Source organism: Bradyrhizobium sp. AZCC 2176, from assembly GCF_036924645.1.
Taxonomy (GTDB): domain Bacteria; phylum Pseudomonadota; class Alphaproteobacteria; order Rhizobiales; family Xanthobacteraceae; genus Bradyrhizobium.
Map to the genome: position 1 here is coordinate 3,437,501 of NZ_JAZHRX010000001.1, position 113,474 is coordinate 3,550,974.

Here is a 113,474-nt window from a genome sequence, read left to right on the forward strand (position 1 = left end):
TGAGGCCGAACGGCAGCGACGTGCCGAAGGTGAAGGCCGGGTTCTTGCCCCAGTAGTAGTAGAGCGCCGTGTTGCCCATCTCGACGGTGCCGTTTGAAACGGCGTCGAGCACCTGGAGGCCGGGCACGATTTCACCGGCGGCGAACGCCTGAATCTGGAATTTGTTGTCGGTGATTTCCGCGACGCGCTTGGCGAAATATTCGCAGCCGCCATACAGCGTATCGAGCGCCTTCGGCCAGCTTGCCGTATATCGCCACTTTATCTCCGGGTTCGATTGCGCAATCGCCGGTGCGGCAACCGCGGTCGCGGCGAGACCTGCGCCGCCCACCCTCAGGAAATCACGACGTTTCATTTTTGCTTCCCCTCTGCTTTTTGCCGATACCCGACCAAGGGACGACGGTCTCTTGCCGTCTTCTCTGATTACCGATGGCCGATGCTGGACTGTTGTTTAAGGATGTGGGCCCTGAAACCTAGGCTCTTGGTGATGCAATCAATTTTCCCGGCTTATGGACCTGCGGGCAGGATGACGAATTGGTGATCGATAATCAAGGGTTCTGCTCTCACCGCAGTGGCGAACAGATGCCCGAATACTGAGCGATGGAGGCGAAGCATCCGACGAAAGGCTAAGGCACCGACCGACCAGATGGATCTGCGAAAGGTCAATCGGAAAATACCGCATTGCAGTAATTCCGCCGCGCAAGCGCGCCCGGCGGTGCTTGTCATTTGACCTGAACATGCACGCAGACGGCCGCGCCGGCTGCAGATGCGCGTTGCGCGATCATCGTCGCGCGGAAAATGTCGTTTCCATCGCCCGGCGCGTCTTGATGGTGTCGTTGTTTTCATCGACCTCGACATCGCTCCAGCGCACCACCGCGCCGTGGGCGACGTCGTTCTTCAACTTGACGCGATGGGCAAGTCCGATCGGCAGCGCGCCGGCGGCGAGACTTTTGGCTGCAGGCATCAGCTTGCCCCATACCGTGTAGCCGCCCTCGCCATCGAGCATTTCGCCGGCGCGCAGATTACGCTTGGCGACCGCTGCGACATCGCCGCGAAAATCATGCGGCTGTCCGGTCGGCTCGTTGCGCAGCGCGGCCGACAGGATCGAGATGTTCAGTTCGAGCCCGATCAGATGATATGGCTTGTACATCGCTGCATACCGGCCTGAAGCATCGGTCTTCAGCCCATACTGCTTGAAGCAATCGGCGGCGTAGTCGTTCGGCGCTTCCAGCACGACGTAGACACCCCAGCGCAGGTCGCGGAAGACAGGACGGCCGTCGCGTTCGAGCGAGGAGACCACCTCCGCGAGGCCAGCCTTCTCCAGCACGCCGCCCTTGTCGCGTGGCCGCATCACATGCGGCAGATCATCGACGCCGCAGGGCGGAAACAGCAACCCGTCCGACGGCACGTCGAGTCCGCAAGCGTTCGCAATCGCCGCCATTTCGATTGCGGATTTGGTGCCGTCCAGGAACGAGTTGAACATCTGCGGGTTCATGCCGGCCGATTGCGCTTCGCCGGCAGTTAGTCCGTAATGGCTCCAGACGCCATCCGGCGTCACGTCGTGATAGGCCGGCAGATATTTGGTGCCCTTGCCGGCGGCGACGACGCGAAAGCCCGTCGCGCGCGCCCAGTCCACCATCTCGGCGGTCAGCGCCGGCTGGTCGCCATAGGCCAGCGAATAGACCACGCCGGCCTTGCGTGCTTCCTCGGCCAGCAGCGGGCCGGCCAGCACGTCGGCCTCGACATTGACCATGACGACATGCTTGCCCGCCGCAATCGCGGCGCGGGCGTGCCTGATGCCGACGGCGGGATTGCCGGTGGCTTCGACCACGACATCCATCGCGCCGCCCGCAATCGCGCGCATGCCATCGTCGGTGAAGGCGGTTCGCGCGACCCGCTCCGCATCCCAGCCAACGGTGCGGCACGCCTCTCGGGCGCGGTCGCGATCGAGGTCGACGATGATGGACACTTCGAGTCCCGGCGTGTGCGGCACCTGCGACAGGAACATCGAGCCGAATTTTCCGGCACCGATCAGCGCGACGCGAACCGGCTTGCCGGCCGCAAGGCGGGCGTTGAGGAGGCGATGAAGGTTCATGAGAGGAATCCGATCGGATTAAGGCGTGTCCCGGACGCGGTGCAGCGCGAAGCGCTGCTCCGCAGAGCCGGAACCTATGATAGCAATAAACCAGAGTAGGTCCCGGTTCAGCAGCGCATCATTTCATGCTGCGCTGCGCCCGGGACACGATCGCTCTTACTCCGCCGCTTGCCGGTGCGCACGCGCAAGCCGCAGCAGCGCATCATCTTCCACCGTCTTGATCGGCGTAAAATCGCGATGGGCGATGTATTCCGGCCGCGTCGGGGTGCGGATGTAGTTCGAAACCGCGTTCAGCGTCAGGTAGACGATCTTGCGCGGATAGGGCGTGATGTTGCCGCTTGATCCGTGCACCAGATTGCCGTGGAACATCAGCATGCCGCCGGCCTTGCCGGTAGGTGCTACGATGCCGCCTTCCTTCACCAGCCGGGTGACGGTCGCTTCATCCAGCGTCCACAGCGGGTAGGAGGTGGTTTCCAGGTCGTGCGACGCCTTGAGGTCACCGGCGTGCTGGCTCTTGGGTACCAGCATCAGCGGGCCGTTGATCGGCATCACCTCATCGAGGAAGATTGCGATGTTCATCGCGCGCGGCTCGGGCATGCCGTCGTCGCGCTTCCAGGTGCCGTAATCCTGGTGCCATTGCCAGACATCGCCGGTGAAGGCGGATTTGGCGTTGATCTTGTACTGATGCATGTAGACCTTCTCGCCGAAGATCTGTTCGACCGGTTCGATCATGCGCGGATGCGCGCCGAGAACGCCGAACGCCTCGTTATAGAGATGCGCGGCAAAGGCGGTGCGCGGCGCGCCGCTCTTCTCGCGCCACACCTCGGGCCGGTTGGCGTCGTAGATGCCTTCAGCCTCGCGCGCGAGATAGGCCACTTCCTCGGGGCTGAACAGCTCGGGCAGGAACAGCCAGCCTTCGCGGTTGAAGAATTCGATCTGCTGCGGCGTCAGTCTCATGGCGTTCTCTCCTGTTGGTTTTGTTTTTGTTGTCATTCCGGGGCGCGCGAAGCGCGAACCCGGAATCTCGAGATTCCGGGTTCGATGCTGCGCATCGCCCCGGAATGACGGCGTGTTGTTACGCCGCCTTGTCGGTCGCCCTCAGTCTCTCCTCGGTCATTCGTCCGGCCGTCTGCGCATGCGCCAGTGCTGCGGCTTCCGCGGCCTTGGCATTGCCGGCGAAAATTTGCGCGGCAATCGCCTCGTGCTCAGCCCAGGCGCTTTCGCGGTAATCGAGTTCGGCCAGCACGGTCGCCATCGAGCGGCGCATATGCGGCCATTGCGGCGCAATCATTTCCTCGATCGCGGGATTGCCTGCGAGATGATAGATCGTGCTGTGAAAATCGACATCGAGCGCGATCAGCCGCGCCAGCGGCGTGTCCTTGCCGATGCTCCGCCCCGCGCGCAGTGCCGTTTCGAGCTGCGCGCGGCCTGACGCGTCGATTTTGGCGCGCGCGGCTGCGAGCCGCGCGGCCAGCGCATCGATGGCGCCCCGCACTTCGTAGAGCTGGCGGATGCGCTCCGGGTCGAGCCGGGTGACCTCAAAGCCGCGACGGCCGCTTTCGGCGACGAGCCCCTGCCGGTGCAGTAAATGTAACGCGTGGGACACCGGCTGACGCGAGACGCCGAGCTTTTCCGCAAGTTCGTTCTGCCGGATGCGATGCCCGGGCGGCAGCGAACGATCGGTGATCGCCTCGAGGATCCGGGCATAGACCTGGTCGATCAGGTTGGGGAGCGGATCCAATGGGATCATGCCGGCTGTCCGAGTTTGGAATACGGAATTCCGAATTCAAAAATAGCTCCATGCCGTGACCGCGTCAAGGGAGCCGGATGAGGAAGCTCTTTGGGGGTGTGCTGCCGTAGATCAGCCGTCTACGCTATGATCATCAATGGGAGCGAGCCCGATCGGAGAGCGCTGATGGCTGACGACGACGCAAGTTTCACCGGCAGCATCCCGCAGTATTACGATCAGGGCCTGGGGCCGGTGATCTTCGCCGGTTATGCCGCCGACACGGCGCAACGCGTCGCGGCCGGCCGGCCGGCATGCGTCCTCGAGACGGCGGCGGGCACCGGCATCGTCACGCGCAAGCTGCGCGATGCGTTACCCGCCGAGGCACAACTGACGGCGACCGATCTCAATCCTCCGATGCTAGATCTCGCGCGCGCCAAATTTCGGCCGGACGAGCGGGGCAGCTTCCAGCCTGCCGACGCCACAGCGCTTCCCTTTGCCGATGCGAGCTTCGATGCCATTGTCTGCCAGTTCGGCCTGATGTTCTTTCCGGACAAGACCGCGTCCTTTTCCGAAGCGCACCGTGCGCTCGCTCCAGGCGGACGTTATGTGTTCAGCGTCTGGGATTCACACCGCCACAATCCGTTTGGCCGCATCGCGCACGCCATGGCGGAGCGCTTTTTCCCGGTCGATCCGCCGCAATTTTACAATGTGCCGTTCTCCTGCCATCAGATCGATCCGATCAAGGAACTGCTGATAGCAGCAGGCTTCGACGGGATCGACATCGCCGTGATCAGGCAGGAGCGAGAGCTTCCTGACGTCGCGCAGTTCGCGCGTGCGGCGGTCTACGGCAATCCGCTGATCGATCAGGTTCGGGCACGCGGCGGCGTCGATCCGGACCGCATCGTTGACGCGCTGGCGCAGGAATTTCGCCGCGAGTTCGGCGATCCCGGCCGGATGCCGCTACAGGCCATCGTGTTCTCGGCCGTGAAGAGATGACACTGCTCACGGCAGCACGGTGACGTCGAACGAACCGAGCCGCTCGGCGTCCGCCACCGCCTCGACCGCCGATATCCGCTCTCCGCTGACGGTGAGGTGCAGCACGATACGCAACTGTCCGCCGACGATGACGGCGACCGCCAGCGTACCGTCGACCAGCGCCGGGTTGGCGGCCTGCGCGCGTCCCTTGAAGGTTTCGGCCACGGCCGTGGCGCCGCGGATTTCGGCGAGTGAACCGAGTCGTTGGGCGGCAGCATCGGCGCGAAACACCACGTCAGGATCCAGCACCGCGAGCAGCCCCTCGAAGTCGCCGTCGCGCGAGGCCTTGAGGAAGGCATCGACGATCTTTTTCTGGCGGCCGAAATCGTCGTCCGGCGGCGGCGAGCCCTGCACCCGGCGGCGGGCGCGGCTGGCCAATTGCCTCGCTGCAGCGGGCGTGCGGCCGACGATCGGGGCGATCTCCTCGAACGGCACGGCAAACATGTCATGCAGCACGAAGGCAAGCCGCTCGGCCGGCGCCAGCGTTTCCAGCACCACCAGCAGCGCGGCGCCGACGGAATCGGCCATCTCCGCATCGCGCCCATGCGCATCGTCTGCGACAGGTTCCGGCACATGCGGTCCGATCGGTTCCTCGCGCCGCGATTTGCGCGTCCGCAGCATGTCGAGGCAGATACGGGCGACGACCGTGGTCAGCCAGCCGCCGAGATTTTCGACCGCACGTGCATCGGAGCGGTTCAGCCGCAGCCAGGTTTCCTGCACGGCATCGTCGACCTCACTGGTCGAGCCGAGCATACGGTAGGCGACGGCCCTCAGGCGGGCCCGGTTGGCCTCGAATTGCTCAGCCAGAAACTTCTTCTCGTCCAGATTTCTTTCCTGCATCGGTCACATTCCCATGTCGCGTTCCGTCTTGGCTATGACGAACGAAACCGCGCCGATGTGACAGCAAATCGGCGCCGGCGGCGTCAAAACAGAACCAACCGTACGGAGAGCAAAATGATACACGCACGCATGAACCACCCGGCCATGGTCGTTCCCGATGCCATGAAGGCGCTGCAGGCGCTGGGTGAATTGACCAAGAAGGACTTGCCGGAAAAATTGCTCGAACTGGTGCATCTGCGCGCCAGCCAGATCAATGGCTGCAGCGCCTGTGTCGACATGCACCCCAAGATCGCCAAGCGGGCCGGCGAGACCGATGAGCGCCTGTTTGCGGTGGCGGCCTGGCGCGATACGCCCTACTTCACGGAAGGGGAGCGCGCCGCCCTGGCGCTCACGGAAGCGCTGACCCGGCTCAGCGATCGGTCCGATCCGGTACCGGATGAGGTCTGGGGCGAGGCCGACAAGCATTTCGATGAGGCGGAGCTGGCGGCGCTAATTCTGGCGATCGCCAACATCAATGTCTGGAACAGGCTCAATATCGCAGTGCGTCAGCCGGCAGGCGCCTGGAAGGCGTAGGGGCTATCCCAAACTATGTCCAAATTTAACGCGCCGGATCGTGCTTAATTCACCGGCGCGCGCTAAACAACAAGCCCGGCCGGATCGGCCGGGCTTTCGTTCTTGTTGCTTCATCCCGTTACCCGATCATGTCCGTCACCTTAGAATATGCATCCATGCTGCGACCGACTATCCGCAAGCGAATCCTTGGCATCGCCTTGGGCTTGATCTTTCTGATGGTCGTCACCTCGGCGCTGTCGACCGTGATGACGCGAAAAATTGCGCATCAGCTCGATGAGCTGACGACAAAATACGTCGAAGCATATGGGCATCTGGCGCGGATGAACGTCCGCTCGCTGGAGCAGGCGGTGGTGGTTCGCCGGATGGTGGTTGCCAAGGTACAGACGCCGCCGGACGAGACTGCATTCGCAAATCAGCAAACCGTCTATGAAGCGAAAGGCAGGGAGATTGACGAGGAGGCGCAAGCCGCACGCGCCTTGATCATTGCCATCATTGATGATCCCACCACCGTCTCCGACGACGCCAAGCTCGGACGGATCGAAAACCGGATCGAAACCGTAACCAGCGACCTTCGCCGTTATCTGGACGAAGAGAACAAGCGAATGTGGCCTCTGCTTGAAGCGGGCAACATGATGGAAGTCCGGGCCAGCCTGGGTCGTGCCGACGCACTTCGCGACGAATTCAATCAGAAGATTGAGGAAATCCGTCTTGACATGATGGGGCAGGTCCGTAGCGATGCTAGCGTGACGATGCGGGATCAGCAGCGCGCGATTGTCGTCTCGGCGATCGTGACGACGCTTGCGGCCATCCTCGGACTGACGTTCGCGCTCTTCGTGTCTACCGGCATTACCCGCCCGGTCCGGCGGCTCCTGGACGGCACCCGTGCGGTGGAGGCTGGCCGGCTCGATGGATCGATCGACGTGACCACGCGCGACGAGATCGGCCAGCTCACGGCCGCCTTCAACAAGATGGTCGAGCAACTCCGTCACAAGGAGCGGTTGCGTGAAACCTTCGGCCGGTATGTCGACCCGCGCGTCGTCGAAGGCTTGATTGACCCGCAGGCGCTGACCGCGAGCAACGGCGAGCGGCGGGTGATGACGGTGCTGTTCTGCGACATGAAGGGCTTTACCAGCCTGAGCGAAGGCATGACGCCGCAAGGCCTCGTCAAGGTGATGAACCATTATCTGTCGACGATGTCGGGGCCGATCCGCAGCCATCGCGGCATCATCGACAAGTATATCGGCGATGCGATCATGGCCTATTGGGGGCCTCCGTTTACCGAGCATAGCGAGCAAGCGCGTCTCGCCTGTCTTGCTGCGGTCGAAATGGCGGATCGTGGGACGACGCTACGCACCGAACTGCCCGAACTGCTCGGCGTGCGCACCGTGCCGAGCGACTGCGAAGTGCGCATCGGCATCGCGACCGGCGAAGTCCTCGTAGGCAGCATCGGCTCGGAATTCATGATGAGCTACACGGTGATGGGCGATGCGGTGAACCTGGCCTCGCGCCTGGAGAATGCCAACAAGATCTATGGCAGCCACTCGCTGGCTTCGGAGGCCGCGATCATGGCGGCCGGCGATGCGGTGGAAACGCGCGAGATCGACCGGCTGGTGGTCGCGGGCCAGACCCGTCCCGAGGCGGTGTTCGAGATCATCGGGCGCGCGGGCGAGTTGACCGAGAAGCAACTTGAACTGCTGGCGCGGTACGCCGAGGGGCTGGCTGCCTATCGGGCGCGCCGCTGGGATGATGCGCGCCGGGCTTTCGAGGTCGCGCTCGAGGCCGTCCCCGGCGACGGGCCATCCAAGACGATGGCTCAACGTATCAAGGACTTTCAGGCGAATCCGCCGGCTGCCGATTGGGATGGCGCATGGCGGCTGGATCAGAAGTAAACGGGACGACGCGTTTACGCCGCGAGAAACGCCAGCACCACGTCGCAAAATTCTTGCGGCGCCTGTTCGAACATCCAGTGGCGCGTGCCCGGTATGACTGCGGTCCTTGCGTCCGGAATATGCTCCGCCAGCACGCGCCAGATCACCGCCAGCGCGCCCTTGGTATCGCCGCCGCCGATCAGCAGCGTCGGTGTCCTGATCGATTCCGCTTCGCTCTTCAGAAACGGCTTGCGGTTCTCGCCGACTTGGCCAAGCAGCGTGTAGATGTTATCCCGCAATTGTTGCCGCGCCGTAGCAGGCCACCGCGCCCACGCGCCTTTGCCGTCGATCCCATCGACGAAGAGCGCGAGCGCGCCGTCAATGTCGCCGTTTCGCACCATCTCGGCTGCGACCGGAACGCGCGGACCCAACGGCGCCGGGCCGGGCGGCGGACTGGCCGGCTGCAGTGCCGGTTCGAGATCGCCGCCGGGTTCGGCAAGAACCGCCTTGCGCAACAGATCGGGCCGCGCCTGCGCCACCCGGAAACCGATATGGCCACCGCGAGAATGGCCGACCAGATCGACCGGTCCGGCATTCAGCTTTTCGATGAAGCCGATGACGTCGGCTGTGTGCTGCGCCATCAGATAATCGTTGCCGACGCCATCCCAATGCTCCGGGAAAAATCGCCGCAGGCTCAGCGCGATCACGCGATGCTTTCTCGTGAGCGGGCCCAGCACGGCGTTCCAGGTGCGGAAGTCGCCGAGCGTGCCATGCACGAGAACCAGCGGCGGGCTGTTGGCGGCGGCTCTTCCCACATCGAGATAGGCCATTTCGTACCCGTTGACGCTCAACGTTTGCATGTCGGTCAATCCTCCACGAGATAGGCGAGAACGATCTCGCAATATTTCTGCGGCGCCTGCTCGAACATCGGGTGCGTGGTGCCTGATATCATTGCGGTGCGCGAACCCTTCACGTTGGTAGCCAGCGCATGCAGTACCTTCGGTAGCATACCCTTGGTGTTGGCGCCGCCGATGAACAATGTCGGCGTCTTGATCGCCTCCGCATCCGCCTTGGAGAACGATGGACGGTGATCGCGCATCTGGCCGATCAGCGTCGTGGCGTTGTCGCGCAAAAGCTGTTTGGGCGTCGCCGGCAGGCGCCTCCACGCGCCGGGGCCTTCCAGTGCATCCATGAAAATCTGCAGGCCGCCATCGATATCGCCCCTGGCGATCACCTCGGCGGAAGCCGCGATCATGCCAGCGAGCGGTGAGGGGCCGGGCTTGTAGGTGGGATCGAGCGTCGCATCGAGTTCGCCGCCGGGCTCGGCTAGGATCAGCTTGCGCAATAAATCCGGCCGGCGTTGCGCGACGCGGAAGCAGATGTGTCCGCCACGGGAATGACCCATCAGGTCGACAGGCTTGGTATCCAGCTTCTCGATGAAGGCGATCACGTCGTCGACATGCTGGGCGATCGAATAGGTGTCGCCGACGCCATCCCAATGGTCCGGAAAGAAATGCCGCAGCGACGGCGCGATCACGCGATGCTTGCGTGTCAGAGGACCCAGCACCGAGGACCAGATCCGGAAATCGCACAGCGAACCGTGCACGCAGACCAGTGGCGGGCGATTGCCGGCGCTTTGGCCGATATCGAGATAGGCCATGTCATAGCCGTTGACGTCTATGGTTTGCATGGGATCTCGTGAGGGTGGGGTGGAGACCAAGGGCCATTGAGGGGCGTCGGCGAGAACCCAGATCATCGGAAGTTGTTCATGCCGTCAAGTTCCCCCAGGTTTCGGGTGGATAGCAATAATCTCCAAGCCTAGATTTGGGTTCAGAAGGAAGCTTGGTGGCATTGAACCGGAGAATATGGAGCCAGCCATGAACGGGCACCATTTTGCGATATTTGACACCGCGATCGGCCGCTGCGGCATCGTGTGGGGCGAGCGCGGCATCACCTCGGTGCAATTGCCGATGGGTGACGAGAAGAAGACCCGCACCCGTCTGCAGCAGCGTCACGATGACCTTGTCGAGGCGCCGCCGCCTGCCAAGGTGCAGGCCGCGATCGACGGGATCGTGGAGTTGCTCGAGGGCAAGCCGAACGACCTTGCAGACATCGTGCTCGACCTCGACGGTGTTCCTGAATTCAACCGCGGAGTCTATGACATCGCGCGCACGATACCGCCGGGCAAGACCATGACCTATGGCGATATCGCCAAGAAACTTGGTGGCGTCGAGTTGTCGCGCGACGTCGGCCAGGCGCTGGGCCGTAACCCCTGTCCGATCGTGGTGCCGTGTCACCGCGTGCTGGCGGCGGGCAACAAGCCCGGCGGTTTCTCCGCCAATGGCGGGGTGGTGACGAAACTGAAGATGCTGGCGATCGAGGGCGCGGCCGTGAACCACACGCCGAACCTGTTCGATTGAGGGCTTCGGTTCTGATTGAATCAGAACCGAAGTTCTATGTTTTGACGCGTTTTCTTCACGCGAACCGGTACCCCACTTCGCTTGAAAACGCTATGGGTTCACCGGCCCTTGAAATCGGGCGGCCGCTTCTCGTTGAAGGCCAGCACGCCCTCACGGCGGTCCTCGGTCGGGACCATGCGGTTATAGGCCTCGATTTCCAGTGCGAGGCCGTCCCGCAGCGATAGTTGCAGGCCGCGATGGATCGACTGCTTTGCCTGGCGGACGGAGATCGGTGCGTTGCTGGCGATGCGCGACGCGGTCGCCAGCGCTGACGGCAACAGTTCGGATAACGGAAACATCTCGTTCACAAGACCCCATTCACGCGCTTCCGCGGCTGAAAACGGCTTGCCCGTCAAGATTAGCTCCTTGGCGCGGCGCTCGCCGACGGCGCGCGGGAGCGTCTGCGTGCCGCCGCCGCCGGGCATGATGCCGAGCGTCACCTCGGTAAGCGCGAAGCGCGCGCCGTCAGCGGCGTAGAGAAAGTCGCAGCAGCCCGCGATCTCGCAGCCGCCGCCATAGGCCGCGCCGTTGACGGCGCCGATGATCGGAACGGGGCAGTCGATGAGCGCCCGCACCATCCGCTCGAAAATGACGTGCTGGCGCGTCCATGCCTGATCCGTCATGCCGCGGCGCTCCTTCAAATCGCCGCCGGCGCAGAACGCCTTATCGCCCGCGCCGGTGAGAACGATGCAGCGGAGGGTCTTGGGATCGAGCGCCGTGTCCTCGAAATAGCGCACGAGGTCACGCCCCATCTGGGTGTTGAGCGCGTTGGACGCGTCTGGCCGATTGAGCCTGACGATCGTCACGTGCTCGTCGACGGGCTCGATCGACAGCGTTTCGAAGGTGGGCAGGTTCGAGTTCATATCGCCTCGCAGGAGAATCCGCTGCCTCTGCGCCGGATCTTTCCGGCCGACGGCGAGGGGAAATGCGCGGTGCAACACAGCGTATCGGTGTCGCAGTAGCGCTCCAGGAAGCCGCGCCGCGTCGTCGCTGCTTGCGCCTGATCGACGTCGAATTTGACCGAAAATTCCGGATAGCGCGTCTGCAGCGGCGAATGCATCAGGTCGCCGGAGAACACGGCGTCGTCCTTGCCGTGGCCGAAGGTGAAGGCGGCATGGCCGGGCGTGTGGCCCGGCGTCGGCAGGATGCGCGTGTGGTCGCCGATCTGGTAATCGCTGCGGACGATCTCCGCCTGCTTCGCCTCGACGACCGGCAGCACGCTGTCAGCAAATGGCGGCACCGGCGTTTTCGCGTGGGTCTCGGTCCAGTAGTCGAACTCGGTCTTGTCGAACAGGTAGCGCGCATTGGGAAAGGTCGGCACCCAGCGGCCATTGTCGAGCCGGGTGTTCCAGCCGACGTGGTCGACATGCAGATGCGTGCACATGACGTAGTCGATGTCGCCGACGGAAATCCCGGCGGCGGCCAACGCGCGCGCATAGGTGTCGTCGGTCTTCATGTTCCATTTCGGCCGCTGCGGCCGTGGCTTGTCGTTGCCGATGCAGCTATCGATCAGGATGGTGTGATGCGGCGTCTTCACGACATAGGACTGGAAGCACAGGATCAACACGTCCTTGTCGTCGAGCGCACCGGCCTTTTGCATCCACGCCCGGTTTTCCGCCAAAACTTCCGGCGTGAGGCCCGGCAGCATCTCCAGCGCCGGCAGGAAGGTGGTTTCCTGCTCGATGATGCGGTGGATGGTGAGATCGCCGACGGTGAATTTGAGGTTCATGCTGGCTCCCGATTGACGCGCGGTGTCTATCTTCCTGGCCAAGCGCCCGCGTGGCCGACGCCGTGAGCGCGACGACGGCAGCGAGGCCGAGGTGCCGCAATTTCTTGCCACCCTCGCCCATGCCACCGCCTGCGCTTCTGTCGTTACGCCGGCGGCGGTACCGAGATTTTCACCGACGGCCGCTCTAGCATTTTCTGGTGGAAGGCATCGAGCTTCGGATAGGCCTTGCGCCAGCCGCAATCGGCAAAGCGGAAATCCGCATAGCCGAGCACGCAGACAAGGCCGATCTGCACGATATTGAACGGCCCCGACAGCACGTCGGGCTTGTTCTCGAACCTCGCCATGCCGGCCCACGCTCGCTTCCAGTGGTCATCGGACCATGCCTGCCAGCGCAACGGCTCCGGCCGCACCATGCCTTCGTAGCGGCACAGCAGCATGGAATCGAGCATGCCCTGCAGCAGCGAATGGTCGCTCTTGACCTTCCAGCGCTCGGGACCGGAGGCGGGTATCAGCTTGCCGCCGCCGGCGAGCTCGTCGAGATATTCTGTTATGACGTAGGAATCGAGGATGACGTCGCCATTGTCGAGGATCAACACCGGCAGCTTCTTCAACGGCGTGATCTTCGAATATTCCTCGTTGGGCTGACCCGGCGCGACGGTAGCGGGGGTGAACTCGATCTTGTCGATCAGGCCGGTCTCGATCGCGGCGATGCGCACCTTTCGGGCGAACGGCGAGGCAGGGGAGAAGGTGAGTTTCATTTTTCTTGTTCCCTTCGATGCTTTCTCCGTCATGGCCGGGCTTGTCCCGGCCATCCACGTCTTTCGTGCTGCTAGACCATCAAGACGTGGATGCCCGGGACAAGCCCGGGCATGACGAGCTAATGCGAATGTCGCTTAGCACTCACGCCGCGATGATTTCCTGGCGTTGCTCGCCGAGGCCTTCAATGCCGAGGGTGACGATGTCGCCGACGTTGAGGTATCGCGGCGGCTTCATGCCGGTGCCGACGCCGGGCGGCGTGCCCGTGGTGACGATGTCGCCGGGCATCAGCGTCATGAACTGCGAGACGTAGGAAATGCACTTCGCCATCGAGAAGATCATGGTCGAGGTCGATCCGGTCTGGCAGCGCTTGCCGTTGACGTCGAGCCACATCGACAGTTTCTGCACGTCGGGAATTTCATCCTTGGTGACCAGCCACGGGCCGACGGGTCCGAACGTGTCGTGCGATTTTCCCTTGGTCCACTGACCCAGCCGCTCGATCTGGAAATTGCGCTCGGAGACGTCGTTGCAGACGCAGTAGCCGGCAACATGGTTGAGCGCGTCGGCTTCTGAGACATATTTGGCGCGGGTGCCGATGATGGCGGCGATCTCGACTTCCCAGTCGAGCTTGGTCGAGCCGCGCGGCTTTTCGACCGCATCGTTGGGGCCGGAGAGCGCGGTGTTGGCCTTCAGGAAGAATATGGGCTCGGTCGGGATCGGCGAGCCGGTCTCCTTGGCGTGGTCGACATAGTTCAGGCCGATCGCGACGAATTTCGAGATGCCGGTAACCGGCGCGCCGAAGCGTTGCGCGCCGTCGACGGCGGGAAGCTTGGACGTGTCGAGCCCCGCTAGCTTGGCGAGCGAGGCCGGCGCATAGGCCTCGCCGTCGAGGTCCTTCAGGTGTGCCGAAAGATCGCGCAACTGGCCGGATTTATCGATCAGGCCGGGCTTTTCCGCACCCTTGGCGCCGTAACGTACAAGCTTCATTTTTGTCACTCCCTGCGGGGTTCTTTGGAATTTGTAGGGATTTTCGGCCCTTCAGACGCTTCTTGGAACAGCGGGCGCGGAAATTCAACTGCCGAAAGCGCAGGGTAGGTGGGCAAAGGCGCCCTTGCGCCGTGCCCACCATCCAGCGTGTCGCGCGCTACAGCGCAACGAACCGGAAAGCATCGCCGTCGCGCTTGATATGGCCGGCACCGAAGTGCCCGCCGATCACCAGCGTCGGCGTATCGGCGAAGCGCGAGAGCAGCTCGCGGCGGGTTTCGGCCGACTGCCGGGGATCGGAATCCGCCGTCGACGACCAGTCGAGATGGGCCATCTGGCAGGGATGGTGGGCAACGTCCCCGGTCAGCAGGCCTTCCTCGCCGTCCGAGGTGATGTGGACGCTCATATGGCCGGGGCTGTGGCCGGGCGTCGGGATCAGGCTGATTTCATCCGTCAGCCTGGCGTCGCTGGCGACGAGATCGGCCTTGCCGACGTCGGCAATCGGCTTCACGGAATCGCCGAACACGGCTGCCCTGTCCGGGGCATCGCTGTGGTCGCGCCAGTGCTCGTATTCGGTCTTGCCGAACACGTATCGCGCGTTGGCAAAAGTGGGCACCCATTTGTCACCGACCAGCCTTGTGTTCCATCCGACATGGTCGACATGCAGGTGCGTGCACAGCACGGTGTCGATGCTGTCAGGGGCGAAGCCCGCCGCCGTCAGCCTGTCGAGGAACGGGTCCTTGCGGTTGTTCCAGGTCGGCACGCTGCGGCCCTGCTTGTCGTTGCCGAGCCCGGTGTCGACGATGATCCGGCGCGTGGGTGTCTCGACCAGGAACGAATGGATCGACATTTTCAGCCGGCCCTCCTCGGTCGCGAAATGTGGAATCAGCCAGGGCAGTTTCTGGATTTCCTCGTTGGTCGCGAGCGGCAGGATGAAACGGGTGCTGCCGACCGTCTCCATTTCGATGGCTTTTGTAATCTTGACCCTGCCCACGTTCCAGTGCATCCGGCGTTTCCTCATCGTTTCTGATTGTTCGGTGAAGGATGCGGGTTTCCATGTTCCGGTGCAATGGATCATCTGACGGCGTTCGGCGTTATCGCATAGCCCGTATGAGGAACGTGCGATGCCAGAACTTACGATTTCGCCCGAGAAAGTCGGCTTCCTGATCGAGAAGGCCCGGCAGTTCGACGTCAAGGAAGCGGCATCCGATCCGGACTCTGGATCCAACGCCGCCGATGACGACATGATCGACGTGCTCGAGGACGATGGCCGCGACCCAGTCGCGCGTGAGATCGCCGGTTTCATCGATGCGCTGAGCGAAGACGAGCAGGTCGACCTCGTCGCACTGATGCGGCTCGGCCGCGGCGACGGAACCATCGAGGAATGGAAAGACCTGCGGCGGCAGGCCGCGGAAGGACGAAGCGGTCCCACCGCGCGCTATCTGCTGGGCGAGCCGATGCTCGGCGACCTTCTCGCCGAAGGTCTCGACGAGTTCGGTCTGTCCTGGACGGAGGGCGGACCACGCCGATCCAGTAGCTATCCGTAGCTATCTGGCGCAGTCCACGACCACGGTGCCGAGCTTGTCGCCTTTCTCCACCGCAAGATGCGCCTGCGTGGTGTCCGAGAGCGCAAACTGCGCGGCGACGTTGTGAATGCGCGGGCCCGCCGCCAGCCACTTTGAAATGTCCGCCTGGGCTGCCGCCAATAATGGCGGTGGCAGCGCGAACAGCACCAGCGCGCGCAGTGCGATGCATTTTTCCATCAATTCGCGCATCGGCACCACCGGCGTGCGATCGCCGTTGGTGGCGTAGACCGCGATCGTCGAATTCATGCCCATCAGTTTCAGCGTAGTATCGATATTGCCGCCGAAATCGACATCGACGACGCGGTCGACGCCGCGCTGACCGGTAAAGGCCATCGCTTTGGCGACAACATCTCTCCGTCTTGTAGTTGATGACGAGGTCGGCGCCGGCGAGCCGCGCCTGTTCGGCCTTGGCCGCCGAACTGACGGTCGCGATCACCTGCGCGCCGCCCCATTTGGCGAGCTGCACGGCGTAATGACCAACGGCGCCGGCGCCGCCGGTGACCAGCACCGTCTGTCCCACGATAGGCCCGTCGCAGAACAGGCAGGTCCACGCCGTCATGCCGGGGATGCCGAGGGTGGCGCCTTCCGCAAACGACAGATTGTCGGGCAGCGGCGTCACCAGATGTTCAGCGAGCGCAATATATTCGGCCGCCGTGCCGAACGCGCGGCCGTTGCGCTGGCCGTTGAACAGCCAGACGCGCTGGCCAACCTTGAGCCGCGTAACGCCGTCGCCGACCTGGTCGATGATTCCGGCGCCGTCGCTGTTCGGAACGACGCGCGGATATTCCATCGGCCGGTAGCCGCCGCCGCGGCGACCGACATCGGCGGGATTGACGCCGGACGCCTCCAGCCGCACCCGGACTTCGCCCGGACCGGCCACCGGCGTGGGCACCTCGCCATAGGTCAACACCTCGGGCGCGGGGCCCGTTCGTTCGTACCAGACCGCCTTCACAGCGTGCCCGGAAATGCGCCGCCGTCGAGCAGGATGTTCTGCCCGGTGATGTAGCCGGCCTTGGCGCCGCACAGGAACGCACAGGCATAGCCGAACTCATCGGGCTCGCCGAACCGTCCGGCCGGATTTTGCTTGGCGCGCTCGGCGAACACCTGGTCCGCCGTGATGCCGCGCTTCTCGGCTTCCGCTTTGCCCACACCGCGCAGGCGGTCGGTGTCGAACGGTCCCGGCAGCAGCGCATTGATGGTGACGTTGCTGATCACGGTCTTGCGCGACAGCCCGGCGACGAAGCCGGTGAGGCCGGCGCGGGCGCCGTTGGAAAGGCCGAGAATATCGATCGGCGCCTTCACCGCGGCGGAGGTGATGTTGACGATGCGGCCGAACTTCCGCGCCATCATGCCATCCACCGTCGCCTTGATCAGTTCGATCGGGGTGAGCATGTTGGCGTCGATCGCCTTGATCCAGTCGTCGCGGGTCCAGTTGCGGAAATCGCCAGGCGGCGGGCCGCCGGCATTGTTGATCAGGATATCCGGATCGGGGCAGGCTTTCAGCGCGGCCTCGCGCCCGGCCGGCGTGGTAATGTCGCCGGCGACTTCCGTGACGGTGATGCCGGGATGGGCTTTGCGGATTTCGTCGGCGGTCTTTTTCAGCGCCTCCGCGCCGCGTGCGGTCAGCGTGACATGCACGCCTTCATTGGCCAGCGCCATGGCGCAGGCGCGGCCCAGACCCTTGCTTGATGCGCAGACGATGGCGCGGCGGCCTTTGATCCCAAGATCCACTGTTTCTCTCCCGTTGATGTCAGGTGATTGGTTGAAGTCTGATGAAGCCACTGTAGCCAAGTCGCGCGCGCCTGATAAGTCGCCGAGGCCTGCCGATAATGCATATTGCGATCCCGGAAATCGGTGTATTCCCGCGTGTCATTGCCGGGCTTGGGCAATACATCGCTACACAAGGGTCAAGCCCGCGCATGACGAGTTGTTGTGACGCGCATGCTCGCGCTACCCGATCAATTCCCCCGCATCTCCGCTCTTATCATGTCGGCGGCCTTCTCGCCGATCATGATGGTCGGCGCATTGGTGTTGCCGCCGATCAGCGTCGGCATGATCGAGGCGTCGACCACGCGCAATCCCTCGACGCCGTACACTTTCAGCTTCGGATCGACCACGGCCATGGGATCGTTGATGCCCATCCTGGCGGTGCCGACCGGGTGATAGACGGTGTCGACGCGGGCGCGCAGGAGGCTGCGGATGTCATCGTCGGTATGCACGCCTTCGGTGAACATCTCTTTCTTTTGCAACGCGCGCAGCGCTGGCGTCTCCATCAGCCGCCGCGTGGTCTTGAACCCCGCAACCATGGTTTCCAGATCATCTGCCTCGCCGAAGAAGTTCGGATCGATCACCGGGCGCGGCAAGCGGATCGGTGCTGCCGAGGGAAACGCTGCCGCGGCTCTTCGGCCGCAGCAGGCAGACGTGGCAGGTGAAGCCGGTGCCGCGATGGCGCTTGCGGCCGTGGTCGTCGGCCAGCGCCATGCCGAAATGGAGCTGGATATCGGGGATGTCGAGCTCGGGCCGGGTTTTCAGGAAGCCGCCGCATTCGGCAAAATTGGACGTCATCGGTCCGGTGCGTTCGCGGCGATACTGGCGGATGGCCCGCAATAGCCGTGGCAGGGCTTTAAGCGAAATGCCGTTGAAATTGGGATTGTCGGACATGTAGCCGAACACGAAGTCCGGGTGATCCTGCAGGTTCTGTCCGACACCAGGCAGATGATGCACGGTGGCGATGCCGTGCCTGCCGAGCGCCGTGCTGTCGCCGACACCCGACAGCATCAGTAGATGCGGGGTCTGGAATGCGCCGGCAGAGACGATCACCTCGCGCCGGGCGCGGATCTGCTTCAACTCCTTGCCCTGGCGGTATTCGACGCCGACCGCGCGCTTGCCTTCGAACAGGATGCGGGTGGCATGGGCATGGGTCTCGACGCGCAGATGGGTGCGATTTCCCATATGGGGATGGATATAGGCGCGGGCGGCGCTGCAGCGTTCGCCATTCTTCTGCGTCAGTTGATAGATGCCGAGGCCCTCGTGCTCGTCGGCGTTGAAATCCTCGCGCAGGCGGAACTGCGCTTCCTGCGCGGCCTGCAGGAAGATCTGCTGCACCGGATTGCCGGTGCGCGACTTGTTGACGGCGAGCGGCCCGCCCTTGCCGTGATATTCGCCGTCGAAATCGGCATTGTCCTCGGCGCGCTTGAAGTAGGGCAGCACGTCGGCGAACGACCAGCCGGCATTGCCGAGCGAGGCCCATTGGTCGTAGTCGGCGCGATGGCCACGGATATAGACCATCGCGTTGATGGCGGAAGAGCCGCCGAGGCCCTTGCCGCGCGGCTGATAGCCGATGCGGCCGTTGAGGCCCTTCTGCGGCACGGTGTTGAAGGCCCAGTTGTTGACGTTGCCGGCGACCATCAGCACCAGTGCGAACGGCGTCGTGACCACCCAATTGTCGTTCCGGCCGCCGGCGTCCAGTACCGCCACCGATGTGTTCGGATCCTCCGACAGCCGTCCCGCCACCGTGCAGCCGCCGGAGCCGCCGCCCACCACCACGAAGTCGAATGTATCCGTCACGCGCATCCCCCCGCTTTTTTGTTCTGACAGGCCCGCATGGGCCGCGCTTTGGGGCCAAAACTCCGCTTTTGCGGCGTTTATGGCAAGGGCGGTTCCAAGAGGAGGTTTGGCCCACTCAAACCCCCGTTTTTGCTGTCATAAAATCCTCAAAAGCGGAGCCTTTCCCCTTTCCAAAGCGGGGCGACATTGATACATACCCCTCGCGCCCGACGGCTTCGGCCCGGGTCGCCTTCTCAGGAAGCCTCGGGACGGGATCGATCGGCGCCACTTGGCGTTCGCCGGCATCGTTTCGGCACCGGCTTTTCGAAGGCAGCGCAACGGTTTAACGCGGGGTGGAGCAGCCCGGTAGCTCGTCAGGCTCATAACCTGAAGGTCATAGGTTCAAATCCTATCCCCGCAACCAAATAACGTGCTGATCACTCAGCGTTATTCGAAAAGCCGCCCTTTCAGGGGCGGCTTTTTGCTTTGCGCCTGGCCGATCATTCTGACGACGCGGCGGACTGCTACCTGCGCCCGGCGGGGACAGACGACCGGGTGAGACGCAGGCGGCCTGAGGTGCGCGGGAGAAACTGCTTGCCCTTGGTGCTGAGGAAATCGAGCATCGCCTGCGCCGGCGGCAGCAGAACCTTGTCCTTGCGGGAGAGCGCGAACCATTGCCGGATCACGGGAAGGCCAACGACGTCGAGGGTGGTCAACCGTCGTTCGTCGAGTTCGGTCGCGACCGTATGCGCGGAAATGAATGCGATGCCGAGGCTGGCAATCACGGCCTGCTTGATGGTCTCGTTGCTGCTCATCGCGAAGCCGATCTTGGGACGAATGCCGGCGGATTCGAGCAGTTGCTCCATCAGTCCGCGCGTTCCGGACCCCGGCTCTCGCGTCAGGAAGGTTTCGCCCGCGAGCTCGCTCAGCGCGATGCGGGATTTTCGCGCCAGACGATGCGCGGTCGGCGCGATGATCACGTGGGGATGGTCGCCGATCAGGTGAACGTTCATGTCGATGTCCGCGGGCGGGCGGCCCATGATTGCAAAGTCGAGATCATAGCCGCGTAACGCCGTGCCGATCTCCTGCCGGTTTCCGATCGAGAGCGTGATGTCGATGTTCGGGTACAGCTTGGAAAACCCTGAAATCATGAAGGGTACGAAATATTTCGCGGTGCTGACGGCGCCGATCGATATCCGGCCTGCGGTTTTCCCCGCCATCATTTCCAGGGTGGTTTCGCAATCCGTGATCGCGGCTTCGATCCGGTCGGCCAGCGCCAGCACTTCGCGACCGGCATCGGTCAGCAGCATGCCGTCGCCGGTGCGCTGAATCAGCGGCAGCCCGGCCAGTGATTGCAGGTTGCGAAGCTGCAGCGTGACCGCGGGTTGGGTGAGATGGAGCTGTTTGGCGGCAGCGGTGACCGATCGGCTTTTCTGAACCGTGGCCAGCGCGCGCAACTGGCGGATCGTCAATTCCCGCAGCAGCCGGCCTGCCATCTGCTCATCGCCCTATATAAGAAAAAGTTTGCCCATACCAAAGATAACAAAATTTTACTAATTCGGCAAATTGCGTTTCCCTTAAGTCGCGGATTGCCAGACCGGCGAGACGCCTGGGAGAGCGCCCCGCCAGCGGGCGCAGGGAGACGTTCATGGACGAGCGCGTGACGCTGCGTTCGCATCTCGATCGGTCCACGTCGCAGACGCCGCATGGCGCTGCGCTTGGAGACGTGATCAAGGCCATTGCCGCCGCCGCCATCGAGCTTGCCGCGCTGATCGCGGACGGGCCGCTCGCGGGCATTACCGGACGGGACGGTGCCATCAATCCTGACGGCGACCAGCAAAAGGATATCGATGTCGCCGCCGACGCCGTGATACGGCGCGCCTTGCGCGATACCGCGGTGGCGGCTGTCCTTTCCGAGGAAGCGGTGCTGCCTGAAACCCTGCGTCCCACGGCGCCATTCTGCGTTGCGATCGATCCGCTCGACGGATCGGCCAATCTCGAAAACAATATCTCCGTCGGCACCATCTTCTCGGTTCGTCCCAGGGGCAACGACGTTCTTTCCACCTTCTTCGAGCCGGGCACGGCGCAGTGCGCCGCGGGATTCATCGTTTACGGTCCGCAAACGACGCTTGTTCTCGCCATCAATTCGCGCGTCGATATCTTCATTCTCGACCGGCGCGCGCGGGAATTCCTGTTGATCCGAGAGGGCGCGCTGATCGCGCGCAATACGCCGGAGTTCGCCATCAACGCCTCCAACCGGCGCCACTGGCACGGTCCCGTGCGCGCCTACATCGACGAATGCCTTGCCGGCACCAACGGCGGCGGCGAGGCCGATTTCAACATGCGCTGGATCGGTTCGCTGGTTGCGGAGTCGCTTCGCATCCTGGTGCGCGGCGGCGTGTTCCTTTATCCGGCCGATGCCCGCCCGAGCTATCGCGAGGGGAGGCTTCGCCTGCTGTACGAGGCCCATCCGATGGCGCTGGTCATGGAATGGGCGGGCGGCGCGGCGTCGACCGGGCGCCGGCGAATTCTGGAAGTGGCCGCCAGAACGCTGCACCAGCGGGTGCCGCTGATCATGGGTTCTGTGCTTGGCGTGCGCGACGTCGCGGCCATCCACGAGAGGACCGAGCCGATGTTCGACAATAGCGACGCACCGCTGTTTGCGCGGCGCGGCCTGTTCCGCTGACGGAGAATCGTGATGTCGCGGGCTCATCCCATCATATCGATCACGGGTTCGTCGGGCGCCGGCACGACGTCGGTGAAGAAGACGTTCGAACAGATCTTCCGCCGCGAAAAGGTGGTTGCGGCCTACATCGAAGGCGATGCCTTCCACCGCTACAATCGCGTCGAGATGCGCAGCAAAATGCTGGAGGAGGCCGAGCTCGGCAATAAGCATTTCAGCCATTTCAGCCCCGAAACCAACCTGTTCGAGGAACTCGAAAGGGTATTTCGCGACTACGGCGAATCCGGCACCGGAACGACGCGTCACTACGTCCACGACGACGAAGAGGCAAAACTGTACGGCGCCAAGCCAGGTACCTTCACCGAATGGGAGCAATTGCCGGCGGGGTCCGACCTGCTGTTTTACGAGGGACTGCACGGCGCCGTCGTGACCGACAAGGTCAACGTCGCACAGCATGCCGATCTCAAGATCGGCGTCGTGCCGGTGATCAACCTGGAATGGATCCAGAAGCTGCACCGCGACCGCAGCGCCCGCGGCTATACCGCGGAGGCGGTGACCGACACCATCCTGCGGCGAATGCCCGACTACGTGAACTACATCTGTCCGCAGTTCGCCGAGACCGACATCAATTTTCAGCGCGTGCCGACCGTCGATACGTCGAACCCGTTCATCGCGCGGTGGATTCCGACGCCGGATGAATCGATGGTGGTGATCCGCCTCAGGAATCCGCGCGGCATCGATTTTCCGTACCTGCTGTCGATGATTCCGCACAGCTTCATGTCGCGCGCCAATTCGATCGTGATCCACGGCGCGAAGCTCGACCTGGCGATGCAGCTCATCCTCACCCCACTGATCCTGCAACTGATGGAACGCAAGAGGCGCACGATATGAACGCTCCCGTCTTGTCCCGCATCGCCAGCCGTCCCGATGTTTCGCACGCGGAGATGGCCAACGCCATCCGCTTCCTCGCAATCGACGCCGTCGAGAAGGCGAAGTCCGGCCATCCGGGCATGCCGATGGGCATGGCCGACGTCGCTACCGTCCTGTTCTCGCGCTTCCTCAAATTCGATCCCTCCGACCCCGCATGGCCGGACCGCGACCGCTTCGTGCTGTCGGCCGGCCACGGCTCGATGCTGCTGTATGCGCTGCTGCACCTGACGGGCTACGAAGGCATGACGCTGGACGAGCTCAGGGCCTTCCGGCAGTGGGGATCGAAGACGCCGGGGCATCCGGAATACGGCCATACGGCGGGCGTCGAGACGACCACCGGACCGCTCGGGCAGGGCATCGCGACCGCTGTCGGCATGGCGCTCGCCGAGCGGCTGATGAACGCACGCTTCGGCGACGACTTCGTCGATCATTACACCTACGTGATTGCCGGAGACGGCTGCCTGATGGAGGGCCTCAGCCACGAGGCGATCTCGCTGGCCGGCCATCTGCAGCTCAATCGGCTGATCGTGCTGTTCGACGACAACAGCATCTCGATCGACGGGGCGACGTCGCTGTCGTGCTCGGACGACCAGCTCGCACGGTTCAGGGCGTCCGGATGGTCGGCCTGCCGGATTGATGGCCACGATCCCGAAGCGATTGCCGCCGCCATCGAGCGGGCCCGGGAAAATGACCGGCCATCGCTGATCGCCTGCCGTACGCTGATCGGCTTCGGGGCGCCGAACCGTCAGGGCAGCGAAAAGGCCCACGGCGCGCCGCTCGGCGCAGATGAGATCACCAAGACCCGCGATGCGCTGAACTGGCCGCATCCGCCGTTCCAGATTCCGGAATCCATCCTTGATCAATGGCGCAAGGCCGGCGCCCGCGGGCACGCCGCCCGCCGAAGCTGGATCGAGCGAACAAGGTGCTTCGATGCTGCAACGCGCTCACCGTTCCACGATGCCCTTAATCGCAATCTGCCGTGCGGCTACCTCGACGCGATGGCGCGCTTGCGCGATCGCTTCACCGCCGAACGGCCGAACATCGCCACCCGGCAGGCGTCGCAGCTTGTGATCGATGGAATCGCAGAGGCGTTGCCGAATTTGCTCGGCGGCTCTGCCGACCTGACCCACTCCAATCTGACGCGCGCCAAAACGCATCAGCCGGTGCAATCCGACTGTTTCGACGGCAGCTATGTTCACTATGGCGTCCGCGAGCACGCCATGGCCGCGGCAATGAACGGCATTGCGCTGCATGGCGGCTTCATTCCCTATGGCGGCACGTTCTTGAGCTTCGCCGACTACAGCCGTCCGGCGATCCGGCTGGCGGCGCTGATGAACGTTCGCGTCATCCATGTGATGACGCACGATTCCATCGGCCTCGGCGAGGATGGACCGACCCATCAGCCGGTCGAGCATCTGGCGTCACTTCGCGCTATCCCCAACCTGCTGGTGTTCCGGCCTGGCGACGCCGTCGAGACGGCGGAAGCCTGGGATTGCGCGCTGCGGGCGCAAAATAATCCGTCGGTGCTGTGCCTGTCGCGGCAGGCGCTTCCGACGTTTCGCGAGGCCGTAAGCGACGTCAATCAGGTCGCGTTCGGCGCTTACGTCGTGGTTGAGCCGGAAGATCGCCGCGACGTGACGCTGATCGCAGCGGGCTCGGAAGTATCGATCGCACGACACGCAGCGGAACTGCTGGGCAGCGTGAACATCCGCGCCGCCGTTGTTTCGGCGCCGTGCTTCGAGCTGTTCCGTCAGCAATCGCGCGAATACCGGACCGCGGTGCTTGGACGCGTGCCGCGTATCGGTGTCGAAGCCGCGGTCGAGGGCGAGTGGGCGCGCTGGCTCGGCGACGACGGCGAGTTCGTCGGCATGACCGGCTTTGGCGCCTCCGCACCGGCCGAAACACTCTATCGCGAATTCGGCATCACCGCGGACGCAGTGGCGAAGGCGGCGCTGCGTTGCATCGCCCGCGCAAGGCTGGCGGCGAGCTGCCCACGACGGTCTGCACACGAGCAATGAGACGGAGGTTCCCATGGCAAGAATTACGCTGAGGCAATTGCTGGATCATGCCGCTGAGCGCGGCTATGGCGTCCCGGCGTTCAACATCAACAACATGGAGCAGGGCCTTGCGATCATGGAGGCGGCTTCTACCGTCGATGCGCCCGTCATCATCCAGGCCTCGCGGGGCGCGCGCTCCTACGCCAACGATATCATGCTGGCGAAGATGATCGGTGCGCTGGAAGAGATGTATCCGCAGATTCCGCTCTGCCTGCACCAGGATCACGGCAACGAGGAATCGACCTGCGCCACCGCGCTACAGCACGGCTTCACGTCAGTGATGATGGACGGCTCGCTGAAGGCCGATGCCAAGACCCCGGCGAGCTACGAATACAATGTCGACATCACCCGCCGCGTGGTCGACATGGCGCACTGGATCGGCGCCTCGGTCGAGGGCGAGCTCGGCGTGCTCGGTTCGCTGGAGCATGGCGGCGGCGAGCAGGAGGACGGCCATGGCGTCGAAGGCGAGGTCAGCCACGATCAACTGCTGACCGATCCCGATCAGGCGGTCGACTTCGTTCGCGCCACCAGGGTCGATGCGCTGGCGATTGCGATGGGCACCTCGCACGGCGCCTACAAATTCTCGCGCAAGCCCGATGGCGATATCCTCGCCATGCGGGTAGTCGAGGAAATCCACCGGCGGCTGCCGAATACGCATCTGGTGATGCACGGTTCATCCTCGGTGCCGCAGCCGCTGCAGGACATGTTCAACCAGTTCGGCGGCGAGATGCCGCAGACCTGGGGCGTGCCGGTCGAGGAGATCGTCCGTGGCATCAAACACGGCGTCCGCAAGGTAAATATCGACACCGACTGCCGGCTGGCGATGGCGGCAGCGTTCCGCAAGGTGGCGACGCAAAACAAGAGCGAATTCGATCCGCGCAAATTCCTGAAACCGGCGATGGATGGCTTGCGCGATCTCTGCCGGGAGCGCTTCGAGCAATTCGGCACCGCGGGCCACGCCTCCCAGATCAAGGTCGTTCCGTTGGCCGAGATGGCAAAGCGCTACCGCTCGGGCGCGCTCGATCCACGCATGGGAGGAATGGCCGATGCCGCCGAATGAATTGATGACGCGTTCGATCCCGATCCATGGCCGCACACCCGACGAGGAGACCAGTATGAACATGCACTCGATGACCGTTCGCGGCAAGGATCGCTATAAATCAGGCGTCCTCGAATACAAGAAGATGGGTTATTGGGAGCCCGATTATACGCCCAAGGACACCGACATCATCGCGCTGTTTCGGGTGACGCCGCAGGACGGCGTCGATCCGGTCGAGGCGTCGGCGGCGGTGGCAGGCGAATCCTCGACCGCGACCTGGACCGTGGTGTGGACCGACCGGCTGACGGCCGCGGAGAAATACCGCGCCAAATGTTATCGCGTCGATCCCGTGCCGAACTCGCCGGGGCAGTATTTTGCCTACATCGCCTACGACCTCGATTTGTTCGAACCCGGATCGATCGCCAATCTGTCGGCCTCGATCATCGGCAACGTGTTTGGTTTCAAGCCGCTGAAGGCGTTGCGGCTCGAGGACATGCGGTTGCCCGTGGCCTATGTAAAGACGTTCCAGGGGCCGGCGACCGGCATCGTGGTCGAGCGCGAGCGCATGGACAAGTTCGGCCGGCCGCTGCTCGGCGCCACCGTCAAGCCGAAGCTTGGCCTGTCCGGCCGCAACTACGGACGTGTGGTCTATGAGGCCCTGAAGGGCGGGCTCGACTTTACCAAGGATGACGAGAACATCAACTCGCAGCCGTTCATGCATTGGCGCGAGCGGTTCCTCTATTGCATGGAAGCCGTCAACAAGGCGCAGGCTGCGTCCGGCGAGATCAAGGGCACCTATCTCAACGTCACCGCCGGAACCATGGAGGACATGTACGAGCGCGCCGAATTCGCCAAGGAACTCGGTTCGGTCATCATCATGATCGACCTCGTGATCGGCTACACCGCGATCCAGTCGATGGCGAAATGGGCCCGGCGTAACGACATGATCCTGCATCTGCACAGGGCCGGGCACTCGACCTACACGCGGCAGCGCAACCACGGCGTCTCGTTCCGGGTGATCGCGAAATGGATGCGGCTCGCGGGCGTCGATCACATCCATGCCGGCACCGTGGTCGGCAAGCTCGAAGGCGACCCGGCGACCACGCGCGGCTACTACGACATTTGCCGCGAGGACTACAATCCGATGCGGCTGGAGCACGGCGTGTTCTTCGACCAGCACTGGGCCAGCCTCAACCGGCTGATGCCGGTGGCGTCCGGCGGCATTCACGCCGGACAGATGCATCAATTGCTCGATCATCTCGGCGAAGACGTGATCCTGCAGTTCGGCGGCGGCACCATCGGCCATCCCATGGGCATCCAGGCCGGCGCGACCGCCAACCGCGTGGCGCTGGAAGCGATGATCCTCGCGCGCAACGAGGGCCGCGACTACCTGCACGAGGGCCCCGAGATTCTGGCCAAGGCGGCCGAGACCTGCACGCCGCTGAAATCGGCGCTCGAGGTCTGGAAGAACGTCACCTTCAACTATGAATCGACCGACATGCCGGACTACGTCCCCACGCCCTCTGTCGCGATGTAAGGAGCTTTCAGATCATGCGCATTACCCAAGGCTGCTTCTCGTTCCTGCCTGATCTTACCGACGAGCAGATTTCCCGCCAGGTCCAGTACTGTTTGGAGCAGGGGTGGGCGGTGAACATCGAATTCACCGACGATCCGCATCCCCGCAACAGTTTCTGGGAAATGTGGGGCCTGCCGATGTTCGATCTCCGCGACGCCGCCGGCGTCATGATGGAGCTCGATCAATGCCGCAAAGTATATGGCGACCGTTACATCCGCCTGTCGGCATTCGATTCCAGTCACGGCTGGGAATCGGTGCGGCTGTCCTTCATCGTCAACCGGCCGAAGGATGAACCCGGCTTCCGCCTCGAGCGGCACGAAGTGGCCGGCCGCAACATCCGCTATACGACCAAATCATACGCCACCGACTGTCCGGAGGGGCGGCGCTACGGTTAGGCAACAGGTTCGGTCCGGCAGACACGTTCTCCCTGATCGTGCCTGCGTCTGCCGGATGCACTGCTCCGTCGCTGCGGAAGCGGCGACGGAGTTTTTTTCGAAGATGCGCGTACAGCACGTTGAGGGTAGCAGATGGACGTGGATACCGCCCCGATGACGGATACGGTCAGCCTCCGCGACGAGCTTGAAGCCGTCGGCATCGAAGAGATTCTCTCCCAGCTCGATGGCGAGCTGATCGGGCTGAAGCCGGTCAAGACCCGCATTCGCGAGATTGCGTCGCTGTTGTTGATCGAACGGATCCGCAAGCGCATGAGCCTGACGACGGAGGTGCCGACATTGCACATGTCGTTCACCGGTAACCCCGGCACCGGCAAGACCACGGTGGCGCTGCGGATCGCGAGCATTCTCCACAGGCTTGGCTTCGTGCGCCGCGGCCATGTCGTCTCCGTCACTCGCGATGAGCTGGTGGGACAATATATCGGCCACACCGCTCCCAAGACCAAGGAGGTGCTGAAGAAGGCGATGGGCGGCGTCCTGTTCATCGATGAGGCCTATTACCTGTATCGGCCGGACAATGAACGCGACTACGGCCAGGAGGCGATCGAGATCCTGCTGCAGGTGATGGAATCGCAGCGGGAGGATCTGGTGGTAATCCTCGCCGGCTACGGCGACCGCATGGACAAGTTCTTTGCCTCAAATCCCGGCTTTCGTTCCCGCATCGCCCATCACATCGATTTTCCGGATTATTCCGGCTATGAGTTGCTCGCCATCGCCGAGTTGATGCTGCACGAGATGAACTACAAGTTCAGCGCCGATGCACGAGAGGCGTTCATCCGCTACATCGCGCTGCGCAAGATCCAGCCGCTGTTCTCCAATGCGCGCTCGATCCGAAACGCGATCGACCGCATGCGGTTGCGCCAAGCCAATCGTCTTGTCGCCGATCCCGACCGCGTGCTGACGGCCGACGATATCATGTCGCTGGAGGCGGCGGATGTGCTGGCCAGCCGGGTATTCTCGAACGAGCTCCCGCGGTAAGATCGAGGGAATTTTCCGGACTCCGGAGTCCTCAAAGGCTTTCGCGCCGCTGTCAGGCCGCATGGCAGACATTCAACGGGTTCGATTTGAGCGGCCGCGATGTATGCGTGACGCGCCCTAGCCGATGTTCGCGGCTGCCGATGACCGTGCCTTATCGACGCCGCCGACGATCGCGAGCCTCGCCGCCCACGCCACACGCTGCGTGACCCAGTCGCTGTCATGCAGCCTGTCGTCATCCATCGGGTCGACCATCCGGTCGAACGAGATCTGCTCTACCTGATACAGGTCCTTCATGAATGCGAAGCGGCGAAACACATTGACGCCGGCGTCCCGCGCCAGTTCGCTGATCGCCTCGACCATTGCGATCGCTTTGTCTTTCTTGGCCGGCGTCAGCACAGCCGGCAAATATTGGAGATCCATCAGGACGACGTCGGCCTGCGTTTCGTTGCGCAGCTTGACTAAACCATCGCGGATGGCCCTGGTGGTTTCGTTGAAGGAGGGAGGTGGAGGATTGTGGTCTGGTCTTTGCCAGACTGCATTTGTTCCGACCTGCCAGATCACCAGATCGGGCATCTGGGCGATGACGTCGGTATCGAACCGCTGAAGCTCGATCGGCGCTTCCTGGCCGCCGATTCCCTTGTTGACCATGGTAATCTTGGCGGTCGGATATTCGGCCTGAAGAAGCGACAGCAGCCGTTCCGGATAGGCCTTGATATTGTTGTGGCCCGCCGTCGTCGACGAGCCGATCGCGACGATCTTGGCTTTTCCTCCGGTGAGGCTGTGCGCAAAGTGGGGCAGGCCGTGCTCGAATGGAATTGGCACAACCGGGATCTGTGAGGGATCGCTGTCCATGAGTCACCAGGTTGTTGCAGCCGACACAACTAAGGTGGAAGAAAGAATAGCGCGCCACGGCGAGATCGCCTAGCCAGCGGACGCGCGGATCACCGCGCCGCTGCGATGAGACCTTGTTGCGGGCCTGTCTTTGCTAAGTCTCATCAGTCCGAATGGCGCATGGCCACGTGATACTGGCGGCGGCAATGTCCGCATCCAAGTATGACCAGACCGGTCAACTCGTGCAGGAGACGGTGACACAAGAGAGCGGATTCTATCTTCAATCCAACTACGCGCCGGACGGCGCCCTGACCTCCCAGACGACCGGGCATGCCGATGGCAGCCGCGGGTTACGCCGGTTGAGGCATGTCACCCAGCCGGCGGCGCCGGGCCGGAATGCATTTTGAGAAATCCTAAAATTTTGTCCGAAACAGCAGGGCGGGTTCGTGCGTTGCTTTCCGCAAGTCCTCACGGTGGCGTCTGGCTGCGGCTTCCTGCGACATCCACATTGCAACTATCCGAATTGTTCCCCAGCCCCGCATTGTTGCGCTGCGATCGCATTCGAAATAGCATCGACTGCGAACCAGATGCGGGCAGGGCAGAAGAAATGACATATGAGGTCCTTCTTTGCAGCTTTCTGCCGTCGATCATTCGGTAGCGAATACGGAACCAGCGCACTGGAAAACGCGTCTTCGCTGTCCCCGCTGTTCGTCGGCGTTGCGGAACCCGTGGTCACAGCCGTTCTGTTCCAATCGCGCCTGTGACTACAGCAAGGCCGGGTTTCCCATGGTCGGTGCGCAACCGGTGCTGATCGATTTTGCGGCCAGCATTTTTGAGCGCCGAATGTACGATGCCGAGAACGGCTCGGCGCTGCAGCGGGACGTCAGCCGCCGTTCCATCGGATCGCGGCTGCATCGTCTGACTTTTGGAGGCAACCCGGTTGCGGTCTCCAACAGCACGAGATTCATCGATCTGCTGAAGCAGGAGTCGCGGCGGCCGGTCGTGCTCGTGATCGGCGGCGGGACGATCGGCTCGGGCGCAGACGAACTCTACCGGGATGAATCCATCGAACTCGTCGGCACCGACGTCTATGCCTCGCCGCATACGGTACTGGTGGCCGACGCCCACCGGCTGCCGTTTGAAGATGGCGTCTTCGATGGCGTTTGGGTGCAGGCGGTGCTGGAACACGTGCTGGAACCCGCAACCGTCGTTGCTGAACTGCATCGGGTGCTGCGGCTGGAAGGCCTGGTCTATGCGGAGACGCCGTTCATGCAGCAGGTGCACGAGCGGGCCTATGACTTCTCGCGCTTCACGCAGAGCGGTCACCGCTGGCTGTTCAGGCGATTCTCCGAAATCAGCGCCGGGCCGGTCGGCGGCGCCGGCGTGGCGCTGACCTGGTCGATCCGCTATTTCTCGCGCGCGCTCGGCGCGGGCAACAAGCTGTCCCGCCTGATCGTGCTGCCGTTCTTCTGGATCAGGTATCTCGATGCGTTCGGCCGCGGCCGGGCTGCAGCGGACGCCGCCAGCGGCTTCTTCTTTCTCGGGCGCAGGGCCGAGCAGGCGATGGATCCGCACGCCATGCCGGAATACTACGATCGGCAAAAGTGAGGTTCGGCGCGCGCGGGCCTTACGAAAGGCCCTTGATCTTCTTGCACGGTGTCGACGAAGTCGACGACATCCGCGCGACGTCGGTGACGGAGCGGATGGAAAGCTTTTCCTTGGCCGTGATGAACCGCAGCACGCCGTGCGGATGAGCATCGCAGAACTGCGCAAGCGTGGCGGCGGTTGCGGAAACGCTGTCCTGCTTCGGGACCACGGCGATGCCGCCATCCCTCAGTATGTACGCGTCCTTCACATTGGGCATGGCCGACGTCGCGACGCAAGTCTTGAACAGGTCATTGTAGGCCTGCGGCGTCAGGGTCAGGTCCCCGCCCGGAGTGCCCAGCAAATACTCGCGGCTCTTGCGGCAGTTCTCGTTATCCGCCCGCGCCGCACCGGTCGCGAGCGCCAGCAGCATTGCGGTCGCGACCACTGGCTTCATGCCGTTACTCCGAGGGTGCGGTCCGCGAATGCCCGCTTGCCGGAATAGGTCAGGCCGTAGGTTGTGGCCGCGCAGCGTTCCCATGAAAGGGCGCGGGCATGGGCGGAGGCGCCCGCCGAAAGAATGGCACGCAGGCCGCGATCAGCAGCCAGCTCTGCGATCGCCTCCGATATGCTTTCCACCGACGGCGGCACGAGAATTCCGGTCTCGTCGGCGAGCACGGCGTCCGGCACCCCGCCGACCGCGGTCGCCACGCTTGGCAGGCCGCCGGCCCCGGCCTCGAGATAGACCAGTCCAAATCCCTCCACCCGGCCGGTCGTGTCAGGCAGCCCCGTCAGGCAGAAGAAATCCGAAGCCGCATAGAGATCGCGGATTGCCTCGTTCGGCTGGGGGCCGAGGAAGCGAATGTCGCATTCTGCCTGACCGGCGGCCTGCCGCAGTTCGCCGACATAATCGGCTTCGCCGTCCGGTCCGATCACGAGCCATGTGATGCGGTTGCGCAGATCGTCGGGAAGTCGCGACAGGGCAGCAAGGGTCAGATGATGTCCCTTGCGGCGCGTGATTCGCGCCACCGTGACCATCACCAGCCGGTCCTCCGGCAAACGATGAGCCAGGCGGACTTCGCGGCGTGTCCTTTGCGCACCGAACCAGAATTCCGATACGCCGAGATTGATCGCGCTGATTCTGCGCGGGTCGACGGCAAATCGCTCACGGAACAGCGTCTCGGTAAAGCGGCTGTTGGCGACGACCTCCGTCCGCGGCCCGAACACACCGGCGCTGCGGATCGCCATGCGCTTCAGCGGCGTCTGCGTTTCGTTGATCTCGGTGCCATGCACCGTCATCAATACCCGCGCCGGCGTTCGCCACCTCGAAAGCGCAAGCGGAATGAAGAACGGCCAGTCGGCGGCATGGACAACATCGTATCGATCGCTGCGGACGCCGCGGCGCGCCAGCATGATCTTGCGCGGCAGGTCGCGCATGGAGTGGAGGCCGCCGCGAAACCGAACGACATCGAAGGGCAGGGACCCGTCGTCGTGGGTCTGCCGCGCATAATCGGGCGCCACCACGGTGACCTTTGCGCCGAGCCGGCAGGCCGCCGCCGCGATTTCGCGGGCGTAAGTCCCAATGCCGCCCATCGCGGGAGCGAACTCGCTGGTCAACAGAAGGATGTTCAACCCGGCGCCCTCAATAGGTCGGCGCCGCGGCGGCAAGGCCGCGCGCATCCTGAATTTCCTGATGATAGCGGAATACCCGGGCAAGCTGGGTACCCGGGGTGAACGCCCTGATGGATTCGGCGATGTGCACCGGATTCATCGCACCCGCCTCGATGGCCGTCCTGATATCGATGAATCGCTGGGCGAGCGCCTCAGCCATGTCGTCGCGGCTGCCGCTGCGCGCCACCAGATAGCCGCTGGCGCCGGCGTGGATCACGGGCTCAAGTTGCGGCAGGTGCATGGCAACCACGGGCCGGCCCACCGCCAAAGTTTCCAGTACGCAACGCGGCATGCCCTCGAATTCCGATGTCAGGATGCCGGCATGCGCGCTTGCCAAGGTTTCCGCCATTCCCGCGGCATCCTTAAAGCCGTGGCGCACGGTGATGTCTTCAATGGCTGCAAATTCCTCGAACCGGTGCGGGTCGCTGGTGCCGATGTAGTGAAACCTGACATCGCCGTTCAATCGCTGCCGCACGCGATCGATGGTGCGAAACATCAGCGGCGGATCCTTGAACTCATCGAGCCGGCCCGCGAACACGATCTGGAACGGCGAGGAGTTGAGCGGCCAGAGTTGCGGCTTGAAGATATCCGTGTTGACCCAGGTCCAGAGCGTGTCGATCTTGTCCTTGCGGCGCGGATAGGTCTGCTGCAGCCGTTCGGTGATGAATGGATTGACGCAGAGAAACTTCTCGCTCATGGCGACGGCAAATCGCTCGCCGGTGTTGTGGACGAAGGCGTACTTCCGCAGCAGCGAATCCATCTGCAGTTTCGGCGCGCCCTCGCCGTGAAGCATCTGCACGAAGGGCAGCCGCAGGATCGCCGGCAGCCACGAGAATTCCACCCGCCGCAGATCGACCGAGCATCGCCTGGCGCGGATCAGCCTTGCGATCGGGCCGAAGTGGCGGAGCAGCGCCATGAAGAACTGCCCGGTCAGCGACGTGCGGATGCTGCGTGCCGCTTCGCGCGCCTGCTGATCCGAATAGTGCAGGATGGGCAGGAAGTCGAAGCCGCGGCCGCGGAACGTCATCCGGTGAAGCCGTCCGAGCTCCAGCTCGCCCGTCGAGTCGACGCCGATGAAGAGGATGTCGGTGTCAACGGGGTGAAATGTAATGAAGTCGCGGATGTAGGTTTCAAGGCCGCCGACCTTTTCGCCGCGCGGATCGAATGGATGGATCAGGCAGATCTGGTAACGCGGTTTGATCCGGTTGGCATTCCGCGCGCGCAGCGCAAGGGTCAATGTTGAAGTCATGCGGCTTTCCTCATGCGTGCCTGGACGATTTGCGGAATGGTTCGCGCAACAAGACGCGGGACCACACTCATGCATCTGACATAGCGAGGACCGAGTCGGCGCGGCTCGCGCAGCATGCGCCACGCCCATTCGAGTCCGGTCCTGCGCGCGAAGGAAGGTGCACGGCTCTGCGTGCCGGCAATGAAATCGAGAGCGGCGCCGATACATAACACGCCGGTTCCGTTCAACTCGTCGAGGCATCGCGCGGCGAACAGCTCCTGCCGCGGCGCGCCCAGCGCGACAAAGCAGAGTCTGGCGCCCGAGTCACGAATACGCTCGATCGCCGCATCGGCTTCGCTGGAATAGGGATCGAACCCCGGCCCCGGCGCCAGGCATCCCGCGATCTGCAATCCCTTGAATCGTTCCGACAAACGCTGCGCCGTCATGTTGAGCGTGAGATCGTTCGCGCCCAACAAGAAGACCGGAAATCCTTTCTTTCGCGCTTCCGCACAGACCGGTTCGACGAGATCGGCGCCGGTCGTCCGCTCGATTCGCGTACCCATCAGACGGCTCAGCACGACAATCGGGAACCCGTCGGCTGTGACAAATCGGGCACGACGATAGGCGGCGCGAAAGTTGGCGTGTTGCTGCAACTGGACAACGTGATCGAGATTGAGCGTGCAGACGCTGAAGTTGTCGCCATGTTGCGCGGCCGACACGATCGACGAGACCGCCGCGGGAAGCGACGGAACATTGATGGTGATGCCGTCGACAGTGAGGCTGGGCTGCAACGATGTCGGCGGTTCCGCCATGTCGATTCTCCTGAGGATGGTTTGATCGAGAGACGCATTCACGCTGGGACTATCGACATGCCGTCGCGTTGCGACGGGAACTGCGTGCCGAAAAATTTTCTCAACCGGTATCGTCACGAAATCGAACTAATGCGACGCAACGATGGCGACGTCGCGATGTGAACAGCGAGACATGGCGACGAATCATTCACGTGGTGGAGATCAGCTATGCAGCAGTGGTCGAGGCGAAATGCGATCGCTCTTATCGCAGGAGCAAGTGTTGCGACGTACGAAAAGCAAGTATTCGCCGCGCAGCCCACGCAGAGTCTCGGCGCGATCGCGGCTCGTAACGGAATCGTGTTCGGCGCAGCGGCAGGTCCAGTCATCGACAAGGATCATGCCTATCGCGAGCTCTATCAGACGCAGACGCGTATCGTTACGACGGACATTGCGATGAAGATGGGAACCATCGCACCGCAACCAGGGCCGAAGCGATTCGAGAGCGCGGACCGCTTGCTGCAATTCTGTGCAGGCAACAATATTCCGATGCGTGGCCACTGCCTGATCTGGAACGAATGGGTTCCGCAATGGATCAGGAGCATGAGCGGCGCCGAGCGCGAAAAGTTCTTCGATTCCTATATCGAGGAAGTGGCTGCCCGCTATGTCGGCAAGCTGCACTCATGGGACGTCGTCAACGAACCGTTCTGGCCCGGGCACAAGGCGCCCGGCGGTTACCGGCTCGGTCCATGGTACGACACGTTTGGCACGGGATATGTGCGCCGTGCCTTTGAGCGCGTGGCGATGGTCGACCGGAAGACCAAACTGGTCCTCAACGAGGCGCAGAGCGAGCGCGACGACGATGTCGGCCTTACGGTTCGCCGCGGCTTGCTGCAACTGGTCGACGAATTGAAGCATGCCGGCGTGCCGCTGCATGCCGTCGGGCTGCAAAGTCACCTGCAGCCGCGTTATCCGCACGACCCCGGACGTTTTGCAGAATTCCTTCACGCGCTCGCCGAACGTGGCGTCGATATCTATCTGACCGAGTTCGACGTGCGCGACGATACGTTTCCGGATGACGTGGCGGCCCGTGATGCCATGATCGCCGAGACGGCTGAGAAGTACTTGAACAACGTGCTACGCGTTCCCGCGGTCAAGGTGGTGATTGCCTGGGAACTTGCCGACAACTACTCGTTCTATACCGATGCGGCGAAGAAGAAGGATCCCCTCGCGCAGCGGCTGCCTCGTCCGCTACCGTTCGATTCGTCGATGCAGAAGAAGCCGCTCTGGTTCGCGATGGCGCGTGCGTTCGAGAATACCCGGAAGTCATAGCCGCCGATTGGCTGCCGATTGTAGTGAATGCGCTCATGCCCCCAAATGTTGGGGGCGTGGGCGGAGTATCCGCACCAGCGTCGGTGCGTAGAGTAGCGCGAGCGCTCCGAAATAGACGGCGGCGCCTGCCGCGACATGCGCCGCCAACACGGCAATGGTGCGCGCTTCCGGGAAGATCCGCAGCAACGCTGCCATTGCAATCGTGGCCAACGCGATGCGTACGAGATGGCCGACCGGAAGGCGCAGGCCAAACCTGGTAAACCCGATCGAGAAACTGACGCTGGCCGCGGCCAGCGCCGCGAGCACGGTTGCGCCGGCAACGCCGGTGAGGCCCCAACGCGGCAGGAACAGGGCACTCAGCACCACGGTCGTCAACGCGTCGATCGCCGCAATGGCCATCATCCAGCGCGTGCGGTTTTGCAGGAGAAACACCTGATCGCCGAAATGGGCGCGAAGGTTGCGGATCGCGCCGGCGAGCGTCGAGAGTGGCAGGATGGCGAGCGTCACCGCCTGGAACGGCGCTGCAATCAAGAGGTGCACGATCTCGGTTCTCAGCATGAATATGCCGGCGAGGCTCGGCGCCAGGATGGCGACAAGGAGCGCGCTGTTGGCGGCAAGCTGGCGCATGCCGGCCTGGCTGCCCTCCTGTTCCATGCTCTTGACCGCAAGCGGGAACGCGGCGGCCGTCACCAGCATGGCGGCGACTGCTGCGGCGCGTTGGCCGAGGCCGTAACCCACCGCGAACAGTCCGGCTGCGGCCACGCCCGACATCTGGTTGACGATGAAGCGCGACGCATTGAGACCGACCCAGCCGAGCGCACCGCCGACGATCAGCGGAATGCCGTAGCGCAGCGCGTGCGTGACGATCTCGCGGTCGATTGGCCAAAGCCGGTAGCCGTTGCGGAGGGCGGGCAGCACGATCAACGCTGCGGTCAGTTGTGCCGCGGTGTATCCCGCAAGCGGCCACTCCGCCGATTGGCCGAACAATCTGATCAACACCAGGCCGGCGACAAAACCGACCGACGGCCCGAATACCTGCTGGATCGTGTAGACCCGGATCTGCTGCTGTGCGCGGGCACGCTCGCCGATATAGAGGTTGAGGGATCGGGTTATCACGTAGGCGACCGCGGCAAGGAGAAGGTCCGTTCTGGCCTCGGGCGCGATGACCAGTAGCAGGATTGCGATGACGGCCGCGCTCTGCAACGCAATGGACACCAGCAACACCGCGTTTTCGGTGCGATAGAAGCGAGGCGCGTCGTTGACGTCCTGGTAGCGTCCGAGGAACCGCAGCGCATATTGCGACCACCAGGCGAGAAAGCCGATCTGCAGCAATTCGTGCGTGGCTGTGATCAATGTGATGACGCCGAGCGTATGCTCATCGACGACATGCGTCCAAACGATCATCGCCAGAAGCTGGAACAGCGGTCCGACGAATTGCGCGGGCAGATAGAGCAGGGTGTGTTTTAACAGCATGCTCAGGCCCCCAGCCAGCGGCAGAGTCGGGGGGAGGCGAGCTGCCGGACGGCCAGCAGCGCGGCCGTGGAGAGGAGGACAGTCAAGCCGCAACAAACGGCAAAGCCGGCGATGCCGCCGAGCTGGCGCAGCGCGGTGTGATCGCGCAGCGCCATGACGATGAAGATGTGCCAGAGATATATGAAATAGCTGCCCGAGCCGAACCATCCAAGCGGCGGCGATCTCGGCTGGATGGCGAACAGTGAGACGCAGAACAGGGCGGCATAGAGGAAGAAGGCGGTCGAATCGTAGGTGGCGGCATCGCCAAGGCCGAGAATGCGCACGGCGGCATAGACCATGTAGGCCGCCAGCATGGCGCCAATGAGCGCGCGGTGCATGCCCTGGTCCCGCAGGTCTGCGAACATCGCGGTCAGCGCGCCGAGTGCGACGAAGGAGAACCAGAATGGAATGTCGCGCATGCGGACTTCGTCGAGCAATCCGTCCGAGGCGCCGAGCCGGGACATGGCCGGGTCGAGATAGCTGCCTGCAAGCAGGCCGCATCCGATCGAGAGGATCAAGAGCGCCGCGATCCGTTTGCTTGAAGCCGGTTGTCCGGCGCCGCTAATCGCAAAGACGAGCCATAGGCCGAGCATGCAGCAGACATAGACGAAGACGTAGTAGTAGACGAAGACGTATCCGAGGGCAAACCGGGCGAGCGCCGTGCCGATGCGATGGTCCATCGCCGGATTGTGCAGGGCCATGTAGGCATAGGCGGCGGCGAACGCGATCGCGTAGGGGATCACAGCCGCCTTCAACCGCTTTGCGAGCGGCACGCGGCCGGAAAGTGCGGTCAGATATCCCGATACGAACAGGAAGACCGGCACGCAGGGCCGCAGCGCCGCGTCGAGGGATTTTGCCCAGACAGCATCGAGCGGCTGCGGCAGCGAATGGATTCCGATCACCATCAGGATGGCGATGCCGCGCATGGCGTCGACGACGCCGTCGCGGCTCTGAGCCGGCGCGTGCGCGATGCTCAGGGATCGCGGGTTTGCCGCTATGCGCTCCATGACCGTCATGATGTGCGCTCCTGCTGAGAAATCGCGGGAGACGGCGCGGGCCTGATGGCGCGGCGGTCGTAGGCCTCGGTCAGATATCGCCGCAGCGGCGTTTCGAATGTGCGCAGCGACACGACGCTTGCGAATGCAAGAACGACGATCGCCACCGGCGCAAGAATCAGCCGCTCATGCGGCGACAGGGAGAGTAACCGCGATCCGAAGGTGATGATGACGGTCGCAACCGGAATATGCAGCATGTAGCAGGAATAGGTCAGCGGCGACCAGCGATCGAAGCGGAGCCGCGACAGCAGCGTCTCGGTCCCCGCGCAGTCTGCCTGAACGGCAAGCATTGCGATGGCGTAGATCGCGATCAGGGCAGTCATCGTTGGCAGCCAGGAGCCGAGTGCGATGAACGCCGCCAGCGATGCAGCCAGCGCGCCGGGAAGCGCCGGCCAGTGCGCGATCCGGCCGCGAAACAGATAACAGACCATGCCGAGGTTGAAGGCAGGCAGCGCCCTGAAGGCGCCGCCCTGATTGATCCAGTCAGCCCATGGCGTTGTTCCCGCTGTCCAGGCCCATAGCGAGTTGGCGAGTGCGGCGACGACCACGAGCGCAACGACCGCTTCCTTGCGACGTTGCGCGATCAGGGCGACGAGCGGGAAAAGCAGATAGCAGAACATCTCCGCCGACAGCGACCAGCTCGGAAAGTTGAAGGTCAGGCGCTCGCCTATGAAGGCGTGGAGCAGCAGGAACTGGGCAGGCAGGTCGGAAAGCGGGTAGCGGGCGGGATTGTCGGTCCGGGCAGCGCCGAAATGCAGCGCACCGGCAAGCGCCAGATAGAAGGCGAGCGTGGCGAGATGCAGCGGATAGATGCGGGCGATCCGGCGCCAGAGGAACCGGCCGATCGATGCGGCCTCATCGACGCGGCCGAAATATTGACGGGCGATGACGAAGCCGGAGATCACAAAGAACAGATCGACGAACAGGTTGAAGTGCCAGGTGTGCGCGACCATGAAGCGGCCGACAGGAATGTCCTTGAAGTAATCGGAATAGTGAAGGATCACCACGGCGCCGGCTGCAACGATGCGCAACCCGTCCTGATGCCTTGTGGTGCTGGTGTCATGCAAGGCTGCGGTACTCCGGACCCGAAATTCCTCTGGAAGGGCTGTTATCAGGCGGCCAGCCGGGCGATCAGGCTGATGACCGCATCGCGGTCGCTGCGGGCCAGATCGTTCCATCGCGCCAGATTCCGCACCGCCTGCGCTACGTACCGGGCGCGCCAGTCCTCGTTCGATAGCGCGGCGGCGATCCGCGCAGCGGCCGAGGCGGGATCGGCGGTGTTGATATGGATACCGGACTCGCCAAGCACCTCGCGAAAGATGGCCGCATCGGGAGCGATGATCGGCAGGCCGGCGTATTGCGCTTCCAGCAGCGGCAACCCCAGGCCTTCGTCATGGGACGTGCAGACGAACAGATCGGCGGCATCAAGCAATTGATTGACCCGGTCGGCGGACTGATATCCATGCAGCGTAACGCCCGGTTGCCCCTCAAGCGCGTGCCAGTCGTTACCCCAGCCCGGCCTTCCGACGATATCGAGCGTTGCATCCGGAAATTCCTGTGCGCGCAAGGCGTCGAGGATTTTCGCCGCCGCTGTGAAATTCTTGCGCGGCTCTACCGTGCCCAGCGCGATCAGCCGAAGCGGTTGGGGCCGCGCGCTGCGCTCGCCGCGTTGCCCGGGGTCGAGGCCAAACACGTTGCGGACCGAAGGCCGATAGAGCGTCACCTCGGCATCGGACCGGCAATGCGCGGCAAGTCTGCGCCGCGTGTCGCCGGAATTCGCCAGAAAGCGCGGGTAGTGGCGCAACGCGAACTTGAACGGCCCGGCCATATAGAGCCGCGCCCGCATATTGAGCTCGGCGCGCCGCGTGATCAGGAAATCATCATGGATATAGGGCAGCACCCGCGATGCAAACGGCCGCAGCAGCGGACTGGGGGGAAAGCCGGGACATAGCAGGATGGAGGACGAAGCGGCGAGCCGCATCGGCAATCCCAGGGTTTGCGTCGTCAGCATCTGGCGAAGACCCTTCGCCCTCACAGGCACGACATCGAGCGGCGCCAGCGCGGCCTCGGAGAACAGCTCCAGCGTGATGCGCTCGAGACCGGTGACGTGACGTCCGAGATGGGTGTTGTCGACATAGATAGTCATGCGAAAGGGAATCCCGAGTTATGCCGGAACGGACCGGTAGCTGATGGGTGTGCGGACTTGCGCGGGCGCGCTAACGCGCCGCGGCTCGCGCGGCAGCAGGACCGCTATGAGGATCACGAACTGCGTCAGCTGAATGTTCTTCGACGAGAAGCTCACCGAGCTGGCGGCGATGATGACGATCAGCAGCACGATGGCCCATACCGCCCGGTTCGAGCGGCGCACCAATTCGACGAAGAAGCAGACCAGTCCGATCGTCAGCAGGATGGTGTGGACGAGGCCGAATTGGACGACGGACGAAATCCAGAAGTTTTCGATGCCGTAGTTGAGGCCGAGCTGCGACTGCAGCGCATTCACCCGAACCGGATTGGGGCCGAGGATCAGTTCATGCCAGTCGAAGTGCGAGAGCAGGCTGAAAGTGGCGAAGCGCGCCAACGTGCTGCCCTTGTCGGAAGAGAAGCGCAGCAGCATCTTGTCGAAAATGCCGAGGTCGAGCGCGGCGAATATGACGGCGCCCGCGGCAAACAGCACACAGATCGCGAGAATGGCCGCGGGAAGCGGCGTTCGCTTTCCCCGCATCAGGCGAAACGCTTCAAAGCTCCCGGCCAGCCCGATCATCGCCAGCACCGTGACCAGCGACGTTCGGCCGCCAAAGGCCATCAGCGATCCGAGGCAGAATGCGATCAGTGGCAGCCGCACCAGGACTGGTGGACAGATCGCCGGACGAAGCACCAGCGCCAGCACATAGGCGCCGACGATGCCGGATGCCGTGAGCGGGTGGCCCAGCAGCGCCGCGGAGCGCCACTCTCCCATCACCACGACGTCACCGAGCGTCAACGGGATCAGCCGATGCCCGGAGAAATACTCATAGTAGCCGAGCACGACGTTCAGCAGGATCGTGAAGTGTATGGCCCAGGCCAGCGGGCGTTTCTGCGCTGATGATAGCTGCCACATCACCATCGCAATCAGGATCGGCAGCAGGAACGTGTCGATGATCACGGTGAATGGACGTTCGAGCACCACCACCTGGATCAGCAGAAACAGCCAGCAGAGCAGATAGGCCAGCAGCAGCTTCGATTCGGAAAACACCCGGTTGATCTCGCCAACCGGGCCGCGGCTGCGCAGCAACAGGAGACCGAATCCCAGCAACGTGAAATAGGTTGCCGGGTGAAGTTTTTCGTAAAAATTACCGCCCGCCGTCATATAGTGGATTTTCCAGTTGGTCAGGACGGACGACGAGAGCGTGAATGTTGCGATGACGGCCAGCAGCATCAAACCGGTCGCGACCCGTTCGATGAACGCGTCGGCATTCGCGATGCGCCCATGCGCATGGGAAGCCGGCCGTAGTGCCGGCGACACAAGGGGACGACGGCGCACCTGCGTGGCGCCGGCCGGTCCGTTCAATGGTCCGCGCATTCTCACCGCGCCACTCCGGCATGGAGGCTCGCGGCGCCATACGGCTTCAGATAGGCCGAGCTGCGGTAATAGTCGTAGAACTGCAGGCGGCTGAGATCGACGCGGGTCAACACCGTGCCCATGATTCGGTCGCTCACTGGGGACAGCAGGTCCATGGCATGGGACAGCACTTCGCCGGGGGTCTGGTCCCAGGCCAGCGCCAGAATGATGCGATCGGCCAGTTCGGCGAGCGCGCGGCCGTCGACCAGCGGCACCAGCGGCGGCGAGTCGATCACGATCAGTTCGTAACGGTGACGGAAATGATCGAGAACGTCGACGATCCGGTCGGAGAACATCAACTCGGTGATGTATTCGACCTCCTTGATCCTGGTCGACGGCAGAATTGAGAGCCCGGTGCTGGGATCAACCAGAATGGCGTGTTCCGGTGCGGTCTGGCCGATCGCGACTTCCAGCAGGCCGGCATCGGCGCGTGGGCATAGCGAGCGCGTCACCTGCGGATTGCGGAGGTCGCCATCGATGAGAAGCGTCCGGATGCCAAGCATCGCCAGCGATTGCGCAAGATTGATGGAGAGCGTGGTCTTGCCCTCGCTGTCGAGCGCGGAGGTGACCTGTACGACTTTCACCGGCTGCGATCGCATCGTCCGTTGCAGCGCGAGGCGAACGGCACGGATCGCTTCCGCGAAAAACGTGCCGGGTTCGTCGATCGCGTAGCGCGTCAAAGGCGGCTGCAGCGGCGCCGGCAGAAGTCTGGCGGTCTTCGGATCATAGCGGCCGAGTTCGTTGCGCCCGCGCCGGGCGAGGCGGGCGAGTTCGCGCGCGCCGACCAACGGAACTGCGGCCAGCGCCGGTACGCCCGAAATGGCTTCAGCCTGTTCGAGCGTCTTGATGCGGCCGTCGAGATAGTCGGTGAGGAATGCCAGCACGCTGCCCGCGCCGAGGCCGAGCATCACGGCAAGGCCCAGGATCAGCATCGTCTTGGGCGATGACGGCCTGATCGGAATGCTGGCCTTGGTGACGATCCGGGAATCCGGCATCTCCAGGCTCTCTTGTGCCGTCGTTTCCTTGGAGCGCGCCAGATAGGATTCATACTGCGTGCGGTTGGCTTCGGCCTCGCGCTGCAGTTCGCGCAGGCGCACCTGCGCTTGCCCTGAGGAGGTGGACACGCCCTGGAGCTGGTCGAGGCTCTGCTGCAGCGACGCCTCGCGGGAGCGCGACACGTCGTAATCGTGCTTGGTGCTGTCCAGTATCCGCCGGATTTCCTCGTTGATCAGCCTTTGGGTATCGCGCCGCTGCGCCCGCACATTGGCGACGAGGGGATGGCGCGCGCCGTATTTGCTGGACAGGTCGGCTTCGTTCTTGGCGATGTCGGCATACTGGGTGCGCAGCTTGGTGATCATTTCCGAGGAAATGGCGGCGTTGATGCCGCCGGGATCGCCGCCGGATTTCGCGATGTCCTGGATCTGCTCATACTTGGCTCGCGCCTCCGCCGTTTGCACGCGCGCGGCAATCAGCTTGTTGTTGAGGTCGGTGATCTGCTGGTCGTTGAGCGTGACGCCTTGCGACACCATCAAATTGTTGGCGGATCGATAATCCTCGACCGCCTTTTCGGAGGCGACGACCCTCGACTTCAACTCGTCGATCTGGCCGTTGAGCCAAGTGGCGGCGATGCGCGTCGCTTCGTTTTTGGCGCGAACCTGCTCCTCGAAATACGCGTCTGCAATCGCGTTGGCGATGGTTGCGGCCTTCTGCGGCGATTCCGAACTGACGGCGATGTCAACGAGGAAGGTGGTGCCCTGCCGCGTCACCTTCATCCGTTTCTGCAGGATCTCCACCGATCGCGCTCGCGCCGCGTCCTCGGGGCTCGCGCCGTCGCTTGGCCCGCTGCTGCTGAACAGCCGCTTGATCGGATCGAGCAGGCCGGGCTTCGGCGTGAATTCTTCGTCTTCCATCAGCTTGAGCTTGCCGACCACGCGCAGCAGGATCGCACCCGACTGGATCAACAGCGTCTGGCTTTCGATGGTTGCATCATCGGTGCCGAAGTTCGACAGCACGGACTGGTTGGTTTCGACGACATTGGCGCGGCGCGGATCGACCAGCACGGTGGACGTCGCCGTATATAGAGTGGTCGCGAACATCAAATAGGTCAGCGCCAGCCCGAGCAGCGCCAAGGTCGGCAGCGCCACCATCTTGTAGCGACGGCGCAGGATGCGGCCCATCTCGCGCAGATCGACGGTCGGATACTGCCAGCTTTCCGCGGGGCGGGCGGCAGGCTCGTCGGGGATCACATAGGGCAGGTCAGAATTGCGCTGTAACATTCATTCCTACCAGGTGTTTGTCGAAGGTGAAGACGGGAATGTCGCTGTCGCGCTTGGTGTAGCGGTAGTAGGCCGAAACCGCGGCAAAGCGGTTGACGAGGTATTTGACGCGGGTGTCTGACGTGAGCACGTTGTCCCTGCGGAGCTGGCCGAAGAACTTGTCGTTCTCGTAACCGCCCGCGAGCGACACGATGATGTTGCGCCGAAGTTCGTAGTCGAGGCCGACTTGAACTGCATTGGCAAGCACGCCGGTGGCGCTGGTGTCGGTGGTCTGCGTCACGAGCTGCTCGGCATTGAAATGCACGTCGAGCAGGCGCGTCGGCCGCCATGTCAGCCGCGCGCGGTAGGAAGGACCCTCGATGTTGCCGATCGACGGATCGTCGAAACGCTGCTGGACATAGCCGGCGCCGAACTCGCCGGTCACCAGATTGCCGAAGCCGACCGTGATGCCGGACAGGGCGCGATACCCCTGCGAGTCCAGCGTGTGGCCCGGCGTTCCCCTGATGTCGCGCTGATTGCCTTCCACGCCGCCGAACCAGCCGAGGGTGGAAGAGATCGCATAGTCGATCCGGCTGTGCAGCGCGTAGACCTGTCCGTCGCGGGCGTCCTGGTTGATGACGGTGCCGTCCTGCGCGCGCGTCGATCCGTAGTCGTAGGAATCGGTACGGAAGCCGACCGAGGTCGTCAGCCGGTTGAATTCCTTGCGCAGCGTGACGTCGCCGGACATCAGGTTGTATGGCGTCGGCGATATGGCGTTGGCGGGGGAAGTGAGCGTGCCGACACCTTCGTTCAGATGCGCGATCTGAAAGCTGCCCAGCAGTACCGTGTCGTTCGTGATGTCCAGCCAGCCATTGCCCTTCAGGCTGGCATTGGTCTGGTTCAGGCTCGAAAACTGGCTATAGGCCGTCGACTGCGCATCCAGCTTCAGGTCCAGACCGTGTCGCCCCCATAGCGAGTGCGCGCGAAGCGTCGGCTCAATCACCGCCGCTATATCGGAACGCTGCGCGGTGCCCGACGCGAAGACGTTGCTGTCGTAAAAAGTGCCGGCGGTCAGCGACGGGTTGAACATCCAGGAGCCGGAGCGAATGCCGATGGGCTCGTAGCCAGGCTGCTGTCGCTTCTTCACCGGCATGTCCTCGGGCGGGATTTCTTCGCGATTGTCCGGATCGGTCCTGTCCGGCAGCGACGACGGCTCAAAGATTTTCTGTGCGTTCCAGGGCGAAGCGAATTCTCCGTTGGTCCACGGGATCGCCTGGGCATGCGCCGACGATCCAAGACCCAGCAGGATTGCAGCAGCCGGCGCCGGCAAGAGGTTGAAGCGGCGTCGGCCGGATACGCGTATCGAACGGAATCGTTCTCCGCTTGTTTCGGACGCATCCAACCCTGCCATTTCAAACTCAGATCCCATCACCCATCCCTTGCGGGAACGCGAAGGCGGCGAACACTTGACGGGCGAAGCCCGTCGCTCAGAAAATGATCGTCGACTGCGCATTAGAAAGGCAGGCCTCATACTCGGTACGCGGGCGCAAGGTTTGATTGAGTTGTGAGATTGAAGTGATGCGCTCGCTTGCAACGCGCCTTGCCGGAAAAAGTTTTCCTCGCGCCGCAAAATATTTCGCATTGCAAAACGCTCGATGTGACGACAACGCAACACACACGTCGTCATTCGCCCGCGAGCGGCATGCACTCCATCTGGTTCCGCGACGCTAGAAGTAGCGTTCCGGAATCCGAATGTTGTCGCCGGGGTAAACCGGAACAGGAGCATCGAGAGGCACGATCTCTTCAGCACCGGCGCCTGCCCGGCGCAGATAGACCTTGTTCTCGTTGGCGCGATACGTGAATCCGCCGGCGCTTGCGACCGCGTCCAGGACCGTCAGCCCATTGCGGTACGGGTATTCGCCGCTCTTCTTGACTTCGCCGAGAATGTAGTACGGACGATACTGCGCGATCTCGACGTTCACGCGCGGATCACGCACGATTCCCTTTGCAAGCGCGGATGCGATCGATTTCTCGAGTTGCCGCGTTGTGGCGCCGGCAGCCTTTATATGGCCCGCGAGTGGAATCGAAACCTTGCCGCCATTGTCGATTTCATACTCGCCGGTGATGTCGGGTTCGCCGTAGACCTTCAGCCTGATTCGGTCGTTCGGGCCAAGGATGTAACCTTCCGCGGACGATGCGGATGGCGGCGTTTGTGCTGAAGCATGAATCGAAAGACCGGCACTGATGCCGGTGATCGCAAGGACGAAAAGAAGAAAGTGAAGCGTCGGGCCGGCGCTGGACGACCGTTGCTGCATGGCTGCATCTCCATGAGTGCATGTACAGCCGCCGATCATAGAGAAGCAATCACGGCAAAAGAATGTGAGGTGTGAGTTCCGCGTGCCCAAGATGCGCGCAGGCTGGTCACAAGTCGTTGCACGCATGTCACAAGAAAAGGATCGTCGATCCTTCAATCGCGATGCAGGTCAGGGTTCCGGTCCGCCACGCAGCAGTGTCGATGTTGATTCGGTTGTGGCGAATATCCGGATGCGGCACCGGCGTGTGACCATGCACGACGAATCGTTCGTGCCTCCGCGTGCAGTCGAGGAACTCATCTCGAATCCAGATCAGATCGTTAACATCCTGTTGCTCGATCGGGATGTCCGGGCGAATGCCGGCATGAACGAACAAAAAATCGCCGCAACTGAACTGGTTACGCAAGCATTGCATGACCAACGCGTGTGCACGCGGAAACGCGTCAAGAAAGCGGCGATGCAGATCGCTCGCCGTCTCGGTTCCGTCGCGCAGCTCGACACCATAGGACGCAAGCGTATGCATGCCGCCCAGTTGCTGCCAGTATTGCAGAATGGCCGGGTCCTGCAGAAAACCTTCCATCACGGCCTCGTGGTTGCCGCGCAGGCACACCGCGTGATTGGCAACGAGCCGGACCGCCAGTAGATCCATCACCGCCCTCGAGTGCGGCCCGCGATCGACATAGTCGCCGAGGTAGACTTCGACCGTATGCGCGATGGGCCGGCGCCGGATGTCGTCGTCGATGCGCGCAGTGATTTCGCTCAGCAAATCAGCGCGGCCGTGGATGTCGCCGACCGCATAGATGCGGGTATCCGCCGGCGCTGAAGCGGAAACGGTGCGCGAAGGTGCCGCAGATGTTCGGTGCATGGTTTGCGATGTCGATCATGGAACCAGGTGGCGGTCAATCCATGACACAATGTACCGAGGCTGCGGTGTCTAGAAAACGAGCAGGCCGATCAGGATGACGATCGCAATCCACGCGATCGCATTCGCGATGATGATTCGGTTCCTGAGCCTGCGGTCGGGCGGCAATCTGCCCTGTTGCACAAGCGCGCGGCTGTGCAGACGTTCAGCCATCATGGGCGCCTCCCCGGAAATGTTCCGTGGCGTGGACGGCTCGCGAGTCGCGGCCGTCTCTGTTTTCCTCCGAAGCCTTGCGATCATCGCGCCAGTTCGTGCGCCTCAATCGCCGTTTCTCGTCAGGCTGTGGCGGATCGCGTTAGCTTTCGATGAACAGACTCGTTCGAAACAACGACGTGACGGCGATTTGTTGCCACTGCCGTGACGCGAACCAGTTCAACTGAACGTGGAGAATCCAACAAGCGATTTTGTTCCGCGATTTTCGATTATGCATGGCAGCATCGAGTCACGCGCAGGCCATTAACCAGGCAAATCGAAACTAAGCGCTTCCGAACAAACCGGAATATCGCGTCGCACAAATCACGGTAAAGATTTCGTTGCGGCGTCATCCGCGAGATTTTCGCTTTCACGCCAAATTTCGCTCAAGATTGTGGAAAGTCTTAGCGATCAGCGAGCGTTCGCGCTCGCGGTAAGTGATGACGTTCGCCGTTGCGAAATCGTCACGCGCGGCGCCGGGTCATTCGAATGTGCCCGGTCACAGTCCGGTTCCAGCAGAGAGGAGAGTCATGGCTTCGATCGTGACAGCCAACTTCGATCGGAACAACGTCACGCCGATTCGGAGAGAGCGAACCCAGATATCGGTCCGTCCTGTCGAGTTTGCCGGCGGCAGTACGCGTGGTGCGTATCGAGGCCGCCGGCGTTCGCGCCGTGTCGCGCGGACTGAGCCGTCATCGTCGGTTGCAAAGCGCATTTTCGATATCGCCGCGGCAAGCGGCGCGTTGCTGTTTTTCGCGCCGCTTCTGATTGCGATCGCGGTGGCGATAAAGGCGACGTCGCCGGGTCCGGTGCTGTTCTTTCAATACCGCTACGGCTATCGAAACCGCCGCTTCAAGATCTACAAGTTCCGCACCATGCGCAACGATGCCGGCGACGTGCGCGGCGTAAGGCAGACCGTCCAGGGTGACGCGCGCGTGACGCCGGTGGGGCGAATTCTGCGCAAGACCAGCCTCGACGAAATTCCGCAACTGCTCAACGTGATCAAGGGCGACATGTCGCTGGTCGGGCCGCGGCCGCATGTGCCGGGAATGCTGGCGGCTGACCTGCCGTATGAAGACCTCGTGCCATACTATTTTCAGCGCCATACGGCGCGGCCGGGCATTACCGGGCTCGCGCAGGTCAGCGGCTGCCGGGGAAGCACGGCCGAATCAGAGCCTGCGATTTCGCGGATCGATTACGACCTTCACTACATCGAGAAGTGGTCGCTGCGCATGGACGTCATGATCATCATCCGCACCATCCGGAAGGAATTCCTGTCGGGAAGCGGGTTCTGACCATCCGCAACGTTAAAACATCGCAGGAAGATATCGAGGGGACAATGCAATGGCGATGATCGAACCGCGCGGCCGTATTGTGCCCGTTCTCCTGTCAGGCGGCGCTGGCTCGCGGCTGTGGCCGCTGTCGCGCGAGACCTATCCCAAGCAACTGCTCTCGCTGCTCGGCGAAAACACTCTTCTGCAGCAGACGGCGCTGCGGGTCGAGGATCGCGCGCTGTTTACCGAGCCGATGGTGATCGCCAACGCCGAGCACCGTTTTGCGATCGGCGAGCAGTTGCGTGCGGTCGGCGTCGATCGTCCGACCATCGTGCTCGAACCGTTCGGAAGAAATACCGCGCCTGCGGTGGCGCTCGCAGCGCTGCTCGCCGGCGAAAGCGACCCCGACGCCGTGATACTGGCGATGCCGGTCGACCACTGGGTGCGCGATCACGCCGCGTTTCGCGCCGCCATATCGACGGGCATCACGGCCGCGCGCTATGGCCGATTCGTCCTGTTCGGCGTCCGGCCTTCGTCGGCGGCGACCGGGTTCGGCTACATCCGGATGGGCGATGAGCTGGAAGCGGCGTCGCCCATTCGCAGCGTTGCGAGCTTCGTCGAGAAGCCGGATCTGGTGACGGTCGAGCGCCTGCTGGCCTGCGACCAGCATGTCTGGAACAGCGGGATATTTCTGCTGCCGGCCCGTCAGTTCATCGACGAACTGGCGGATCGGGCGCCGGAGGTTCTCGCCGCCTGCCGCAAGGCGCTGACGGGCGCGACCCGCGATCTCGATTTTCTTCGCCTCGAGGAGCGCGCATTCGAGGCATGCCCGAGCATTTCGATGGACTACGCGATCATGGAAAAGACCGACAATGCGGTGGTCGTGCCCGCGACCTTCGACTGGAGCGATGTCGGAAGCTGGTCGGCTTTGTGGTCGATGGCAGACAAGGATCCGTCGGGCAATGTGGTGATTGGCGATGCGGTGATGGAAGACGCCTCGGGCTGCTATGTCCGCGGCGACGGGCAACTGGTTGCAGCGCTCGGGGTCGAGGATCTCGTCATCGCGACGTCGCCTGATGTGGTGCTGGTGACCAGCCGGAAGCGCGACCAGGATGTCGGAAAGCTGGTCGAGCGCCTGAAGGCCAACGGCCATCGGTCGGCAACCCAGACCCACAGCGTTCATCGCCCGTGGGGCTACTATCAATCGATCCACTCGGGCGATCGTTTCCAGGTCAAGCGCATCACCGTCAATCCCGGCGCGAAGCTGTCGCTGCAGAAACATTATCACCGCGCCGAACATTGGGTCGTGGTGAACGGCACCGCGATCGTCACGCGCGACGACGAAGAGATCCTCTTGCGCGAGAACGAATCGATCTTCGTTCCGCTCGGATGCATGCATCGCCTGGAGAATCCCGGAAAAGTCCCGCTCAATCTGATCGAGGTCCAGTCGGGGGCCTATCTCGGCGAAGACGACATCGTTCGCGTGCAGGACATCTATGACCGCGTCTGAGGTGCGGCTGGTGGGAGGCAGCATCCGCAATCGCAGACGGCGCACACCGCAGCTTGTGTGCGTGCGACACCAAGGGAGGCCGCAATGAACGCAAAACAACAGGTCAAGGAGCTGGTGAAGGATGCGTTTCCCTCGATATGGCTGCAATGGCATTTCATGAAGCGCCCGAAATCGGCGGAGCGGGAACTGTCCTATCTCGACAAGGTGATTCCCGGTGACGCGGTGACGGTCGACGTCGGCGCCAATTGCGGCCTGTATACGCGGCGGCTGGCGCGCCTTTCCAGGCAGGTTCATGCCTTCGAGCCGTCGCAGCAGATGGCGAAGCTGTTGCGCCGAACCTCGGCACGGAATGTAAGCGTCCACGAGATCGCGCTGTCGGATCATGACGGCGATGCCGAGCTGTTCATCCCGCAGGGCGATGACGGCCTTGTCTATGGGCTTGCCTCGCTGGAGGCACGCGCCGATTCAGCGGCCAGAATAGTCTCTGCCCACGTGCCGATCGCGCGGCTCGACGCGGTGATCGACCAGGACGTGGCGTTCGTGAAGATCGACGTCGAAGGCCATGAGTTGAACGTCCTGAACGGCGCGGTCGAACTTCTAGAGCGTTGCCAGCCGGTATTTCTGGTGGAGGCGGAAGACCGCCATCGCGCCGAGGCGACGCGCTCGGTGTTTGAATTCTTCCGGGACAAGTCCTATCGGGGGTTTTTCCTGAAGGACAACGACGTGATCGGCGTCGAACAGTTCGATTCACACAGGCTCCAGGATGCCGGCGCGCTGCGGCCGGACGGCGGCCGCAAGGACGGACGGTTCTACGTCAACAACTTCTTTTTCTTCCCCCGTCATCTCGACGGTGAATCGATATTGAGCAGCTAGCTCGTCGTTTCGCCGCTATCTCCGCCGGCGCGGCCACAGCCGCGCGCGGCTTCTCACACAGGAACCGTAATGCATATAGCGATGATTGGCGCCGGCTATGTCGGGCTGGTGTCAGGGGCCTGTTTTTCGGATTTTGGACATCAGGTCGTCTGTATCGATAGCAACGCGGAGAAGGTTGCAAGCCTCAACAACGGAGAGATGCCGATTCACGAGCCTGGATTGGCCGAACTGGTGGCGCGAAATGTCGGCCAAGGCCGCCTTTCATTCGCAAGCGACCTGAAGTCGGCGGTAGGCGAAGCGGAGGTGGTGTTCATCGCGGTCGGCACGCCGTCGCGCCGCGGCGATGGCCATGCCGATCTTTCCTATGTCTATGCCGCGGCGCGCGAGATCGCGGGCGCGCTTCCGGAGCGGGCGGTGGTTGTTACCAAGTCGACCGTTCCGGTCGGCACCGGCGACGAGGTCGAGCGCATCATCCGCGAAGAGAATCCGGAAGCCACGGTTGCCGTCGTTTCGAATCCCGAGTTCCTGCGCGAGGGGGCGGCGATCCGCGACTTCAAGCATCCAGACCGGATCGTCATCGGAACGGACGACGCGCGCGCCCGCAGCGTGATGGCCGAGGTGTACCGGCCGCTTCACCTCAACGCGTCGCCGATCCTCTATACCGACCGCCGCACCGCCGAGCTGACGAAATATGCCGCCAACTCCTTCCTTGCCACCAAGATCGCCTTCATCAACGAGATCGCGGACCTTGCAGAAAAGGTCGGCGCCAATGTGCAGGAAGTCGCGCGCGGGATCGGCCTCGACAACCGGATCGGCCAGAAATTTCTGCACGCAGGCCCGGGCTTCGGCGGGTCGTGTTTCCCGAAGGATGCGATGGCGCTGATCAAGACCGGTCAGGACAATGAATCGCCGGTGCGAATCGTGGAAACGGTGGTGGCCGTCAACGATCAGCGCAAGCGGGCGATGGCGCGCAAGGTCGCGAACGCGTTCGGCGGCAATCTGCGGGGAAAATCGATCGCGATACTCGGCGTGACCTTCAAGCCCGATACCGACGATATGCGCGACGCGCCGTCGATTCCGCTGATCACGGCGCTGCAGGACATGGGCGCCGAGGTGCGCGTGTTCGATCCGGTTGGCATGGAGCAGGCCAAGAAGGTGTTCGAGAACGTCACCTTCTGCGACAACGCCTACCGTTGCGCCAAAGGCTGCCACGCGCTCGTTATCGTTACGGAATGGGAGCAGTTCCGCGCGCTGGATCTCAAGGAGCTGTCCACCATCATGGCGTGCCCGGTCATCGTCGATCTGCGCAACATATACTCTCCGGAAGAAGTGCAGCGGAACGGCTTTCTGTATTGCGGCATTGGTCGGCCGAAAGCGGTGGCGCATTGACATGTCATGACATCAAGGACGTAACATGATGTCCGATCAGGCTATCCTTGTAACGGGCGCCGCGGGATTTATCGGATTCCACGTGGCGCAGCGATTGCTGCAGTCCGGCCATCGCGTCGTCGGGATCGACAATCTCAATTCCTATTATGATCCGCGGCTGAAGGCGGCCCGGCTCGATATCCTCCGCAATGACCCGCGCTTTCAGTTCGAAAGCCTGGATGTGGCGGATCGCGTGTCGATACCGGCGCTGTTCGCGCGCTATCGCTTTCCCGTCGTCATCCATCTGGCCGCGCAAGCGGGCGTGCGATATTCGCTTCAAGACCCGCACGCCTATGTCGATGCCAATCTGGTCGGCTTCACCAATATTCTGGAGGGATGCCGGCACAATGGCTGCCACCATCTGCTGTTCGCGTCCTCGTCCTCCGTTTACGGGGCCAACCGGAAACTGCCGTTCTCGGTGCATGACAACGTGGATCATCCGATCAGCCTCTATGCCGCGAGCAAGAAAGCCAATGAGTTGATGGCCCATTCGTACAGCCATCTCTATGGGGTCCCCTGCACCGGCTTGCGGTTCTTCACGGTGTACGGCCCGTGGTATCGGCCCGACATGGCGCTGTTCGTGTTTGCGGACGCGATCGTCCGCGGCAATCCGGTCAAGCTGTTCAATGGGGGCCGGATGCTTCGCGACTTCACCTATATCGACGACGTGACGGAAGCCTTGGTGCGCCTGATCGACCGCGCGCCGCAAGTTGGGCAGCCTGGGCTGGACGGGATTCAGGACCCGGGATCGAGCATCGCCCCCTGGCGCATCTATAATGTCGGCAACAACAAGCCGCAGGAATTGATGCTCGTGCTCGATATTCTCGAGCAGGAGCTCGGGCGCAAGGCCAACAAGGAAATGCTTCCGATGCAGCCTGGAGACGTGCCGACGACCTATGCCGACGTCGATGATCTCGTGCGCGACGTAGGTTTCCGGCCGGCGACTCCGATCGAGGACGGCATCCGCAGGTTCGCTAGCTGGTATCGCAGCTATTGCGAGATTTAGTCGGTTGGCGGGCTGGCGCGAAAGTCCCGCGGCGTGGCGCCAAATCTGTCCTTGAACGTACGCGTGGCATGGGCGGCATCGGCGAAGCCGCACTGATGCGCAAGTCTCGCGATCGGAACGTTTGTCAGCGAAGGCTGCCGCAGCAGGTCTTTGAACAATTCGACGCGCAGATGCAGGACATGGCGTTCGAACGTGGTCGCGCGGTCGGCGAAGATCCGGTGAAGGGTCCGTTCCGAAATGCCGAACTCGACGGCGAGCGCCGGCGCCGGCCGGACGGTGGCGATATTCGTCCTCAGATAGCCATCGATCAGGTGGAACAGGTCCGGACGGCTGAGCCGATGGTTTGCACCCGCGGCGACGCGCAGCAGGGCCGACAGATAGGCTATGATGTCGGGCGCGGCACGCTTTTCAGGCGCGCTCGGTGCCGAGATCGCCGCATGCACCCAGGCTGCGATCGAGCGCGCCATCGTGCCCGACAGGGGCACGGGTCTGGCGCATAGCCGCTCCGCTTCGGGGACGGCCCGCAACAGGGACGCAGCGGGCACGGTTGCGATCAGCACCTCGGCGCGTTGTTCGGGGCCGAACAGCCGGTCCTCGAACGGACGGCGCGCGTCATAAAGCACGCCGTATCCGGGGGTGATGGTGCCTTCGTTGCCGGCTTGCTCCATTGCGCTTCGCCCGCGGCGCTGGAAATCGAACATGAATTCGTCGGAGCCGGCCCGGCTCACGAGCCTCGCGTCGCGGGTGTAGCATTGCGGACTGCTGTCGAAGCGGACCAGCTTGGCGTCGCCGATTTCGACGAACTCGAAGTGGCCGCTGACGATGGTGGAGCCGAGCGGCTTGGTCTCGATATTGGCGAATGACCGGCAGATCGCCTCGGTCCAGAAGGCCTGGCGCTCGGTCGGTCGGATCGGGTCGGTGGAGACGCTGATCGGCATCGTGCGAACAAGATCCGGTTGGTGGACCCCCAGCGTCGCCCAGGACCGGTGGCTCTGGCAAGGGCCGAACCGGCCGGACGTGGCAGGTTCATTCAAGACGCGGCGCCCCGGGCCGCCGTAGCCTGCGGTCAGAAACCCCTTTGGAATCGGTCGATTATGGTACGTGCAAAGCCACCCGCCGGCATGGACGCCGGTCATCCGCTCGACCCGCTCAGCGAGAGCGAAGTCGCGCTGGCGTCCGAAATATTGAGGAAAGGGAAGAGGCTCGGCCCGCATGCGCGATTTACGCATGTGCAACTGGAAGAGCCGGCCAAATCCGACGTGCTCGGATGGAAGCCGGCTGCCGCGCCCCCGCGGCGGGCCGCCGTCACCCTGTTCGACAGCAAAACCGGCGCGACGCATGTCGCGACGGTAGATCTCGATTCGAAGACGGTCACGGCGTGGCGCGAATATTCGACCAAGGCGCATCCTTACGGCCAGCCCCCGATCACGATCGAGGAGGTGTTCAAGGTCGGCGACATCGTCAAGGCCGATGCGGACTGGCGGCGCGCGATGAAGCGTCGCGGCCTGAAGGATGAGGATATCGAGCTGGTTCAGGTCGACCCGTTTTCGGCCGGGTATTTCGACCGCGAGGTGGAGAAGGGACGCAGGCTGGTCAGCGCCGTTTCCTACTGGCGTAGGGATCTCAAGGACAACGGCTACGCGCACCCGATCGAAGGCGTGGTCGCGCTCGTCGACCTGATCGAGAACAGGATCGTCCATCTGGTGGACGAGCCCGACATCGTTCCGATCCCGAAAAAATCACGCAACTACGACCGCGCATCGATCCCGCAAACCCGCGAGGGCGTGAAGCCGCTGGATATCGTGCAGAAGGACGGCCCGAGCTTCTCGGTCGAGGGATGGAAGGTTGATTGGCAGAACTGGTCGTTCCGCGTCGGCTGGACTGCGCGCGAGGGCCTCGTGCTGCACCAGATTTCGTTTCGCGACGGTGCGCGCGAGCGGCCGATCATCTATCGCGCCAGCGTCACCGACATGATCGTTCCCTACGCCGATCCGACCGCCAACCATTTCTGGAAATGCGCGTTCGATGCCGGGGAGTATGGACTGGGCAAGCTCGCCAACGCGCTCGAACTCGGCTGCGACTGCCTCGGCCATATCCATTATTTCGACGTGCCGGTCGCCGACGATTACGGCAAGGCCGCGATCATGAAGAACGCGATCTGCCTGCACGAGGAGGATTACGGTATCCTCTGGAAGCATTACGAATTCCGCAACGAGACCTTCGAGGTGCGGCGGTCACGCCGCCTCGTCATCTCGTTCTTCACGACCGTCGGAAACTACGATTACGGCTTCTTCTGGTACTTCTATCAGGACGGCACCATTCAGCTCGAAGTCAAGCTAACCGGAATTATCCAGACGGCGGCGATCGGGCCGGGCAAGCCGTATCCGTGGGGCGGCATGGTCGCTGAAGACCTCGGCGGTCCGACCCACCAGCACTTCTTTAATGCCCGTCTGCACATGATGCTGGACGGCGAGGGCAATACCGTCACCGAGCACGAGTTCCGGCCGCGGCCGTGGGGCACCGACAACCCCTATGGCAACGTGTTCGATACCACGTCGCGGGTTCTCTCGCGCGAGCGCGATGCGGTCCGCGAGGCCGATGGGCGGACAGGACGCTACTGGAAGATCACCAATCCAAATCAAAAGAACAGCATCGGCGGCCCAACGGCGTATAAGTTGCTGGCGCACAGCGCGCCGGTGATGCTCGCGCAGCAGGGCTGCTACATGACCGCGCGTGGCGGCTTTGCGACCAAGCACATCTGGGTAACGCGCTACGCCCCCGACGAGCGCTACGCCAGCGGCGAGTTTCCGAACCAGCATGCCGGCGGCGACGGTCTGCCGAAATACGTTGCGAAAAACCGTTCGATCGAAAACCAGGATATCGTAGTCTGGCACAGTTTCGGGGCGACACACGTCTGCCGTCCCGAAGACTTTCCGGTGATGCCGGTCGAGTATGTCGGCTTCACGCTGAAGCCGAACGGCTTCTTTGCCGAGAATCCGGCGATGGACTTGCCGCCCGACCGAAACAGCGCGAGCCGGGACAATCGGGACAAGGGTTCATGCTGCGGCTGACGGTCCGCGCGTTCGCTTCTCACTCCACCAAGCAAGGAGACTGGCCATGAATCGCAGAAAGCTCCTCAAAGCCGCAAGCCTCGCTGTCGCCTCTACCGCCGTCGCCGCGCCCGCCATCGCGCAATCGACGCCGGCCTTGCGCTGGCGTCTCGCCACATCCTTCCCAAAATCCCTCGATACACTCTACGGCGCCTGCGAGATGTTTGCGAAGGCGATCGCCGAACTGTCGGACCAGAAATTCCAGATCGCTGTGTTCGGTCCGGGCGAGATCGTGCCGGCGTTCCAGGTCTTCGATGCGGTGGCGAACAATACCGTGGAGATGGGCAACAGCGCCTCCTACTACTACATCGGCAAGGACCTTGCGTTCGCGTTCGGCACCGCCGTTCCGTTCGGCCTCAATACGCGACAGATGAATGCGTGGCTCGCCTATGGCGGCGGCCTCGACATGCTGAACGAGCTCTATGGCACGTTCGGCATTCAGGGCATCCCGTTCGGCAACACGACCGCGCAGATGGGCGGTTGGTTCCGCAAGGAGATCAAGACTCTCGACGACATGAAGGGCCTCAAGTTCCGCGTCGGCGGCGTGGCGGGGCAGGTGCTGAGCCGGCTCGGCGTCGTGCCGCAGCAGATTCCGCCGGGCGACATCTATCCCGCGTTGGAGAAGGGCACGATCGATGCCGCCGAATGGATCGGCCCCTACGATGACGAGAAGCTCGGCTTCCTCAAGGTCGCGCCCTATTACTACTATCCCGGCTGGTGGGAAGGATGCGCGAACGGTTTTCTCTATATCAACAGCGCGAAATGGGCCGAGCTTCCGAAGGTGTATCAGAACATGGTGACGATCGCGGCCGGGCAGGTCGCGGCCGACTTGACCGCCAAATATGACGCCCGCAACGCGTCCGCCATCAAGCGCCTGGTTGCAGCCGGCGCGCAGTTGAGACCGTTCTCGACCGATATTCTCGATGCGTCGTTCAAGGCAACCAACGAGCTGTTTGCCGAGGTCTCTGTAAAGAATCCGAAGTTCAAGGCGCTGTATGAATCGACCATCGCATTCCGCAACGAACAGTACCAGTGGCATCAGGTCTGCGAGGCCACCTACGACAATTACATGATCAGGCGGATCCGCGGCTGACCGCTCGGCATATTCGGGGGCTTGAATTGGACATTCGTACCGGTCGGCCCGTCACGCTTGCGTCGAATGGCATGGTGACGTCGCCGCATTCGCTTGCCTCCGCGGCCGGCCTTGACGTGCTTCGCGCCGGCGGCTCGGCGATCGATGCGGCGATCGCGACCAGCGCGGTGCTCGCTGTCGTCTATCCACATATGACCGGCGTCGGCGGCGACGCGTTCTGGCTTGTTCATGACGGCGCGAGCGGCGAGATCCGCACCCTCAATGGCGGCGGCAAGGCGGCGGAAGGCGCCATGCTGTCCGCGCTCGAAGCGCGCGGGCTGAATGAGATTCCACTTCGGGGCATCGTTCCGGCGACCCTGACGGTGCCGGGCGCGGTGGCGAGCTGGATCGAGGCGCACGATGTCTATGGGCGGCTTCCGCTGCGGCGCGCGCTGGAAAGCGCTGTTCGGTATGCGCGCGACGGCTTTCCAGTTACCGGCCGCCTTGCAAGCTTCATCGAGATGACGCGCGACGATCTGGTACGGGATCAAGAGGCCGCAGCGCTGTTCTTTTCCGGTGGGATAGCAGCGCAGCCGGGCGCGAAGCTCGCCAACACAAACCTGGCGCGCACGCTGCAATCGATCGCGGATGACGGGTGGAGCGGCTTTTATGAAGGGCCGGTCGCCGCCGAGATGGCGCGCTTCTCGGAAGAAAACGGCGGCCTGTTCCGGCTTGCCGATTTCAGCAGGCAAAAGGCCGTCTGGGGTGAGCCCCTTGTTGGCCGCTACCGCGACGTCACGGTCTTCAACACGCCGCCGCCGACGCAGGGTTTTACCGTGCTCGAAATGCTCAACCTCGTCGAGCCCCACGAACTGCACCGAAAGGATTTCCTCGGGCCCGACCATGTCCATCTCCTGGTGCAGGCCAAGCAGATCGCCTATCACGACCGCGACCAGGTGCTGGCCGATCCCGCGTTCGCCGATGTGCCGGTCGGGCGGCTGATATCGAAGCAATACGCTGCCGAGCGGGGCCGGCTGATCGACGCCGGGTTTGCATTGCAATGGGACCTGCTGTCGTCTTTCGGCAGCCTGTCCGGCGATACGGTCTATGTCGCCGCCGTCGATCGCTGTGGCAATGCGGCGTCGCTGATTCAAAGCCTGTATGGCGCCTTCGGCTCCTGCGTAGTTGCGGGAAACACCGGCGTTATCCTGCAAAACCGCGGCGCGTATTTCTCGCTGGATCGCCAGCATCCCAATCGCCTCGAGCCCGGCAAGATCCCGCTGCATACGCTGATTGCCTCGATGGCCAAACGCGACGGCAGGCTCTGGAGCGTGCTCGGCTGCATGGGCGCGGATGGCCAGCCGCAAATCCAGATGCAGCTCTATTCGGCCATGATCGATTTCGGTCTCGACATCCAGGAAGCGATCGAGATGCCGCGGTTCCTGTCCGGCCGCTTCGCCCTCGGCGAGGCGCGCGACACGCTGCATATCGAGAGCCGCTTTCCCGAAGCTACGATCGGGGTGCTCGCGCAACGTGGTCACAGCATCAACCGCTGGGGCGCGTGGAACGAAATGGCCGGTCATGCGCACGGCATCACGATCGACCGACGGAATGGAATCTTGAGCGGCGGTTCCGATCCGCGCAGCGACGGGGCGGCGATCGGGTATTAGCACGAGCCTGTCATTGGCCCGCCTGTTTGTTTTGCGCTACCAATCCTTCGGATTGGAGTGACGCCAATGCCTCTATGGACGTGCGAACAATGTGGTGCCCAGTTTCCCGAAAGCGCTGAGCCGCCTGCGGTGTGTCCAGTCTGCGAGGACGAGCGGCAATATGTGAACTGGAAGGGCCAGGCGTGGCTCACTCGCGAGGAATTAACGAAACGCTACAAGCTCGTCTGGCGCGACGATCTCGGCATTCCTGGCATCAGCATGCAGCCGGGCTTTGCGATCGGACAACGCGCACTGTTGGTGCGGGAGGCGGACGGCTGCGTGATGTGGGATTGCGTGCCGCTGGTCACCCGTGAAGCCGTCGACTATGTCCGCTCGCTCGGCGGCCTGAAGGCGATCGCCGTCTCGCATCCGCATTACTATGGCGCGGTCGCCGACTGGAGCGAAGCGTTCGGCGGCGTGCCGGTCTATCTGCATGGCGATGATCGCGCCTTCGTCACGCGGCCGCATGCCGCCATCGTGCCGTGGACCGGCGACAGCCACAGGCTCTCTGATGACATCCTTCTGGTGCGAACCGGCGGACATTTCGCCGGCGGCACGGTGATGCATTGGCGCGCGGGTGCGGAGGGCAGGGGCGCACTGCTCACCGGCGACGTCGCGATGGTGGCGATGGATCGCCGTTCGCTCAGTTTTATGTACAGTTTTCCGAACTACATTCCACTCAATGCGCCGGCGGTGCGGCGGATCTGGGCTGCGGTCGAGCCGCTGGCCTTCGACCGCATCTATGGCGCATGGTGGGGCCGCAACATCGGCGACAATGCAAAGGCCGCCTTTGAGATGTCCGTCCGGCGGTATATCGCGGCGATCTCCGGCTGAGGAATACGGCACAACGCCCCACGGCAAGCGGTGTCGTCGATCATCGCGGGGGCGGGATGCGAGAAGTTGCTTGCTCCGCCAGCACGATGTCGGTCGGCCGGCTTCCCGCTAGCGGTTGCCGGCGCCAACCGCGGCTACGCCTCGCGGCATCGGCGCCGCCTTTCGCGCCGGCTGCGGCGGGATGGCGCCGCTTTTGGGTTCGTTGAGCCAGCCGGTGAGGCGCGACATCAATCCGGATTGTTCGGCCGTCCTCGGCTCCTGCACGAACGGATCGGTGTAGCACCTTGCGCCTGCGGCCTTTGCGATCCGCGCGACCGCATCGGTCATCGCCGGCGCGCCCGCAGTATAGACCACGTCGTCCGGCGACAGCCTTGGCAGATGATCGGTCGGCCTGCCGCTCTGAATCGCGTGCGAGATTTGCTGCGGCTCCGACACCATCGGGATCAGGGTGACGTTGGGAAACAGCGCCAGCCGGCACAGCGCCGCATGCATGTAGAGCGAGCGGATGCTGCGAGCCTGCACGATGAAGACCATTTCGCGCTGCGGCTGCTCCATGATCGCGGCGACCGCGACCGACCACATCGGAGCGAAGCCGGTACCGCTGGCGACGAGAACCGTGCGGCCGGGATGGCCTTGCCGGAAGAAGGCGCGGCCGAACGGTCCCATCAGCTTGACGCGGTGTCCGGGGCGGATTTCATGGCCGAGCGCCGAGGATACCTGGCCATCCGTAACCTTTCGGATGTGAAAGTGCAGCACGCGATCGTCGGGAGCGCCTTCCAGCGGAAAGGTCGGGCTGTAGGATCTTGCCGGGAATCCCTGAAACTGCAGCTTGCAATACTGGCCGGGAAGATAGTTGAGCGGCTTCGGCAATTCGATGTCGACGCCAACCACGTCAGGCGCGAGCTGAACGGTCTGCGCCACTTCCGCCGACAGCGCCACCGGTTCGGGAGCCGCCTCGATCGCAATCTCCAGATCGGAGACGATTCTCGCCTGGCAGGCATGAATCATCTCGTCGCCCCGGCTATGGCCGCCGAACACCGTGCCGTCGACGAGGCGCACGCGACAGGCCCCGCAAATTCCGGAGCGGCAATCGTGCGGAAGATCGACGCCGTTCATCAACGCCCAGTCGAGCAGAAGCTCGCCGCGATTCGCCAGAAACGGCTCGTCGTTGATCGTGACCTTGCAAATCTTTGACATTTATTCCACCTCGATACGAATGGGCCGGACGTGCCGCGTATGTCTGATCTGGCTGTGATCGAACGCGGCGACCCGCATGAAGACGCCGCTCTTGATCGGCACGTCAAACTGGCTTGTGGTGTCGAGCCGGCGTTTCACCTCGAGCGCCCAAAGGCCGGAGGCCCAGCGGGCCGCAGATCGGACGTCAGCGCGATCGCCTGAAAATTCGCCGCCCAGGATGACGCCCGGGATCACGGTGCCGGTGGGGATGCGGGCGTCGGCGTCGGTCGAATAGGGAACTGAATCCTGATCGGTCATGAACCAGCGCGCACCGTCGCTTTCGCCATGGTTGGGATCGAGGTCGATATCCCCTAGTGCGGCGGTGGTGGCAGCGACGACTTTGGGCAGGCGCAGCGGAGCGACCAGGCGGCTGCGGCGCGGCCCTCCCGACGTGTCGGCCTCGACGGTGAAATTGTCCCGGTAGCTTGCCGTTCCAGGATCCGGCGCGAAGCCGCCCTTGTACGGAACAACGTTGGCCGCCTGCATCGGGGTCGGATTCAGCGGCGGCCCGAAATGGGCATCGTCCATCCATCCGCTCGCGCCGCTGGTCGCCTTCCACTGCCAGACATCGGCGTAGCCGGCTTCCGAGTAATGCAGTCCGCGGCCGCTCATGGTGGCGGGCGCGCCGGCGACCGGCTGCGGCCCGGGATGAAAGGTCCGGCCGCCGGCCAGGGTGACATCGGAGGCGGTCAGGAGTACCGAAAACTTGTCTTCGTTGTATTGATGCTCGTCGCCGAGCTGAAAGCCGGAATGCAGCAGGTGCCATCCATCGGCTTGCTTGACGAGCGGCAGGTGTTTCAGCGAGCGCGTCGAATCCTGCCAGGTGAAGAGGAAATACGCGTAGGTGCCGTCGTGAACCGCGCGGATCTCTATTCTGGCTTCTCCCTTGCCGTCGAAATTTCCGCCTTCGCCGGTCAGGAGCGAGAACGGCCTGACGTTGCGCCAGGCCCGATCGGAAGTGTCGCCGTCGAGGATCGGTGCGTCGGCAGGATTGATGCGGCGGATCTGCACATTATCGACCGCCAGCCGATCGGTTGCCACGATCAGCGAAGCGCCGGTGATCGCCGCGGCCGCCGCCACGACGAACGCATTGGCCTGCAGGGTCGGGTTTCGCGATCGCGCGGGCCCGGCTTGGGGTCGTGGCGCCGGATCCGGCTCTTGCGTCTGGTCGCGGCGCGCCTCGTTACGCGGCTGCAGCGGGTGGGATGAGGCCTCGGGCGGTGCATCGAAATTTTCGGTTTTCGGCACGCGCGCCGACTGCTCGGCCAGCATGCCCAGCAGTTCGACGGCATCAAGCCGCGGCGGCGGCGCAGGCAGCGGGGCCGGACGAAAGATGCGCAGCAATTGCGAAACGCCGCCGCTCTTGTACTGGGTCAGGACATGCAGGACCACAAAGGCGAGGATCACCCAGGTCCCCACCCAGTGCAGCATCGCCACGTCGTAGCCGGAGTAGAAGCCGAAATAGAGCGCACCGCCGCTGACCAATAGCCCCGCCATCGTGACAAAGAAAATCCAGTACATCAGGGCGATCACGGCGCTCAACCTCGCCTGCCCGCGGCCGACGAACAGCCCGCGCAGGCGAACCCTGTCGAGCTGGACGCGGCGCCCGAGACCGGAGCGCAGCATATAGACAATGTAGCCGATCGCCACGGCGACCAGGACGATGGCGGCCTGCATATGGGCGATCCATACGCTGTCGCGCGGCAGCACGGCATCGAACAAGTTGATCCAGGTTCGGTCGGGCGTTTCCGTCGCAATGCGCAAACCGGTGACGAGCGCAACGGCGAATGCTGCGACGAACGTCCAGTGTAGAATGATGGTCCCATAGTCTGTCTTACGCTGCCTCACGCCCACGCCCCGCTACTTCCACTTCCGAAGCAGCAACCGCGCCGATTCCACCAACCGCCGATGTCGCTGCCGTACTAATGATGGTCCCCAAGACCGTTGTCGGGGCCATCGTCTAAAAGATCGTCCTTTGCGGGCGCAGGCCGATGAAAAGGTCTTCTGTGCGTCCGCCGCGTGAGCCGGACCGGCGAACGCGTTTCTTGATGTGATGCATTGGCCTCCAGCATCCCCGGAGTATCGGGGACGCCGGAGGCCGCGCCGCGCGCCGCTATCCCCACATGTGATGTAAATGATGCGCCAGTTCGGGCGCGGGCGATTGGTCATAGTCCACGCCAGCAGGTGCGGCGAGGTCGGCGGCCGCAACCGCTACCGACTCGACGCCGATGGCGGGGGCCACGACGGATTGCGAGGCCGGGGCGGCCGCTACGGCCGACGTTTCGGCAGCGGGCGGCGTCCCCAGCACCTCGGCGACCGTCACGCCGTCCGTATTGTAGGTGCTTCCGGTGACGGAAACATTGTTGCCGCCGACATCGGCCGCGTTGCCGTGCATCTGGTCCGCAGCCGCCGTGACGAGCGTCGCGTTGCCGGTCTGCAGTCCCTTGATCATCGCGGCAATTTCGGCGCCGAGCGGGCCGGTCGCGCCGAGCAATTCGTTGCCGCCGTGAGCCGCGTCGAAGTCGGTGACATACGTCTCGAATGCCTTGAGGTTGTCGATCAGCGTGGCAATGGCCTTTGTGTCGCTGCTGCCCACGAGGTCGATGGCCTGCTGTCCAAGCGAATTGGACTGCGAGATGAAATTGGCCAGGAACACCGTCTGTGCTTCGTTGCCGAGGTGTACCGGCGTCGAATGCGAGGCGTCCGAAAACGGCGAGAAGCCGCTGACGCCGTCTTGCGTCGCCATATCGGCCAGCTTGGCATCGCCCTGGATGATATCGATGATGTCGAGGATGTTATCGCTGCTGGCGCGTGTCGCATCGGGGCTGATGTTGGGGTCGTTGATATAGGTGAGTTCGAGTTCGAGGTGGCGCAGGACCGCGTCGGCATGGACGCCGGTCAACCCGCTGAACATTTGCGGGTTGGCGCTGATCAACGCCTCCATGTCCGTGATCACGGCATTGATGTCATCGGTGATCTGCTGCCGGTTGCCGTCATTGACGCCGCCGAGGATCTGACTGGCCACGTCGTCGAAGATCGCTCCGATCTCCGCGAGACTGTGCGGCGCGGCGGTCGGCGCGCTGCCAGTGGGCAGGGGCGCGGCCGGCGCCGGATTCGCCAGTACCGGATCGGTACTGACGGCGTTGATGATGCTGAGCTGGCTGGCGCGGACCGCTTGTTCTGCGCCAGCGGCGTTGGCGAATGAGCCTCCATGGCTCACCGCGGCGTTGGCGGTCGAAATGGCGCTGGTGAGGTTGGACAAGATCGCCTGAACGTGGCCGAGCGCGGCGCCGGAAAACTGGCCTGCATTGACCTCGGCCAGCAGATTGTTCTGCACCAGGGCGAGATCGTTGGTGTGGTGTGCAATGCTGCCAACTGCCTGGCCGCCTCCGTCGGAGGCATTTTGCAGCGGGACGTCGGCCGCCGGCCGAACCATGCCGTTGGCGGCGGTGCCGAGATCGGAGAAACTCGAACCGATGGGTCGTGTCGGTTGGTTGGTCAGCGGTATTTCATCGAACAGTGTCGGTGTCGGCGAAGCCGGAACGACCGACGGACCGGCGAGGTCGTCGATCGGGGGATCGCGATCAACGTCGGGTTGATGTCCTTCGAAGCGAGCCATTGTTCGTCCCCTGCCATCCGGTCGAATTCATGACGTGTGGGCGCACGCGTCCGCCAGGGAGCGGGATGTGCGCACGGTGAAGGATCGTCGAGCTTCGTGGCGTCATTCGGCCGACACAGCGACCAATGAGCGCTGAAGCAAGGTGATAGACGGACGAATCCATGACGCGGGCTGCGCCGAAAAACGGCGAATTAGACGTGATCGAAAGAGCGATATCGTAGCCTTGTCCGGGCCCGTCGCGAGAGACGTCAGGTCTGGCGTGGCGTAATGTTGCCCGGCCGCGTGCGCACCAGATCGGCAGCCAGGAGATTCTTGCCACCGTTCTACCCACGAGCGAACTTGAACAATCGGGTTTCGTCGCATTCTCGCCGAAAAATGGTCTGCATCGCCCGTCAATGAGACTTGAAGGGAGATCCGACGGTCGAGCGGGTCGAAGGGCAGTTCAATGAGTATCGCTCAGGGTCAGGCACAAGGCCGAGCGCGGGCAGCACCGACGCCCCGCGCAATTTCCGGCCTGTTGTCGACGCTGGCCGCCGACGATCCCGTTGCGAGCGCGATGCGCGCGAGTGCGCGCCGCATGATTGGCGTCGCCGTATTCAGCGGCGTCATCAACATCCTGATGCTGTCGGGCTCCCTTTATATGTTGCAGGTGTACGACCGGGTGATTCCGAGCCGTAACCTCGCGACCCTGTTCGGCCTGTCCTTGATGGTGCTGATCGCCTACCTGGTGCAGGGATATTTCGATGCGATGCGGTCGCGGATGCTGTGCCGGATCGCAACGCTGTTCGATGGCGCGCTGCAGGGGTCGATCCATTCGGCGCTCGCCACCTTGCCGCTGCGCGGAGTGAAGCCGGTCCTGATGCAGCAGCCGCTGCGCGATCTCGATCAGGTGCGCACCTTCATGTCGGGCATGGGTCCGACCGCGTTCCTGGACATGCCGTGGATCCCGGTCTTTCTGATCGGGCTGTTTCTGTTTCACCCGCTGATCGGCTTCACGGCGCTGCTTGGCACCGCGGCGATCATTGCCATGACATTGGTAACCGAGCGGATCTCGCGCGGCGCGACCAAGGCGGCGATGGACATGAACGCGCAGCGGCAGGTGCTGGCGGATGCGACGCAGCGCAACGCGGAAATCGTGCGCGCTCTCGGCATGACGGATCGGTTGACGGCGCGCTGGTCGCAAGCCAACGAGCGGTATCTGCAGGAAAACATCCGCGCCACCGACGTCTATGCCAACCTCGGCTCGAGCGCGAAGGTGCTGCGCTACATCCTGCAATCGGGCATGCTGGGCATGGGCGCCTATCTGGTCGTCGCCGACAAGGCGTCGGGCGGCATCATGATCGCGTCCTCGATCCTGATGGGGCGCGCGCTCGCGCCGGTCGAAATCGCGCTCGGCACCTGGAAGCAACTGGCCGCCGCCCGCCAGGGCCTCGCGCGCCTGCGCGACATCTGCAAGGCGACCGCGCCGCCTCCGGCGCCACCGGTCATGCTGCCGCGCCCCTGCCGCGAATTGTCGGTGCAGAATCTCGCAGTGGCAGCACCAGGCTTCGACATGCCGATCGTGTCTGGTGTCACGTTCTCGCTCAAGGCCGGCGCCGGGCTGGCGCTGTTGGGAGCGAGCGCGTCGGGCAAGACCTCGCTGTCGAAGGCGCTGGTTGGAATCTGGCCGGCGCATCGGGGCGCGGTGCGGCTCGATGGCGCCTCGCTCGATCAATGGCGCAACGAGGATCTCGGCCGGCACATCGGCTATCTCCCGCAGGATGTCGGCCTGTTCGACGGCACCGTGGCGGAGAACATCTGCCGTTTCGACGAGCATGCGACCTCCGACGCCATCCTCAAGGCTGCGCAGATTGCCGGCGTTCACGACATCATCCTGCGCCTGCCGGAGGGCTATGCGACGCGGATCGGGGCAGGCGGCATGTCACTGTCGGCCGGCCAGAAGCAGCGGGTCGGCCTGGCGCGGGCGGTGTTCGGCGACCCGTTCCTGCTCGTGCTCGATGAGCCCAACGCCAATCTGGATGCCGACGGCGAGAACGCCTTGACGCGTGCCATCGGGATCATGCGCCAGAACAAATCCATCGTCGTCGTCATCTCGCATCGCCCGAGCGCGCTCTCCGCGCTGGATATGACGATGGTGCTCTACGAAGGCAAAGCGATCGCGTTCGGCCCGAGCGAAGAAGTGTTCGCGCGCGTCCGCAACGCCAACGCCAAGGGGAAGCCGGGACCGCCGCAACCCCCGCCGCAGGCCAAGGCAGAACAGCGCCCATCGCTTGCCGAGAGCGTTTCATCATGAAGAATTTTGATCACGTGCATGCCGATGAAAGGGTTGCGCGCCACCGGATCGGCGGGACGGATGAGGACGTCGCGGCGCCGCAAGGCCAGGCGCTGATCCTCGAATTGCAGCGATTGCGACAGGCATTCGAGCACGACAATCTGCAGGATCAGCGGCCGCCGCTTCGCCACCCGGCGAATGACGAAGGAGGTCCGGGCGCGCGGCGTTCGCGTCCCGGCCGGCCGAAGCGGTCGAAGAAAAAGGGCAAGATGGGCCGGGTGCTGGATTGGCTCGGTCCGTTTGGGTCCCAGTCCGACGGTTTCGATGACGAGCCTCCGCCGCCGCGCGGCGGACGCAGCACGCGCGAGCCGCAATTCATGGCCCCGCCACCGTCGGGCCGCGCCCGCGGCCCGGCCGGCAAGGCTTCGTCAGGCGATACGCCATCGGGCAATACTCCGTCAGGCAATACTCCGTCAGGCAATTCCTGGCTGAATGAACGGCAGGCGCGCGGTCCGATCATCGCGCCCGACGATCCGTCGCTCATGAACATACCGAGGTCGAGGCCGGAGTTTCTGCCGATCGACGGCCAGCGGCCGCTGCGGATCGAGGCGCCCCAATTGGCGCCGCCGAGCCCGGCGGGCGCCGTGCCGCGCGATCGTTCGGTGGCGCGGGTCGTGCGCAATGGCGTGACCGCGGGGGTGGCATTCCTTGCCAATCGCGATGGATCGGCGGACGTGGTGGGCGCGCCCGGCGAAAGCATCGTCGTCCGGGCGGCGCGCGCCTTCGAGCGCGAATTGCGCACCGGCTTGCGGGCGCTGCTCGTGGTCGGCGGGCTGGCAGGCGGCTGGATGGCGCTGGTGCCGTTGTCGGGCGCCGTCGTGGTGCCGGGCAACCTGGTGGTGCAGTCCAACGTCAAGGCCATCCAGCATCCGACCGGCGGCGTGGTCGCGCAGATCCCGATCCATAACGGCATGCGGGTCAACGCCGGCGATCTCTTGCTGCGGCTGGACTCGACGCAGGCACAGGCCAGCCTTCAGGTGGTCAGCAAGCAACTCGATGAAGTGCGCGCGAAGATCGCGCGGCTGGTCGCCGAGCGCGACGGCCTGCCCCGGCCGGCGATCCCGCCGGAAATGTCGTCCCGGCTGGACGACAATAATGTCAAGACGCTGCTTGCTTCGGAGGCCTCGCTGTTCAGGGCGCGGGTGACGGCCCGCGAGAGTCAGAAGGAGCTGCTCAAGAGCAAGGTATCGCAGCTTGGCGAGGAGATCGTGGGCCTCGAGGCCCAGGTCGCCTCCAAGGCCAAGCAACTCGAACTGATCACCGGCGAACTCACGGGCGTGCAGGAGCTCTTCGACAAGCGTCTCGTGCCGATCGCGCGGCTCACGGCCTTGCAGCGCGAGAGCGCCAGGATAGAAGGTGAACGTGGCCAGTTGATCTCAACCATCGCTGAGACCAAAACCAAGGTCGACGAGGCGAAGCTTCAGATGGTCAGGCTCGACCAGGATGTGCGGACGGAAGTCGTCAAGGAACTCGGCGAGGCGCAGGGCAAGGAAGCCGAACTCAGCGAGCGAAGCGTCGCGGCGCGCGACGTCCTCGAGCGCATTGAGATGCGCGCGCCGACGTCGGGCGTGATCCATCAGTTGAACGTCCACACCATCGGCGGCGTCATTCGCGCCGGCGACACCGTCATGGAGGTGGTGCCGGATTCCGATGATCTGCAGATCGAGGCCAGGTTGCAGCCGAACGACATCGACCAGGTGCGGAAGGGCCAGCAGGCCTTTGTCCGCTTCTCGGCCTTCAACCAGCGGGTGACGCCGCAGTTGATCGGCCAGGTGTCGTATGTCTCGCCGGATACCACCCGCGACCAGCAGACCAGCATGTCCTATTTCACGGTCCGGATCATGCTGCCGGAAGAGGAGCGCCGCCGGCTCGCCGGACTGCAGCTCTCCTCGGGCATGCCTGCGGAAGTGTTCATGCAAACCGGCAGCCGGACCATGCTGAGCTACCTGTTCAAGCCGATACTGGATCAATTCCAGCGGGCGTTTGTCGAGCGGTAAGGGGGACGGGCACGGGCGTCCGACGGCGGGCTTGGCAAAGCTTGCCACCCCGGACGGTATCGCTATATCAGGGCTTTCCCACCCACCTTGTTCCCGGTGAGCCCGTATGACGACCACGACTGCCCCCGAATCCCAGCCGTTCCAGGCCGAGGTTGCCGAGCTTCTGAACCTGATGGTGCACTCGGTCTATTCGGAGACCGACATCTTCCTGCGCGAGCTGATTTCGAACGCGTCTGACGCCTGCGACAAGCTGCGCTATGAGGCGATATCGGCGCCCGAGCTGATCGCCGACGGCGCGCCGCCCAGGATCCGCATCGCGCCGGACAAGAAGGCCAATACGCTTTCCGTCGTCGACAGCGGCATCGGCATGGACCGGCAGGAACTGATCGACAATCTCGGCACCATTGCGCGCTCCGGCACCAAGTCCTTTCTCTCCCGCCTGACCGAAGCCAAGGATGGCACCAATCTGATCGGCCAGTTCGGTGTCGGCTTCTATGCGGCGTTCATGGTCGCCGAGCGCATCGTCGTCACCAGCCGCCGCGCCGGTTCCGAACAGGTTTTTGTCTGGTCGTCCTCGGGCGGCAGCGGGTTTGAAATCGCGCCGGCCGGCGAGGAGGACACCGCCCGCGTCACCCGCGGAACCGAGATCGTCCTCTATCTGAAAAAGGATGCCGCGAAATATCTGGAGACGCACGAGATCGAGCGCATCGTCCGCGCCTGGTCCGATAACATCCAGTTCCCGATCGAGTTGGTGCCGGAGGAGGGTGAGCCGCGCCAGATCAATTCGGCCAGCGCGCTATGGCAGCGGCCGAAATCGGAGCTCTCGGCGGAGGATTACAAGCAGGCCTATCAACAGATCGCCGGCGCGTTCGACGAGCCTGCGATGATGCTGCATTATCGCGCCGAGGGCCGGCAATCCTATGCGGTGCTGCTGTTTGCGCCGTCGACAAAGCCGTTCGACCTGTTCGACCAGGCGCGCAAGGGCAAGGTCAAGCTCTATGTCCGCCGCGTCTTCATCGCCGATGACGCCGATGTTCTGCCGGCCTACCTGCGCTTTGTCCGCGGCGTCATCGACAGCGAGGATCTACCGCTCAATATCTCGCGCGAGATGCTGCAGAACAATCCGCAGCTCGCGCAGATCCGCAAAGCCGTCACCGGCCGCGTGATCTCCGAGCTGGAAAGCCTCGGCGAGAAGGAACCGGAGGCGTTCGCCAAAATCTGGGACGCGTTCGGCCCCGTGATCAAGGAAGGCATCTGGGAAGATTTTGAGCGCCGCGAGAAATTGTTGGGCTTGTCGCGCTTCACCACGACGAAGGGCGAGAAGCGCTCGCTCAAGCAATATGTCGAGGACCTCAAGCCGAACCAGACCGACATCTATTACCTGACCGGCGACAGCATCGAACGGCTGAAGGCGAACCCGAAGCTGGAATCGGCGACCGCGCGCGGCATTGAGGTGCTGCTGCTGACCGATCCGGTCGACGCGTTCTGGACCTCGGCGCCGCTCGATTTCGGCGGCAAGCCGCTGAAGTCGCTGAGCCAGGGCGATATCGATTTCGCCCTGATCCCGCTCTTGGATGACAAGGCCGAGGACAAGAAGGACGAGGCCGGCGCGGACCAAGCCACCACGATCGCGCTGATCAAGGACGCGCTCGGCGAGCGCGTCTCCGACGTGCGCGCCTCGCAGCGGCTGACCGCGAGCGCCTCATGCCTGGTTGCCGGCGGCGACGCGCATGACCGCATGCTCGAACGGCTGCTCGCGATGCAGAACAAGGCGCCCACCACCAAGCCGATCCTGGAGATCAACATGCGCCATCCCCTGGTCGCGGCGATTGCCGGCGACAACGGGGCGGCCAAGGACCTGTCGTTCCTGCTGCTGGAGCAGGCGCAAATCCTCGACGGCGAGTTGCCGGAAGACCCGGCGGCATTTGCCAGCCGGATCAACGCGCTGGTGCTGCGGGGGATCGCGAAGGGGTAGGACGATCTGTCGCGAACCCGATTCCAGAATCGGCCGTATCTACAAGAGCAGAAGTCATCTCGCTCTGGACAGGTTTGAGAACCGGGGGCTCTCATCGCCATGACGACGCCTGGCGGCACCGACATTTTCTACGGCTCGATCCCGGTCTTTCGCGGCTTTGGCAGCCTGATGGACCCGGCGCTGTATACGCCGTTGCCTGATGACTGGACCGTCGGCGTCGCCGACATCGTCGAATCGACCAAAGCGATCGCAAACCAGCGGTACAAAGCGGTCAACATGGCCGGCGCTGCGGTCATCGCCGCCATTACCAATGCGCTGGAGGGGCGCGAGTTTCCCTTCGTGTTCGGCGGCGATGGCGCGAGCTTTGCCGTCTCGCCGGCCGATCTTCCGCTCGCGCGCGAAGCGCTGGCCGCGACGGCGAGTTGGGTCAAAGCGGATCTCGATCTGGCGATGCGGGTGGCGCTGGTGCCGGTGAAGGATATCCGTGCGCAGGGGCTCGATATCAGGGTCGCGCGCTTCGGGCCGTCGTCCAACCTGTCCTATGCGATGTTCTCAGGCGGCGGGCTGGGGTGGGCGGATGCCGCGATGAAGCGGGGCGAATTCGCGGTGCCGGCGGCGGAGCCGGGCACGCAGCCCGACCTGTCCGGACTGTCGTGCCGGTTCGAGGAAATTCCCTCCAGCCGCGGGCTCATCCTGTCCGTGCTGGTGGTGCCGGCCAGGGGCGCCGATCCGCTCGAATTCCGTAAGGTAATCGAGGGCGTCATCAATCTGGTCGAGCAGAGCCCGGATGCGGGCCGGCCGGTGCCGCCGGACGGACCGCCGCTGCGCTGGCCGCCGGCCGGCGTTGAATTCGAGGCGCGCGCCGCGCGCGGCGGGACGCTGTTGAAGCGGCGCACCGTCGTGCTCGCCGTCACGCTGTGGGCCTATGTGGTGATGCGGTTCGGCATCAAGGTCGGCAATTTCGTGCCGAAGAACTATGTGCGGCAGGTGGTAGAGAATTCCGACTTCCGCAAATATGACGACGGCCTGCGGATGATCCTGGACTGCACGGAGGAGTTGGAGCGCGCGCTGACGCAGCTTCTGGAAAGGGCGGCCGCAGGCAGGATCGTGCGCTACGGCCTGCACCGGCAGGATGCGGCGATGATGACCTGCTTCGCGCCGTCGGTGATGCGCAGCGATCACGTCCACTTCATCGACGGCGCCCGCGGCGGCTATGCCTCGGCTGCGACCGCGCTGAAGGCGATGGCGGCGTAATCACCTTCGTTGCCAGTTCGTAGGGTGGCCAAAGGCGCACTTGCGCCGTGCCCACCATCTATCCAACACCACCCGAATGAATGGTGGGCACGCTTCGCTTTTCCCACCCTACGAAATCGCTACCGCCCCACCCGTGTCCAGGTCTCCCCGCCGCACAGCGCGCCGACGCAGCCTTCGACGCGCAGCGTGTCCGGCCCCGCCACCGAGACGCTGCTCGCATAGGTGCCGCCGTCATCGGCGTTGTAGATCTGGCCCGACCATTTGTTGGGCGCCACCGCCTGCATGCCGCTGAACAGCGGCAGGCCGATCATCGGCCGCTTCTTCAGCGCCGGATTGGGATTCTTGTCATCGACCTGGGGCTTGCCGGTGGCCGCATCGACTGGCTCTTTCAGGCCGACGATCACGCCGCAGATACCGCCACCGCATTTGCTGACCTTTACCCGCGCGTCGCCGGCCTGGGTCTGCCAGACGCCGGTCGGCTCGCCTGAGCCTTGCGCAAAGCTGGATGGTGCGGCTAGCAATGCCGCCGAGATCGCGATGATGAAAGCCGTCCTGCAAGCCATGAATCATTCCTCTGAAAAGCAGGCTTGCATAAGCAACTAATCGGATTTGCGCAACGTCGGATTGAATGCAATCAGGGTTGAGTGGGAGGCTCGGCGGTCACTTGCCCCAGCGGGTAAGGCGGATCGACAGCGCGGTGCCGAGGCCGTAGACGACCATCGCCGCGCCCACCAGCGCAAACAGTGCCGATGCCGGCGCGCCCATCGAGGCCAGCCACCAGCCGCCGCCGCCGACGATCAGCAATCGCGCGGTGCCGGCCATCACGGGACCGCCGACCTTCGCAGCCCCCTGCGAAGAGAAATAAAGACACGCGCCCATCCCGAAAAAGGCGAATGCCGGGCCCGCCCAGACGAGATAGGAGGAAGCCGCGGCGGTTACGCCCGGATCGCTCGTAAACATCGAAATCCAGAGCGACGGCATTGCCGCGACGATCAGTCCGATGGCGCCCACGGCGATGGCGGCAGCAGTGCCCGCGATCCACGCCGCCTGCCGCGCGCGCGTCACAAGGCCCGCACCAACGGCCATGCCGACCATCGGCACCGAGGCGACGCCGAAGGCGAACGCGATCGGCGTCAGCAGAAATTCCAGCCGCGAGCCCATGCCGTAGCCGGCCAATGTCTCGGTACCATAGCCGGCCAGAATTTTGGTGAAGATCAGCACCGTCAGCACGGTCTGCAGCGGCGACAGGCAGGACACCGCGCCTACCTTCAGAATGTCCAAGAACATGTCGCGCTGGAATTTGAAGCCCTTGAAGCTCAGCGTCAGCCGGCTGCGGCCGCTGACGAGATACCAGGACAGGAATATCGCGCCGAGCGTGAATGCGACAAGCTGGCCTGCGGCGACGCCGCTCATGCCGAATTTCGGCATGCCGAACAGCCCAAGCCCCAGCACCCCGCCAACCGCAATCTGCACCAGCGCGGTACCGATCAATGTCACCGATGGAATCCGCATGTCGCCGGTGCCGCGCACCACCGAGGCCAGCGTGTTGACCAGCCAGATCGCGATCGCGCCGGAGAACAGCACGTGCGAATATTGCATGGCTTGTTCGAGCACGCCGCCGCGCCCGCCGAGCAGCGTGTAAAACGCGCGGCCGAACATCAACATCATCGCGGTAAAGAAGATTCCGGCGCAGGCGCCAATCATCGCCGCGTGCAGCGCCAGCGTTGCCGCGCGGTCGCGATCATTGGCGCCGATCGCGCGGCTGATGGCGGAGGACACGCCGCCGCCCATCGCGCCCGCCGACATCATCTGCGTCAACATGACGAAGGGAAACACCAGCGCGATGCCGGCGAGCGGCTCGGTGCCGAGCCGGCCGATATAGGAGGTTTCGGCGACCGCAACCAGCGTCGTGCCGGCCATGGCGATCGCGTTCGGCAGCGCGAGCTTCAGCAGCGTCGGCAGGATCGGCGAAGTGAGCAGGCCGTTGGCCGGCGCGCGCGGAACGGCGGCGGTGGGGCGCATGTCGAGCGGAGCGTGCATGGTCATGCGTCACCGGCCATCAATAAATTATGGATGACATATTATCCGGTCGAACCAACGCAAGCCACCCGCGCCCGGTGCAGGGGTCACCACGGCAGGCCGCATAGGTCGATAATTCCGTCGCGCGGCTTGCGGGTAAAATCGAATATGAACGGCGCCATCGCCTCGAAGCGAATCCGACCCTGCGGCTGCTCGGCGTAGACCTCGCCCTGGAAGCGATGCCAGCCGCGCGCTTCATAGAACGCTTCATTGTGCGGCTCGCAGAACAGCATCGCAAACCGCACCGCCTCGTGATCGCGCAGGGTGCTGATCGCGGCGTTCAGCGCCAGCGTGGCGTAGCCGCGTCCCCGGCAGTCCGGGCGCGTCGAAACGCCGCCAATGCCGCCGATATGAACCTTGCGCCCGTCCCAGGTCGCGTCACGGAAGAAGATGCCGACATGGCAGGCGAGCCCCGGCCTAAGCCCGTCCTCCGGCGCGTCGATCAGCACGCGCAAATCGGCATGGGCCCATTTGACGTGACCCCATGACAACTTTTCGACCACATGCGCCGGCCAGACCGCCTGCATCAGCGGTTCGGCCCGTGGCCATGATGCGTCCCCGTTCAGGACGTCGATCTCGATGCTCATTTCATTCCCTCATCGCGCCAAAACCGCATCGGTGCCCTATCCCGTCATACGCTGGACGCGGAGGGGCGTTACCCAGAACCTTGGGCGTTCTTGCCAAATTGCGGTGTTTATGCGCAATGGAACCTTCTATAAGGGTTCCCGTTAGACCAGACCACGTTCTCCCATCAGTTCGGACATCACCCATGACCTTCACGCTGCCCAATCTGCCCTATTCCCACGACGCCCTTGCGCCCCACATGTCCAAGGAAACGCTGGAATACCACCACGACAAGCATCACCAGGCTTACGTGACCAACGGAAACAACGCGATCAAGGGGACCGAATTCGAAGGCAAGTCCCTGGAAGAGATCGTCAAGGGTTCGTTCGGCAAGAATCCGGCCGTGTTCAACAATGCTGGCCAGCACTACAACCATCTGCATTTCTGGAACTGGATGAAGCCGAACGGCGGCGGCAGCAAGCTGCCCGGCCGTCTGGAAAAGAAGATCACCGAAGACCTCGGCGGGCTCGACAAGTTCAAGGCCGATTTCGCCGCCGCCGGCGTTGGTCAGTTCGGCTCCGGCTGGTGCTGGCTGTCGGTCAAGAACGGCAAGCTCGAAATCTCCAAGACCGCGAACGGCGAAAGCCCGCTGGTCCACGGCGCAACCCCGATCCTCGGCTGCGACGTCTGGGAGCATTCCTACTACATCGACTATCGTAACCGCCGTCCCGACTATCTGAAGGCGTTCTGCGATCATCTGATCAACTGGGACTATGTCGACGAGCTGTTCGGCAAGGTGTGAGGCTCCGTCATCGCGGGGCGCGCATGGCGCGAGCTGCGATGTGCAATTGCACATCGGAGAATCCATCGGGCCGCATGCTCTGCTGTGAAATGGATTCCGGGTTCAGCCCTGCGGGCTGTCCCGGAATGACAGCGAAGTAAATTTCGAAGGGCGGTAGCTGTGGCTACCGCCCTTTTTTGCTGGCTGGCGCCGTTCCGATCCTTGCAGAGATCGTCGCCGTCCGGCACAAGCGGCATGCCGGGTGCCTTTGCTGACGTGGAAAATGCTGCGATGAGCTATTTGCTGGTTTTTTTCGGTGGCGGCCTTGGCGCGAGTCTGCGCCATCTCATCAACCTCACCTGCGCCCGCATTCTCGGCACCGGCTTTCCCTGGGGCACGTTCATCATCAACATATCAGGCTCGACCGTGATGGGGTTGATCGCGGGCTATCTCGCCTTCAAGGGCGAGGCGTCGCAGCCCTGGCGGCTGTTTTTGATGACCGGCGTGCTCGGCGGCTACACCACGTTCTCGGCCTACTCGCTCGATGCGGCGCTGCTCTACGAGCGCGGCGAACTGGCGTCCGCGGCGATCTATGTCGTGGGCTCGGTCGCGCTCTCGATTGCCGGGCTATTTGCCGGCCTTGCGCTGGTCCGCCAGTTCACCTGAACGGATAGCCCGCGTGCGGGCAGGCCGGCGTGACGTCCCCGCATGGGCATGCCCCGGGATGCGCATGGATATCGGCCAGCTTCCGTTTGCGTCGCCACCATGGCGGGACTAAGCAGGATCGATTCCCATCACCTGTCCGATTCACGCCTTGTCAGAACAACAGATAAAAGACCCGGCGCCTGCCGATGACGCCGAGCCGAAGCCTCGGCGCGCCCGCAAGCCGGTGGGCTGGTCGATGATCTTCATCGGTGCCCTCGTCGCGGTGAGCGCCACACTGGTCTGGCGGCGCGACGGCATCGATGGCGTGCTCAAGATCCTGACCCATGATCTCTGGCTGTTCGGGGAAATCATCCCGCGCGTGCTGGCCGGCTGCCTGCTCGGCGGCTTCATCGCGGAAATTTTGCCGCACGACAAAGTCTCGCGCGCGCTTGGGCCGTCTTCCGGCCTGAAGGGACTTTTGATCGGAACGGCGTTCGGCGCGATCCTGCCCGGCGGTCCCTTCACCGCCTATCCGGTGGCGGCGGCGCTGCTCACGGTCGGCGCCGATTTCGGCGCCACCATCGCCATGGTCGTGAGCTGGACGCTGATCGGCTACGGCCGCGCGGTCGCCTGGGAATTGCCGATCCTCGGCACCGAGTTCACGCTGTGGCGGATCGTGATCTCGCTGCCGATCCCGGTGCTGGCCGGCGCACTCGGCCGCTTCGTCTTTGTGCGGATATACCCGAAGGGCGAGCCGGAGCCGCCGGCATGACCCTCTCCGCGCTGATCATCGACATCACGCTGTGGGGCTCGGTCTTAATCCTCGGCTTCATGGCCTGGCAGCGCGGCCGCGTCGTGCTGGTGTCGTCGGTGCGCGAAGGCAGCATGGACTTCATCAACATCGTGCCGCGCATTGCGCTCGGCGTGATCGGCTCGGGCTACATCGCCGCCGTCATCCCGCCGGAAGTCATCACCGGCTGGCTCGGCCCGGACAGTGGCTGGTTCGGCGTGCTCACTGCGGTGATCGCGGGCGCGGCAACCCCTGGCGGCCCGGTGGTCGGCTTCTCGATCGGCGCGGTAGCGCTGAAAGTCGGCGGCGGCCCGCCGCAAGTGATCGCCTATGTCGTCGCCTGGGCGCTGTTCGCCTTCCAGCGCATGATCTTGTGGGAAATCCCGTTCATGCCGGCCAAGTTCGTCTGGTTTCGCGCCGCGGTCTCGGTGCCGTTTCCGTTTCTCGCGGCGGCGATCGCGATGCTGATCGGGAAGCCGTGAGATCGAGCCCTGGTGTCTTGGATTGAATTTAACGCGAATGACTGTTTTTGCGCAGTCAAGACCCATTCAGACATCCGCCTGCTAATCACAGCACGAGGCGGCGCCCGGCTCGCCATTGCGCTCTGCCTGAATCGGTGGACACGGCACCGAACCATAGGAACAGAATACGCAACAATCACCCGATTTGGGCTTTAGCTTCGTGCCACAGCCGGTGCATTCATAGAAGAACTGACAGGCATCCGTCGGCATGGCCTCCGTTTTCGCAACGGCGCAATGCGGACAGGTAATGGTCGATTGAAGAAGCACCGGATCAGCCCTTGGGTGAGGACGGATAACCCGCGTTAGTGGTCGCCGTTGTCAGTTGGTTCACATCGGCTTTGGCGTCGTCATAGGTGACAGTGGCCGTCTTGCCCTTGAAGGACACCGCAACCTTGGCAACGCCGGGAACGGCTTCCAGGCTGCCTTTCACGATGGAGGGGCAGGCCACGCAATCCATGTTCTTCACGGCCAAGGTGATCGTTCTGTCTCCGGCCATCACTGACGACGAGGCGACGATGCCGACGACAAACGTGGCATAGGCAAGAGGCTTGTTCATCCGGAAATCTCCAGTCATGAGTCGAGAAGGAGCGGTGCGATGAAGTCAAGGCCGAGTGCAGCGACGATGAGGATCGTTGCGAGAATGAGGCTTGCTTTGACGATCCGGTTCGGCAGCGGGCGCGCGCACGCCTCGCCATCGGCGCAGGCTCGCGTTGATGATCGGTAGACCAGCCAATAGCCGTACCCAACGAACGCGAGCGTCGCGCCTATAAAGTAAGGTTGATAGGGAGCAAGCCGGGTGAAATTGCCGATCCATGCCCCGCTGACCCCGAGGGCGAACAGCACGAGGGGCAAAATGCAACAAGACGATGTCGCGAGCGCTCCAAGGAGGCCGCCTGCCGCCATCAGGTTTTTCCGTCGCCGGTTGTCGGCAATGTGATCCGCCCGATTGATTGTCATGAGCTAAACCATGCATCCTGTAGCAACTACAGGATCAAGGGACAACCGCATGAGCGCCATCACGTCCCCGCGAGCCGAAAACATCTCGATCGGTGAGCTTTCCAAGCTCAGCGGCGTGAACATTGAAACCATTCGCTATTATGAGCGGATCAAAATGCTGCCGGCTCCGCCCCGAACGGCAACCGGGCGGCGGGTCTACGGGCCAGCCGAAAAACGGACATTGGCTTTCATCCGGCGTTCCCGAGACCTGGGGTTCACTCTTGAGGAGATACGCGCCTTGCTGGACCTTGGCGGCCAGAGCGCGCTTCGTGCGCCGACGTGCACAAGATTGCGAGCGCACATCTGGCGAAAGTTCGTGGCAAACTCTCTGACCTCGCCAAACTCGAGGCAATCCTGGCGGAAACGGTTGCCGGATGCTCCGACGGCGCTGCCCCCGACTGCCCGGTGCTCGATGTTCTCGATGCGGACAGGCAGTGCGACCAGACTAGCCGATGACTGACGCGTCGGGACCGCCGGTCCAATTGGACTGCAAGGGAATATCTTGCACGTGATTGTGTAACGTTGTCTCCCGCGACTATCTTCCAGTCATGGCAGATCACTGCTGCGCACCACCGCCCCTAAACTTGGGCCCGCGCCAGGACGCGAGCGCGTTCCGGCGCGTGTTGTGGGCCGTGCTCGGCATCAATGCCGCGATGTTCCTGGTTGAAATCAGCGCGGGCGTGGCTGCGGGCTCTGCCTCACTACAAGCCGACGCGCTCGACTTTCTGGGCGATGCAGCGAACTACGCGATCAGCCTGTTCGTGGTCGGCATGGCCTTGCGCTATCGGGCCAGCGCCGCGCTTGCCAAGGGCGTCACGATGGGCGTTTTCGGGCTATGGGTGATCGGCGTCACCACCTGGCATGTGCTGCACGGGACGCTGCCGCAGGCGATCACCATGGGCAGCGTCGGCTTTGCCGCGCTGGTCGCCAACGCGCTATCCTTTTACTTGTTGTGGCGGCACCGCACGGGCGACGCCAACATGCGGTCGGCCTGGATTTGCACGCGCAATGACGTGCTGGGCAATCTGGCTGTGTTGCTGGCGGCGCTTGGCGTGTTCGGCACCGGCACCGGTTGGCCTGACTTTATCGTCGCCGCGATCATGGCCGTGCTTGCGCTGCAAGGCGCAGTGACCGTCGTGCGGCACGCCCTGGCCGAATTGAAGCAGCCCGTCGCAGCGACGGCTTAGGCGCTGTTCGCCTTCCAGCGCATGATCTTGTGGGAAATCCCGTTCATGCCGGCCAAGTTCGTCTGGTTTTCGCGCGGCGGTCTCGGTGCCGTTTTCGTTTCTTGCGGCGGCGATCGCGACGTGATCGGGAAGCCGTGAGGGCCGTATGGGGTGCTTTCAAACTATTGAAAGTAACGAATTTTTTCATTCGTAAACGATGGGCGAGGGCGGGCCGTGTCGGGGGGCTGCGGTTCTGGTAGAATGCGTCCCATGAACAAGCAGGACATTCTGGCCAGTTTAGGCGGGCATGAAGCCGCCTTGAAGGCTCAAGGCGTGAGCCATGCCGCCCTGTTCGGCTCCCGCGCGCGGTGACGCCCGGCCCGACAGCGACATCGACATTCTGGTCGAAATCGCGCCGGACGTTCGGATGGATGTTTTCAAATACGTCGGTATCGTTCGCACCATCGAGGACCTGTTTCCGGTCCGCGTCGAGCGAAGCGAAGCAATCCATCGCGCCGCAAGGAAGGATGGATTGCTTCGTCGCAAGGGCTCCCTTGCGCAAACGCTTCGCGTTTGTCGCAGGCAATGACGGGCGTCAGGGGGCCGGGGCGCTCGAAATGGTAACCTGTGCGGCCCACACGCGTGGACTTCCGTAATGTTATATTATAACGTCCGCCCCATGCCCCACGACCATTCCCACGACCACTCCCACCATCACGGCCACGCTCATTCCCATGGCGCGGCGACGCCGCATCCAGCGCAACCGGCGCCTTGGTCGATCCTGCGCATGACCGTGACCGCGCGTCTTGCCGCGGCGCTGGCGGTCAGCGCCGGGCTGTGGGCGGTCGTGCTTGTCGCGATGAGGTGAGCATGGCGGCGCAGCTCAAATTCAAGAACGTCACGCTCGGCTATGATCGCCACCCGGCGGTGCACCATCTCACCGGCGAGGTCGCCGCGGGCGCGCTGGTGGCGGTGATCGGGCCGAACGGCGCCGGCAAGTCGACGCTGTTTCGCGGGCTCGCCGGCATCCTCAGGCCGCTCTCGGGGTCGATCAATCTCGGCGGGCTCGACATCCGCGACATCGCCTATCTGCCGCAGACCGCGGACATCGATCGCACCTTCCCGATTTCGGTGTTCGATCTGGTCGGGACGGGGCTGTGGCGCAGAACAGGATTTTTCGGCGGCATGGGCAAGGCCGAGCGGGACAAGATCACAGCGGCTCTCGCTGCCGTCGGCCTCAACGGATTTGAAAACCGCTCGATCGGCACGCTGTCCGGCGGCCAGATGCAGCGCATGCTGTTCGCGCGCGTGCTGCTGCAGGATGCGCGACTGATCGTGCTCGACGAGCCGTTCAACGCCATCGATACCAAAACCGCCGCTGACCTTTTGGCGCTGGTCAAGCGCTGGCACGGCGAGGGGCGCACCGTGCTGGCGGCGCTGCATGATATGGAATTGGTGCGCGACCATTTTCCGGAAACCCTGCTGCTCGCGCGCGGGCCGGTGGCCTGGGGGCCGACCGCCGAGGTGCTGACCGCGGAAAACCTGATGGTTGCCTTGCGGATGTGCGAGGCGTTCGACGAAACCGCCGCCGCCTGCGCGGACGACATGCCATCACGGGCGGCCTGATGCTTTACGACGCGCTGATTGCGCCCTTCACCGAATTCGAGTTCATGCGCCGCGCGCTTGCCGCCGTGATCGCGCTTGCGCTGGGGGCGGCGCCGATCGGCGTGTTCCTGATGCTGCGGCGAATGAGCCTCGTCGGCGATGCCATGGCGCATGCGATCCTGCCCGGAGCCGCGATCGGCTTCCTGGTCTCCGGCATCAACCTGTTTGCCATGACAACCGGCGGATTGATCGCGGGCTTTACGGTTGCGCTGCTTGCAGGTCTGGTCGCGCGCAATACGGAGATGAAGGAGGACGCGTCACTTGCGACCTTCTATTTGGTGTCGCTCGCGCTCGGCGTCACCATCGTTTCCATCAGGGGCACCAATATCGACCTGCTGCACGTGCTGTTCGGCAACATCCTGGCGATGGACGATCAGACGCTGCTGGTGATCGCCTTCAACGCCACGATCACGCTGTTGGTCATGGCTGTTATCTTCCGTCCTCTGGTGATCGAATGCGTCGATCCGGTGTTCCTGCGCACCGTCTCTCGCGCCGGCGCGCCAGCGCATCTGGCGTTCCTGGCGCTGGTCGTGATCAACCTAGTCAACGGCTTTCACGCGCTCGGCACACTGCTTGGCGTCGGCCTGATGATCCTGCCCGCCGGCATCGCGCGGTTCTGGTCGCGGGACATCACCGGCATGATCTGCGTTGCGGTCGCAAGCGCCATTATCTCGGGCTATGCCGGGCTGGTGCTGTCATTCCAGACCCGCATCCCCTCCGGTCCAGCGGTCATTCTGATCGCAGCGATACTCTATGTGGTCTCGCTGCTGTTCGGCAGTGTCAGCGGCCTGGTCCGGCAGATGTTCCCGGGCCGTCATCTCGAGGCATAGCCATGAAACCGCGGTTGCTCTGGCTTGTTGCTCTCGCCTTGATGGCGGCTGTTGGTCCGGCTCACGCCCAGCGCCTTAACGTTGTCGCCAGCTTCTCGATTCTCGGCGACTTCGTCCGCAACGTTGGCGGCGACCGGGTTAACGTGACGACGCTGGTCGGCCCCGATGGCGACGCGCATGTTTATGTGCCGACGCCGGCTGATGCGAAAAAGGTCGCCGATGCGAAGCTCGTGTTCGTCAATGGGTTCGGTCTGGAGGGATGGTTGCCGCGGCTGGTGAAGTCCGCCGGCAGCAAGGCAACCATCGTGACGGCGACATCCGGTATCGCACCGCTCAAGCTCGGCTCGGATGCCGATCCGCATGCCTGGCAATCGGTGGCCAATGCGCGGGTCTATGTGGCCAATATTCGCGATGCGTTGGTGGCGGCTGATTCCGTCAATGCAGAGGCCTACAAATCCAATGCCGGCGCCTATCTGGCTGATCTCGACAAGCTGGACCGCGAGGTCCGCGAGACCCTCGCGCAAATTCCGGCAAGCCACCGCAAGGTGATCTCGACCCACCGCGCCTTCGGCTATTTCGCCGCCGCCTATGGCATCGAATTCATCGCGCCGGTGGGCGTTTCGACCGAATCCGAGGCCAGCGCCCGCGATGTCGCCGGGATCATCACCCAGATCAAGGCTGCCAAGATACCGGCGGTATTCCTGGAGAATATCAGCGACCCCAGGCTGATCCGGCGCATATCGGCAGAGACCGGTGCCAGGCTCGGCGGAACGCTCTATTCCGACAGTCTGACCGGCGAAAAGGGCGATTCTCCCACTTACATTGCAATGGTCAGGCACAATATAAAGGCCCTGACCAGCGCGCTGAGCCCATAGGGCAGGGGCCTCCCTGCCTGCCGGCGTGCGCTACAATTCCGCTCCGGAGCCGTTATGTCTGAACCTTCGTCCCAAAAAATTCCAGTGACCGTGCTGACGGGCTATCTCGGCGCCGGCAAGACCACGCTTTTGAACCGCATCCTTTCGGAAAACCACGGCAAGAAATACGCCGTCATCGTCAACGAATTCGGCGAGATCGGCATCGACAACGACCTCATCATCGGCGCCGACGAAGAAGTGTTCGAGATGAACAATGGCTGCGTCTGCTGCACGGTGCGTGGCGACCTCGTCCGCATCATGGACGGGCTGATGAAGCGCAAGGGCAAGTTCGACGCCATCATCGTCGAAACGACGGGATTGGCCGATCCGGCGCCGGTGGCCCAAACATTTTTCGTCGACGAAGACGTGCAGAAGAACGCCCGTCTCGATGCGGTCGTCACCGTCGCCGACGCCAAATGGCTGAGCGACCGCCTGAAGGACGCGCCGGAAGCCAAGAACCAGATCGCGTTTGCCGATGTGATCGTGCTCAACAAGACCGACCTCGTCTCCAAGCCCGAACTTGCCGAGGTCGAGGCCCGCATTCGCGGCATCAATCCTTACGCAAAGCTGCATCGCACCGAGCGCTGCAAGGTGGCGCTGTCGGATGTGCTGGAACGCGGCGCGTTCGATCTGGATCGCATCCTGGAGATCGAGCCGGAATTTCTCGACGCCGGGGATGGTCATGATCATCACCACGACCACGATCATCATCACGGCCACGACCACCATCACAACGATCACGGCCACAGCCATGGCGGGTTGAAGCACTACCACGACGAGGACATGCAATCGCTGTCGCTGCGCTCGGACAAGCCGCTCGACCCCACGAGATTCATGCCGTGGCTGCAAAACCTGGTCGCCACCGAGGGTCAGAAAATCCTGCGCTCGAAGGGCATCCTCGCCTTCACCGACGATGACGACCGCTACGTCTTCCAGGGCGTGCACATGATGCTGGAGGGCGATCACCAGCGGAAGTGGAAGGACGGCGAGCCGCGCGAAAGCCGCGTCGTCTTCATCGGGCGCGAGTTACCGGAGCAAATGATCCGCGACGGCTTTGAAAGCTGTATCGTCACGTGATGAAAGAGTTCGATCCGGGCGAAGCGCCCTCCATTGCTTCCCTCACCGACCAGGTGCGGACATTGCCTGTCGGCATGCCCGTCACCTCGATCTGTTTCCTCGGCGATACCGCGGTGTTTGTCGGCGCCGAGGAAAACTCTGTCATGGTGAACGAAGCGGGCGAAGTCTCGAAAGTCGCCATTCACGGCGGCGCCGTCCTCTGCGCGGCATCTGACGGCAAGCGCATCGTCACTGGCGGCGATGACGGCAAGGTGGTTGCGCTGAACGCAAAGGGCGAGACGTCGGTGCTGGCGACCGACGCAAAACGGCGCTGGATCGATAACGTCGCGCTGCATCCCGAGGGCGCGGTGGCGTGGTCGGCGGGCAAGACCGCGTTTGTCCGCAGCGGCAAGGGCGAGGAAAAGAGTTTTGAGGCGCCGTCGACCGTCGGCGGTCTGGCGTTCGCGCCAAAAGGCCTGCGTGTGGCGGTCGCCCATTACAATGGCGTGACGCTGTGGTTTCCCAACATGGCGGCGAAGCCGGAATTTTTGGAATGGGCCGGCTCGCATCTCGCCGTCACCTTCAGCCCGGACAACAAATTCCTGGTCACCGCCATGCACGAGCCGGCGCTGCACGGCTGGCGGCTCGCCGATAACAGGCACATGCGGATGAGCGGCTATCCCGGCCGCGTCCGCTCGATGTCGTGGAGCGTGGGCGGCAAGGGGCTCGCCACCTCCGGCGCCGATACCGTGATCATCTGGCCGTTCGCCAGCAAGGATGGTCCGATGGGCAAGGAGCCGGCGATGCTGGCGCCACTGCAGGCGCGCGTCTCCATGGTCGCCTGTCATCCGAAGCAGGACATCATGGCCGCAGGCTATAGCGACGGCACCGTGCTGATCGTGCGGCTCGAGGACGGCGCGGAAATTCTGGTGCGACGCAATGGCAGCGAGCCGGTCTCGGCGCTGGCCTGGAACGCCAAGGGCAAGCTGCTGGCCTTCGGCACCGAGGACGGCGACGCCGGGATGCTGGAATTCTAGAGCATGATCCGGAAAAGTGGGTGCGGGTTTTTCGAAAAGATCATGCTCAAATCAAAGAGATAGAGCGAGATGACGATTCGAAGAAAGTCATCCCGCTCTAGCCGCCTCGGGCAGGCCCAGGTTCCCCGCGGAACCATGCGCTTTGCCGGCCGTTGACATCTGCGAACAATTTCGTGGGGTTGAACGATGCCTGCCGATGACCGCCAGCGCGAATACCGACGGGAAATGCTGCTCGCCTCCGCGCTGGTCGCGGCCGGGCTGGCCATCTCAGTGCTTGCGCTGACCGCGATCAGCGAGCGTGATCCCCGGCAAATCGCGCAGGCGACGCCGCCTACGCAATCGACGCCGGGCGCGGAAACGAAGCCGCCCGCGCCATCCGAGCCGGGCACGACCGGCCAAAGGCCGTCGGATATTCCGCCGCAACCGGCCCGGCCCGACCCGGACGCGCAGAAGCAGGGCGCTCAGCCCGCGCTGCCGCCGGCACCGGCGGAGAAGGCTGCGCCGCCGATCCGCGAGAAATGATCCCACTTGCACCGCCCGGATTGTGCAATTGCAAAATGGTGGGCTCGCGAAACCTGTGGTGCGCGCCGTGACGCACGATTGTGCAGCCATGTGCCCCATCCGCCCGTATCAATTCGTAGGAGGGGGCGCAGGCGCCGTCTCCGAACGCCTTGTGTTGGTCCCCAACAAGCGGTTAGGCTTGCTGCAATAACAGCCGGCGGGTCGAATAAGCGCCGGTAGCTTTGGGAGTGACGCATGCGTGAGCTAACGCCTGAAACGATCACGGACGCCGTGTTCGACCAGATGGCGACAACGCCGGATCCGCGCCTGAAAACGATCATGGCGTCGGCGGTCAAGCACCTCCATGCCTTTGCCCGCGAGGTCAATCTGACGCCCGCGGAATGGATCAAGGGCATCGAATTCATGACCGCCGCCGGCAAGATGTGTTCGCCGGAGCGGCAGGAATTCATCCTGCTGTCCGACACGCTGGGCCTCTCCGCGCTCGTCAATGGCCTGCACGACGCCACCGCCCTGGAAGAAGCCACCCATACCAGCCTGCTCGGCCCGTTTTACCGCGAGGCCACGCCGACCCTCGCCGCCGGCAGTTCGATCGCCAAAAACCCGCAGCCGGGCAGCGAATGCGTGCTCTATGGCCGCGTCACCGATGCCGCCGGCAAGCCGGTCGCCAACGCGACCGTCTCGATCTGGCAGACCGGCGCCGACGGCCTCTACGACATCCAGGCCAGCGCGACATCGGTCGATTATCGCGGCGTGTTCGCCACCGATGCCGATGGCCTCTATGTGCTGCGCACCGTCAAGCCGCTCGGCTATTCGATTCCCATGGACGGGCCTGTCGGCGCCATGGTGAAGGCGCAGGCGCGGCACGGCATGAGGCCGGCGCATATTCACTTCCTGGTCGGCGCGGCGGGCTATCGTGAATTGGTCACCGCGCTCTATCTGCGTGACGATCCCCATCTGGCCGATGATGTCGTGTTCGGCTCGTCGGGCGATCTCGCCGTCGACGTGGCCGCCAACGATCCGGACTGCCCGATCAAGGGCATGCCCAGCATCCGCTTCGACATGCGGCTGTCGCGCGAAAGCGCCGCCGACAAGACCAGCGGGCGCGTCGGCGCCGATCCGTCGGCGATCATGAAAAAATCGGCCAGAAACGAATCCGCGCCGGTGGGGGCCAAATAGTCTCGGCCTGACTCCAACTACTCGCAGCGACCGGGCGGAGATCCGGCGGAGCCGCAATGACAGATAACAACGACAAATGAGGGGGAATCAATGAAGCGCAGGACATTTCTCGGCGGCGCGATGGCGGTTGCGGTGGTTGGGCAGGGGTCACGCGCACTGGCGCAGCAACCACCAATCAAGATCGGCATGTCGATGCCGCAGACCGGCGGCCTTGCCGGCGGTGGCAAGGCTTCGCTGCTCGGCATCGAAATCTGGCGCGACGATATCAATGCCAAAGGTGGGCTGCTCGGCCGCAAGGTCGAATTGGTGGTCTATGACGACAAGTCGAGCGCGTCCGAGACGCCGGCGATCTACGCCAAGCTGGTCGACGTCGACAAGGTCGACCTGCTGTTCGCGCCATATGCGACCGTCCCGACCGCGCCGATCATGCCGTTCGTCAAGCAGCGCGGCCTGCTGCTGATGGGGAATTTCTCGTTCCAGGTGAACAGCAAGGTCGGCCACGACATGTGGTTCAACAATGCGCCCTGGGGGCCGGCCGATAGTTGGGCCGCCTCGTTCCTGGATATCGGGCAGAAGGCTGGCGGCAAGAACATGGCGCTGCTGACAGCGGACCAGGAATTCGCCCAGAACCTCGCGCTGACCGCACGCGACGTCGCCAAGAAGCGCAACATCCCGGTTGTGTTCGACCAGTCCTATCCGCCAAACACGGTGGAATTCGCCTCCATCATCCGTGCGCTCAAGGCCGCCAAGCCCGACATCGTCTATGTCGCGTCGTATCCGCCGGATTCGGCCGGCATCCTGCGCGCCGTGAATGAGATCGGGATCGGCGACGACGTCAAGATTTTCGGCGGCGGCATGGTCGGCCTGCAGTTCGCGGCCGTGATGTCCAATCTCGGCTCGCTGCTCAACGGTGTCGTGAACTACAACACCTGGCTGCCCGAACCCAGCATGTATTTCGACGGGACCAAGGAATTTTTCGACAAGTACACCAAGCGCGCGGTGGAGGCCAAAGTCGATCCGCTCGGCTATTATCTGGCGCCGTTCGGCTATGCGATGGGCCAGATGATCGACGCGGCGGTCAATTCCACCAAGTCGCTCGACCAGAAGGGCATCGCCAAATATCTACGCGAGAACGAGCACAAGACCATCGTCGGGCCGATCGCGTTTTCGGCGGATGGCGAGCGCAAGGAAACCGCGACCCTGCAGGCGCAGTTCCGCGGCGTGAAGGACAAGGACATCGAACAGTTCCGGTCCTCCGGCAAGCAGGTGATCCTGTTCCCGGACAAATTGAAGACTGGAAATCTCATCAGTCCCTTCGAGGCTGCCCGAAAGTAGGCCTCGTGGCTTTTCCGGCTCGGAGCCAAGGGGGGACCTGACGTGTTTTCGATGGACCTGCTGCTGGGCGCAGTGGTGCTTGGGGTGCTGCTCGGCTGCTTCTACGCAGCCGTCAGCGTCGGATTGTCCGTCTCGTTCGGACTGCTCGACGTTCCCCATGTCGCGCATCCGGCGTTCCTGGTGCTCGCGTCCTATGGCGTGTACCAGCTCAACGAAAGCTACGACATCGATCCGCTGCTGGCGGGGCTCGCGCTCACGCCGCTGTTTTTCCTGTTCGGCCTGCTCGCCTACCGCGTCTATTACGAGACTTTCGAGAAGCGCGGCAGCGACGCCGGCGTCCGCGGCATCGCGTTTTTTTTCGGCATCGCCTTCATCATCGAGGTGCTGATCATCCTTCAATTTGGCGTCGACCAGCGCTCGGTTTCGGCGACCTATATCGGCAAGGCCTGGCGGTTCGGCGAGTTTCGGATCCCGATCCGGCAACTGGTTGCGTTCGCGGTGGCGCTGGCGCTGACGGTCCTGCTGGCGGTGTATCTGTCGAAAACCTTCATGGGGCGTGCGATCCGGGCGGTCGCGCAGGACGAGGAGGCGCTGCGGCTGATGGGCGCCAATCCGGTCCGCATCAAGCAGTTTGCCTTCGGCATCGCCACCGCGGTGCTCGGGATCGCCGGTGCGCTCCTGATCATCGTGGCGCCGGTCGAGCCGACGCTTGATCGCGCCTATATCGGGCGGACGTTTTGCGTCGTGGTCATGGCCGGGCTCGGCAGCATCAGCGGCACGCTGATCGCGGCCATCATCCTCGGCGTCGCCGAATCCATCGTACTGACGTTGTTTGGCGCCTCCTGGGCGCCGGCGATCTCGTTCGCGATGCTGCTCGGCGTGCTCGCCGTCCGGCCGCAAGGTCTGCTCGGCCGATGACGAAGCACCGCAACAGCATCGTATTCTGGGCCGGCGTGGCAGTCTTCCTCGTCGCCGTACTGGCGATGACGCAAATCGTCCGCAACGAATATCCATTTTTTGCCGGCTACGTCATCCTGCAATTCATCGCCCTCGCGGTCGCCTGGAGCATCCTCGGCGGCTATGCCGGTTACGTCAATTTCGGCACCAACGCCTTTTTCGGCGTCGGCGTCTACACGGCGGTGGCCCTGTTCAAGGCGACGGGGGCGCCGCTCGTGGTGCAGATCGGAGCCGCCGCGGTCGTCGGCATGACGCTCGGTTTTGGCGTTGGCCTGTTGACCCTGCGGATGCGCGGGATCTTTTTCTCGATCGCGACGATTGCACTGGCGATCATCATCGAGACTTTTGTGATGAACTGGCGGTTCGTCGGCGGCGCGGCCGGCATCCAGATACAACGGCCGCCGGTGATGGCGCCGTTCGATAGCTACGTGAAGATGCTGTTCTTCGTGCAGGCGCTGCTGGCAGTCACCGCCGTTGCGATCGCGCGCTACATCCAGAATTCCCGGATCGGCCGCGGCCTGCAGGCGTTGAGAGACGACGAACTCGCCGCCGAATGCACGGGTGTGCCGACGCTGAAGCTGAAACTGGTCGCCTGCATGATATCGGGCGCGCTGATTTCCGCGGCCGGGGCACCGGCCGCCATGTATCTGCAATATGCCGATCCCTCATCGGCATTCAATTTGAGCTACTCGGTATCGGCGCTGGCGATGGCGCTGATCGGCGGGACCGCGCACTGGATCGGCCCGGTGCTCGGCGCCATCCTGCTCGGCTCGACGCAACAGCTTCTCGCCGTGACCATCTCCTCGGAAGTCAACGTGCTGGTGCTCGGCATCATGCTGGTGCTGTTTGTGGTCGGCGCGCCCAAGGGCATCATCGGGCTGCTGCGGCCGCGCTATCGCCTGCGCGCGGGAGGCAAACCATGACGCCGGCCGCCACGCCTGACGCGCCCCTGCTGCAAGTCGGGACCCTAACCAAGACCTTCGGCGGCTTCACCGCGCTCGACAATATCAGTGTCGATATCCGTAAAGGTGAACGGTTCGGCCTGATCGGCCCCAACGGCTCGGGCAAGACGACGCTGATCAACTGCATTTCCGGCGCGTTGCGTCCGCAGGTCGGCAGCGTGGTGTTCTGCGGCGAGGACATTACCCAACTGCCGCCGCATTTGCGGGCACGGCGCGGCATCGCCCGCAGCTTCCAGATTCCGCGGCCGTTCAAGAGCATGACGGTGCTCGAAAACCTCATGGTCGGGCTCGACTTTGCCACCGTCGGTTCGGGCCTGCCGGAGGAAGACGTCGCGATGTCGATCCTGACGCGGATGGGCCTTGCCTCCAAGGCCGGCGCGCCGACCGATACGCTGAGCCAGGTGGAATTGCGCAAGATGGAGCTCGCGCGCGCAATGGCGGTGCGGCCGAAGCTTCTGATCTCCGACGAGGCGATGGCGGGACTTTCCTCTTCCGAGGTCGACGAGGTGCTGGATCTCCTGATCAGCCTTGGCGAGGAGGACATTACCATCATCATGATCGAGCACATCATGCAGGCCGTGATGCGCTTTTCGGAGCGGGTGATGTGCCTCGACGCCGGAAAGATCATCGCGATCGGCGCGCCGGCCGAGGTGATGGCCAACAAGCGGGTGCAGGAGGCCTATCTTGGCACTTAGCCTCGCCATCGAGGGCCTCGATGCCGGCTACGGCGCCGTCAAGGCGCTGCGCGGCGTGACGCTCAATGTCGAGGCCGGGGAGACGGTGGCGTTGCTCGGCACCAACGGCAACGGCAAGAGCACGCTGATGAAGTGCATCATGGGCCTGGTCCGCCCGGATCGCGGCCGTCTGTCGCTTTCGATCGACGGCGTGGCGCACGATCTGACCAAACTCTCGCCCGAGATGATCGTCGATCTCGGCGTGGCGCTGGTGCCGGAGGGACGGCGGCTGTTTCCCAAGCTGACGGTGACGGAAAACCTGATGCTCGGCGCCTTCCGGAAATTGGCGCGCGGTGCCATCCGGCAAAATCTCGCGCTCGCCTTCGAGACCTTTCCGGCCCTGAAGGAGCGCCGCAACCAGCTCGCCGGCACCATGTCCGGCGGACAGCAGCAGATGCTCGCGATTGCGCGCGCGCTGATGTCGTCGCCGCGCCTGTTGCTGATCGACGAACCCTCGGTCGGGCTGTCGCCGCTATTGGTGTCGCAGACCATCGCCAAGATCGGCGAACTCAAGCAGCGCGTCGGCCTGACGGTGCTGATGGCGGAGCAGAATTTCAACCAGGCGATCAGGATCGCCGACCGCGGCTACATCATCGTGCACGGCGAGATCGCGGTCGCCGCGCAGTCAGTCGACGAGTTGAAGGCCAACGATATCGTCAAGCGGCTCTATCTCGGCGGCATCGCCTGAGGGATGCGCGCCGCAAGGGGTGCGCTTACTGCGCGCCCCTCAGCGTGCAGGCGGTCGAGCAGGTCGTGGTCACGCCGCGCTCGCAGGCGATGCATACCGCGACGCACTGCTTGATGTCCTTGGGATTGTACTGGCTGTAAAGCTTGCGGGCGCAGTTGTCGATCGAGCCGGTCACGTCGGCCTTGCTGCTGTTTTCGGGCGTGCAGGCAGCCAGCAATGCTGCCGACAGGACGATGGCAATGATGGCGCGCATGTTGGTCGCTCCAACCGGGAGCCCTCGCTCTAAAGCTGCGGGCGACGCCCCTGGGCCCTCGCAGAAAATTACCCTTCAGGATCGCGCGATTGAATTAATTGAGTGTTACGCGGTGTCAGGGTTCCCCTGCGTAGTTCTACGCCCGGAATCGAGCCGCGCGCTGTGCACTGCAGCGAGAACCGCCGGGACCGCGCATTACGTTTTCTGGCCGTGCCGGCGTCGCTACCGCACCAGCACGTTGCGGAATTGCCAGGGATCCGACGTGTCGATGTCTTCCGGGAACAGTCCCGGGCGATCCGACAGCGGCGTCCAGTCGGTGTAATAGCCCTTCACCGGCCCAAGATACGGCATCTGGATTTCGAGGCAGCGGCGGAAGTCCATCTCGTCGGCCTCGACGATGCCGGCCTCGGGGTTCTCCAGCGCCCACACCATGCCGGCCAGCACGGCGGAGGACACCTGCATGCCGGTGGCGTTCTGGTAGGGGCAGATGCGGCGGGTTTCCTCGATCGAGAGCTGCGAGCCGTACCAATAGGCGTTCTTGCCGTGGCCGTAGAGCAGCACACCGAGTTCGTCGATGCCGTCCTCGATCTCGTTCTCGTCCAGAATGTGCCACTTCGATTGCATCTTGCCGGTCGCGCCGAAGATCTCGTGCAGCGACAGCACCGCATCGTTGGCCGGGTGATAGGCGTAGTGACAGGTCGGACGATAGACTACCTTCTGACCGTCGCGCACGGTGAAGTAGTCCGCAATCGAGATCGACTCATTGTGGGTGACGAGGAAACCGTATTGCGCGCCCGGCGTCGGGCACCAGGATCGAACGCGGGTGTTGGCGCCCGGCTGCAGCAGATAGATCGCAGCCCCACAGCCTTCGGTGTGCTGGCGGCCGTTGTCCGGCATCCATTTCTCGTGCGTACCCCAGCCGAGTTCGGCCGGCTGCATGCCCTCGGAAACGAAGCCTTCGACTGACCAGGTGTTGACGAACACGTTCATCAGCTTCGGCTTCTTCGAACGCTGGGTGTCGCGCTCGGCGATATGAATGCCCTTGACGCCGAGCTTCATCGCGAGCTGGCCCCAGCCTTCGCGGCTCTTCGGCTCGTTGACCTCAACGCCAGTGTCGCGGGCGATATCGAGCAGCGCCTGCTTGACGAACCACGACACCATGCCGGGATTGGCGCCGCAGGTGGAGACCGCGGTGGTTCCGCCCGGGCTCTTGTGCTTGGCCGCCAGCAGCGTTTCGCGCAGCGCGTAGTTCGAGCGCTTCTCGGGACCGATCTTCTTGTCGAAATAGAAGCCGAGCCACGGCTCCACGACGGTGTCGATGTAGAGTGCGCCGATCTCGCGGCACAGCGTCATGATGTCGACCGAGGACGTATCGACCGACAAATTGACGCAAAAGCCCTGGCCGCCGCCGGCGGTCAAGAGCGGCACCAGCACCTCGCGGTAGTTCTCGCGGGTGATGCCCTCTTTGATGAAGCGCACGCCGTGCTGCTTGGCGAGCTCACCGTCCTCATGCGGATCGATAATGACGAAGCGCGACTTGTCATAGTCGAAATGGCGTTCGATCAGAGGCAGCGTGCCCTTGCCGATCGAGCCGAAGCCGATCATGACGATGGGGCCGGAAATTTTCGCATGGATTGGCGCGGACGGGCTCATGGATGGGACTCCGAAAAGAATAGTGTCTGTCGTGAACGGGGATCAGGCAGTGCGGCGCTTCGCGGTGACTTCAATCTCGACCTTCATCTCGGGTCTTGCGAGGCCAACGACGATCAGCAACGTCGCCGCGGGGCGAATGTCGGCGAGGACTTCGCCACAGACGGCGAAGTGGGCATCCACGTCCTTGGCATCAGTGACGTAGTAGGTCGCGCGGACGATATCGGCCATCGCGAAGCCGCCCTCCTTCAGGGCGGCCTCGATGGTCCTGAAGCAGTTCCGTGACTGGCTCGTGACATCCGCCGGCATCGTCATGGTGGCGTAATCGTAGCCGGTGGTGCCGGCGACGAAGGCGAAGTCGCCGTCGATCACCGCGCGGCTGTAGCCGACGGTCTTCTCAAGGGGCGAGCCGGTGGAGATCAGGCGACGGGGCATCGGAACCTCGATCGTGAAGGATTGGGGATGGTCCGGGCGGGTTTGGCGCGGTTTAAAGGGTTTTTCCCCGCGCGCGCAACCCCTCACGGGGCTACCGGGATGGCCTGACAACGTCGGTGGCCAGGGGCGCGGAGCCGCGCCAGCGGCGCACGAGGATGTCCCGCACGATCATGACCGAGATCATGATCAGCAGCGCCGTGGTGATAACGCTGCGGAAGCGCGGGCGCGCGCCGGCGCCCGGTTCGGGAAGGCTCTCCAGCACGGCATCAAGCCACGCGCGGCACGAGCAGCGCCTTCCGGGCGCGGCCTGCTCTCGTCTTGGGTAGTGGGGGCGCGCCGGTCGGCACGATCATGCCCCAGGCGCCGTCGAGCGCGCCCTCTGACAGTTCGAGGCCGAGCAGCCGGTCGCGCTCGAACGCACCCGGCAGCCGCAGCTCGCCGGCCTTGGCGGCCAAGAAGCCGAAGCGGGCGTAATAGGGCGCGTCTCCCAGCAGGATCACCGCGCGATGGCCACGCGCCTTCGCCGCCGCGAGCGCGTGGTCCATCAGCGCAGCCCCGACGCCGAGTTGGCGGGAGGATGCCTCCACAGCCAGCGGGCCGAGCATGAGCGCCGGGATGCCCCCGGCGCTGACGTGCCACAACCGCACGGAGCCCACGAGCCGGCCCTCGCACACCGCCGACAGGCTGAGGCCTTCGGCGGGCGCGCGTCCGTCGCGCAGGCGCTGGCAGGTGCGCGTATGGCGGTTTGCGCCAAAGCAGGCATCCAGCAGCGCCTCGCGCGCAGCGTCGTCCAAGGCTCGCTCCGCGCGGATCGCGAACGGAGCAGCGTCGGATTTGAGGGCAATCGCGGTCTTCCGCAAAGCAGTCATGGCACGTCAGTCCCCGCTTCCACGGCAAGGCATGCCGCGCAAAGCGCTGTCTTAAAATTCGCAAATGACGGGGAGGGAGCCGGCGCACCGGCTCCCGTTATTCGAGCCTCAAACGAGGCTGTTCAGATGTGGTAGGTCCGCAGCGGCGGGATGCCGTTGAACGCTACCGACGAGTAGGTCGACGTGTACGCTCCGGTGCCTTCGATCAGCAGCTTGTCGCCGATCTCGAGCGTCACCGGAAGCGGATACGGCAGCTTCTCATACAGCACGTCGGCGCTGTCGCAGGTCGGACCCGCGAGCACGCACGGCGTCATCTCCGCGCCGTCATGCGGCGTGCGGATGGCGTAGCGGATCGACTCGTCCATCGTCTCGGCGAGACCGCCGAACTTGCCGATGTCGAGATACACCCAGCGCACCTCGTCCTCGTCGCTCTTCCTGGAGATCAGGACGACTTCGGTCTCAATGACGCCGGCATTTCCGACCATGCCGCGGCCCGGCTCGATGATGGTTTCCGGGATCTGGTTGCCGAAATGCTTGCGCAGCGCACGGAAGATGGACCGGCCATATTGCAGGACCGGAGGAACGTCCTTGAGGTACTTGGTCGGGAAGCCGCCGCCCATGTTGACCATGGACAGGTTGATCCCGCGCTCCGCGCAGTCCCGGAACACCGTTGAGGCCATCGCCAGCGCGCGGTCCCACGCCTTCACCTTGCGCTGCTGCGAGCCGACATGGAACGAGATGCCGCACGGATCCAAGCCCAGCCGCTTGGCGAGGTCGAGCACCTCGACCGCCATCTCCGGATCGCAGCCGAACTTGCGCGACAGCGGCCATTCGGCGCCTGCGCAGTCATAGAGGATGCGGCAGAACACTTTGGCGCCGGGGGCGGCTCGCGCGATCTTCTCGACCTCGGCGGCGCAGTCGACCGCGAACAGGCGAATGCCGAGCGCGAAGGCGCGCGCGATGTCGCGCTCCTTCTTGATCGTATTGCCATAGGAGATGCGGTCCGGCGTCGCACCGGCGGCCAGCGCCATTTCGATTTCGGCGACGGTTGCGGTGTCGAAGCAGGAGCCCATGGAGGCGAGCAGCGACAACACCTCGGGCGCCGGGTTCGCCTTCACGGCATAGAACACACGGCTGTCCGGCAGCGCCCTGGCAAAGGTCTGGTAGTTGTCGCGCACGACTTCGAGGTCGACCACCAGGCACGGCTCGGTGTCCTGGCCCTCGCTGCGGCGGTTGCGTAGGAATTCCTGAATACGTTCGGTCATAGCACCCTCCAAACGGCCCAGCGACGGGACCCGTTCAAATTTTGATCTCGGACATGAGTGCTTCGGCGTTGTCGCACGATGGAGACGCGACGAGGCCTTGAACTCAGACCGAATTGTGCTGCCGTGGATTGGTCGGGAATTTCCCGCCCGCACACCTGGCAATGAAGGACAAGCCTTTTCAGTAGCCCGCGCCGGCGTTGGAATGCCGGTAGAGACCAAAAAAGCCCGATCCGTCGTTGCTTTAAGTCGCGTCCCCCGTTGAGAGCGGGGTGCGCCGGTTCGCCTCCGGCTGCCAGTCACGGTTGCAAAGGATGGAGAGACCTTCAACGGCATCTCTTGAGAGAGATGCTGGCCGCTTATGGAGCGACCCTCGGTTCTTCCACCCCTTGGCGGCTGTCCGGCCTCTTGTCCGGATACCTACCGACTGACACACGACCACAGGCACGTGCGAAATTGGGCAAGGCTGGAAATAAGACTTTTGATTCTGCTTCGCAACAATTTTTTTAGGCTGGGGACAGATTTCCCCATGCGTGCTTACAAATTGGTTCTCGGCGCGCGCGGCCGATCAGCAAACATGAACGTACGTTAAGATTTCTGCCTGATGCGTGAGCGCTTCAGCGCCTGCGCTGCAGCGCTTTCTTGAACGCGCGCGTCAGGCGCGCTTGAAGAACGGCTCGATGCGTTGCGCGGCGCGGATGAACGCCACCATGATCAGCACGCCGATCCCGAACAGCACCGCCTGGAGGATGTGCGCGGCGGTATCATCGAGGCCGAACAGGATCGCGAGCGCCCAGCCGCCGGCAAACGCCGCGCCGAACACTTCTGCGCCGATGAGGATCGCCGCCGAGATGACAGTGACGACGCTCGGCCAGGCGATCACGCGGGGGGATGTGGAAGCGGGCTGTGGGCTCATGAAAAAGGTCCTGTTCAAGGGGCGCAATCTCTCCGAAAAGGCCCCATCTATCAAGCGCAAAAGGCCCAAAAATGCCGCATCGCGTGATATAGATTGCCGCATATTTTCAAGGAAAAGACGGGAATTGTGATGTCAGAAACCATGCAGACGGCGACCCCTCCGGAAGCTGGCGCAAACCCGCTGCTCGAGCCGTGGCAGACGCCGTTCGAGACGCCGCCCTTTGCCGAGATCGAGCCGGAGCACTTCCTGCCCGCCTTCGAGCAGGCCTTTGCCGACCATGCCGCCGAGATCGCGGCGATCACCCATGACCCCTCGGTGCCGGACTTCGCCAACACCGTCACGGCGCTGGAGCGCTCGGGCAAGCTGCTCTCCAAGGTCGCGGCCGTGTTCTACGACCTGGTCTCGGCGCACTCCAATCCGGCGATTCTGGAGATCGACAAGGAAGTCTCCTTGCGGATGGCGCGGCACTGGAACCCGATCATGATGAACGCGGTGCTGTTCGGCCGCATCGCGATGCTGCACGAGAAACGCGCCACGCTCGGTCTGACGAGTGAGCAGAATCGGCTGCTGGAGCGCACCTACACCAATTTCTACCGCGCCGGTGCCGGCCTGGACGAGGTTGCCAAGAAGCGGCGGGCTGAGATCAACGAGCGGCTGGCCCAGCTCGGCACCTCGTTCAGCCACCATCTGCTCGGCGACGAACAGGACTGGTTCATGGAGCTCGGCGAGGACGACCGCGGCGGCCTTCCCGAAGCCTTCGTCGCCGCGGCCAAGGCCGCGGCGGAAGAGCGCGGCATGGCCGGCAAGGCAATCGTGACGCTGTCGCGCTCCTCGGTCGAGCCGTTCCTGAAGAGCTCCTCCCGCCGCGATCTGCGCGAAAAGGTCTTCAAGGCCTTCACCGCGCGCGGCGACAATGGCAACGCCAACGACAACAACGCCACCATCGTGGAAATCCTCGAGCTCCGCGAGGAGGCCGCCAAGATCATGGGCTTTCCGACCTACGCCGCCTACCGGCTGGAGGATTCCATGGCCAAGACGCCGGAGGCAGTCCGCAGCCTGCTGGAGCGGGTTTGGAAGCCGGCCCGGGCGCGGGCGCTTGCCGACCGCGACGCCCTGCAGGCGCTGATTGCGGAGGAGGGCGGCAATTTCACGCTCGCCCCGTGGGACTGGCGCTACTACGCCGAGATCCTGCGCCAGCGCCGCGCCAATTTCGACGACGCCGCCATAAAACCCTATCTGGTGCTCGACCACATGATCGAGGCCGCTTTCGATTGCGCAACCCGCCTGTTCGGGATCACCTTCTCCGAACGCAAGGACATTCCGGTCTGGCATCCCGATGTTCGGGTCTGGGAGGTCAAGGATGCCGACGGCAAGCACAAGGCGCTGTTCTACGGTGATTACTTCGCCCGGTCCTCAAAACGCTCCGGCGCCTGGATGACCTCGCTGCGCGACCAGCAGAAGCTCGACGTCGAGATTGCCCCGCTTATCATCAATGTCTGCAACTTCGCCAAGGGCGCCGATGGCCTGCCGTCGCTGCTGTCACCCGACGACGCGCGGACCCTGTTCCATGAATTCGGCCACGGCTTGCACGGCATGCTGTCCAACGTGACCTATCCCTCGCTGTCGGGGACGTCCGTTTTCACCGACTTCGTCGAGCTACCCTCGCAGCTCTACGAGCACTGGCAGGAACAGCCGCAGGTGCTGCGGCAGTTCGCAAAGCACTACCAGACCGGCGAGCCGTTGCCGGACGACCTGCTGGCCCGCTTCCTCGCCGCCCGAAAATTCAATCAGGGTTTTGCCACCGTGGAGTTCGTCTCCTCGGCGCTGATCGACCTCGAATTCCACACCCAGCCGGCCACGGCCAGCCGCGACGTCGGTGCGTTCGAGAAGGCGGAACTGGAAAAGATCGGCATGCCCGCGGAAATCGCGCTGCGGCACCGGCCGACGCAATTCGGCCATATCTTCTCCGGCGATCACTATGCGTCCGGCTATTATAGCTATATGTGGTCGGAAGTGATGGACGCCGACGCCTTCGGCGCTTTCGAGGAGGCCGGCGATATCTTTGATCCCGCCACCGCGCGGCGCCTGCACGACGACATCTATTCGTCAGGCGGCTCGCGCGAGCCGGAGGAAGCCTATGTCGCCTTCCGCGGCCGCGAGCCGGAAGCCGACGCGCTGCTGCGGCGACGTGGATTGCTCGAAACAACACCGGCGGCCTGAGGTGCCGGCGCCGCCTCCACTAGTCGTCCCTGCCTAGTGCGCAATTGCGCACGGGCGCAGGGACCCATAACCCCTGGTGTTCGTTGTGAAGGAAGAGCCTTTGTCACACTGCCAAACAGAGACGACACGGCGTATGGGTCCCTTCGTTCGCGGGGACGACGTGTTGCGTGGAGTGCTCGCATTGTTGGGCGTGATCGTCGCGTTGTCGCTCGGCACAGCCTCGGCCGAGGCCCACCCGCATGTCTGGATCACCGCGAAAAGCGAGGTGGTCTACGCGCCTGACGGCACGATGACGGGGGTGCGCCACGCCTGGACCTTCGACGACATGTTCTCGACCTACGCGCTGCAGGGCATCGAGACCAAGACCAAGGGCGCCTACACCCGCGAGGACTTGGCGCCGCTGGCGCAGACCAATGTCGAGTCGCTGAAGGAGTTCAATTTCTTCACCTTTGCCAAGGCCGACGGCAAGAAGGCGAAATTCGAAGAGCCGGTGGATTACTTCCTCGAATACAAGGACAGTGCGCTGACGCTGCATTTCGTCCTGCCGCTGAAGGCGCCGGTGACGCCGAAGCAGTTGGCGTTGGAAGTGTTCGATCCCTCCTACTTCATCGACTTCAAGTTTGACGACAAGGACCCGATCAAGCTGGTCGGCGCGCCTGCCGCCTGCCAGATGAAGTTTCAGCGGCCGAATGACGAGACCGCCAACACCCAGCGGCTGAACGAGCAGAATTTCATGAACGGCGACAACTCGAATTACGGCGCGATGTTCGCCAACAAGATCACGGTGAACTGCCCGTGAAGCCGGTGCCCGCAGGCCTTGCGCGAGGCATGGCGATCACGGCCGCGGCGTTCGCGGCCATCATTGTTTTCGACGCTGCCTTGCATGCGCTGATGGCGCAAAACCCGTTCGGTGGACCGCGTCCCGCCGTCGAACCGCAGGTCGGCGGCCTGATCGGATGGATTTTGGCCAGGCAATCCGAATTCTATCGCGAGATGTCCTCGACCATACGCGCAGCGAAATCGGACGGCAGCGCCGTCTGGACGCTGCTTGGGATTTCCTTTGCCTACGGCATCTTTCACGCCGCCGGCCCCGGCCACGGCAAGGCAGTGATCTCGTCCTATCTTGTCGCCAACGAGGAAACCGCGCGGCGCGGCATCGTGCTGTCGTTCGCCTCGGCGCTGCTGCAGGCGCTGGTCGCGGTCGCGATCGTGGCGGTGTTCGCCTGGCTGCTCTCCTCCACGGCCAAGACGATGTGCTCCGCGGAGAAGGCGATCGAGATCGTCAGCTACGCCCTGATCGCGGCGTTCGGCGCCCGGCTGGTCTGGACCAAGGGTGCCGGCTTCATGCGCGCGCTGCAGACGAAGCCGGAGCCGGCGATGGCTGTCGCGCACCATCATCATGATCACGACCACGATCACAGTCACCATCACCATGTTCACAACCACGACCATTCGCACGGCGATGGTCACGTTCACGACGAGCATTGCGGCCATTCCCATGGCCCGACGCCGGATCAACTCGCCGGCCCCGGCGGCTGGCGGCGCGGGTTGGGCGCGATCTTTGCCGTCGGCATGCGGCCCTGTTCGGGCGCGATCCTGGTGCTGGTCTTTTCGCTGGCGCAGGGGCTGTTTCTGGCCGGCATCGCCGCGACGTTCGTAATGGGACTCGGCACCGCCATCACGGTCGCAACCATCGCCGTGATCGCCGTGTCCGCAAAGGGGCTCGCTCGGCGGCTCAGCGCAGGCCGCGAGGGCAGCGGCACGCTGATCATGCGCGGCATCGAATTCGGCGCGGCCGGGCTGGTGCTCTTGTTCGGCCTCGGCCTGTTGTTCGGCTATCTCGCCGCCGAGCGCGCGACGTGTCTCTAATGGTAGCCCGGGTGGAGCCAACGGGTCACGCGAATGCGCGCCCGATGACAGGCTCCGCGCAACCTGGGGATGATTGACCCGCTCGTTCTACGGTCCCGGATTGCACTGCGCGCCATCCGGGCTACGGAAAATCAAGCGCGCCGAGGCGCAATCGGGAATCCCATGTCACGCGAACAATTCTGGTTCTTTCACCCATTCCGGGTGCGCTATTCCGAAATCGACGGTCAGGGCGTTGTCTTCAACGCGCATTACCTGACCTATTTCGACACCACCATCACCGAGTATTTTCGGGCGCTCGGTTATGACCAGTATGCCGACGCCAAGCAGACCGGCGAGGATTTCCACGTCGTCAAGTCGCTGATCGAGTACAAGGCCCCGGTGCGGTTCGACTGGGAACTGGATGTGGGCGCGCGCGTGGCGTGGATCGGCAACTCAAGTCTCACCTTCGAACTCGCCATTTTCCTGAAGGGCGGCGCCGAAGCGCTCGTGACCGGCGAAATCGTCTGGGTCAATACCAACCAGCAAACGCATCGTCCGGTCCCGATATCGAAATCGATCCGGGACCGGATCGCGGCGCGCGAACATCATCTGGCGTGAGTTACTTCGCATTCTTGCGAAGCCAGGCCTGCATCAGGGCGATCTCCTTCTCCTGATCGGCAATGATCTGTTCGGCCAGCTTGCGGGTTTCAGCGTCCTTGCCGTACTTCAGCAAAACCTTGGCCATGTCGATCGCGCCCTGGTGATGCGGAATCATCCCGGTCATGAAATCGATATCGGCGTTGCCTGTGTAGGTCTGATGCATGTCCTGCATCATCTTCGTATGCGCCTCCGTGTAGGCTTTGGTTGAGGCGGCATCGCTGTCCTTTGGCGCCATATCTTCCATAACTTTTTGCGCCGCCTGCGGGTCCGTCGCGGAGCTGGGCTGATGCACATGCTGGGCGAATGCCGCCGTTCCGATGGCGGCGATGACAGTGGCGATGGCCAGAAAGCTCTTTGCGTTTTTCATCGTGTTATCCTGTACATGGGCCTTGAGATGTGAGCGCGTGCCTCAGTCAAATCGCGCCGTTGCCGTCTTGCCATCCGGCAATGTGAGCTGAACCGCGCCCTTCGGCTTTGCCGGAAGGGCGGTGGCCGCCGTTCCGGTCAGCACGTTCCTTTCCGAGGGCGCGAGCGGAATGCGTTCGGCCTTTCCTCCCACGGTGACGATGGCGACGCCCTTGAAACCCTTCGGATCAACCGGCTTGTCGTTTTCGCCGATCAGGAAAATCTCGATCGCCGTGTCCTTTGCGACGAGTTCGACATGGTAGGGGCCGGCATCGGCGACACGTCCGCCATGGGATGCTTTCGGCTCGTGCGCGTAGGCCGGCAGGCCGGCCAGCAAGGCAATGCCGAGGGCAAGGTATCTGAACTTCATGTGTGGTCTCCTTTCAACGATTAGTAGGAATGTGAGGCGGCATGACCCCTGAGGTGCTCCTCGGATTGTCGTTGCATAAGTCGCATCAGCGGCTTCCTGCCGAACGTGAGGAACAGCACAGGCGTGATCAGGGCATCGAGCAATGTCGCGCTGACGAGCCCGCCGAAGATCGTCACCGCGACCGGGTGCAATATCTCCTTGCCCGGTTCGTCCGCCGCGATCAGCAGCGGCAGCAGCGCAAGCCCCGCGGACAACGCGGTCATCAGGACGGGTGTCATGCGCTCGAGGCTTCCGCGGATGACAAGCTCCGGCCCGAACTCCATCTGCTCGTGCAAGGCGAGATTGATGTAGTGGCTTATCTTGAGAATGCCGTTGCGTGTCGCGATCCCGGTGAGGGTTATGAACCCAACCATACTGGCGACAGAAAGCGGCTGGTCGACGAGCGCCAGCGCCGCGACCGAACCGATCAGCGCCAGCGGCACCCCACCCATGATGATCGCGGCCAGTACGGCAGAGCGGTAGCGGCTGTAGAGAATCGCAAAGATCAGCGCCAGAGAAACGACTGAAAGGATACCTATCCTGAGGCTGGCTTCCTCTTGCGCCTGGAATGTGCCTTCAAGGCTCGCGGTGACACCCTGCGGCAGGCTCGCCGCATCCAGTTCTGTGCGAATGCGCCGCACGATCTCCGCCATGTCGGTCCTGCCGTCCGAGTTCGCGAGTATGACGATGCGCCGTCGGCCGTTCTCTCTCAGGATCTGATTTGGCCCATCGGTCTCCTTCACATCCGCGATCTGCCGCGCCGGTATCCACCCCGACGGGGTCTTGATCAAGAGGTCGCCGAGCTTCTCGGTGGTACGAAGGCGGTCGGGCAGCCTCATGACCACGTCGTAGCGCTTGTGGCCATCGACCACGCGCGAGATGACGCGTCCGCTCGACAGGCGCGACAACTGATCGGTGATGGCGCCCGGCTGCACGCCGTACAAAGCGGCCCGTGTGTAGTCGACGCGGATTTCGAGTTGCGGAATCCGAACCTGCTTTTCGACCTGCAGATCCCGGATGCCTTCAATCTTCGAGAGCCGTAGACGGAGTTCTTCCGCGCTGTTTCGCAGCGTGTCGAGGTCGTCGCCGAACAGTTTGAGGGCGAGTTCGGCGCGGACGCCCGAGAGCAGATGATCGAGCCGGTGCGATATCGGCTGTCCGAGATTGACCGAAAGCGGCAGCACCGAAAGCCGGGAACGTATGTCCGCGACGATCTCGGGCTTCGGCCGCTGCGAGGGCTTGAGATCGACTTCGAGGTCGGACGAGTGGACGCCTTCCGCGTGCTCGTCCAGTTCCGCGCGTCCCGTCCGCCGCCCGACGCTGATCACTTCCGGCACATCAAGCAGAAGACGTTCGGCGATCGACCCGACCCGGGTCGATTCGGAAAGTGAAACGCCGGGGTTGAATGCAATATTGATCGTGAACGTACCTTCGTTGAACGCCGGAAGGAACGCGCGCTTCAGGCCGAGCGCGCCGGTACCGGCACCCAGCACCGCCAACGCCGTGACGCCGAGCAGCAATCCCTTGTGGGCGAAAGCAAACCCGACCGCCGCACGGTTCGCAGCCTTGAGCTTGCGGACGAGCCAACTCTCCCGTTGCGCGAGGCGTTTCATCCCGGGCAGCAGGTGATAGGCCATCACGGGGGTGAGGGTGATCGAAACGAGCAGGCTCGCGAGGATCGAGATGATGTAGGCGTGACCGAGCGGCGCGAATAGCCGCCCTTCGATGCCCGAGAGGGCAAACAGAGGGACGAACACGAGGACGATGATCATCGTGGCGTAGACGATGCCCGACCGCACCTCGTTGGATGCCGAAACCACCACGTCGAACACGGACCTTGGACTGCCTTGCTCCCTGTTTTCGCGCAGCCGGCGGAAGATGTTCTCGACATCGACGACGGCGTCGTCGACCAGTTCGCCGATGGCGATCGCAAGGCCGCCCAGGGTCATCGTGTTGATCGACAGGCCAAGCAGCTTGAAGATGATGGCCGTGGTCAGGATCGAGACCGGGATCGCCGTGAGCGAAATGGCCGTCGTGCGCCAGTTGAGAAGAAACGCGAACAGGATGACGGCGACGACAAGGGCTGCTTCGAACAGCACCCGCTCCACGTTCTGGATCGAGTTTTCGATGAAACTTGCCTGCCTGAATATGATCTCGTTGGCTTTTACGCCGGACGGCAGGCTGGGCTCCAGTTCCGCGAGCGTCTGCGTTATCTGTTGTGTCAGTTGCACCGTATCGACATTGGGCTGCTTTTCGACCGAGACGATCACGGCGGGCTTGCTCATATAGCCTGCGTCGCCGCGCTTGACCTTGGGCGCAAAGTCGACGTTCGCTACCTGCCGCAGCAGGATGGGCCGTCCCTCGATGGTGGTAACGACGATGTTGCGCAGGTCTTCCAGGCTCGTCGTGCGTCCGATATTGCGGATCAGATATTCGCGAGCATTCTGATCGGTGAAGCCGCCGCCGGTGTTGGTGCCGAACTGCCTTAGCGCCTGCTCCACTTGCTCATAGCTCACGCCGAGAGCACGCAACGCGGAAGGCAGCGGCGCAATCCGGTACTGACGGACCTCGCCGCCAATCGGGATGACTTGCGCGACACCCGGCACCGCGAGCAGCCGCGGCCTGATGGTGAAGTCGGCGATCTCGCGGACCTCCATCGGCGATGCCGTCTTCGACGTCACCGCGATCAGGAGGATCTGACCCATGATCGAACTGATGGGCCCGATCTGTGGGGTGACGTTGAGAGGGAGCTGGCCCTGCACTTGCGCGAGACGTTCGGCTACCAGCTGACGGTTGCGGAAGATATCCGTTCCCCAATCGAACTCCACGTAGACGATCGAGAGCCCGATGCCCGAAACCGATCGTACCCGGCTGACGCCCGGCACGCCGTTCATCTGGGTTTCGATCGGGAAGCTGACGAGTTGCTCGACTTCCGGCGGGGCGTACCCTTCCGATTCAGTGATGATGGTAACGGTTGGACGGTTGAGGTCCGGGAACACATCGACGGGCAATTGCCGCGCGGTATAGGCGCCCAGAAGAACGAGGATGCCCGCCATCGCAAGCACAAAGAGGCGATTGCGGAGCGAGGCGCTGACCAGGAATGTGAACATGCGCGTGGCTCCTCAACGGACGTGATCGAGAAGGTCTGCGCCTTGCGACACGATCCGCTTGCCGGGCGTGAAGCCGGACACGATCAGCACACGATCGCCATCGAGCGGCTCTGTGCGCACGCTCCTTGCCATGAACCGCTCGGGGGCCGTGTGCTCGTAGACGAAATCCTGGCCGTTTGAGCCGCGAACGACGCTGCTGCGCGGCACCGCAACGCCTTCCTTCGTATCATCGGTCGTGACCAGCACCGTCAGGAACTGGCCGGCTCTCAGCCCTGCCGTATCGCCGGTCACGGCAAAATGCACCGGCACCGATTGGCTGCGATCGGCGAAGCCGGTGCCCTGATAGACAAGGTCGTAGTTCCTGCCCGTATATGTCGATGCCCGCGCGCCGCGGGACGGTTCGAGGCTCTCGAAGCTCAGCGCCTCGACCCACAGCCGCGACGGATCGATGATGTTGAAGACGATGGAGCTCGGCTGAACGATCTGGCCTGCCACGGCGCTGCCTTCGGCGATCACGCCCGCAACCGGTGCGATCAGCGCTTCAGGCTCACGGCGCGATTTTTCAATCGATGCGCGCCGTTCGCGCAGCCCTTCCAGCTCGAGCCGCGTGTCCTCGAGTTGGGTCCGCGATATGGCGCCCGATGGCGCGAGTTGCTCATAGCGGGCGAACCGCCGTTCGACGATCGAGATTTGCTGATCGAGTTCGCCCTGGCGCTGCCGCATGTCGGAAACATCGATCGCCGCAATGGGCGGCGTGACGTAGCCCAGGATGTCGCCTTGCTTCACCCGTGTGCCCAGTCGGGGAAAGCCGCCCGGGGCTGCGGAAAGACGGCCGCCGACGGCGGATTGCACATATCCGCTGGCATTGGGATCGGGAATGATCCTTCCCGGAAGTTCAGTGATCTTCTTGTGCTCTGCGTTTTCGGCGATCAGCGTCCGCACTGCAAATATCCGCTGCACCGTCTTGGGCACAAACACCGCCCCATCCGGAAGGCGCTGGGCGCGCTCGCCTGAGACGGTGTTGATTGCGACTTGTGCCTTTTCTTCCTCGTGGCCATGGCCTTCGTGCGCTTCTGGTTCGTGCGCACCAATGAGCACGGAAAACATCACTACAAGGGCTGCCGTCCTGCGCCTGCCGCGCAGTGCAATGGCGGCAAGCAGCGCCCCCATGAGCACGCCGCCCGACACGAGAAGAACCGAAACCATGCTGATATGCCCGCCAGGCCCCGCCTCGCGTGGTGCAGCGTCTTGCGCCGTCCCGGGCGCAGTCTGAATCGTCAGCGGCAAAATGTCGGTGGTGCCTCCCGCTGTAACCGTGAAAATCAGGTCTGCACGCCCGCTCTTTGCGAGCCACGGCGCTGCCACCCGGTATATGCCGTCGGCACCCGCCGCTGCTTTTATGGGACCACCAGGGGATTCGACTTCAAGCGTTGCGTCGGTTACCGGCTCGTTGGTGGCGAACCGGTCGAGATAGATCTCGAGATTTTCGCCGCGCGCAATCGCAACGATCTCGAACGCGTCGGAATCGGCCTCGCCGCGTGGCAGCGCGCCTGCCGAGACGGGCTGCTGCTCTTCGTGGTCATGGCCCTCGTGGGCGAGAGCAGGTGCGATCGTGCCGCATAGAATTGCGGTCACGGCGAGAGCACGCAGGGCATGCCCGAAATGGGAAAGCATACAAAAATCCTTCAGCCTGAATGGTCGTCAGCTACGGGCAGCACGAGCCGTGCAAACCCACTGATCGTTCGCGTTCAGGTGAAGGATTTGGGAGGGCGCCTGAGTGACTCAGGTTCGCGGTCTGGCCAAATCTCTGACCGGGCCAACGCGACGCGGCTTATTGCGCGCGGAAGTGGGACAAGTTGCACAAAGCTCGGTAATCCGGCCGCGCAGCAGGCGGCACACGCGAATTTGCAGCATGCGCCGACGCAATTCCGCCCCTCGGGCGCCGGTGTCTCGGCCCGCTCCCACTGAGCTTGCTGCAACGCTGCGGGCGCTATCGGTTTGGCGGATTCAGATGACACGGCGTGACCCTGGCTGCCGTGATGTTGAGCCGCGGCATGGTGCTCATGGCCCATATGCGCCTGGGCAACAGACGGCGCAAACGAAAGCGCGATCATGACGATCGCCGCTCCCAGAATGCGCATGGTCAGTTGCTTCAGCATGATGGCCTTATTGTAGCACAAGCACACGCTAGATATCGCGGGGGAACCGGGAATTCAAGGTCCCCTGCGGGGACGCGACCCGTGCCATCGGGCCCGCAAGGGGCGGGAAGAGAAAGGGGGCATTTGGCGACTTACGCCGGCAGATAAGCTCTGATCGCCGGCAGGAAGAAAATCGCAACATTGATCGCGAAGCCGAGGCTCCAGAGGATCGAGCGCAGCGTCGGGCGGTTGCCGAGATAGGTGAAGACATAGGCGATCCGCACGATCAGGAAGAGAACCGCGAGCTCGTCGATCAGGTGCTGCGGCCCCAGCCGGAATTCCGCCAGCAGTACGGCGACCGCAAAGAACGGAAACGCCTCGATGCCGTTCTGATGGGCGCCGAGCGCGCGGGCGCGGATCGCGTCCTGGTAGAATGTGGGATCGCGCGGTCTGGCATTGTCGAAATGGCGATACCCGGCCCATTTGACCGAGGCGATCGTCAGCAAATAGAGCATCAGCGCTCCGAAAACGCACCATTCGGCGATCGTCATGGCTCCTCCCGCCCGCAGGATATGGCAAGCGTATCGAACCGGCCATTATCTTGACAAGGATAGTGCAAAGCGCGAAGCCATCGAAATCATGACCGCGGCCGCCCCCATTGGAAATCCCGAGCCGGCATCGGCAGTCCGGCCGCAGCGCGTCGGCGTACTGCTGGTCAATCTCGGCACGCCTGACACCGCCGACGCCCGGGGTGTGCGGGTTTACCTGAAGGAATTCCTGTCCGATCCGCGCGTGATCGAGGACCAGGGTCTCGTATGGAAGCTGATCCTCAACGGCATCATTCTGCGCGTGCGTCCTGCCCGCAAGGCACGCGACTACCAGAAGATCTGGAACGCCGAGAGAGACGAATCGCCGCTCAAGACGATCACGCGCGCGCAGGCGGAGAAGCTCGCCGACGCCATCGCCGATCAGGACCACGTCGTGGTCGATTGGGCGATGCGCTACGGCAATCCGTCGATCCGCTCGCGCATCGATGCCTTGGCTGCGCAAGGCTGCGACCGCCTGCTGGTGGTGCCGCTCTATCCGCAATATTCCGCGGCGACTTCGGCGACCGTCAGCGACGAGGTGTTTCGCGCACTCGCCGACATGCGCGCGCAGCCGACGTTACGTGTGTCGCCGCCCTATTACGACGATCCCGACTATATCGAGGCGCTCGCGGTCTCCATCAAAGCGCACCTCGCGACCTTGCCGTTTCAGCCCGAACTTATCGTGGCGTCATTTCACGGCATGCCGCAGAAATATGTCGACAAGGGCGATCCCTATTACGACCAGTGCGTTGCAACAACCGAAAGCTTGCGCAAGCGCATGGCTCTTGATGCCGGCAAACTGATTCTTACGTTTCAATCGCGCTTCGGCAACGACGAGTGGCTGCAGCCCTACACGGACAAGACCATCGAAAAACTCGCGAAAGATGGCGTGAAACGTATTGCCGTCGTGACCCCCGGCTTCGCCGCCGATTGCCTGGAGACGCTGGAAGAGATCGCGCAGGAGAATGCCGAGGTCTTCAGGCACAATGGCGGCGAGCAATTTTCCGCCATTCCCTGTCTCAACGACAGCGATCCCGGCATGGATGTCATCCGTCAGCTCGTTTTGCGCGAGCTTCAAGGCTGGATATAGCGCCTCGAAAATTTGCCGATAGCTTGTCGCCGTTCGGACATGCGAACATCTGGTGGCCGTCAAACTGTTCCCCAGCTATATAGTCAGAACTTGAGAGCGTCGGCTGAACCGGCGCCGCGGCTTTGCTGACAAACGGATAGCGCGTCCGGCAGCGCTTCCTGCCGGCTTTGGAGGGATTTTATGAGCGGTTTTGACATCTTCGCGATCGCGTTTGTTTTGCTCGTCATTGTCACGCTGTTCGCAGGCGTCAAGACCGTGCCGCAGGGCTATGACTGGACCATCGAGCGGTTTGGCAAATACACCCGCACGCTGTCGCCGGGCTTGAATATCATCGTTCCCTATTTCGACCGCGTCGGCCGCAAGATGAACATGATGGAGCAGGTGATCAACATTCCCGAGCAGGAGGTGATCACCAAGGACAACGCCACCGTGACGGTGGACGGGGTCGCGTTCTTCCAGGTGTTCGACGCCGCCAAGGCAAGCTACGAGGTCGCCCATCTCGAGCAGGCAATCATCGTTTTGACCATGACCAACATCCGCTCGGTGATGGGATCGATGGACCTCGACCAGGTGCTGTCCCATCGCGACGAGATCAACGAGCGCCTGCTGCGCGTCGTCGACGCTGCCGTCTCGCCGTGGGGGCTGAAGGTCAACCGTATCGAGATCAAGGACATCGTGCCGCCGGCCGATCTGGTCGAGGCGATGGGGCGGCAGATGAAGGCCGAGCGCGTCAAGCGTGCCGACATTTTGCAGGCCGAGGGCCAGCGCCAGTCGGAAATCCTGCGCGCGGAAGGCGCCAAGCAGGGCCAGATTTTGCAGGCCGAAGGCCGCAAGGAGGCTGCATTCCGTGATGCCGAGGCGCGTGAGCGCTCCGCCGAAGCCGAGGCCAAGGCGACGCAGATGGTCTCCGAGGCCATCGCCAAGGGCGACGTCGCCGCGCTGAACTATTTTATCGCTGACAAATACATCAAGGCGTTCGGCCAATTGGCCGATTCGCCGAACCAGAAGATCATCATGCTGCCGATCGAAGCGATGAGCATTTTGGGATCGCTGGCAGGCATCGGCGAGATCGCCAAGGCGACCTTCGGCGAAACCGCGACAGCCGCGGCCGCCGCACGGCGAGCGTCCTCGGTGCCGACCACCGGCCCGACCCCGCCGCCGGTCGCGCCGCAGCGGTGAGGTTCGATTCGGAAGTTCATTCTCGCTGATTAGAGGTTCGTGTCATGGCTGAGATGTTTTCTACCCTGGGCACCTGGAACTGGCTGATCTTCGGCTTCGTCCTGATGGCGCTCGAGCTGCTGGCGCCGGGTGTCTTCATGTTCTGGCTCGGGCTCGCAGCGCTCTTGGTCGGGCTGTTGTCGTTCGCGATCAGCCCGTCCTGGCAGACGCAGCTCCTGATGTTTGCGGTGTTCGCGGTCGCCGCTGTGCCGGCGTGGCGTCACTTTGCGCGCAGCGAGGGCAGCCGCAGCCGGAGCAATCCGTTTCTCAACAAGCGGACCGAGGCGCTGATCGGTCGGGAATTCACCCTGGAAAAGCCGATCGTGGACGGAACCGGCACGGTGCGGATCGACGATACGATCTGGCGCGTCGCCGGTCCCGACGCGCCGGCCGGCAGCCGCGTCAAAGTGGTGCAGGCCGATGGCGCGAGCCTGACAGTGGCGGCGGCGTAGTTGTCTCCCTCTCCCCGTCCGCAAGCGGGGCGAAGTAAAAAGGGCCGCTCAGCTCCGTTTGCTCCACCGCTCGGCAAAGCGATGCAGTGGCAGGAAGCTTTCCATCAGCTCGCTGCCCAGCGGCGTCAGGCGATAGCCGTCGCCGGCCAGGAGTTCAACGAGGCCGGCCTCGCGCAACTCCGATAAGCGGGCCTGCATCACGGTCGGCGAGGCGCCGTCACAGGCGGTGCGGAGCGCACGCGACGTCAGCGGGCCATCGCGCAGCTCCCAGATGATCCGCAATGTCCAGCGACGGCCCAATAGATCGAGCAGAGCCATGACCGGCCGGCCGGTTCTGGAGCCGCGAACAGCAGTTTTTTTGGTGACGGCGGCCGGTTTCGGCATCGAAAGCCCTCTTGCATGCCGCTACAAATATTGTAGCGTATCGCTACGTTATTTGTAGCACGGGAGCCCACCAATGTCCCAGACCGCGCCGCGCATCGCTCCGCTGCAGCCGCCTTATGCACCTGACATTGCCGAGCAGTTCGACCGCATCATGCGCGGCGCGCCGCCGCTGGTGCTGTTTCGCGTCATGGCGGGCAACGCCCGCGCCTGGGAGAAATTCCGCGCCGGCAGCCTGCTGGATCGCGGGCCGCTATCGTTGCGGGAGCGCGAGATCGTCATCGACCGCACCTGCGCGCGAGCGGGATGCGAATATGAATGGGGCGTGCATGTCGCGACATTCGCTGCAGCCGCGCACCTGACGGCAGAACAGGTCCGCGCTACCGTGCGCGGCCCCGCCGCCGAGGCCTGCTGGTCACCGGCCGAGCAGGCGTTGATCGCCGCCGTCGATGCGCTGCACGAGCGGGCGACGCTGAGCGATGACGAATTCGCGGCGCTGTCGACGCATTATGACGAGGCCCAGATCTTCGAGATTATCCTGCTGTGCGGATTCTATCGCACGGTATCGTATATCGCGAACGGGCTGGCGCTGCCGCTGGAGGAGAAGGGGGCAAGATTTCCGGAGTGACGGAGCCGTAGGGTGGGCAAAGCGAAGCGTGTCCAGCATCCGGTTTGCGTCGTGTCATGGTGGGCACGGCGCAAGTGCGCCTTTGCCCACCCTACGAGACCGTC

At 63.4% G+C, this 113,474-nt stretch carries 109 protein-coding genes, 1 tRNA gene and 2 pseudogenes (1 of these 112 cut by a window edge); 57 read left to right on the forward strand and 55 right to left on the reverse strand.

What is annotated here, in order from left to right; translation table 11 throughout:
* The 4 genes from V1288_RS15945 to V1288_RS15960 all read right to left on the reverse strand — a co-directional run.
* A protein-coding gene (locus V1288_RS15945) for a TRAP transporter substrate-binding protein (protein WP_334357938.1) crosses the window boundary here: on the reverse strand, nt 1–352 show its 5' portion. The gene continues 737 nt to the left of window position 1, outside the view; only the first 352 of its 1,089 coding nucleotides appear in the window; the start codon lies at nt 350–352; its stop codon lies beyond the left edge, outside the window.
* A 426-nt stretch (nt 353–778) separates the two neighbouring features.
* Nucleotides 779–2,092 carry an NAD(P)H-dependent oxidoreductase gene (locus tag V1288_RS15950; RefSeq protein WP_334357939.1) on the reverse strand — a complete coding sequence of 438 codons (1,314 nt, stop codon included), beginning with the start codon at nt 2,090–2,092 and terminating at the stop codon, nt 779–781.
* A 156-nt stretch (nt 2,093–2,248) separates the two neighbouring features.
* Nucleotides 2,249–3,049 carry a phytanoyl-CoA dioxygenase family protein gene (locus V1288_RS15955; RefSeq protein WP_334357940.1) on the reverse strand — a complete coding sequence of 267 codons (801 nt, stop codon included), beginning with the start codon at nt 3,047–3,049 and terminating at the stop codon, nt 2,249–2,251.
* 118 nt (nt 3,050–3,167) lie between these two features.
* Nucleotides 3,168–3,842, reverse strand: a complete 675-nt coding sequence (locus V1288_RS15960) for a GntR family transcriptional regulator (RefSeq protein ID WP_334357941.1) — start codon at nt 3,840–3,842, stop codon at nt 3,168–3,170.
* A 165-nt stretch (nt 3,843–4,007) separates the two neighbouring features.
* On the opposite strand from V1288_RS15960, the gene V1288_RS15965 reads away from it, so the two are divergent.
* Nucleotides 4,008–4,817, forward strand: coding sequence for a class I SAM-dependent methyltransferase (locus V1288_RS15965; RefSeq protein ID WP_334357942.1), 810 nt, complete (start codon nt 4,008–4,010; stop codon nt 4,815–4,817).
* Between the two features lie 6 nt (nt 4,818–4,823).
* Here V1288_RS15965 and V1288_RS15970 read toward each other — a convergent pair whose 3' ends face one another.
* Nucleotides 4,824–5,681 carry a sigma-70 family RNA polymerase sigma factor gene (locus tag V1288_RS15970; RefSeq protein ID WP_334361319.1) on the reverse strand — a complete coding sequence of 286 codons (858 nt, stop codon included), beginning with the start codon at nt 5,679–5,681 and terminating at the stop codon, nt 4,824–4,826.
* A gap of 129 nt (nt 5,682–5,810) precedes the next feature.
* Here V1288_RS15970 and V1288_RS15975 point away from each other — a divergent pair, with 129 nt between their 5' ends.
* Both V1288_RS15975 and V1288_RS15980 read left to right on the forward strand, forming a co-directional pair.
* Nucleotides 5,811–6,269: a carboxymuconolactone decarboxylase family protein gene (locus V1288_RS15975; RefSeq protein WP_442893958.1), complete on the forward strand. Its 459-nt coding sequence runs from the start codon at nt 5,811–5,813 to the stop codon at nt 6,267–6,269.
* Between the two features lie 155 nt (nt 6,270–6,424).
* On the forward strand, nt 6,425–8,158 hold the full coding sequence (locus V1288_RS15980; RefSeq protein WP_334357943.1) for an adenylate/guanylate cyclase domain-containing protein: 1,734 nt from the start codon (nt 6,425–6,427) through the stop codon (nt 8,156–8,158).
* A gap of 14 nt (nt 8,159–8,172) precedes the next feature.
* On the opposite strand, the gene V1288_RS15985 is transcribed toward V1288_RS15980, so the two are convergent.
* Nucleotides 8,173–8,997 (reverse strand): alpha/beta fold hydrolase, encoded by an 825-nt coding sequence (locus tag V1288_RS15985; protein WP_334357944.1) that lies wholly within the window; start codon nt 8,995–8,997, stop codon nt 8,173–8,175.
* Between the two features lie 5 nt (nt 8,998–9,002).
* The gene (locus V1288_RS15990; protein ID WP_334357945.1) at nt 9,003–9,827 is read right to left on the reverse strand and encodes an alpha/beta fold hydrolase; all 825 of its coding nucleotides are present in this window, start codon (nt 9,825–9,827) and stop codon (nt 9,003–9,005) included.
* A gap of 187 nt (nt 9,828–10,014) precedes the next feature.
* Between V1288_RS15990 and V1288_RS15995 the strand changes: the two genes are divergently transcribed.
* Complete coding sequence (locus tag V1288_RS15995; protein WP_334357946.1) at nt 10,015–10,557, forward strand: methylated-DNA--[protein]-cysteine S-methyltransferase; 543 nt, start codon at nt 10,015–10,017, stop codon at nt 10,555–10,557.
* 98 nt (nt 10,558–10,655) lie between these two features.
* Here V1288_RS15995 and V1288_RS16000 read toward each other — a convergent pair whose 3' ends face one another.
* The 5 genes from V1288_RS16000 to V1288_RS16020 all read right to left on the reverse strand — a co-directional run bounded on the left by V1288_RS16000 (nt 10,656) and on the right by V1288_RS16020 (nt 15,071).
* On the reverse strand, nt 10,656–11,459 hold the full coding sequence (locus tag V1288_RS16000) for an enoyl-CoA hydratase/isomerase family protein (RefSeq protein WP_334357947.1): 804 nt from the start codon (nt 11,457–11,459) through the stop codon (nt 10,656–10,658).
* The gene (locus V1288_RS16005; protein WP_334357948.1) at nt 11,456–12,325 is read right to left on the reverse strand and encodes an MBL fold metallo-hydrolase; all 870 of its coding nucleotides are present in this window, start codon (nt 12,323–12,325) and stop codon (nt 11,456–11,458) included. The genes V1288_RS16000 and V1288_RS16005 overlap by 4 nt, the downstream gene beginning before the upstream one ends.
* A gap of 143 nt (nt 12,326–12,468) precedes the next feature.
* The gene (locus tag V1288_RS16010; RefSeq protein ID WP_334357949.1) at nt 12,469–13,083 is read right to left on the reverse strand and encodes a glutathione S-transferase family protein; all 615 of its coding nucleotides are present in this window, start codon (nt 13,081–13,083) and stop codon (nt 12,469–12,471) included.
* A 142-nt stretch (nt 13,084–13,225) separates the two neighbouring features.
* The gene (locus V1288_RS16015) at nt 13,226–14,068 is read right to left on the reverse strand and encodes a fumarylacetoacetate hydrolase family protein (protein ID WP_334357950.1); all 843 of its coding nucleotides are present in this window, start codon (nt 14,066–14,068) and stop codon (nt 13,226–13,228) included.
* A 157-nt stretch (nt 14,069–14,225) separates the two neighbouring features.
* Entirely contained in the window at nt 14,226–15,071 is an 846-nt protein-coding gene (locus tag V1288_RS16020; protein ID WP_334357951.1) for an MBL fold metallo-hydrolase, read from the reverse strand.
* A 118-nt stretch (nt 15,072–15,189) separates the two neighbouring features.
* Between V1288_RS16020 and V1288_RS16025 the strand changes: the two genes are divergently transcribed.
* Nucleotides 15,190–15,612: a DUF3775 domain-containing protein gene (locus V1288_RS16025; protein ID WP_334357952.1), complete on the forward strand. Its 423-nt coding sequence runs from the start codon at nt 15,190–15,192 to the stop codon at nt 15,610–15,612.
* Here V1288_RS16025 and V1288_RS16030 read toward each other — a convergent pair whose 3' ends face one another.
* The 4 genes and pseudogenes from V1288_RS16030 to V1288_RS16045 all read right to left on the reverse strand — a co-directional run bounded on the left by V1288_RS16030 (nt 15,613) and on the right by V1288_RS16045 (nt 19,218).
* Nucleotides 15,613–15,984 (reverse strand): hypothetical protein, encoded by a 372-nt coding sequence (locus V1288_RS16030; RefSeq protein WP_334357953.1) that lies wholly within the window; start codon nt 15,982–15,984, stop codon nt 15,613–15,615.
* Nucleotides 15,985–16,066: 82 nt separating this feature from the next.
* Nucleotides 16,067–16,675: pseudogene (locus V1288_RS16035) on the reverse strand (NADPH:quinone reductase); the annotation flags it as partial.
* On the reverse strand, nt 16,600–17,382 hold the full coding sequence (locus V1288_RS16040) for an SDR family oxidoreductase (protein ID WP_334357954.1): 783 nt from the start codon (nt 17,380–17,382) through the stop codon (nt 16,600–16,602). The pseudogene V1288_RS16035 and the gene V1288_RS16040, both read right to left, overlap by 76 nt.
* Before the next feature lie 227 nt (nt 17,383–17,609).
* Nucleotides 17,610–19,218, reverse strand: a pseudogene (locus tag V1288_RS16045) (GMC family oxidoreductase).
* Between the two features lie 326 nt (nt 19,219–19,544).
* Between V1288_RS16045 and V1288_RS16050 the strand changes: the two are divergent.
* Nucleotides 19,545–19,621, forward strand: a tRNA-Met gene (locus V1288_RS16050).
* 100 nt (nt 19,622–19,721) lie between these two features.
* Here V1288_RS16050 and V1288_RS16055 read toward each other — a convergent pair.
* Nucleotides 19,722–20,693: a LysR family transcriptional regulator gene (locus V1288_RS16055; protein ID WP_334357955.1), complete on the reverse strand. Its 972-nt coding sequence runs from the start codon at nt 20,691–20,693 to the stop codon at nt 19,722–19,724.
* Nucleotides 20,694–20,845: 152 nt separating this feature from the next.
* Here V1288_RS16055 and V1288_RS16060 point away from each other — a divergent pair, with 152 nt between their 5' ends.
* From V1288_RS16060 to cbbX, 7 genes are all read left to right on the forward strand, one after another.
* Nucleotides 20,846–21,883, forward strand: a complete 1,038-nt coding sequence (locus V1288_RS16060; RefSeq protein ID WP_334357956.1) for a class 1 fructose-bisphosphatase — start codon at nt 20,846–20,848, stop codon at nt 21,881–21,883.
* Nucleotides 21,884–21,895: 12 nt separating this feature from the next.
* A complete protein-coding gene (locus tag V1288_RS16065) occupies nt 21,896–22,771 on the forward strand; it encodes a phosphoribulokinase (protein WP_334357957.1) in 876 nt (291 codons plus the stop codon).
* A complete protein-coding gene (gene tkt / locus V1288_RS16070; protein ID WP_334357958.1) occupies nt 22,768–24,828 on the forward strand; it encodes a transketolase in 2,061 nt (686 codons plus the stop codon). The genes V1288_RS16065 and tkt overlap by 4 nt, the downstream gene beginning before the upstream one ends.
* A gap of 13 nt (nt 24,829–24,841) precedes the next feature.
* Nucleotides 24,842–25,927, forward strand: a complete 1,086-nt coding sequence (gene fba, locus V1288_RS16075) for a class II fructose-bisphosphate aldolase (RefSeq protein WP_334357959.1) — start codon at nt 24,842–24,844, stop codon at nt 25,925–25,927.
* Nucleotides 25,928–25,982: 55 nt separating this feature from the next.
* The gene (locus V1288_RS16080) at nt 25,983–27,443 is read left to right on the forward strand and encodes a form I ribulose bisphosphate carboxylase large subunit (RefSeq protein ID WP_334361321.1); all 1,461 of its coding nucleotides are present in this window, start codon (nt 25,983–25,985) and stop codon (nt 27,441–27,443) included.
* A gap of 14 nt (nt 27,444–27,457) precedes the next feature.
* A complete protein-coding gene (locus tag V1288_RS16085) occupies nt 27,458–27,877 on the forward strand; it encodes a ribulose bisphosphate carboxylase small subunit (protein WP_334357960.1) in 420 nt (139 codons plus the stop codon).
* A gap of 153 nt (nt 27,878–28,030) precedes the next feature.
* On the forward strand, nt 28,031–28,912 hold the full coding sequence (gene cbbX, locus V1288_RS16090) for a CbbX protein (RefSeq protein ID WP_334357961.1): 882 nt from the start codon (nt 28,031–28,033) through the stop codon (nt 28,910–28,912).
* Nucleotides 28,913–29,029: 117 nt separating this feature from the next.
* Here cbbX and V1288_RS16095 read toward each other — a convergent pair whose 3' ends face one another.
* The gene (locus V1288_RS16095; RefSeq protein WP_334357962.1) at nt 29,030–29,764 is read right to left on the reverse strand and encodes an SGNH/GDSL hydrolase family protein; all 735 of its coding nucleotides are present in this window, start codon (nt 29,762–29,764) and stop codon (nt 29,030–29,032) included.
* 185 nt (nt 29,765–29,949) lie between these two features.
* Here V1288_RS16095 and V1288_RS16100 point away from each other — a divergent pair, with 185 nt between their 5' ends.
* Entirely contained in the window at nt 29,950–30,150 is a 201-nt protein-coding gene (locus V1288_RS16100; RefSeq protein ID WP_334357963.1) for a hypothetical protein, read from the forward strand.
* 379 nt (nt 30,151–30,529) lie between these two features.
* Nucleotides 30,530–31,351, forward strand: a complete 822-nt coding sequence (locus V1288_RS16105; RefSeq protein ID WP_334357964.1) for a class I SAM-dependent methyltransferase — start codon at nt 30,530–30,532, stop codon at nt 31,349–31,351.
* A 19-nt stretch (nt 31,352–31,370) separates the two neighbouring features.
* On the opposite strand, the gene V1288_RS16110 is transcribed toward V1288_RS16105, so the two are convergent.
* The 4 genes from V1288_RS16110 to V1288_RS16125 are packed head-to-tail and all read right to left on the reverse strand — an operon-like array spanning nt 31,371 to nt 35,038.
* Nucleotides 31,371–31,784 (reverse strand): hypothetical protein, encoded by a 414-nt coding sequence (locus V1288_RS16110; protein ID WP_334357965.1) that lies wholly within the window; start codon nt 31,782–31,784, stop codon nt 31,371–31,373.
* Nucleotides 31,781–32,959 (reverse strand): glycosyltransferase family 4 protein, encoded by a 1,179-nt coding sequence (locus tag V1288_RS16115; RefSeq protein ID WP_334357966.1) that lies wholly within the window; start codon nt 32,957–32,959, stop codon nt 31,781–31,783. The genes V1288_RS16110 and V1288_RS16115 overlap by 4 nt, the downstream gene beginning before the upstream one ends.
* Nucleotides 32,960–32,969: 10 nt before the next feature.
* Nucleotides 32,970–34,247: a glycosyltransferase gene (locus V1288_RS16120; protein WP_334357967.1), complete on the reverse strand. Its 1,278-nt coding sequence runs from the start codon at nt 34,245–34,247 to the stop codon at nt 32,970–32,972.
* Nucleotides 34,244–35,038 (reverse strand): WecB/TagA/CpsF family glycosyltransferase, encoded by a 795-nt coding sequence (locus V1288_RS16125; protein WP_334357968.1) that lies wholly within the window; start codon nt 35,036–35,038, stop codon nt 34,244–34,246. The genes V1288_RS16120 and V1288_RS16125 overlap by 4 nt, the downstream gene beginning before the upstream one ends.
* Before the next feature lie 207 nt (nt 35,039–35,245).
* On the opposite strand from V1288_RS16125, the gene V1288_RS16130 reads away from it, so the two are divergent.
* Nucleotides 35,246–36,346, forward strand: coding sequence for an endo-1,4-beta-xylanase (locus V1288_RS16130; protein WP_334357969.1), 1,101 nt, complete (start codon nt 35,246–35,248; stop codon nt 36,344–36,346).
* Nucleotides 36,347–36,379: 33 nt separating this feature from the next.
* Here the strand turns inward: V1288_RS16130 and V1288_RS16135 are convergent, their stop codons facing one another.
* From V1288_RS16135 to V1288_RS16180, 10 genes are all read right to left on the reverse strand, one after another.
* Complete coding sequence (locus tag V1288_RS16135) at nt 36,380–37,819, reverse strand: lipopolysaccharide biosynthesis protein (RefSeq protein ID WP_334357970.1); 1,440 nt, start codon at nt 37,817–37,819, stop codon at nt 36,380–36,382.
* Nucleotides 37,820–37,821: 2 nt separating this feature from the next.
* The gene (locus tag V1288_RS16140; RefSeq protein WP_334357971.1) at nt 37,822–38,874 is read right to left on the reverse strand and encodes an acyltransferase; all 1,053 of its coding nucleotides are present in this window, start codon (nt 38,872–38,874) and stop codon (nt 37,822–37,824) included.
* Nucleotides 38,871–39,980, reverse strand: a complete 1,110-nt coding sequence (locus tag V1288_RS16145; RefSeq protein WP_334357972.1) for an acyltransferase family protein — start codon at nt 39,978–39,980, stop codon at nt 38,871–38,873. The genes V1288_RS16140 and V1288_RS16145 overlap by 4 nt, the downstream gene beginning before the upstream one ends.
* A gap of 44 nt (nt 39,981–40,024) precedes the next feature.
* Complete coding sequence (locus tag V1288_RS16150) at nt 40,025–41,059, reverse strand: glycosyltransferase (protein ID WP_334357973.1); 1,035 nt, start codon at nt 41,057–41,059, stop codon at nt 40,025–40,027.
* An 18-nt stretch (nt 41,060–41,077) separates the two neighbouring features.
* On the reverse strand, nt 41,078–42,472 hold the full coding sequence (locus V1288_RS16155; protein WP_334357974.1) for a VpsF family polysaccharide biosynthesis protein: 1,395 nt from the start codon (nt 42,470–42,472) through the stop codon (nt 41,078–41,080).
* Between the two features lie 2 nt (nt 42,473–42,474).
* On the reverse strand, nt 42,475–44,787 hold the full coding sequence (locus tag V1288_RS16160; RefSeq protein WP_334357975.1) for an AAA family ATPase: 2,313 nt from the start codon (nt 44,785–44,787) through the stop codon (nt 42,475–42,477).
* Complete coding sequence (locus V1288_RS16165; RefSeq protein WP_334357976.1) at nt 44,768–46,195, reverse strand: outer membrane beta-barrel protein; 1,428 nt, start codon at nt 46,193–46,195, stop codon at nt 44,768–44,770. Before V1288_RS16165 ends, V1288_RS16160 begins: the two co-directional genes overlap by 20 nt.
* A 298-nt stretch (nt 46,196–46,493) precedes the next feature.
* On the reverse strand, nt 46,494–47,207 hold the full coding sequence (locus V1288_RS16170; protein WP_334357977.1) for a polysaccharide biosynthesis/export family protein: 714 nt from the start codon (nt 47,205–47,207) through the stop codon (nt 46,494–46,496).
* A 1-nt stretch (nt 47,208) separates the two neighbouring features.
* On the reverse strand, nt 47,209–47,943 hold the full coding sequence (locus V1288_RS16175) for a metallophosphoesterase family protein (protein WP_334357978.1): 735 nt from the start codon (nt 47,941–47,943) through the stop codon (nt 47,209–47,211).
* A gap of 69 nt (nt 47,944–48,012) precedes the next feature.
* Nucleotides 48,013–48,156 (reverse strand): hypothetical protein, encoded by a 144-nt coding sequence (locus V1288_RS16180; protein WP_334357979.1) that lies wholly within the window; start codon nt 48,154–48,156, stop codon nt 48,013–48,015.
* Between the two features lie 566 nt (nt 48,157–48,722).
* Here V1288_RS16180 and V1288_RS16185 point away from each other — a divergent pair.
* From V1288_RS16185 to V1288_RS16205, 5 genes are all read left to right on the forward strand, one after another.
* Entirely contained in the window at nt 48,723–49,487 is a 765-nt protein-coding gene (locus V1288_RS16185) for a sugar transferase (RefSeq protein ID WP_334357980.1), read from the forward strand.
* 55 nt (nt 49,488–49,542) lie between these two features.
* Entirely contained in the window at nt 49,543–50,976 is a 1,434-nt protein-coding gene (locus tag V1288_RS16190; protein WP_334361322.1) for a mannose-1-phosphate guanylyltransferase/mannose-6-phosphate isomerase, read from the forward strand.
* Between the two features lie 84 nt (nt 50,977–51,060).
* A complete protein-coding gene (locus tag V1288_RS16195) occupies nt 51,061–51,849 on the forward strand; it encodes an FkbM family methyltransferase (RefSeq protein ID WP_334357981.1) in 789 nt (262 codons plus the stop codon).
* A gap of 69 nt (nt 51,850–51,918) precedes the next feature.
* Entirely contained in the window at nt 51,919–53,238 is a 1,320-nt protein-coding gene (locus tag V1288_RS16200) for a UDP-glucose dehydrogenase family protein (protein ID WP_334357982.1), read from the forward strand.
* Between the two features lie 28 nt (nt 53,239–53,266).
* Nucleotides 53,267–54,283, forward strand: a complete 1,017-nt coding sequence (locus tag V1288_RS16205) for an NAD-dependent epimerase (protein ID WP_334357983.1) — start codon at nt 53,267–53,269, stop codon at nt 54,281–54,283.
* On the opposite strand, the gene V1288_RS16210 is transcribed toward V1288_RS16205, so the two are convergent.
* Nucleotides 54,280–55,221, reverse strand: a complete 942-nt coding sequence (locus V1288_RS16210; protein ID WP_334357984.1) for a helix-turn-helix domain-containing protein — start codon at nt 55,219–55,221, stop codon at nt 54,280–54,282. The genes V1288_RS16205 and V1288_RS16210 overlap by 4 nt on opposite strands.
* Before the next feature lie 156 nt (nt 55,222–55,377).
* Between V1288_RS16210 and V1288_RS16215 the strand changes: the two genes are divergently transcribed.
* From V1288_RS16215 to V1288_RS16230, 4 genes are all read left to right on the forward strand, one after another.
* Entirely contained in the window at nt 55,378–57,354 is a 1,977-nt protein-coding gene (locus V1288_RS16215) for a primary-amine oxidase (protein ID WP_442893959.1), read from the forward strand.
* 46 nt (nt 57,355–57,400) lie between these two features.
* Nucleotides 57,401–58,486, forward strand: a complete 1,086-nt coding sequence (locus V1288_RS16220) for a TRAP transporter substrate-binding protein (protein ID WP_334357985.1) — start codon at nt 57,401–57,403, stop codon at nt 58,484–58,486.
* Between the two features lie 26 nt (nt 58,487–58,512).
* Nucleotides 58,513–60,135, forward strand: a complete 1,623-nt coding sequence (ggt, locus tag V1288_RS16225) for a gamma-glutamyltransferase (protein WP_334357986.1) — start codon at nt 58,513–58,515, stop codon at nt 60,133–60,135.
* A 66-nt stretch (nt 60,136–60,201) separates the two neighbouring features.
* Nucleotides 60,202–61,008, forward strand: coding sequence for an MBL fold metallo-hydrolase (locus tag V1288_RS16230; RefSeq protein ID WP_334357987.1), 807 nt, complete (start codon nt 60,202–60,204; stop codon nt 61,006–61,008).
* 108 nt (nt 61,009–61,116) lie between these two features.
* Here the strand turns inward: V1288_RS16230 and V1288_RS16235 are convergent, their stop codons facing one another.
* The 3 genes from V1288_RS16235 to V1288_RS16245 all read right to left on the reverse strand — a co-directional run bounded on the left by V1288_RS16235 (nt 61,117) and on the right by V1288_RS16245 (nt 65,581).
* On the reverse strand, nt 61,117–62,205 hold the full coding sequence (locus tag V1288_RS16235) for a 2Fe-2S iron-sulfur cluster-binding protein (protein WP_334357988.1): 1,089 nt from the start codon (nt 62,203–62,205) through the stop codon (nt 61,117–61,119).
* Complete coding sequence (locus tag V1288_RS16240; protein WP_334357989.1) at nt 62,206–64,092, reverse strand: ethylbenzene dehydrogenase-related protein; 1,887 nt, start codon at nt 64,090–64,092, stop codon at nt 62,206–62,208.
* A 265-nt stretch (nt 64,093–64,357) separates the two neighbouring features.
* Nucleotides 64,358–65,581: a hypothetical protein gene (locus tag V1288_RS16245; RefSeq protein ID WP_334357990.1), complete on the reverse strand. Its 1,224-nt coding sequence runs from the start codon at nt 65,579–65,581 to the stop codon at nt 64,358–64,360.
* Nucleotides 65,582–66,440: 859 nt separating this feature from the next.
* On the opposite strand from V1288_RS16245, the gene V1288_RS16250 reads away from it, so the two are divergent.
* From V1288_RS16250 to V1288_RS16265, 4 genes are all read left to right on the forward strand, one after another.
* Nucleotides 66,441–68,156, forward strand: coding sequence for a type I secretion system permease/ATPase (locus V1288_RS16250; RefSeq protein WP_334361324.1), 1,716 nt, complete (start codon nt 66,441–66,443; stop codon nt 68,154–68,156).
* A complete protein-coding gene (locus V1288_RS16255) occupies nt 68,153–70,192 on the forward strand; it encodes an HlyD family type I secretion periplasmic adaptor subunit (protein WP_334357991.1) in 2,040 nt (679 codons plus the stop codon). Before V1288_RS16250 ends, V1288_RS16255 begins: the two co-directional genes overlap by 4 nt.
* Before the next feature lie 106 nt (nt 70,193–70,298).
* Nucleotides 70,299–72,167, forward strand: a complete 1,869-nt coding sequence (gene htpG, locus V1288_RS16260; protein ID WP_334357992.1) for a molecular chaperone HtpG — start codon at nt 70,299–70,301, stop codon at nt 72,165–72,167.
* A 99-nt stretch (nt 72,168–72,266) separates the two neighbouring features.
* On the forward strand, nt 72,267–73,421 hold the full coding sequence (locus tag V1288_RS16265; protein ID WP_334357993.1) for a DUF3095 domain-containing protein: 1,155 nt from the start codon (nt 72,267–72,269) through the stop codon (nt 73,419–73,421).
* Between the two features lie 119 nt (nt 73,422–73,540).
* On the opposite strand, the gene V1288_RS16270 is transcribed toward V1288_RS16265, so the two are convergent.
* The 3 genes from V1288_RS16270 to V1288_RS16280 form a co-directional block, all read right to left on the reverse strand.
* On the reverse strand, nt 73,541–73,984 hold the full coding sequence (locus tag V1288_RS16270) for a DUF2147 domain-containing protein (RefSeq protein ID WP_334357994.1): 444 nt from the start codon (nt 73,982–73,984) through the stop codon (nt 73,541–73,543).
* A 97-nt stretch (nt 73,985–74,081) separates the two neighbouring features.
* On the reverse strand, nt 74,082–75,467 hold the full coding sequence (locus V1288_RS16275; protein ID WP_334357995.1) for an MATE family efflux transporter: 1,386 nt from the start codon (nt 75,465–75,467) through the stop codon (nt 74,082–74,084).
* Between the two features lie 80 nt (nt 75,468–75,547).
* Complete coding sequence (locus V1288_RS16280) at nt 75,548–76,087, reverse strand: GNAT family N-acetyltransferase (protein WP_334357996.1); 540 nt, start codon at nt 76,085–76,087, stop codon at nt 75,548–75,550.
* A 182-nt stretch (nt 76,088–76,269) separates the two neighbouring features.
* Here V1288_RS16280 and V1288_RS16285 point away from each other — a divergent pair, with 182 nt between their 5' ends.
* From V1288_RS16285 to V1288_RS16300, 4 genes are all read left to right on the forward strand, one after another.
* Nucleotides 76,270–76,866: a superoxide dismutase gene (locus tag V1288_RS16285; protein WP_334357997.1), complete on the forward strand. Its 597-nt coding sequence runs from the start codon at nt 76,270–76,272 to the stop codon at nt 76,864–76,866.
* A 270-nt stretch (nt 76,867–77,136) separates the two neighbouring features.
* The gene (gene crcB, locus V1288_RS16290; RefSeq protein ID WP_334357998.1) at nt 77,137–77,511 is read left to right on the forward strand and encodes a fluoride efflux transporter CrcB; all 375 of its coding nucleotides are present in this window, start codon (nt 77,137–77,139) and stop codon (nt 77,509–77,511) included.
* Nucleotides 77,512–77,659: 148 nt separating this feature from the next.
* Nucleotides 77,660–78,262 (forward strand): permease, encoded by a 603-nt coding sequence (locus V1288_RS16295; RefSeq protein WP_334357999.1) that lies wholly within the window; start codon nt 77,660–77,662, stop codon nt 78,260–78,262.
* A complete protein-coding gene (locus tag V1288_RS16300) occupies nt 78,259–78,762 on the forward strand; it encodes a hypothetical protein (protein WP_334358000.1) in 504 nt (167 codons plus the stop codon). Before V1288_RS16295 ends, V1288_RS16300 begins: the two co-directional genes overlap by 4 nt.
* 81 nt (nt 78,763–78,843) lie before the next feature.
* Here the strand turns inward: V1288_RS16300 and V1288_RS16305 are convergent, their stop codons facing one another.
* The 3 genes from V1288_RS16305 to V1288_RS16315 are packed head-to-tail and all read right to left on the reverse strand — an operon-like array spanning nt 78,844 to nt 79,704.
* Nucleotides 78,844–79,068, reverse strand: a complete 225-nt coding sequence (locus V1288_RS16305) for a GDCCVxC domain-containing (seleno)protein (protein WP_334358001.1) — start codon at nt 79,066–79,068, stop codon at nt 78,844–78,846.
* 4 nt (nt 79,069–79,072) lie between these two features.
* On the reverse strand, nt 79,073–79,357 hold the full coding sequence (merP, locus tag V1288_RS16310; RefSeq protein WP_334358002.1) for a mercury resistance system periplasmic binding protein MerP: 285 nt from the start codon (nt 79,355–79,357) through the stop codon (nt 79,073–79,075).
* Nucleotides 79,358–79,371: 14 nt separating this feature from the next.
* On the reverse strand, nt 79,372–79,704 hold the full coding sequence (locus tag V1288_RS16315) for a mercuric transporter MerT family protein (protein ID WP_334358003.1): 333 nt from the start codon (nt 79,702–79,704) through the stop codon (nt 79,372–79,374).
* A 103-nt stretch (nt 79,705–79,807) separates the two neighbouring features.
* On the opposite strand from V1288_RS16315, the gene V1288_RS16320 reads away from it, so the two are divergent.
* From V1288_RS16320 to V1288_RS16395, 16 genes are all read left to right on the forward strand, one after another.
* Nucleotides 79,808–80,257 (forward strand): MerR family transcriptional regulator, encoded by a 450-nt coding sequence (locus V1288_RS16320; protein ID WP_334358004.1) that lies wholly within the window; start codon nt 79,808–79,810, stop codon nt 80,255–80,257.
* An 88-nt stretch (nt 80,258–80,345) separates the two neighbouring features.
* Nucleotides 80,346–80,984: a cation transporter gene (locus V1288_RS16325; RefSeq protein WP_334358005.1), complete on the forward strand. Its 639-nt coding sequence runs from the start codon at nt 80,346–80,348 to the stop codon at nt 80,982–80,984.
* A 319-nt stretch (nt 80,985–81,303) separates the two neighbouring features.
* On the forward strand, nt 81,304–81,552 hold the full coding sequence (locus V1288_RS16330; RefSeq protein WP_334358006.1) for a nucleotidyltransferase family protein: 249 nt from the start codon (nt 81,304–81,306) through the stop codon (nt 81,550–81,552).
* Between the two features lie 66 nt (nt 81,553–81,618).
* Complete coding sequence (locus tag V1288_RS16335) at nt 81,619–81,831, forward strand: hypothetical protein (protein WP_334358007.1); 213 nt, start codon at nt 81,619–81,621, stop codon at nt 81,829–81,831.
* Nucleotides 81,832–81,833: 2 nt separating this feature from the next.
* A complete protein-coding gene (locus V1288_RS16340) occupies nt 81,834–82,589 on the forward strand; it encodes a metal ABC transporter ATP-binding protein (RefSeq protein WP_334358008.1) in 756 nt (251 codons plus the stop codon).
* Nucleotides 82,589–83,458 carry a metal ABC transporter permease gene (locus V1288_RS16345; protein WP_334358009.1) on the forward strand — a complete coding sequence of 290 codons (870 nt, stop codon included), beginning with the start codon at nt 82,589–82,591 and terminating at the stop codon, nt 83,456–83,458. The genes V1288_RS16340 and V1288_RS16345 overlap by 1 nt, the downstream gene beginning before the upstream one ends.
* A gap of 2 nt (nt 83,459–83,460) precedes the next feature.
* Nucleotides 83,461–84,333, forward strand: a complete 873-nt coding sequence (locus tag V1288_RS16350) for a metal ABC transporter substrate-binding protein (protein WP_334358010.1) — start codon at nt 83,461–83,463, stop codon at nt 84,331–84,333.
* A 54-nt stretch (nt 84,334–84,387) separates the two neighbouring features.
* On the forward strand, nt 84,388–85,449 hold the full coding sequence (locus V1288_RS16355; RefSeq protein ID WP_334358011.1) for a CobW family GTP-binding protein: 1,062 nt from the start codon (nt 84,388–84,390) through the stop codon (nt 85,447–85,449).
* Complete coding sequence (locus V1288_RS16360; RefSeq protein WP_334358012.1) at nt 85,449–86,465, forward strand: WD40 repeat domain-containing protein; 1,017 nt, start codon at nt 85,449–85,451, stop codon at nt 86,463–86,465. Before V1288_RS16355 ends, V1288_RS16360 begins: the two co-directional genes overlap by 1 nt.
* Before the next feature lie 186 nt (nt 86,466–86,651).
* Complete coding sequence (locus V1288_RS16365; RefSeq protein WP_334358013.1) at nt 86,652–86,987, forward strand: hypothetical protein; 336 nt, start codon at nt 86,652–86,654, stop codon at nt 86,985–86,987.
* A gap of 234 nt (nt 86,988–87,221) precedes the next feature.
* Complete coding sequence (locus V1288_RS16370) at nt 87,222–88,163, forward strand: dioxygenase family protein (protein WP_334358014.1); 942 nt, start codon at nt 87,222–87,224, stop codon at nt 88,161–88,163.
* A 90-nt stretch (nt 88,164–88,253) separates the two neighbouring features.
* Nucleotides 88,254–89,498, forward strand: a complete 1,245-nt coding sequence (locus V1288_RS16375) for an amino acid ABC transporter substrate-binding protein (protein ID WP_334358015.1) — start codon at nt 88,254–88,256, stop codon at nt 89,496–89,498.
* Nucleotides 89,499–89,549: 51 nt separating this feature from the next.
* Nucleotides 89,550–90,416 (forward strand): branched-chain amino acid ABC transporter permease, encoded by an 867-nt coding sequence (locus V1288_RS16380; RefSeq protein ID WP_334361325.1) that lies wholly within the window; start codon nt 89,550–89,552, stop codon nt 90,414–90,416.
* A complete protein-coding gene (locus V1288_RS16385) occupies nt 90,413–91,378 on the forward strand; it encodes a branched-chain amino acid ABC transporter permease (RefSeq protein WP_334358016.1) in 966 nt (321 codons plus the stop codon). Before V1288_RS16380 ends, V1288_RS16385 begins: the two co-directional genes overlap by 4 nt.
* A complete protein-coding gene (locus tag V1288_RS16390; RefSeq protein WP_334358017.1) occupies nt 91,375–92,112 on the forward strand; it encodes an ABC transporter ATP-binding protein in 738 nt (245 codons plus the stop codon). Before V1288_RS16385 ends, V1288_RS16390 begins: the two co-directional genes overlap by 4 nt.
* The gene (locus V1288_RS16395; RefSeq protein ID WP_334358018.1) at nt 92,102–92,839 is read left to right on the forward strand and encodes an ABC transporter ATP-binding protein; all 738 of its coding nucleotides are present in this window, start codon (nt 92,102–92,104) and stop codon (nt 92,837–92,839) included. Before V1288_RS16390 ends, V1288_RS16395 begins: the two co-directional genes overlap by 11 nt.
* Nucleotides 92,840–92,864: 25 nt before the next feature.
* Here V1288_RS16395 and V1288_RS16400 read toward each other — a convergent pair whose 3' ends face one another.
* The 7 genes from V1288_RS16400 to V1288_RS16430 form a co-directional block, all read right to left on the reverse strand.
* On the reverse strand, nt 92,865–93,092 hold the full coding sequence (locus V1288_RS16400; protein WP_334358019.1) for a hypothetical protein: 228 nt from the start codon (nt 93,090–93,092) through the stop codon (nt 92,865–92,867).
* A gap of 222 nt (nt 93,093–93,314) precedes the next feature.
* Complete coding sequence (locus tag V1288_RS16405) at nt 93,315–94,745, reverse strand: homospermidine synthase (RefSeq protein ID WP_334358020.1); 1,431 nt, start codon at nt 94,743–94,745, stop codon at nt 93,315–93,317.
* Nucleotides 94,746–94,787: 42 nt separating this feature from the next.
* Nucleotides 94,788–95,177, reverse strand: a complete 390-nt coding sequence (locus tag V1288_RS16410) for a RidA family protein (protein ID WP_334358021.1) — start codon at nt 95,175–95,177, stop codon at nt 94,788–94,790.
* Nucleotides 95,178–95,268: 91 nt separating this feature from the next.
* The gene (locus V1288_RS16415) at nt 95,269–95,439 is read right to left on the reverse strand and encodes a hypothetical protein (RefSeq protein ID WP_334358022.1); all 171 of its coding nucleotides are present in this window, start codon (nt 95,437–95,439) and stop codon (nt 95,269–95,271) included.
* Nucleotides 95,440–95,443: 4 nt separating this feature from the next.
* Nucleotides 95,444–96,046 (reverse strand): GNAT family N-acetyltransferase, encoded by a 603-nt coding sequence (locus tag V1288_RS16420; RefSeq protein WP_334358023.1) that lies wholly within the window; start codon nt 96,044–96,046, stop codon nt 95,444–95,446.
* Nucleotides 96,047–96,168: 122 nt separating this feature from the next.
* Complete coding sequence (locus tag V1288_RS16425; protein WP_334358024.1) at nt 96,169–97,311, reverse strand: type III PLP-dependent enzyme; 1,143 nt, start codon at nt 97,309–97,311, stop codon at nt 96,169–96,171.
* A gap of 652 nt (nt 97,312–97,963) precedes the next feature.
* Complete coding sequence (locus V1288_RS16430) at nt 97,964–98,224, reverse strand: hypothetical protein (RefSeq protein ID WP_334358025.1); 261 nt, start codon at nt 98,222–98,224, stop codon at nt 97,964–97,966.
* 129 nt (nt 98,225–98,353) lie between these two features.
* Between V1288_RS16430 and V1288_RS16435 the strand changes: the two genes are divergently transcribed.
* From V1288_RS16435 to V1288_RS16450, 4 genes are all read left to right on the forward strand, one after another.
* On the forward strand, nt 98,354–100,444 hold the full coding sequence (locus V1288_RS16435; RefSeq protein ID WP_334358026.1) for a M3 family metallopeptidase: 2,091 nt from the start codon (nt 98,354–98,356) through the stop codon (nt 100,442–100,444).
* Between the two features lie 133 nt (nt 100,445–100,577).
* Entirely contained in the window at nt 100,578–101,243 is a 666-nt protein-coding gene (locus V1288_RS16440; RefSeq protein WP_334358027.1) for a DUF1007 family protein, read from the forward strand.
* On the forward strand, nt 101,234–102,313 hold the full coding sequence (locus V1288_RS16445; protein WP_334361326.1) for a nickel/cobalt transporter: 1,080 nt from the start codon (nt 101,234–101,236) through the stop codon (nt 102,311–102,313). Before V1288_RS16440 ends, V1288_RS16445 begins: the two co-directional genes overlap by 10 nt.
* 162 nt (nt 102,314–102,475) lie before the next feature.
* Nucleotides 102,476–102,910, forward strand: coding sequence for an acyl-CoA thioesterase (locus tag V1288_RS16450; protein ID WP_334358028.1), 435 nt, complete (start codon nt 102,476–102,478; stop codon nt 102,908–102,910).
* Between the two features lies 1 nt (nt 102,911).
* Here the strand turns inward: V1288_RS16450 and copM are convergent, their stop codons facing one another.
* The 5 genes from copM to V1288_RS16475 all read right to left on the reverse strand — a co-directional run bounded on the left by copM (nt 102,912) and on the right by V1288_RS16475 (nt 109,565).
* A complete protein-coding gene (gene copM, locus V1288_RS16455) occupies nt 102,912–103,319 on the reverse strand; it encodes a CopM family metallochaperone (protein ID WP_334358029.1) in 408 nt (135 codons plus the stop codon).
* Nucleotides 103,320–103,361: 42 nt separating this feature from the next.
* Nucleotides 103,362–103,727: a hypothetical protein gene (locus V1288_RS16460; protein ID WP_334358030.1), complete on the reverse strand. Its 366-nt coding sequence runs from the start codon at nt 103,725–103,727 to the stop codon at nt 103,362–103,364.
* Between the two features lie 20 nt (nt 103,728–103,747).
* Nucleotides 103,748–106,876 (reverse strand): efflux RND transporter permease subunit, encoded by a 3,129-nt coding sequence (locus V1288_RS16465; RefSeq protein ID WP_334358031.1) that lies wholly within the window; start codon nt 106,874–106,876, stop codon nt 103,748–103,750.
* 12 nt (nt 106,877–106,888) lie between these two features.
* Nucleotides 106,889–108,550, reverse strand: coding sequence for an efflux RND transporter periplasmic adaptor subunit (locus V1288_RS16470; RefSeq protein ID WP_334358032.1), 1,662 nt, complete (start codon nt 108,548–108,550; stop codon nt 106,889–106,891).
* A gap of 616 nt (nt 108,551–109,166) precedes the next feature.
* Nucleotides 109,167–109,565, reverse strand: coding sequence for an MAPEG family protein (locus V1288_RS16475; protein ID WP_334358033.1), 399 nt, complete (start codon nt 109,563–109,565; stop codon nt 109,167–109,169).
* A gap of 88 nt (nt 109,566–109,653) precedes the next feature.
* Here V1288_RS16475 and hemH point away from each other — a divergent pair, with 88 nt between their 5' ends.
* From hemH to V1288_RS16490, 3 genes are all read left to right on the forward strand, one after another.
* Nucleotides 109,654–110,691: a ferrochelatase gene (hemH, locus tag V1288_RS16480; RefSeq protein ID WP_334361327.1), complete on the forward strand. Its 1,038-nt coding sequence runs from the start codon at nt 109,654–109,656 to the stop codon at nt 110,689–110,691.
* Between the two features lie 180 nt (nt 110,692–110,871).
* Nucleotides 110,872–111,870: an SPFH domain-containing protein gene (locus tag V1288_RS16485; RefSeq protein ID WP_334358034.1), complete on the forward strand. Its 999-nt coding sequence runs from the start codon at nt 110,872–110,874 to the stop codon at nt 111,868–111,870.
* Between the two features lie 44 nt (nt 111,871–111,914).
* Nucleotides 111,915–112,361, forward strand: coding sequence for an NfeD family protein (locus V1288_RS16490; RefSeq protein ID WP_334358035.1), 447 nt, complete (start codon nt 111,915–111,917; stop codon nt 112,359–112,361).
* 48 nt (nt 112,362–112,409) lie between these two features.
* Here V1288_RS16490 and V1288_RS16495 read toward each other — a convergent pair whose 3' ends face one another.
* A complete protein-coding gene (locus tag V1288_RS16495) occupies nt 112,410–112,745 on the reverse strand; it encodes a winged helix-turn-helix transcriptional regulator (protein WP_334358036.1) in 336 nt (111 codons plus the stop codon).
* Nucleotides 112,746–112,818: 73 nt separating this feature from the next.
* On the opposite strand from V1288_RS16495, the gene V1288_RS16500 reads away from it, so the two are divergent.
* The gene (locus tag V1288_RS16500; protein ID WP_334358037.1) at nt 112,819–113,370 is read left to right on the forward strand and encodes a carboxymuconolactone decarboxylase family protein; all 552 of its coding nucleotides are present in this window, start codon (nt 112,819–112,821) and stop codon (nt 113,368–113,370) included.
* Nucleotides 113,371–113,474 lie beyond the last annotated feature (104 nt).

Bases quoted from the DNA above. Each gene is read 5' to 3' on its own strand.
- V1288_RS15950 (WP_334357939.1), bottom strand. From the start codon at position 2,092: ATGAACCTTCATCGCCTCCTCAACGCCCGCCTTGCGGCCGGCAAGCCG.
- V1288_RS15955 (WP_334357940.1), bottom strand. From the start codon at position 3,049: ATGAGACTGACGCCGCAGCAGATCGAATTCTTCAACCGCGAAGGCTGG.
- V1288_RS15960 (WP_334357941.1), bottom strand. From the start codon at position 3,842: ATGATCCCATTGGATCCGCTCCCCAACCTGATCGACCAGGTCTATGCC.
- V1288_RS15965 (WP_334357942.1), top strand. From the start codon at position 4,008: ATGGCTGACGACGACGCAAGTTTCACCGGCAGCATCCCGCAGTATTAC.
- V1288_RS15975 (WP_442893958.1), top strand. From the start codon at position 5,811: ATGATACACGCACGCATGAACCACCCGGCCATGGTCGTTCCCGATGCC.
- V1288_RS15980 (WP_334357943.1), top strand. From the start codon at position 6,425: ATGCTGCGACCGACTATCCGCAAGCGAATCCTTGGCATCGCCTTGGGC.
- V1288_RS15985 (WP_334357944.1), bottom strand. From the start codon at position 8,997: ATGCAAACGTTGAGCGTCAACGGGTACGAAATGGCCTATCTCGATGTG.
- V1288_RS15990 (WP_334357945.1), bottom strand. From the start codon at position 9,827: ATGCAAACCATAGACGTCAACGGCTATGACATGGCCTATCTCGATATC.
- V1288_RS15995 (WP_334357946.1), top strand. From the start codon at position 10,015: ATGAACGGGCACCATTTTGCGATATTTGACACCGCGATCGGCCGCTGC.
- V1288_RS16000 (WP_334357947.1), bottom strand. From the start codon at position 11,459: ATGAACTCGAACCTGCCCACCTTCGAAACGCTGTCGATCGAGCCCGTC.
- V1288_RS16005 (WP_334357948.1), bottom strand. From the start codon at position 12,325: ATGAACCTCAAATTCACCGTCGGCGATCTCACCATCCACCGCATCATC.
- V1288_RS16010 (WP_334357949.1), bottom strand. From the start codon at position 13,083: ATGAAACTCACCTTCTCCCCTGCCTCGCCGTTCGCCCGAAAGGTGCGC.
- V1288_RS16015 (WP_334357950.1), bottom strand. From the start codon at position 14,068: ATGAAGCTTGTACGTTACGGCGCCAAGGGTGCGGAAAAGCCCGGCCTG.
- V1288_RS16020 (WP_334357951.1), bottom strand. From the start codon at position 15,071: ATGCACTGGAACGTGGGCAGGGTCAAGATTACAAAAGCCATCGAAATG.
- V1288_RS16025 (WP_334357952.1), top strand. From the start codon at position 15,190: ATGCCAGAACTTACGATTTCGCCCGAGAAAGTCGGCTTCCTGATCGAG.
- V1288_RS16030 (WP_334357953.1), bottom strand. From the start codon at position 15,984: ATGGCCTTTACCGGTCAGCGCGGCGTCGACCGCGTCGTCGATGTCGAT.
- V1288_RS16055 (WP_334357955.1), bottom strand. From the start codon at position 20,693: ATGGCAGGCCGGCTGCTGCGGGAATTGACGATCCGCCAGTTGCGCGCG.
- V1288_RS16060 (WP_334357956.1), top strand. From the start codon at position 20,846: ATGGACGAGCGCGTGACGCTGCGTTCGCATCTCGATCGGTCCACGTCG.
- V1288_RS16065 (WP_334357957.1), top strand. From the start codon at position 21,896: ATGTCGCGGGCTCATCCCATCATATCGATCACGGGTTCGTCGGGCGCC.
- tkt (WP_334357958.1), top strand. From the start codon at position 22,768: ATGAACGCTCCCGTCTTGTCCCGCATCGCCAGCCGTCCCGATGTTTCG.
- fba (WP_334357959.1), top strand. From the start codon at position 24,842: ATGGCAAGAATTACGCTGAGGCAATTGCTGGATCATGCCGCTGAGCGC.
- V1288_RS16080 (WP_334361321.1), top strand. From the start codon at position 25,983: ATGAACATGCACTCGATGACCGTTCGCGGCAAGGATCGCTATAAATCA.
- V1288_RS16085 (WP_334357960.1), top strand. From the start codon at position 27,458: ATGCGCATTACCCAAGGCTGCTTCTCGTTCCTGCCTGATCTTACCGAC.
- cbbX (WP_334357961.1), top strand. From the start codon at position 28,031: ATGACGGATACGGTCAGCCTCCGCGACGAGCTTGAAGCCGTCGGCATC.
- V1288_RS16095 (WP_334357962.1), bottom strand. From the start codon at position 29,764: ATGGACAGCGATCCCTCACAGATCCCGGTTGTGCCAATTCCATTCGAG.
- V1288_RS16100 (WP_334357963.1), top strand. From the start codon at position 29,950: ATGTCCGCATCCAAGTATGACCAGACCGGTCAACTCGTGCAGGAGACG.
- V1288_RS16105 (WP_334357964.1), top strand. From the start codon at position 30,530: ATGGTCGGTGCGCAACCGGTGCTGATCGATTTTGCGGCCAGCATTTTT.
- V1288_RS16110 (WP_334357965.1), bottom strand. From the start codon at position 31,784: ATGAAGCCAGTGGTCGCGACCGCAATGCTGCTGGCGCTCGCGACCGGT.
- V1288_RS16120 (WP_334357967.1), bottom strand. From the start codon at position 34,247: ATGACTTCAACATTGACCCTTGCGCTGCGCGCGCGGAATGCCAACCGG.
- V1288_RS16125 (WP_334357968.1), bottom strand. From the start codon at position 35,038: ATGGCGGAACCGCCGACATCGTTGCAGCCCAGCCTCACTGTCGACGGC.
- V1288_RS16130 (WP_334357969.1), top strand. From the start codon at position 35,246: ATGCAGCAGTGGTCGAGGCGAAATGCGATCGCTCTTATCGCAGGAGCA.
- V1288_RS16135 (WP_334357970.1), bottom strand. From the start codon at position 37,819: ATGCTGTTAAAACACACCCTGCTCTATCTGCCCGCGCAATTCGTCGGA.
- V1288_RS16140 (WP_334357971.1), bottom strand. From the start codon at position 38,874: ATGACGGTCATGGAGCGCATAGCGGCAAACCCGCGATCCCTGAGCATC.
- V1288_RS16150 (WP_334357973.1), bottom strand. From the start codon at position 41,059: ATGACTATCTATGTCGACAACACCCATCTCGGACGTCACGTCACCGGT.
- V1288_RS16155 (WP_334357974.1), bottom strand. From the start codon at position 42,472: ATGCGCGGACCATTGAACGGACCGGCCGGCGCCACGCAGGTGCGCCGT.
- V1288_RS16160 (WP_334357975.1), bottom strand. From the start codon at position 44,787: ATGTTACAGCGCAATTCTGACCTGCCCTATGTGATCCCCGACGAGCCT.
- V1288_RS16165 (WP_334357976.1), bottom strand. From the start codon at position 46,195: ATGGGATCTGAGTTTGAAATGGCAGGGTTGGATGCGTCCGAAACAAGC.
- V1288_RS16170 (WP_334357977.1), bottom strand. From the start codon at position 47,207: ATGCGTGCAACGACTTGTGACCAGCCTGCGCGCATCTTGGGCACGCGG.
- V1288_RS16175 (WP_334357978.1), bottom strand. From the start codon at position 47,943: ATGCACCGAACATCTGCGGCACCTTCGCGCACCGTTTCCGCTTCAGCG.
- V1288_RS16180 (WP_334357979.1), bottom strand. From the start codon at position 48,156: ATGATGGCTGAACGTCTGCACAGCCGCGCGCTTGTGCAACAGGGCAGA.
- V1288_RS16185 (WP_334357980.1), top strand. From the start codon at position 48,723: ATGGCTTCGATCGTGACAGCCAACTTCGATCGGAACAACGTCACGCCG.
- V1288_RS16190 (WP_334361322.1), top strand. From the start codon at position 49,543: ATGATCGAACCGCGCGGCCGTATTGTGCCCGTTCTCCTGTCAGGCGGC.
- V1288_RS16195 (WP_334357981.1), top strand. From the start codon at position 51,061: ATGAACGCAAAACAACAGGTCAAGGAGCTGGTGAAGGATGCGTTTCCC.
- V1288_RS16200 (WP_334357982.1), top strand. From the start codon at position 51,919: ATGCATATAGCGATGATTGGCGCCGGCTATGTCGGGCTGGTGTCAGGG.
- V1288_RS16205 (WP_334357983.1), top strand. From the start codon at position 53,267: ATGTCCGATCAGGCTATCCTTGTAACGGGCGCCGCGGGATTTATCGGA.
- V1288_RS16210 (WP_334357984.1), bottom strand. From the start codon at position 55,221: ATGCCGATCAGCGTCTCCACCGACCCGATCCGACCGACCGAGCGCCAG.
- V1288_RS16215 (WP_442893959.1), top strand. From the start codon at position 55,378: ATGGTACGTGCAAAGCCACCCGCCGGCATGGACGCCGGTCATCCGCTC.
- V1288_RS16220 (WP_334357985.1), top strand. From the start codon at position 57,401: ATGAATCGCAGAAAGCTCCTCAAAGCCGCAAGCCTCGCTGTCGCCTCT.
- V1288_RS16230 (WP_334357987.1), top strand. From the start codon at position 60,202: ATGCCTCTATGGACGTGCGAACAATGTGGTGCCCAGTTTCCCGAAAGC.
- V1288_RS16235 (WP_334357988.1), bottom strand. From the start codon at position 62,205: ATGTCAAAGATTTGCAAGGTCACGATCAACGACGAGCCGTTTCTGGCG.
- V1288_RS16250 (WP_334361324.1), top strand. From the start codon at position 66,441: ATGATTGGCGTCGCCGTATTCAGCGGCGTCATCAACATCCTGATGCTG.
- V1288_RS16255 (WP_334357991.1), top strand. From the start codon at position 68,153: ATGAAGAATTTTGATCACGTGCATGCCGATGAAAGGGTTGCGCGCCAC.
- htpG (WP_334357992.1), top strand. From the start codon at position 70,299: ATGACGACCACGACTGCCCCCGAATCCCAGCCGTTCCAGGCCGAGGTT.
- V1288_RS16265 (WP_334357993.1), top strand. From the start codon at position 72,267: ATGACGACGCCTGGCGGCACCGACATTTTCTACGGCTCGATCCCGGTC.
- V1288_RS16270 (WP_334357994.1), bottom strand. From the start codon at position 73,984: ATGGCTTGCAGGACGGCTTTCATCATCGCGATCTCGGCGGCATTGCTA.
- V1288_RS16275 (WP_334357995.1), bottom strand. From the start codon at position 75,467: ATGACCATGCACGCTCCGCTCGACATGCGCCCCACCGCCGCCGTTCCG.
- V1288_RS16280 (WP_334357996.1), bottom strand. From the start codon at position 76,087: ATGAGCATCGAGATCGACGTCCTGAACGGGGACGCATCATGGCCACGG.
- V1288_RS16285 (WP_334357997.1), top strand. From the start codon at position 76,270: ATGACCTTCACGCTGCCCAATCTGCCCTATTCCCACGACGCCCTTGCG.
- crcB (WP_334357998.1), top strand. From the start codon at position 77,137: ATGAGCTATTTGCTGGTTTTTTTCGGTGGCGGCCTTGGCGCGAGTCTG.
- V1288_RS16300 (WP_334358000.1), top strand. From the start codon at position 78,259: ATGACCCTCTCCGCGCTGATCATCGACATCACGCTGTGGGGCTCGGTC.
- merP (WP_334358002.1), bottom strand. From the start codon at position 79,357: ATGAACAAGCCTCTTGCCTATGCCACGTTTGTCGTCGGCATCGTCGCC.
- V1288_RS16315 (WP_334358003.1), bottom strand. From the start codon at position 79,704: ATGGCGGCAGGCGGCCTCCTTGGAGCGCTCGCGACATCGTCTTGTTGC.
- V1288_RS16320 (WP_334358004.1), top strand. From the start codon at position 79,808: ATGAGCGCCATCACGTCCCCGCGAGCCGAAAACATCTCGATCGGTGAG.
- V1288_RS16325 (WP_334358005.1), top strand. From the start codon at position 80,346: ATGGCAGATCACTGCTGCGCACCACCGCCCCTAAACTTGGGCCCGCGC.
- V1288_RS16330 (WP_334358006.1), top strand. From the start codon at position 81,304: ATGCCGCCCTGTTCGGCTCCCGCGCGCGGTGACGCCCGGCCCGACAGC.
- V1288_RS16335 (WP_334358007.1), top strand. From the start codon at position 81,619: ATGTTATATTATAACGTCCGCCCCATGCCCCACGACCATTCCCACGAC.
- V1288_RS16340 (WP_334358008.1), top strand. From the start codon at position 81,834: ATGGCGGCGCAGCTCAAATTCAAGAACGTCACGCTCGGCTATGATCGC.
- V1288_RS16345 (WP_334358009.1), top strand. From the start codon at position 82,589: ATGCTTTACGACGCGCTGATTGCGCCCTTCACCGAATTCGAGTTCATG.
- V1288_RS16350 (WP_334358010.1), top strand. From the start codon at position 83,461: ATGAAACCGCGGTTGCTCTGGCTTGTTGCTCTCGCCTTGATGGCGGCT.
- V1288_RS16355 (WP_334358011.1), top strand. From the start codon at position 84,388: ATGTCTGAACCTTCGTCCCAAAAAATTCCAGTGACCGTGCTGACGGGC.
- V1288_RS16360 (WP_334358012.1), top strand. From the start codon at position 85,449: ATGAAAGAGTTCGATCCGGGCGAAGCGCCCTCCATTGCTTCCCTCACC.
- V1288_RS16365 (WP_334358013.1), top strand. From the start codon at position 86,652: ATGCCTGCCGATGACCGCCAGCGCGAATACCGACGGGAAATGCTGCTC.
- V1288_RS16370 (WP_334358014.1), top strand. From the start codon at position 87,222: ATGCGTGAGCTAACGCCTGAAACGATCACGGACGCCGTGTTCGACCAG.
- V1288_RS16375 (WP_334358015.1), top strand. From the start codon at position 88,254: ATGAAGCGCAGGACATTTCTCGGCGGCGCGATGGCGGTTGCGGTGGTT.
- V1288_RS16380 (WP_334361325.1), top strand. From the start codon at position 89,550: ATGGACCTGCTGCTGGGCGCAGTGGTGCTTGGGGTGCTGCTCGGCTGC.
- V1288_RS16385 (WP_334358016.1), top strand. From the start codon at position 90,413: ATGACGAAGCACCGCAACAGCATCGTATTCTGGGCCGGCGTGGCAGTC.
- V1288_RS16390 (WP_334358017.1), top strand. From the start codon at position 91,375: ATGACGCCGGCCGCCACGCCTGACGCGCCCCTGCTGCAAGTCGGGACC.
- V1288_RS16400 (WP_334358019.1), bottom strand. From the start codon at position 93,092: ATGCGCGCCATCATTGCCATCGTCCTGTCGGCAGCATTGCTGGCTGCC.
- V1288_RS16405 (WP_334358020.1), bottom strand. From the start codon at position 94,745: ATGAGCCCGTCCGCGCCAATCCATGCGAAAATTTCCGGCCCCATCGTC.
- V1288_RS16410 (WP_334358021.1), bottom strand. From the start codon at position 95,177: ATGCCCCGTCGCCTGATCTCCACCGGCTCGCCCCTTGAGAAGACCGTC.
- V1288_RS16420 (WP_334358023.1), bottom strand. From the start codon at position 96,046: ATGACTGCTTTGCGGAAGACCGCGATTGCCCTCAAATCCGACGCTGCT.
- V1288_RS16425 (WP_334358024.1), bottom strand. From the start codon at position 97,311: ATGACCGAACGTATTCAGGAATTCCTACGCAACCGCCGCAGCGAGGGC.
- V1288_RS16430 (WP_334358025.1), bottom strand. From the start codon at position 98,224: ATGAGCCCACAGCCCGCTTCCACATCCCCCCGCGTGATCGCCTGGCCG.
- V1288_RS16435 (WP_334358026.1), top strand. From the start codon at position 98,354: ATGTCAGAAACCATGCAGACGGCGACCCCTCCGGAAGCTGGCGCAAAC.
- V1288_RS16440 (WP_334358027.1), top strand. From the start codon at position 100,578: ATGGGTCCCTTCGTTCGCGGGGACGACGTGTTGCGTGGAGTGCTCGCA.
- V1288_RS16450 (WP_334358028.1), top strand. From the start codon at position 102,476: ATGTCACGCGAACAATTCTGGTTCTTTCACCCATTCCGGGTGCGCTAT.
- copM (WP_334358029.1), bottom strand. From the start codon at position 103,319: ATGAAAAACGCAAAGAGCTTTCTGGCCATCGCCACTGTCATCGCCGCC.
- V1288_RS16460 (WP_334358030.1), bottom strand. From the start codon at position 103,727: ATGAAGTTCAGATACCTTGCCCTCGGCATTGCCTTGCTGGCCGGCCTG.
- V1288_RS16465 (WP_334358031.1), bottom strand. From the start codon at position 106,876: ATGTTCACATTCCTGGTCAGCGCCTCGCTCCGCAATCGCCTCTTTGTG.
- V1288_RS16470 (WP_334358032.1), bottom strand. From the start codon at position 108,550: ATGCTTTCCCATTTCGGGCATGCCCTGCGTGCTCTCGCCGTGACCGCA.
- V1288_RS16475 (WP_334358033.1), bottom strand. From the start codon at position 109,565: ATGACGATCGCCGAATGGTGCGTTTTCGGAGCGCTGATGCTCTATTTG.
- hemH (WP_334361327.1), top strand. From the start codon at position 109,654: ATGACCGCGGCCGCCCCCATTGGAAATCCCGAGCCGGCATCGGCAGTC.
- V1288_RS16485 (WP_334358034.1), top strand. From the start codon at position 110,872: ATGAGCGGTTTTGACATCTTCGCGATCGCGTTTGTTTTGCTCGTCATT.
- V1288_RS16490 (WP_334358035.1), top strand. From the start codon at position 111,915: ATGGCTGAGATGTTTTCTACCCTGGGCACCTGGAACTGGCTGATCTTC.
- V1288_RS16495 (WP_334358036.1), bottom strand. From the start codon at position 112,745: ATGCCGAAACCGGCCGCCGTCACCAAAAAAACTGCTGTTCGCGGCTCC.
- V1288_RS16500 (WP_334358037.1), top strand. From the start codon at position 112,819: ATGTCCCAGACCGCGCCGCGCATCGCTCCGCTGCAGCCGCCTTATGCA.